The organism is Paludibacterium purpuratum, assembly GCF_004363805.1.
Taxonomy (GTDB): Bacteria; Pseudomonadota; Gammaproteobacteria; order Burkholderiales; family Chromobacteriaceae; genus Paludibacterium; species Paludibacterium purpuratum.
The window spans coordinates 1-98,825 of record NZ_SNZP01000016.1; the positions used below are offsets into that span (position 1 = coordinate 1).

Genomic DNA, 98,825 nt, shown 5'->3' on the forward strand with positions numbered 1-98,825 from the left:
ACGCAGGGAGATCTGAGCAATCCGCTCAAACCAAATATCCACTTGGAGATTACCTCGGGGGAAGGTATTGCTGGCGTTACCAGCCCATCCTCCCTGTCCACCCAGCAAATTCAAGCTCTGTACGACACCATCGTCAAAACTATCCGCATCCGTCCAATCGGCGGACACGACAAAACTTCCGACGCCACGCCTGCCGCCCCAAAGGCTCCGGATCGTCTGCCCTTGGGTAGCAAGGTGGCCAGTGGCCGGCCTTGCCCTGAAAGCGGTCTATGGCAATGCACGCATCCACAGGCCACGCCCCGGCAGCAGTCGTTCACGATAGGCCAGACCCTGCCGTCGGTGCTGGTGCCGAACCAGCGTAGTCTTTGGCAAAAGCTGAAAGGCGCGCCGGAGGAACTGGCCATCGATAGCGAGTGGGAGTTGGTGCAGCTTGGCTAGATCCTCCATGACGCGGTTGGTGCGATGCTTCGCGAACGCACCCTTCTACCGTGCTGGATAGTTTCAGCATTTTCTGACGGCTGCGCTTGGTTGTCAGTGGGTGTGAGGCTGGGTAATCTACCGGTGCGGCATTTGCCGCGAAGAGGCGCGGGCCCGGGGTGCAACGAACACCACCGAACCCGCTGGCCAAACCAAACTTCTAGGGAGTTCAGAATGGTTGCCAACCATGTTAAAGCAGTCCCTGTCTTTTCACAAAATCCGGATTCCCGCCAGCAGCAACTCTTTTCCCTGATTTCCATGTTGTGCTTGCCGCGTCGCAGTCGTCCAAATTCCGACGAGTGCCGTTTGATCGTCGATAGTCGCTTGCCGTGGGCATTCGAGCCGATCGACGGCAACACTTCATGGCTCTATCTGCCGCAAACCGCACAAGCGCGTCGGCTGGCGGGTTGCCTGGTGCTAACGGCCGATTAACGGCCTTTTCGGAGGCGGAGGGCACAGCCCTCCGACCGGAAGTGATGCGGCACTGCCCCCTTTACTAGAACGAGATCGCCACCTTGTAAATCACCATGGCGATCGCCACCAACATGTAACCGCGCAAGACCGCCATCCACAGCTTGCTGCGACCGGTCAGCAGCATCGGCTTGAGGTCGGCCAGTGCCGGCATGCGCCAGTTGTACAGCGTTTCCATATCCGGCTTGACCGTCACCGCGTCGCGCCCACCCATGAACTGCTGCACGATCACCGTCAGCACACAGGCGACGCCGCCGCCGATCAAGATGGCCAAGATGATGCTTTCCGAAATATTCGGGAACAACACCGCGGCGGTCAGAATGACCGACATCATCACCAGAACCGACACGATCAAGGCGGTAAAAATATTGGTCAGGCGCGAGTTGACCCAGGGGCCAAGCACGTCGCGGTCATTGCACAGCAGCAACAGAAAAACCGTTGCGCTCGGCAACAATACCCCGGCCAAAGTCTGTACCGCATTGACCAGCAAACCCAGCGGCACCCCTGGCATCAGCACCAGCGCGGCGGCGAAAACGATCAGTCCGCAGTACATGGCATAGAATCCCAGGGCATCGGTCGGCTTGCGATGCAGCGAATGCTTGAGGCTCAACACATCGCCCAAGGCATAGGCGGTCGACAGCGACACGGCCATGGCGCCGATGATCGACGCGTCGATCAACGCGATGGCAAACAGCACGCCAGGTAGTCGGCCATAGTACTTGCCCAGCCCATGCGCGACCGCGCCGGCATCCATGAAGTTGCCGAACTCCGGACGTCCCGCGAACACTTGCGAGGTAAAGGCGATCATCGCCACGGCGCCGACGATCACCAGCACGATGCCGAGCCACAAATCGGCGCGTTCGTAACGAATGAAGCGCGGGGTGATGCGCTTATCGATGATATAGCTCTGCTGGAAGAACAGCTGCCAGGGCGCCACGGTGGTACCGACGATGGCGATGATCAGCAGCATCACATCCGCCAGCTTGCCGCCCGCCGGCATGCCGGGCACCAGGAAGTCGTGCGCCACTTGGCCGACCGGTGGATGAATCATCACCAGGATAGGTACCAGGAGCAGACTGCCGGCCACCAGGATCAGCGAGAAACGCTCGAAGCGGCGGAAGTCGCCGGTGGCCGCCGAAAGCATGATCAACAGTGCCGCCAGTACCACCCCCATGATCTTGGAAACACCCAGGTATTCCATACCCAGACTGATACCGATGAACTCGGTCACGATGGTCAGCGCGTTGAGCAGGAACAGATCGATGGCGCTGAATGCTCCCCAGAATTTGCCAAAGCGCTCCAGAATCAGCCGCGCATGGCCGACACGGGTCACCGCGCCCAGGCGCAGCACCATTTCCTGATTGACGTAGATGACGGGAATCAACAAGGCCAGCGTCCACAACAGCGAGGTGCCGTAATTCTGGCCGGCCTGGGTATAGGTGCTGAAGGCACCGGCATCGTTGTCGCCGACCATGACGATCAGCCCTGGTCCAAGAATGGCCAGCAGGGTTTTCAGTTTGGCCAGCCAACCATTGCGCGGTGCGGTGTCGTCGTGGCGGATAGTGCCCAGCGCACCGCGGATGTCGCCCAGGTGGGCGGCGTCCAGTACGGCGGCATTGGCGTCGTTCTTGCTCATGTCCATGATTTTCTCCCTAACCGCGACGACGACGGGGCCCATGATGGAAAACGGCCGAACAAGCTTCCGTTCGCCACTCTAGGCCTAACGGCCCTAAGCGGCGAATGGAAGCCCGGCGACCCATCATCGATCCACGGCCGACGCACGGCCTCATCGGGCAGACGACATGCGTCTGTCCAGACGGATTGATAACAGCGATCCGAAACTTGGACACTCCGAACGGTGCATCGGCCATGGCGACGGCAAGCAATCAGCTTTGGCCGAACGCCGAGGCGAATACCCGATTCGGAGGGTTTTCTAGTAGAGCGTGCTAGGGATGATGCAGCCGGTCATTCGAACCGGTACTCGAAGCGCGCTAACCCGTTGCGGCGAGTCAGCGGCGGGGAAAAAGACCCGTGTGTGCTTAACTCGCCAGTACTTCGCTGGCCCAAGCCAGCATGCAACTCTGGGAACTACTGCCCACGTCGGAGCCCTTATGTCATTGATAACAGCCGGATTATAGCCATTGATAAACTGTTTGAGAAGCCCGGCGACTGACCGTGCCAGCAATTTGTTCGGATAAATCCCAATGTGCATTGCCTTCGGCGAATGCACGCTACCTACTCAGGTAGCATGCGTTCGCGCAGCGACGCACGACTTTACTATATTGCCTTTCATAACCACCCAGGGAGACTCCGATGAGCTGGCGCCTACTATTGCTGTTGTTTTTGATCCCGACTCGATTGTTGGCCGACGAGATGGATAGCCGGCTAGTGAAACTGCGCCTGGACTCGGGCCAGACGCTGGTGGTGGCGGAAGGGGAGGGCGAGGCACGCTCGCTGGGCAGTTACAGCATCCGGCTCTACGCCAAGGCTGACGACCCGAGCTTTGCCTTGGATCATTTCCAACAAGGCCTCATCAGGCCGCGCGACGGCTCGGTCACCGCCGTGCGCCAAATTCAACTCAAGCCGCAAGGCAAGCCGTTCGTGATGGTGGTGATGCAAAGCGCCGGGTCGGGCAGTTATTTGTCGGCCGACGCCTACACGCAACCGAAACCCGGCCACCTGGCGCTCTGGCGCTGTGTGCGCGCCCTACCGCCCACGGCCGACTTACGCGCGGCGCTGATGGCGGCAAAGGGCGCTGCGAAATCCTGTACGCCGTAACGGACGATCAGGCCTCGTCTTCCAGGCCGAACATCTCCGCCTGGTCGTCGTAGGAGAAGATCTCGCCGTAACGGCCCCAGTTGATCACCGAGTCGAGCGTCTCCTCGGCGGCCTCGTCGCTCAGGTAATCTTCCAGTTCCTGCTTGAAGCGGTCGCGCGGCGCGCGCTGCTTCGGCCGCTCGTTCAGCACCTGTTTGATGTGCGACGCCAGCGGTACACCGCGCAGCAGGCAGTCGGCAAACAGCTGCTTGCGCTCCTGTGTGCCGAAGTCGGAGTACTGCCGGCCGTAGTAGGTCAGGGTGATGTCGCCTTCGGACATCTCGGCGAAACCCAGGTGCTGCAGCAGTTCGGCCACCGGGAACAGGTCGTCGACCTCCATATGCAGTTGCTGGGCGATTTCCGGCATGTCGGCCCGACCGTTGTATGGCGCGGCGGCCACGGTCTCGATCAGACCGGCGATCAGGTTGGTCGAGACCTGCGGCAGCCAGCTCTTGAGCTCCAGCCCCACCTTGCGCTGTGCGTCCGCTTGCGGCCGGCGCGTCATCTTGGCGTAGATATCGTCGACGAACTGGCGGAATGCCGGGTCGAGACGATTGCGCGGATGGGCGAACGGCACGGTGACTTCGGAAATCACCCGGCCCGGATTGGACGACAACAGCAGGATGCGGTCGCACATGAAGACCGCTTCTTCAATATTGTGCGTGACGATCAAGATCGACTTGATCGGCAGGCCGCCCTCGTTCCACAGATCGAGCAGGTCGGTACGCAAGGTTTCGGCGGTCAGCACGTCCAGCGCCGAGAACGGCTCGTCCATCAGCATCAGGGTCGGATTGACCACCAGTGCGCGGGCGAATCCGACGCGCTGGCGCATGCCGCCGGACAACTCGCGCGGATAGGCGCTTTCGAAACCGTCCAGACCGATCAGGTCGATCGCCTTGAGCGCGCGTTCGCGGCGCGCTTGCGCCGGCACGCCGAGCGCTTCCAGGCCGGCTTCGACGTTCTCCAGCACCGTCAACCACGGGAACAGGGCGAAGGTCTGGAACACCATGGCCACACCTTCGACCGGGCCGTCGACCGGCCGGCCGCAATAATTGACCTCGCCGTCGGTGGCCGGAATCAGGCCGGCGATAATGCGCAGCAGCGTCGATTTGCCCGAGCCGGAACGGCCGAGCAGGCCGACGATTTCGCCTTCCTTGAGCGTCAAATTGACACCGTCGAGTACCTTGAGCTCGCCTTGCGCCTTTTCAAAGCCGCAGCAGACATCGCGCGCGTCGAGAATGGTCGAATTAGCAATGTTTTCCATGAATCTCAATCTTTCTTCGTCAGCCACGGATCAACGCAGATGGTTTTCGGCATAGGCATACATCGGCCGCCACAGCAGACGGTTGAATAGCACCACGAATAACGACATGGTGGCGATGCCGAGAATGATGCGCGGAAAATCCCCGGCCGCGGTCGTTTCGGCAATATAGGCGCCAAGGCCATGCGCCTTGAGCTTGATATCGCCCCACTGCACCATTTCGGACACGATGCTGGCGTTCCAGGCGCCCCCCGAGGCCGTGATGGCGCCGGTAACGTAGTAGGGGAAAATCCCGGGCAACATCACCTTGCGCCACCATTGCCAGCCGCGAATGCGGAAATTGGCCGCCGCTTCGCGAAAATCGTTGGGAAAGGCGGAAGCACCGGCAATGACGTTGAATAGGATGTACCACTGCGTGCCCAGTACGATCAGCGGCGACAACCAGATATCCGGGTTGGCGTGAAAATGCACGATGCCGATCACGAAGACCGGGAACAGCAGGTTGGCCGGGAACGCCGCCAGGAACTGCGCCAACGGCTGGATCTTTTCGGCCAGTCTGGGGCGCAAACCGATCAATACGCCGAGCGGCACCCACACCAGCGAGGCAAGTGCGATGAGCAGCAGCACCCGCAGCAGGGTGACGAATGCCAGGGTCAGCACCTGCCAGACATCGTGCCAGCTCACGCCGGCGGCGACATAGCTGACCACCCGCCAGGCGAGCGAACAGGTTCCCAGAATGACCAGCACCGCCCACAATACATCGGCTAGCCGGCCCATGGCCGGTGTCGCCGGCTTGCCGGACGCGGGTAGCGGCAGCTTAAGCGGCATGCGCGCCAAGGTTCGCAGCAAAGTGCCCAGCGGCTGGAACATTTTTTGGATCAGCCGTGTGCGGCGGATCAGATCCAGCAACCAGGATTCGGGCTCGTTCTGCGAACTGGTGTCCTCCATGCGGAACTTGTCGGCCCAGGCAACCAGCGGACGGAACAGAAACTGGTCGTAGGCCAGGATCACCAGCGTCATGGTAAGAATTACCCAGCCCACCGCGCCGAGGTTGCGCTCGGCGATCGCCTGCGCCAGATAGGAACCGATGCCTGGCAGGGTAACCGTGTTGTTGCCCACCGTAATCGCTTCCGAGGCCACGACGAAGAACCAGCCGCCGGACATGCTCATCATCATGTTCCAGATCAGGCCGGGCATGGAGAAGGGCACCTCGAGCTTCCAGAAACGCTGCCAGCCGGTGAGCTGGAACCCGCGCGACACCTCGATCAGATCGCGCGGCACCGTGCGCATCGACTGATAGAAGCTGAAGGTCATGTTCCAGGCTTGGCTGGTGAAAATGGCGAAGATCGCGGCGAACTCGGCGCCGAGCACCCGACCCGGGAACAGCGCGATGAAGAAGGTGACGGTAAACGAGATATAGCCCAGCACCGGCACCGACTGCAGGATGTCCAGGATCGGCACCAGCACTTTCTCGGCGCGCCGGCTCTTGGCGGCCAAGGTGCCATAGACCAGGGTGAACACCAGCGAGGCGAACATGGCGGCCAGCATGCGCAGGATCGTGCGTAGCGCATACTCCGGAAGACTTGCGGGATCGAGCGAGATCACCTGGGTCTTGAGCGTCGATAACGGCGCCATGGTCTGGTGAAACCCGGTGCTGCCGAGCACGATCACGCACAGAATCAGCGGAAAGGCGACAAAGTCCCAGCGATTGGGCAGCAGCCGCCGCGCGGAGGCATTGAAGAGGGGAGGCAGGATCATGCGCATCGACCGGCTCCCTTCGTGTTGTTATTCATAGTCGCCTTTTGTTGATGGTGCGTTGCTCCGCGAACGCACCCTGCGTGTTAGTAGCGTGCGTTCGCCGCCGGCCGATAGTCTAGCTTGCTTTGATGACATTTCGGCGCTTTTACATGAAAACGGGCCAGCTCGCGCCGACCCGTTATTTTCGCCGATCTACGTGACGCAGGGAACCCCGTCAAGGAGAAGCGGGCGCATCGCCGACAGGGGTGCGATAACCGCCGCCCAGAGCCTTGATCAAGCCGACCGTCGCAGTCAGTCGGCTATTGAGAATGTCGAACTCCGCGCGCTCGCTCGACTGCTGGGTGGCATTGGCCTGCGTGACGTCCAACATGCTGGCGGTCCCCGCTTGGTACCGATTCAGCGTAATGGCGGCCGATTGGCGCGCCGATAGCACCGCCTGGTGCTGCATCTCGGCTTCTTGTGTCAGGATGCGCATGGCGGCCAAGTTGTCTTCCACATCCTGGAACGCGGAGAGCACCGTCTGCCGATAGGCGGCGACGGTCTGATCGTAGTTGGCCTGCGCCGCGTCGTTCTGCGCGTTGCGCAACCCACCGTCGAACAGCGTGGCCGCCAAAGTCGGCCCGACCGACCAGACCCGGTTGGGTAACGTGATCCAATCGCTCAGATTGTTGCCTCGGAAACCGCCGCTGGCGCCCAGCGTCAGCTGCGGAAACCAGGCGGCGCGTGCAACGCCGATTTTCGCGTTGGCCTGGGCCACCAGCCGTTCGGCGGCCGCCACGTCCGGGCGGCGTTGCAACAATTCGGACGGCAAGCCCGCGGGAATGACCGGCATACTCGGCGCCGCCTGGCGTTCGCCCAGCGCAAAACCGGACGGCGACTGGCCGATCAACACCGCGATCGCATGCTCCAGCTTGTCGCGTTGCAATCCTTTATCGATTGCCTGCACCTGGATGCTTTGCAGTTGGCTCTGCGCCTGGGCGACATCGCCTTGGCCCGCGACACCGGCGGCATAACGGTTCTGCGTAATTTGCAGTTGCTGCCGGTAAGCCGCCACGCTGTCGTCCAACGAGCGCTTCTGGCTATCGGCGACATACAACTGGAAATAGGCGATCGCCAACTGCGCCTGAGCGCTCAAACGCGCATTGGCCAAACTGGCGAGGCTGGCAGCTTCGCCTGCTGCGCCAGCCTCGGCGCCACGGCGCAGTTGCCCCCATAGATCGATTTCCCAACTGGCCGACAAGGCCGCGTTATACGCGGTGTCGACCGAACTCGATGCGCTGCCGGACCCGGTACTGCGACCATGCGTTTCGCTGGCCGACAGGCCCACGGTCGGGAAGAAACCCGCCTGAGCTTCACGCAACAAGGCCGCCGACTGCCGGTATTGCGCCTCCGCCTGAGCGATGCTCAGATTGGCGGCGTTGAGCAGCCCCTCCAGCCGATCCAGATCCGGATCGCCGAACACGGTCCACCAGTCGCCCTTCGGTCGCTGGTCGGCCGGCTCGGCCTGTTGCCAGCCCTTCGCCTCCTTGAACTGGCTACTCGTCTCCACGCTAGGCCGGACGTAATCCGGCCCGACCGCACATCCCGTCAGAACCAGCCAGCACAAGCCGCAGAATAAGCGCTTTTTCATACTGCATCCTTGTTATTCATGTCATGCATTGGTGCCGTCACCGCCCCGCGGCGCCTGGGCGGGCGACAGCGGCGGCTTACGCCACGACAAGCACCACAGCCGGAAACGGTCGAGGTATAGATAGATAACCGGCGTGGTATACAACGTCAGTGCCTGGCTGACCACCAGGCCGCCGACGATGGCGATACCCAGCGGCTGGCGCATTTCGGCACCGTCGCCATGCCCCAGCGCCAACGGGATGGCGCCAAACAAGGCGGCCATCGTGGTCATCATGATCGGTCTGAAACGCAGCAAGCAGGCCTGAAGGATCGCCTCGCGCGTCGACAGCCCCTGCTGTCGTTCGGCTTCGAGCGCGAAATCGATCATCATGATGGCGTTTTTCTTGACGATGCCGATCAACAGCAGCACGCCGATCATGGCAATGACGCTGAATTCGGTATTGCAGGCCAACAGCGCAAGCAGAGCCCCCACGCCGGCCGACGGTAGGGTCGACAGGATGGTCAGCGGATGCACGACGCTCTCGTAGAGCATACCCAGCACGATGTACACCGCCAGGATCGCCGCCAGGATCAGCACCGGCTGGCTCGACAGCGAGCTTTGGAAAGCGGCGGCCGAGCCCTGGAAACTGCCGATGATCGTGGCGGGCAGGCCGATTTTCCGCATTGTGCCGTTGATGGCGTCGGTGGCGTCGGAGAGCGAGACGCCGACCGGCAGGTTGAAGGAAATAGTGACCGCCGCGAACTGCCCCTGGTGGTTGACCGCCAGAGCGGTATTGCTCGGCTCGTAGCGGCTGAACGCCGACAACGGCACCATCTGGCCGCTAGGCGAGCGCACGTAGATCCATTGCAGGGCATCGGGGTTTTGCCACCATGTCGGCGCCAGCTCCATCACCACATGGTACTGGTTGAGCGGCCGGTAAATGGTCGAGACCTGGCGCTGGCCGAACGCATCGTTGAGCGTGCTATCCACCGCCTGCTGGGTCAAGCCTAAGCGCGCCATGGTATCGCGATCGAACACCAGCTTGACCTCGCGGCCTTTGTCCTGCTGGTCAGAGTTGACATCGGCAAGCATCGGCAATTGGGATAGCGCCCGCCGGACTTTCGGCTCCCACTGGCGCAGCGTCTCCAGGTCGTCGCCCTGTAAGGTGTATTGATACTGGGCGTTGCTGGCCCGCCCGCCGATGCGGATATCCTGCACCGATTGCAAATAGAGCGTTGCGCCCGGCTCGTTCGCCAGCGACTTGCGCAGCCGGGCGATCACCTGATCGGCACTTTCCCGGCGCGCCGAGAGCGGCTTGAGCACCACGAACAGATTGGCGGTATTCAGCTGAGAGCCGCCGGTGAAACCGACCACGGTCGCCACGGCGGGATCTTGCCGTACCTTGGCCATGAAGCGGTCGAGCTTGACCTTCATCGCCTGGAAAGAGGTCTGCTGGTCGGCCTGCAGCATGCCGGCGAGCCGCCCGGTATCCTGCTGCGGGAAAAAGCCTTTCGGCACCGCACCGTACAGATAGACATTCAAACAAATGGTTGCCAAAAGCAACATCATCATCAAACGGCCGTGCGCCAACGCCCAGACGAGCGAGCGACGGTAGCCGTCTTGCATCGCATTGAGTGCGCGCTGCGCCCATTCCACCACCCGCCCATGCTCGCGCGCTTCGTCGTGCGGCTTAAGCCAGCGCGCGCACAACATCGGCGTGGTGGTCAGCGAGACCGCCAGAGAAATCAGAATCGCCGCCGACAGGCTAATGGCGAACTCGCGAAACAACCTGCCGATGATGCCGCCCATGAGCAGAATCGGGATGAATACCGCGATCAGCGACAAACTCATCGACAAGACGGTAAAGCCAACTTCCTTCGCGCCCTTGAAGGCCGCAGACATGGGCGACATGCCGTCTTCGATGTGGCGCGAGATGTTTTCCAACACCACGATGGTATCGTCGACCACGAAGCCGGTGGCGATGGTCAACGCCATCAACGACAGATTGTTCAGACTGAAGCCGGCGAGATACATCACGCCGAAGGTGCCTACCAGCGACACCGGCACGGTAATGGCGGGAATCATCGTGGCGCGGCCGTTACGCAGAAACAGGAACACCACCATGATCACCAGTGCGATCGAGATCATCAGCGTGCGCTCGACGTCGGCCAGCGATGCGCGGATGGTCGGCGTGCGATCCAACGGCACGTTGAGTTGAATCCCCTGTGGAATCGACGCCTGCAATTGCGGTAACAACGCGCGCACCCGATCGACGGTATCGATGATGTTGGCGCCAGGCTGGCGCGTCACCACCAGCAACACCGATGGCTGACCATCGACCGCACCGGCATTGCGCAAGTCCTGTACCGAATCCACCACCTCGGCCACATCGGAGAGCCGCACGGCGTTGCCGTTTGCGTAACGAACGATCAGCGGCAGATAGTCGCGCGCTTGGATGGCCTGGTCGTTGGCCAGGATCTGCCAATGCCGGTCGCCTTCCTCCAACGCGCCCTTGGGTCGGTTGGCATTGTTGGCCGCCAAGACCGCGCGCACCTGTTCCAGGCCGATGCCGTAGTGATTGAGCGCCTGCGGCTGCAATTCGACACGCACCGCCGGCAGCGAGCTGCCGCCGACCGTCACATCGCCCACCCCCTGCACCTGAGCCAATTGCTGCGCCAGCATGGTCGAGGCGATGTCGTACATCTGCCCCTTGCTGTAGGCCTTGGAGGTCAACGAGATGATCATGATCGGCGCTTCCGACGGATTGACCTTGCGGTAGCTCGGATTGCTCGGCAATCCCGTCGGCAACAGCGAGCGCGCGGCGTTGATCGCCGCCTGCACATCACGTGCGGCGCCGTTGACGTCGCGGTCGAGATCGAACTGCAGCGTAATGCGCGTCGACCCCTGGGCACTGGTGGAGGTGATTTGGGTAATACCGGCAATGCGGCCGAGCGAGCGTTCCAGCGGCGTCGCCACGCTGGACGCCATGGTCTCGGGGCTCGCGCCCGGCAATCTGGCCGACACCGAAATGGTCGGGAAATCGACCTGCGGCAACGGCGACACCGGCAGCAGCTTAAAAGCCAGCGCACCGGCCAGCAGCACGGCCAGCGTCAACAGCACCGTACCGATCGGCCGACGGATAAAGGGGGCGGACAGGTTCATGCCGGTTTCCGTCGACGCGCGAACACGCGGTCAAACGCCAGGTAAATCACCGGCGTGGTAAACAGCGTCAATACTTGGCTGACCATCAGACCGCCGACCATGGTCAAACCCAGCGGATGGCGCAGCTCCGAGCCGACCCCCGTGCCGAGCATCAGCGGCAGCGCGCCGAGCAGTGCCGCCATGGTGGTCATCAGGATCGGCCTGAAGCGCAGCAGACAAGCCTGGAAGATCGCCTCGCGCGGCGCCATACCCTGTTCGCGCTCGGCATCGAGCGCGAAGTCGATCATCATGATGGCGTTTTTCTTGACGATACCGATCAACAACACAATGCCGATGATGGCCACCACGCCCAGATCGTTGCCGGACACAAGCAATGCCAACAGCGCGCCGACGCCGGCCGAGGGGAGGGTGGACAGGATCGTCACCGGATGGATGGTGCTCTCGTACAGCACGCCCAGTACGATATACATCGTGATGATGGCCGCCAGGATCAGCCACAGCGTATTGGACAGCGATGCCTGGAAAGCCGCTGCCGCGCCCTGGAAGTGCGTCTGGATCGACAAGGGCAGATCGAGGTCGCCCTCCGCCTGCCGCACCGCCCCGACAGCGCTGCCGAGCGAAGCGCCCGGCGCCAGATCGAAGGAAATGGTCGCCGACGGGAACTGCCCCAGGTGGTTGATCGTCAGCGGCGTGTTGCGCTCTTCGACCCGCACCACGGTCGATAACGGCACCTGGGTACCGCCGGTCGTGGGCAGATAGACCGCCCCCAACTGCGCCAGCCCCACTTCGCCGGCTTGTTGCTCCAGCACCACGCGATACTGACTGGTCTGGGTGAAGATAGTCGAGATCAGCCGCTGGCCAAAGGCGTTGTATAACGCATTGTCGATGGCGGCCGGCGTGATCCCCAAACGCGCGGCGCTGTCGCGGTCGATGGACACATAGGCCTGCAAGCCTCGGTTCAGCAGGTCGCTGGCCACATTGCGTATTTCCGGCGACTGCTGCAGACGGCGCACCAGCTTAGGCACCCACAGGTTCAGCTCGTCCAGACTATTGGCCTGCAAAATGAAGCGATATTGCGAGCGGCTGACGCCGGAATCGATGGTCAAGTCCTGTACCGGTTGCAAATAACTATCGATGCCGGGCACTTGCGCCAAGCGATCCGATAATCGCGGCAGAATGACGGCCATCGCCTCGCGGCGGTTTTCCGGCTTGAGGTTGACCAGCATGCGGCCGTTATTGAGTGTCGCGTTGTTGCCGTCCACGCCGATGAAGGAAGACAGGCTCTCCACCGCCGGATCTTGTAGCAGCAGCCGCGCCACTTGCTGTTGGCGCTCGGCCATGGCGGTAAAGGAAATCGACTGCGGCGCATTGGTGATCACCTGGATGGCGCCGGTATCCTGTTGGGGGAAAAAGCCCTTCGGCACCCAAAGATACAGCAGCACCGTCAGCGCCAAGGTACCGAAGGCGACCAACAGCGTGGCCTTCTGTCGATCCAGCACCCAGGTCAGCACGCGCCCGTAGCCGGCGATGACCCGGTCGAAGAATTGGCCGCTGGCGTGATAAAACCAGCCTTGCTGTTCTTCCGGTATATGCTTGAGCAGCCGTGCGCACATCATCGGCGTCAGCGTCAGCGAGACCACGGCCGAAATCAGGATCGACACGGCCAGGGTCACGGCGAACTCCCGGAAGACGCGGCCCACCACGTCCCCCATGAACAGCAGCGGAATCAGCACCGCGATCAGCGAAAAGGTCAGCGAGATGATGGTGAACCCGATTTGCTCCGACCCCTTGAGTGCGGCTGCGAACGGTTTTTCTCCCGCCTCGATGTAACGCGCGATATTCTCGATCATCACGATGGCGTCATCGACGACGAAACCGGTCGCGATGGTCAGGGCCATCAACGTCAGATTGTTGATGCTGAAACCGGCGAGGTACATGACGGCAAAGGTGCCGACCAGCGACAGCGGCACCGCCACGGCGGGAATAATGGTGGCCGGCACATTGCGCAGGAACAAGAAGATCACCATCACCACCAGCGCCACCGCCAGCAGCAGTTCGAACTGCACGTCGGCCACCGAGGCACGCACCGTGACCGTGCGGTCGGTCAACAGACGCACGTCGACCGTGCCGGGCAGGGTGGATTGCAATAGCGGCAATTGCTGCTTGATGCGGTCGACCACCTGAATGACGTTGGCGCCCGGCTGACGCTGGATATTCAGAATCACCGCCGGCGTGGTGTCGGCCCAGGCCGCCAGCCGATTGTTTTCCGCGCCGTTTTCCACCGCGGCGATATCGGCGAGCCTGAGCGGCGCGCCGTTCTTATAGCTGAGCACCAGCTTGCGATAGTCGTCGGCGGTGTTGAGTTGATCGTTGCCGTCGATGGTCGCGGCCATCTGCGCACCGTCGAAACTGCCCTTGGCCTGATTGACGTTGGCGCTGCCGATCACGCTTCGCACGTCATCCAGGCTCAGGCCTTTGGCGGCAAGCGCGGGCCCGTTGACGCGAATGCGCACCGCCGGGCGTTGGCCGCCGCCGATACTCACCAGGCCGACGCCGGGCACTTGCGACAGCTTCTGAGCCAGCCGGGTATCGACCAGGTCGGTCAACATCGGCAGCGGCAGGGTTTTCGAGGTGATGGCCAGCGTCACGATCGGGGTGTCGGCCGGGTTGACCTTGCTATAGACCGGCGGGGTCGGCAGGTCGGACGGCAGCAGATTGGAAGCGGCGTTGATCGCCGCCTGCACTTCCTGCTCGGCCACATCCAGGCTGGTTTCCAGGCCAAACTGCAGCGTGATGGTCGAAGCGCCGCCGGAACTGGACGAACTCATCTGATCAAGGCCCGGCATCTGGCCGAACTGCCGCTCGAGCGGCGCGGTGACCGACGAAGTCATCACATCCGGACTAGCGCCGGGGTATAAGGTCACCACCTGGATCGTCGGGTAATCGACTTCCGGCAACGCGGACACCGGCAAAAACCGGTAGCAAAGCAGGCCGACCAACAAGATCGCCAGCATGGCCAGCGACGTCGCGACCGGCCGCAGAATAAATTGGCGTGACGGATTCATCCCTATTTGGCTCCGTGCGCCTTATGCTTGCCGCCGCCGGGCGCGGCCGAGTCTTTCGCACTCGCCACGATCACCTTGGCGCCGTCGCGCAACCGATCCATGCCGTCGACCACCACCCGGTCGCCGGCCTTGAGCCCATCCTCGACGATCATCAGGTCGCCGACCACCGGGCCGGGCCGTACCACCTGCAATGCCACGGTATCGTCCGGCAAAATCCGGTAGACGAAGGTACCGGGCTGGCCACGTTGCAACGCGACGAGCGGAATCACCAGCGCGCCCTTGCGCTGCTCGGTACCGAGCCGCACGTTGACAAACTGGTTGGGGAACAGCGCATTGTCCTGGTTGGCGAAAACCGCCTTGAGCTTGACCGTGCCGGTCGAGGTGTCCACTTGGTTGTCGACGGTCAATAGACGGCCGTCGGCCAACTTGTTGCGATTGTCGCGGTCGAGCGCCTCTACCGGCAGCACCGCATTGGCGCGCACCGACGGCAGAACGGGCGAGACTTGATCCTCCGGCAACGAGAACACCACATTAGCCGGCTGCATCTCGGTAATGACCACAATGCCATTGCTGTCGCTGGCATGCACGATGTTACCCAGATCCACCTGCTTCAGGCCAACCCGCCCGGACACCGGCGCGGTCACCCGGCTATAGCTCAACTGCAGTTGGGCGTTCCCGACCGCGCCGCGGTCCGCCATGACCGTGCCCTGGTACTGCGCCACCAAGGCCTCTTGGGTCGCCACCTGCTGCTGGGAGATCGAGTTCTGCGTCAACAGCGTGCGATAGCGCGCCAAGTCGATCTGCGCATTCTTCAGTTGTGCCTGGTCGCGCGCCAGTTGTCCCTCTGCCTGCATCAGCGCCACCTGAAACGGACGCGGGTCCAATTCGGCCAACAGTTGTCCAGCCTTGACCATCTGTCCCTCGCCAAACCCCAAACGCATCAGTTGGCCATCGACACGGCTACGCACCGTGACGGTATTGTTGGGCGTCACCGTACCGAGCGCGCTCAAATAGATCGTCATGTCGCGCGGCGCCACGCTGGCCACGGTGACGACTTGCTTTGTCTGCTTGCCGCGTCGCTGGGCATCGGCGTTCGCGGCCTGGTTACGCCAGACCAGCCAAACAGCCAGCAGCACGAACAGCAGCAGGATCAAAAGGAATTTGCCTTTGGCGCGCTGGCGCAGGACTTTTGTAAGCAAAGGGGACATGGCAACCGGGCTGTTGAACGCAAATAGTTTAGGAGATGCCCTAGATGTTACTCGATCAGCATTACAATAGCCGGAAGGGATTTAAGTACAAACCCCTTGCTTGATTAACATCTTTTAATTCGGTTCCACGTGAAACGCCACGTTTCAACTTTCCAGGAACACACGCAGACGGGTCACGCGCGCCGGTAACGGGATCGCCTTCAGGCGATCGGCCAATTCGGCATGATTGGCAGGCAGACGAATATCGATCTCGATCGCGCCATCCAAATAATGCAGCAGAGCCTGATCGAGCAGGCCCGCATCCGCCCCCAATGCCGCCGCATAAGGCGACAACGTGATCTGGCGCGACGGTAGCCCCAGATTGGCGCCGCCGTCTTCTTGATCGGCATCGATATGGATGGTCACGTCGGTCAGCTCGAAGTCGCGCATCAGCCGCTGCTGGGCGCGCAAGCTGATCTGGTGCCCTTCGGACACGCTGATATGGCTCCCCACCAGCAGATGCGCATCGACGATAACCAGATCGCCCATCTTGCGCGTGCGGATATCGTGCGCATCCACCACGCCCTCGGTCTGCAACAGCGCCTTGCGCATCGCTTCGACCTGCGCGGGCGCCAGGCCTCGATCCATCAGATCCTGAAAGGCGTCGTAGCCGAAGCGCCACCCCATGCGTGCCACCATCAATCCGACCACGCCGGCGGCCAGCGGGTCGAACACAGGTAGCCCGGACAAATTGCCGACGATCCCGATCGCCACGACCAGCGAGGAGGCGGCATCGGAACGCGCATGCCAAGCATTGGCGGTCAGCATGCCGGAGTTGACCCGGCGGGCGACGGCCAGCATATAGCGGAACAGCCCTTCCTTGGCCAAGAGCGCGACGATGGCCGCCCATAACGCGATGAAGTGTACGCGCGGCACCTGGCCAAAGTGCTGGAGCTTCAACACCGTACTCCACAGCATGCCGAGCCCGACAGCCAAAAGTAGGGTTCCGAGCACCAACGACGCCGCGGTTTCGAAACGGAAATGGCCATAGGGATGATCCTGATCCGCCGCCTTATGGCTGTATCGGTTGGCGACCAGCACCACGAAATCGGCGAGCAAATCGGATAAGGAATGGATGCCATCGGCGACCAGGCCGCTGGAGTGCGCCAGCATCCCGGTCAGGATCTGACCGACGGTCAGCAGGAGGTTGACCACAACGCTGACTAGCGTGCTTTTTTGTGCGGCTTGCTGCTTGGCACTACTCATGGCTGGATGATGTATCCGCAATGGAATGGACTGGGATCATTGTAGCAGGCACCGTAGCTGGTTACTTCTTAGTCATAAGCTATCTGAAATATTTAACTGTGGCATATAATCGCCCATTAACTTGTTTGGCTACTATCTCACAGGAACATCATGTCCACCTTACACGCCATTCTTTTCGCCATCATGCAGGGCATCAGCGAACTGTTCCCCGTGAGCAGTTTAGGCCATGGCGTTGTGCTTCCCGATTTGCTGCATTGGGGGCTGAATCGCCAAGATCCGTCCTTTCTAGCGTTCATGGTGACGCTGCACCTGGGCACCGCATTGGCGCTGCTGATCTATTTCCACCGCGATTGGCTCGATCTGATCGGCGGCTTCGTGCGCGCCGGCGGGCGGCCGGTGAACCCTGAATCGCGCTTGGTCTGGCTCTTGATCGGCGGCACGATTCCGGCCGGCCTGCTCGGCCTCTTGCTGGAAAAGAAACTGCGCGGGCTGTTCGGTTCGACCACGCTGGTTCTGGCGGTGCTGATCGTCAACGGCATTATCCTGATCGCCGGCGACATGCTGCGCCACAACGGCCGAGGCCGCACGCTGGACGAGCTGAGCTTCTTCGGCGCGCTGAAGATCGGCCTGGTGCAAGCACTGGCGCTGATTCCCGGTATTTCGCGCTCCGGTGTGACGCTGATCGCCGGCCTGCACGAAGGTTTGAGCTACGCCGCGTCGGCCCGCTTCGCCTTCTTGCTGGCCACGCCGATCATCGGCGCCGCCGGGGTACTGGAAGTGCCGAAGCTGCTCCAACACGGCAGCCAGATCTCCATCGGGCTGGCACTGGGCTGCGGTCTGCTGTCCGGCGTATTCGCCTACTTGAGCACCTGGGTACTGATGCGCTACTTCAACAAGCATGAAATCCAGGCCCTGCGCCCATTCGGCTGGTACTGCATCGGACTTGGCCTGCTGGGGCTGTTGCTGCGCTTGTTGTGATCGATTAAGACGCGAAAGAGATTTGAGAAATGGCAGAAGAAAAAAAGGATCCATGGCTGAATTATTTGGCGCTGACCACGGTCATCTTCGCCGTATGCGCAACGCTGTCAACGTTCAAGGGCGGCGGGTTTTCGACCAAAAGCGTGATTAGCCAGGCGCAAGCGTCGGATCAATGGTCGTTTTACCAAGCCAAGGCCATCAAGGGCGACCTGTATCAGGTCGAACGCGATGCGCTGAAGGTCGCACAGGACGCTCTGCCGGCCAATGCGCCGGAGACGCAACGCAAGGTCTACGCCGATAAAGTCGCCGAGTACGACAAGAAGGTCGCCAAGTACACGGCCGAGAAAGCACAGATCATGCAGGAAGCCCGCGCGCTGGAAGATGCGCGCGATGCCGCTCAGCGGCAGGGCAAACCGTTCGGCGTCGCCGTGATTTTCCTGCAGGTGGCGATCCTGATCTCGTCGATCGCCGGCCTGTTCAAACAGCGCAATATCTGGTTCGCCGCGCTGCCGGTGGGCCTGGTGGGCATGCTTTATTTTGCCGACGGCTTCTTCTTGTTCCTCTGAAATTAAGTTGTTTTACGCAACAAGCCGGCTCGTCCGGCTTGTTTTACTTATCATTCCACAATTTCTCCGCTTCATTTTTGCCAGCCTCGTCTATCCTCTGTATCCTAATTAAATATCTAGACAAATATTAATACCTTGGTGGTCTCATGCTGGCCGTAGTACAAAACCTGTTTTTCCTCCTGTTGCGCCCGTTCGGGCTCGGGCACGCACGCGTCTGGTTCAAAGAGTTGCGCCCGATTCTCAACATGTCGCTACCGCTGATCCTGTCGCAAGCGGCACAGATGGGCATCATGTTCATCGACTCGGTACTGATGGGTCGACTCGGTCCGGATAAGCTGGCTAGCGGGGCGCTGGCACTGTCGAGCTATTTCTTCTGTCTGGTGTTGGTCTTCGGGATTTGCGCCGCCGCCGGCAACCTGGTGGCGCTGGCGCATGGTCGAGACGATCGCCGCGCCGTGGTCGCGGCCACGCGCGCCGGCCTGCTCGCCACACTGGTGCTGTGTGTGATCATCGGCACGCTACTGTGGCATGCCGAGCCGATCATGCTGGCGCTTGGCCAGCAAGCGGACAACGCCCATCGAGCCGCCAGCTTCCTACACATCCTGGTCTGGGGCCTGCCGTTCAGCATGCTGTTTCTCACTTTGCGCAGTTTCGCCTCCGGGATCGGCAACCCGGGACCGGTGCCGTTCATCACCGTCTCCTCGTTGCTGATTGCGCCTTGCGTGGGCTATGTGCTGTCGCAGGGAGTGGGCGATTGGGGTGGGTTGGGGCTCAACGGGATCGCGATTTCTTCAGTGATCACCTACGCCTACACCGGCCTAACCTTCGCGGTCGTGGTGATGCGCAATCCGGTGTTTGCCCGTTACCAGCTGTTTGCCGGCCTGTCGCGCTGCGACCTGGCCACCATCCGCCCACTGCTGAAGCTAGGCGTTCCGACATCGGGCACCTTGGCAATGGAAAGCGGGCTGTTTTCGTCCGCCGCTTATCTGATGGGCGCGCTGGGCACCGCACAATTGGCCGCGCACCAGAGCATGATGCAGATCGTGATCGCCAGCTTCATCATTCCGATCGGCTTGATGCAGGGCGTGTCGATGTGCGTCGGCCAGGCGGCCGGCAAGGGCGACTTCGTACGGGTCAAACATCTCGGCAATCTGGGGCAGATGCTGGGTGTACTGTGGAGCCTGCTGACCTCGGCCATTTTGCTGCTGTTCCCACAAATGGTCCTGGCGTTGTTCCTACCACTGACACACCCGGGCGCCGTCGCGGCGCGCGAAGTGGCGGTGACGTTGACACCGCTGGTGGCGCTACTGCTGGTATTCGATGCTTGGCAGACCATCGCCAATGGGGTATTGCGCGCGCTCAAGGACGCACACAGTACGCTGGTGATCTTCGCGTTCGGCTGTTGGGGTATCGGCATGCCGCTGGCCTGGTGGCTTTCGCGCCATGCAATCGGCGCAAAAGGCGTCTGGGCCGGCATGGCCGTCGGGCTAGCCTGTGTGACAGTATTGCTGGTACTGCGTTTCAAACGCGTATCGCACGAGTTGCAGTCGGGAAAACGCCGGGTATAAACGCTCGGTCAGGTCTCTTCGTGAGTACTCAGTTTCAACAGCCAGTACGCGGGGCACCAACCGAACAGGCCGGTCAATAGCGGCACCAGACCAAACCAGGCCCAGGGGGTCTGCGGGCCGATGAACGCCAGGCTGACAATGCCGGCGCCGATTAGCGTCCGGATGATGCGTTCTGCCTTACCAACATTGCGTTGCATTCTGCGTCCTTTACGGGCTGCCCCATCCGGGCCCCTGGTTATTCCGACATAGCGGCCAAGAGTTCTGCCTGGTGCTCGGCCGTCAGCGCATTCGTCAGATCGCTCAAATCGCCATCCATCACATATTCCAGCTTGTAGAGCGTCAGGTTGATCCGGTGGTCGGTGATGCGCCCCTGAGGGAAATTATAGGTACGGATGCGCTCGCTACGGTCGCCGGAACCGACGAGGCTCTTGCGCGTGGCGGCTTCTTTGGCCTGCGCCTCGCGCAACCTGGCGTCCATGATGCGCGCGGCCAGTACCGACATGGCGCGAGCCTTATTCTTGTGCTGCGACCGGTCGTCCTGGCATTCGACCACGATGCCGCTCGGCAAGTGGGTGATGCGCACGGCCGAGTCGGTCTTGTTGATGTGTTGCCCGCCGGCGCCCGACGCGCGGAAAGTATCGACGCGGATATCGGCTGGATTGATTTCGACTTCGGCCACTTCGTCGGCCTCGGGCATGACGGCGACGGTACAGGCCGAGGTATGAATACGGCCTTGCGTTTCGGTCACCGGCACGCGCTGCACGCGGTGGCCGCCGGATTCGAATTTCAGCCGCGAGTAGGCGCCGAAACCGATGATGCGGACGATGACTTCCTTATAGCCGCCCAGATCGGATTCGGAAGCCGAAACGATCTCCACCTGCCAACGGTTGCGTTCGGCGTAGCGGGTGTACATGCGCAACAGATCGCCGGCGAACAGCGCCGCTTCGTCGCCGCCGGTGCCGGCGCGGATTTCCAGGTAGATGTTGCGTTCGTCGTTCGGGTCTTTCGGCAGCAGCAATTTCTGCAGCTCGATGTCCAACTGCGCCATGCGCGTCTGGCCGGCATCGATTTCCGCCTGGGCGAATTCCTTCATATCCGGATCGGACTGCATCTCTTCGGCGGTCGCGATATCCACTTGGCACTGCAGCCAAGCCTGCCAGGCTTCGACCACCGGCGTCAGTTCGGCATGCTCGCGCGTCAGGCGGCGATAGTTTTCCATATCGTCGGTGACGCTGGGCTGGGCCAGAAGCTGGGTGACTTCTTCAAGCCGGTCGGCCAGTTGGGACAATTTGGCCGCAATCGACGGTTTCATCAGGACTCCGAATGCAAACGGTAGATCCGCGCCACAGCCTGGCTCATGGCGGCTTGGTCGTCGCCATGTTGAGATAGGGCCTGGGTCGGCGGATGCATCAATTTATTGGTGAGCTGGACCGATAGGGTTTCCAGCACTTTTTCCGGGGCGTCGCCCCGGGCCAGTTGTTTCAGCGCCGCTTCGAGCGCATGGCGTCGGAGCCGCTCGCCTTCGTCGCGCAATGCCCGGATCAGCGGCACAGTCTGGCGCTGGCGCAGCCATTGGCTGAATTCGTTGACGCGCGACACGATAATGTTTTCGGCTTGCTCGGCCGCCACCTGGCGTGCCTCGCGGCCGACCTCGACCACGCTGGCGATATCGTCGACGGTATAGAGGAACACGTCGGCCAGGCTCGCGACTTCCGGCTCGACATCGCGCGGCACGGCCAGGTCGAGCATGAACATCGGCCTGTGACGACGCTGCTTGATGGCACGCTCCACCAGCCCCTTGCCGACGATGGGCACCGGGCTCGCGGTCGACGTGACCACCACGTCGAAGCGCGCCAGATGGTCGTGCAGGTCGGCCAGCGTAATGGCTTGGCCGCCGAATTGCTCCGCCAACGCCCGCCCGCGCTCTAGCGTGCGGTTGGCCACGGTGATGCCGGCGGGCTGGCGGGCGGCGAAGTGGGTCGCCACCAGCTCGATCATCTCGCCGGCACCGATGAACAGCAGGTTCAGTTCGCGGATGCTGGGAAAAATCTGTTCGGCCAGGCGCACGCCCGCCGCGGCCATCGAAACCGAGCTTGCGCCGATCGCCGTCTTGCTACGCACTTCCTTGGCCACCGAAAACGCCTGCTGGAACAAGGCGTTGAGGTGGGTGCCGAGCGTTCCGCTCTGTTGCGCGACCCGTACCGCATCCTTGAGCTGCCCCAGGATCTGAGTCTCGCCCAGCACCATCGAGTCCAAGCCGCTGGCGACGCGGAAAGCGTGGCGCGCCACATCGCTGGCATCGAGCCGGTACAGATAGGGCTCGACTTCGGCAGGGGACATATTGTGGTAGTGCGCCAGCCAGGCGATGGCGTCCGCCGGGTTCTGACCGGCGCAGTAGATCTCGGTGCGGTTACAGGTGGACACGATGGCGGCTTCGTGCGCCGCCTGGCTCTGCGTCAACTGGCGCAAGGCTTCCGGCAGGATGTCAGCCGGGAACGCCAGCTTCTCCCTGATCGCCAGCGGAGCGGTTTGATGGTTGAGACCAAAAGCCAGGAGATGCATGCGTGCGTGCCGGACCGCGATTGAAAGGTGTTAGTTTAACGTATCTTGTATCACAAGTCCTGTTGCTACAGGACATCCGGTTATACCAAATCACGGTGTCGAAGGCGGGGACGATCCGACCAAGACCGCCCCCGGCTCGCTTACAGCGCCAGTCCGGCCACCATGGCGGACAGAATGCTGACCAAGGTTGCGCCGTAGACCAGTTTAAGACCGAAGCGCGACACCATATTGCCGCGCTCTTCATCCAGGCCCTTGACCGCGCCGGCGATAATGCCGATGGAGCTGAAGTTGGCGAAGGACACCAGGAAAATCGACAGTGTGCCCTGGGTGTAGGGCGACAGGTGTGCCGACTGATCCTTGAGCGCCATCATGGCAACGAACTCGTTGGTCACGAGCTTGGTGGCCATGATACTGCTGGCGCTGAGGATGTCTTGGCCGGGGATGCCGATCAGCCAGGCCAGCGGGTAGAACGCGAAACCGAGCACATGCTGGAAGTCGACGCCGAAACACCAGGCGAACAAAAAGTTGACTGTGGCAATCAATGCGATGAAGCCGATCAACATGGCGCCAACGATCACGGCGATCTTGAAGCCGGCGAGAATGTAGTCGCCCAACATCTCGAAGAACGACATGCGCTCGACCGGCGCGGCAATCAACTGGTCCTCATTCGCTTCGCCATCGTAAGGATTGATCAACGACAGGATGATAAAGGTACTGAACAGGTTGAGGATCAGCGCGGTCACCACGAAGCGGGGAGCGATCAATTGCATGTAGGAACCGACAATGGACATCGATACGGTCGACATAGCGGTTGCGGACAAGGTGTACATACGCTTTTCGCTGAAGCTGCCGATGATATTCTTATACGCGATGAAATTCTCCGACTGCCCGACGATCATGGCGCCGACCGCGTTGAACGACTCGATCTTACCCATGCCGCTGAGTTTGGCCAGCACCAGGCCGATGCCGCGAATCACCCACGGCAGAATGCGCAAGTGCTGCAGGATGCCGATCAGTACCGAGATGTAGACGATAGGCATCAGCACCATCAGGAAGAAGCTGAACTCGCCGCGGTGCAACAGCCCTCCGAAGACAAAGCGGGTACCTTCCGCGGCGAACTTCATCAGTTGGTCGAATACGTTGGCCATACCGCCGACGGCGGCCAGGCCATAATCGGTGTGCAACAACGCATAGGCCACGGCCACTTCGGCCACAAGCAATTGCAGGACATAGCGGATCTTGATGTGTTTACGGTCTCGGGCAACCAACTGGGTCAGGACGAGCACGACCAGCAAGCCGAGGAAAAACTGGAAAATATGCATGATTCTTGACGGCGACTTTCGGATTTCGGGGACAAAAAAGCTCGGGGAAGGGGAGCAAAAGCCGGCTATGCTACCTTTTCTCGATGCGAAGATAAACTACCGCGCTCCTATATTTCCATTGGCCGCCAGTGCTGATCTGGCGCAAGCGGGCTCGGAGGCGGGCTCGCGCCCGGTGGGATTCACACGCTAAGATAATCGGCAGGAGGATTTGCCATGTCGCTTAAACTCGCTGATATCCGCAAGGATTACAGCAAAAAGGAATTGTCCCCGGAGGAATGCCTGCCGGATGCGGTCGCACAGTTCGAAATCTGGTTGAAGGAGGCGATCGGCGCCGAGGTGCCGGAGCCGACGGCTATGCATGTCGCTTCGGTGGATGCCGACGGACGCCCGAGCTCGCGTATCGTGCTGCTCAAAGGCGTGGAAAACGGCCAATTCCTGTTCTACACCAATTATCTAAGCCGCAAGGGGCGCCAGATCGCCGCCAACCCGTTCGTTTCGCTGACTTTCTTCTGGCCGGAACTGGAGCGTCAGGTACGTATCGAGGGCCAGGCACGCCAGTTGCCGGGAGAGATCTCGGACGAGTACTTCGCAAGCAGACCCTACACCAGCCGACTCGGCGCCTGGGCTTCCGAGCAGAGCACGGAGATTGCGTCGAAAGCCGAGCTGGTGAAACGCGCGGCGATGTTCGGCGTTCGTTATCCGTTCAAGGTACCGCGCCCGCCGCATTGGGGCGGCTATGCGGTCACGCCGGATCACATCGAGTTCTGGCAGGGTCGACCGAGTCGTCTGCACGACCGGGTGCAATATACCTTGCAACCGGACGGCCGCTGGCAAACGGCGCGTCTAGCACCCTAAAGACGTTGCGAGCAACCGTCCTTTCGCACCGTATTCGAGTTCCCCATTCCGCCAAAAAGGACAGCTGTCAATCGACTGCTTCATCCCGCTAGATAGTAATCGGCGCGGCTACCCGTCGCGCCGATGACACTTTCGCGGAGAATTATTAGATGAAGAGATTGCCAATTTGTCTTGTCCTGGCCGCCGGCCCCTTGTTGCAGCCGGCGTTTGCCGCCAACCTCGTCGACATCAAGACCGTCATGCGGCAGGGTATTGCCGCGTCGGCCGGGCTGCCCGCCGATTTCAAAGCCGTGCGCAGTCAGTCGTTCCCTGGCGGCAAAGTAATCACGCGCTATCAGCAGTACTACCAAGGTATCCCGATCTGGAGCCAGGCCGTCATCGGCGTGCGCAACCCTTCCATCGCCAGCAATGGCGACAGCAACCGTTACGATGGCAAGATGGTCACCGGCATCAAGGAGGATCTGTCGAGCGCCAAACCCACCCTGTCGAGTGCGCAGGCGCTGACACTGGCCAAGGGACTCAAAGCGGCCGGCAAACCGGTTATTAACGAAAAGGCTCAGTTGCTGGTGCAATTGGATCGCCGCAATGCGGCGCGCTTGATCTACCAAGTGTCCTACTTCGTACCGTCCGCCCATCCCACCCGACCGAACTTCCTCATCGACGCCAATAGCGGCGCGGTGCTGAGCCAGTGGGACGGCCTGGCCCACCTGGATGCCACCGGCCCCGGCGGCAACAAAAAGACCGGCAAGTACGAATTCGGCACCAAGTACGGCTATCTGCCGGTCAGCGCCAATTGCGATATGGACAACGGCAAGGTGGTGGCGACAGACTTGCAGTCCTCCGAGGACACCAGCACGAACACGCCGTTCCACTTCACTTGCCCACGCAATACGGCGGATCGCACCGTCAATGGCGCTTATGGCGCGATCAACGACGCTTACTACTTCGGCAACGCAGTGGTGAAGATGTACAAAGAGTGGCTGGGACTCTCTCCGCTCAATGGACCGCTCTACCTGCACGTCCATTATGGCTCCCGCTATGAAAACGCCTTCTGGGATGGCAGCAGCATGAACTTCGGCGATGGCGCCAGCCGGTTCTATCCACTGGTTTCCGTCGATGTTACCGGCCATGAAATCAGCCATGGCTTCACCGAGCAGAATTCCGGCTTGGTCTACGACGGCCAGTCCGGCGGTATCAACGAGGCCTATTCCGATATCGCGGGCGAAGCCACCGAGTTTTACGTCAAAGGCAAGAACACTTGGTTGATCGGGCAGGATATTACCAAGGGGACGAAGCCGCTACGCTACATGGAGCACCCGGCTAAAGACGGCCGCTCCATCGAAAAGGCCGGCGACTATCAGGACGGGATGGATCCGCACCGCAGCAGCGGGGTCTTCAACCGTGCGTTCTTCCTGCTGGCACAATCGAAAGGTTGGTCCGTTCGCCAGGCCTTCCAGGTATTCGCCGATGCGAACCGGCTCTACTGGAACCAGAACAGCGATTACAACCAAGCCTCGTGCGGGGTGATTCGCGCGGCACGCGAGCGAGGCTATGACAGCAACGCCGCCGTATCGGCCTTCGCCGATGTGGGCGTCACTTGCAAGCAGTAAAGTAGGGATCCGCCGCCCGGCACGCTTTCATGCCGGGCGGCGGCGGGTCAGGCGTCGGCAATCGCCAGGATATTCCACTTCTTCGGCAGCAGTTTGCCACGCTTGGCCCGACGGCCAAGGTATTCGGCCAATGCCAACTTTTCCTCTCCAGGCTTGCCGCGGGCGGACAGTACCGACAACACGACCTTCTCGCCGCGAGCGAGCCCGATCGCGGTCAAACGCTCGCCATCGTCGAGCTGCAGCAGCATCAGACCGCGCCCCTTGGCTAGATCTCGCAGCTCCCCGGCGCTGAATGCCAGCAAGCGCCCGTTATCGGCGGCGGCGACCAACTGCAAATCGACCTGGGCAATATCGGTCGGCACCCGCACCGGCGCCAGTACGCCATCGCCGGCTTCCAATGTGATGAACGCCTTACCCGCCTTAACGCGTCCGGCCATATCGCCCACAGTGGCGATGAAGCCGTAGCCGGAAGAGCTGGCCACCACATAGCGAGTGGTCTCCGGATCGGACAGCATATGGCAGGGCTTGCCGCCATCTTGCAGGTCGATCAGCGACGCCACCGGCACACCGTCGCCACGGCCGGTCGGCACATCGGCGGCATTGACGGTATAGGCTCGGCCAAGGTTGTCCAACACAACGATTGGCCATACCGAGCGCGTTTCTACGACCGTGTGTTGGCCATCCCCATCCTTGAAGGTCAGTGTGGACAAATCGAGATTATGGCCGACGCGGGCACGTAGCCAGCCCTTTTGCGACAGAATGATGGTGATCGGCTCGTCGGCCACGGTCTGCGTCAGCACCGCGCGCTGCGCCGCCTTGATTTCGCTACGGCGGGCATCGCCGTACTTGGCGGCGTCGGCACGAATCTCCTCGCCGATAAGCCGGCGCTTGGCGTCGGGCGTATCCAGCAGATGGCGCAGCCCTTCGCGCTCTTCGCGCAACTCGGACAGCTCTTTCTCCAGCTTGAAACCTTCCAAACGCGCCAATTGACGCAAGCGGATTTCGAGAATGTCCTCGGCTTGGGCCTCGGACAGGCCGAATGCCTTGATCAGATCGACCTTGGGATCGTCGGACTCGCGAATCACGCGGATGACTTCATCGATATGGATGAAGGCGATCATCCGCCCTTCGAGGATATGGATGCGCTTTTCCACCTGCGCCAAACGATGCGCCAAGCGGCGAGTGACGGTTTCGTCGCGGAAGGCCAGCCAATCGGCCAAGATGGCCTTGAGCCCCTTCTGTCCCGGGCGGCCGTCTAGGCCGATCATCACCAGGTTGAGCGAGACGTTCCCTTCCAGGCTGGTTTGCGCCAGCAACATCTGTACGAACTCATCCGGATCCTGCCGGCTCGATTTGGGTTCGAACACCAGCCGTACCGGCTGATTGCTGTCCGATTCGTCGCGCACGCGATCGAGCATCGACAGCATCAGGCTCTTGAGGTTTTGCTGCTCCTGGGTCAGTGCCTTCTTGCCAGGCCGGGGCTTGGGGTTGGTGGCCTCCTCGATTTCGGCCAGCACCTTCTGTGCCGAACTACCGGGCGGCAGTTCGCTCACGATCACGCGCCATTGCCCGCGCGCCAGTCGCTCCACCTCCCAGCGCGCACGTACTCGCACCGAGCCGCGACCGCCTTCGTAGGCCGCGAGAATGTCTTCGCTCGGGGTGATGATCTGGCCGCCGCCGGGGAAGTCCGGTCCGGGGATGTACTGCATCAGATCGGCGGTGGTGAGTTCGGGGTTGTCCAGCAAGGCGGCCGCGGCCTGGGCCACTTCCGTCAGGTTGTGCGGCGGGATCTCGGTGGCAAGACCGACGGCAATGCCGGAGGCGCCGTTGAGCAGCATCATCGGCAGGCGTGCCGGCAGACGCGAGGGCTCTTCGAAGGCGCCATCGTAATTGGGCACGAAATCGACCGTGCCCATGTCGATTTCCGACAGCAGCAGATCGGCATAGGGCGTCAACCGCGCTTCGGTGTAACGCATCGCGGCGGCACCGTCGCCGTCGCGGCTGCCGAAGTTGCCTTGGCCGTCGATCAGCGGGTAGCGCAGCGTGAAGTCCTGCGCCATGCGCACCAACGCCTCATAGGCGGAGCTATCGCCGTGCGGATGGTATTTACCGAGGATTTCGCCGACCACGCGCGCCGATTTGACCGGTTTGGCGCCGGCGACCAGCCCCATATCGCGCATCGCGAACAAGATGCGGCGCTGTACCGGTTTCTGGCCGTCGGCCACTTCCGGCAGAGCGCGGCCCTTGACCACGCTCATCGCATATTCGAGATAGGCTCGCTCGGCGTACAGATCGAGGGCGATCCAATCGTCGCCCCCTTGGGTGGCGGGCGGAGCCGCTGGAGGCGGGGGAGGCGGTGCGCCGTCGTCGGTGGCAGTATCGAACAGGTCGCCGCTCAATTGATCTTGGTTATTCATGGGCTTGGTCGCAGTCGTGTGGCCAACGATAAAATTTCTTAAGTGCGAGATTGTACATGGCAAGCTTACTGAATGGGCAATGCCGCCGCGTCGACGATTTCTCGCTATGCAGGCTGATGACGGGCTGACTTGGAAAACTCCATATCTTCATATCAAGATATCTATAATTCGTGTAGTTGTAATACTACATGACAATATCGTAGCGCTTTCCCACCTCTGCGCCCGCACCGGCCAACCTTCTAGAACATAGGCATAACCGACGCGGTTCTGCACGCATCTCAAGCCGGCAGGTTGCCTGATTCGGGTAAAATCGGCGATAATTGCATGATTTTTCAACGGTTGGTCCTCTTGGACCGGTCTTTGTTCACGTTCTTCTAGTATCGAGGTTTCTTCCGCATGGTCTCCAGAACCGAGCTCGCCAACGCCATCCGTTTCCTCGCCATGGATGCGGTGGAGAAGGCCAAATCCGGCCACCCCGGCATGCCGATGGGCATGGCCGACATCGCCGAAGTCCTGTGGCGCGATCACCTGCAACACAGCCCGCGCCATCCGCACTGGGCCAACCGCGACCGTTTCGTACTGTCCAACGGCCACGGTTCGATGCTGCTCTACAGCCTGCTGCACCTGACCGGCTACGCTCTCTCGATCGACGACCTGAAGAACTTCCGCCAACTGCACTCGAAAACCCCGGGACACCCGGAGTACGGCTATGCCGATGGCGTCGAAACCACCACCGGCCCGCTGGGCCAGGGCATTTGCAACGCAGTGGGCATGGCGCTGGCGGAGAAGCTGCTGGCCGCCGAGTTCAACCGCCCGGGCCATGAAATCGTCGACCACCACACTTGGGTATTCCTCGGCGACGGCTGCCTGATGGAAGGTATTTCGCACGAAGCCTGCTCGCTGGCCGGCACCTGGGGGCTGAACAAGTTGATCGCCTTCTATGACGACAACGGCATTTCCATCGACGGCGACGTCGATGGCTGGTTCACCGACGACACCCCGGCACGCTTCGGCGCCTACGGCTGGCAGGTCATCCCCAACGTCGACGGTCACGACCCGAAGGAAATCGCCACCGCCATCGCCACCGCCAAACAGTCGGATCGCCCGACCCTGATCTGCTGCAAAACCAAGATCGGCTTCGGCGCCCCCAACAAGCAGGGTGGCCACGATGTGCACGGCGCACCGCTGGGTGCGGCCGAGATCGCCGCCGCGCGCGAACATCTGAAATGGCCGCATGCCCCGTTCGAAGTGCCGTCAGATATCTACGCCGCCTGGAACGCCGCCGAAGCCGGACAGGCTCGCGTGTCGGCATGGGATCAGCGCTTTGCCGCCTACCGCGCGCAGTTCCCGCAGCAAGCCGCCGAGTTCGAACGCCGCATGAAGGGCGAATTGCCGGCCGACTGGGACGCCCATGTCGCCGCCAAAATCGCCCAGGCCAACGAGAAGGCCGAGACCATCGCGACCCGCAAGGCGTCGCAAAACGCCATCGCCGCGTTGGCCGAAGCGCTGCCTGAACTGGTAGGCGGCTCCGCCGATCTGACGCCGTCGAATTTGACCAACTGGCCGAACGCCAAGTCGTTCGCCGGCAACGGCACGGCCAATTACATCCACTACGGCGTTCGCGAATTCGGCATGGCCGCCATCATCAACGGCATGACGCTGCACGGCGGCGTGAAGCCGTTCGGCGCCACCTTCCTGATGTTCAGCGAATACGCCCGCAATGCGCTGCGCATGGCCGCGCTGATGAAGATCAACCCGATTTTCGTGTTCACGCACGACTCGATCGGCCTGGGCGAAGATGGCCCGACCCACCAACCGGTGGAACAGATCTCCACCTTGCGCATGATTCCCAACATGGCCGTATGGCGCCCGTGCGACACCGTCGAATCGATGGTGGCATGGTCCGAGGCCTTGTCGGCCAAGGATCATCCGAGCTGTCTGATCTTCAGCCGTCAAAACCTGCCGTTCGTGGCACGCGATGCGGCGACGATCTCCGACATCAAGCGCGGCGGTTACGTAATCCGCGATGCGCAAAATGCCCGCGCGGTATTGATCGCCACCGGCTCCGAAGTCGAGCTGGCGCTGAAGGCGGCCGAACGGCTGGCCGAGCAGGGCATTGCCGTGCGCGTCGTTTCCATGCCGAACACCCATGCGTTCGACCTGCAGGACAAGGCCTACCAGGTTTCCGTGCTGCCGACCGGCCTGCCGCGCCTGAGCATCGAAGCCGGCGTCAGCGGCTTCTGGCGCAAGTACGTCGGTCTGGACGGCGAAGCGATCGGCATCGACCGCTTCGGCGAATCCGCGCCGGCCGGCGAACTGTTCAAGTTGTTCGGCTTCACGGTGGACAATGTGGTCTCCAAGACCTTGTCCCTGATCGGTCAATAAGTTGGTACCCAAGCCGCCCCGACCCGGGCGGCTTTTTTACACCGGGTTTCACGTGAAACCTGCCAGCACCTCCGGGAGAGAATAGAGTATGACCATCCGTATCGCGATCAATGGCTATGGCCGTATCGGCCGTCAGGTTCTCCGCGCCATCTACGAGTACGACCTCGACAAGGAATTCGAAGTCGTAGCCGTCAATGCCAGCGGCGACCTTGCCACCAACGCGCACATCACCAAATTCGATACGGTTCACGGACGCTTTCCGGCCGACATCGGCCATGACGAACACCACCTGATCATCAACGGAAAATCGATTCCTTTCTTCAGCACGCGCGACCCGTCGCTGTTGCCGTGGAAAGACTTGAATGTCGACCTGGTGATGGAATGTACCGGCTCGTTCACCAGCAAGGCCAAGTGCCAGGCCCACCTGCAAGCCGGCGCCAAGAAGGTGCTGATCTCGGCGCCAGGCGGCGACGATGTCGACGCCACCGTGGTATACGGCGTCAACCACGCCGTGCTGAAGCCGGAAATGACCGTCGTTTCAAACGCATCCTGCACCACCAACTGCCTGGCGCCGGTCGCCAAGGCGCTGCACGACAAGATCGGCATCGTCAAAGGCCTGATGACCACCATTCACGCCTTCACCAACGACCAGGTACTGACCGACGTGCGCCACAAAGACCTGCGCCGGGCCCGCTCCGCCGTGCAGAACATGATTCCGACCAAGACCGGCGCCGCCAAGGCGGTGGGCCTGGTACTGCCGGAATTGGCAGGTCGACTCGACGGCTTCTCGGTACGCGTGCCGACCATCAACGTTTCGTTGATCGACCTCACTTTCGAGTCCGCCCGCCACACCAGCAAGGAAGAAATCAACAATGTGGTACGCGCGGCATCCGAGGGCGAAATGAAGGGCGTGCTGGGGTACAACACGCTGCCGCTGGTCTCGATGGACTTCAACCACACCACCGAACCGTCGACTTTCGATGCCACTCTGACAAAAGTGACTCACGGAAATATGGTGAAAGTCCTCGCTTGGTACGACAATGAGTGGGGGTTCAGCTGTCAAATGCTGAACACCGCCCGCGCCATGTTTGCCGCCTGAGCCAAAGAGCTCGATGACCGGCCCCGCCATCAGGCAGGGCCGGATACGACGGCGGCGCGGGGACGATTTGTCTCATCTGAACAACCAGGACTGAAAAATGGAATTCAAAAAACTGACTGATCTGAATCTGCGCGGTATGCGCGTATTGATCCGCGTAGATATGAACGTACCGGTCAAAGAGGGCGTCATCGGCGACGATACGCGCATCCGTGCCTCGTTGCCGTCGATCGAGCACGCCCTGGCGCAAGGCGCAGGGGTGCTACTGATGACCCACCTTGGCCGTCCGACCGAAGGCGAACCCAAGCCGGAAGACAGCCTGGCACCGGTGGCAACCCGCCTGGCCGAACTGTTGGGCCGCCCGGTACGCCTGGTGGCCGATTGGCAGGCGCTACCCGCCGTGACCGCCGGCGAAGTCGTCATGCTGGAGAACGTGCGCCTGAACAAGGGCGAGAAGAAGAACAACGCCGAGTTGGGCCAAGCCTATGCCCGCTTATGCGATATCTTCGTCAACGATGCCTTCGGCACCGCGCACCGCGCAGAAGCCTCCACCCACGCCGTGGCCGTTGCCGCGCCCGTGGCTTGCGCCGGCCTGCTGCTGGCGGCGGAACTGGACGCGCTGGGCAAGGCGTTGCAGCATCCGGCGCACCCGCTGGTGGCGATCGTGGCCGGCTCCAAGGTATCGACCAAGCTGACCATTCTCGAATCGCTGGCCGACAAGGTCGATCTGTTGATCGTCGGCGGCGGTATCGCCAACACCTTCCTGCTGGCCGAGGGCCGTACCATCGGCAAATCGCTGTGCGAACCGGATCTGGTGGAACAGGCTCGCACCGTGATCGCCAAGATCCGCGCTCGCGGCGGCGACGTACCGCTGCCGACCGATGTGGTCTGCGCAACCGAATTCGCCGAGAGCGCTGCCGCCACGCTGAAGAACGTCAAGGATGTCAGCGCCGACGACATGATCCTGGATATCGGCCCGGATTCTGCCGCCGAACTGGCTAAGCTCATCGCCAAGGCCGGCACGGTGGTATGGAATGGCCCAGTCGGGGTATTCGAATTCGAGCAGTTCAGCCATGGTACCCGAGCACTGGCGCAGTCGATCGCCGATTCCGCCGCATTCTCCATCGCCGGCGGCGGCGACACGTTGGCGGCCATCGCCAAATTCGGCATTACCGACCGCATCAGCTATATCTCCACCGGCGGCGGCGCCTTCCTTGAGTTCCTCGAAGGCAAGATCCTGCCGGCCGTCGCCATCCTGGAGGAGCGTGCCCGCGCTTAAGCGGCGACGCGAGGCAACGATGACGGGGAAGATGCAATGACACTGAATATCTGGTTGCTGTTCGTCACGACCACCTTCTTCGTTTCCGCGGCGCCCGGCCCCAATATGCTGCTGGCGATGACGCACGGCATACATTACGGGGTACGGGCGACCGTCATCACCTGCCTTGGCCTGATGGTGGGATTGCTGCTGTATATCCTGGTCTCCGCCGCCGGGCTTGGCGCCTTGCTGACCGCATCGCCGCGACTGTTCGCCGCCGTCAGCTACTTGGGCGCCGCTTTCCTGGTCTACCTGGGCATACGCAGCTGGCGCGCCGCGCCGGTCACGCCGGAGGCCGCGCGCGCCGCAGGCGGCATGGCGACATTACAACGCTTTCGCCATGGCTTTTTTGTCGCGTTGAGCAATCCTAAGGCCGTGATTTTTTTCACCGCCCTGTTTCCGCAGTTTATGAACCCGCACAGTGCGCAATTGCCGCAACTGGCGATACTGACCGTCTCTTTTTACGCGATTGAAGCCTGCTGGCAATTCGCCTACGCCAGCGGTGGCGCACGGCTATCCGGCTGGCTGCAATCGCCGCGGCACATTCAACTGGTCAACCGCCTATCGGGTGGGGCCTTCATTTGTGCCGGCATTGTTTTGACCGGTGTTTCACACCACTAAAGTAGCGTCGCTGATCCAAGGATCGGCGTGATAACCATCTGCGCCCTGAGGGAGAAATTCATGGCACTCGTTTCGATGCGTCAACTGCTGGATCATGCGGCCGAATTTGGCTATGGCTTGCCGGCGTTCAACGTCAACAACCTGGAACAAATGCGCGCCATCATGGAAGCCGCCGACAAGGTCGATGCACCGGTGATCGTGCAAGCCTCCGCCGGTGCACGCAAATATGCCGGCGCGCCGTTCCTGCGCCACATGATTCAGGCGGCAGTGGAAGAGTTTCCGCACATCCCGGTGGTCATGCATCAGGATCACGGCACCAGTCCCGATGTCTGCCAGCGCTCGATCCAATTGGGATTCAGCTCGGTCATGATGGACGGCTCGCTCAAAAGCGACGGCAAGACCCCGGCCGACTATGACTACAACGTCGGCGTGACCCGTACCGTGGTCAACTTCGCGCACGCTTGCGGCGTGTCGGTGGAAGGGGAGATCGGCTGCCTGGGCTCGCTGGAAACCGGTATGGCCGGCGAAGAGGACGGCGTGGGCGCCGAGGGCATGCTGGATCACAGTCAACTGCTGACCGATCCGGAAGAGGCCGCCCGCTTCGTGCGCGATACCGGCGTGGACGCACTGGCCATTGCCATCGGTACCAGCCACGGCGCCTACAAGTTCAGCCGCAAGCCGACCGGCGACGTGCTGCGCATCGACCGTATCAAGGAAATTCACGCCCGAATCCCCAACACGCACTTGGTTATGCACGGTTCGTCCTCGGTACCGCAAGACTGGCTGGAAATCATCAATCAGTACGGCGGCGAAATCCCGGAAACCTATGGCGTTCCGGTAGAGGAAATCGTCGAAGGCATCAAGCATGGCGTACGCAAGGTGAACATCGACACCGATTTGCGCTTGGCGAGCACCGGTGCCGTGCGCCGCTTCCTGGCGACACACCCGTCCGAGTTCGATCCGCGCAAATACCTGGCGGAGACCATCAAGGCCATGCGCGACATCTGTATCGCCCGCTACGAGGCGTTCGGCTCGGCCGGACAGGCCAGCAAGATCAAGGCCGTTGGACTGGAAGCCATGGCCACCCGCTACAGCAAGGGCGAGCTGGCGCAAATCATCAAGTAAGCGCACACCGCTCGATAAACAAAAAACGGCAGCTGCCCTGGCAGTTGCCGTTTTTTCATCGTTTGCCCGAATATTTAGCGTGCGCGCCGCGCCCGCACCGCCTCGGCCAATTGAGACAGCAACGCCTCGGTGTCGTCCCAACCAATGCAACCGTCGGTAATACTCTGGCCATACACCAGCTCGCAGCCGGGCGTCAGATCCTGGCGGCCTTCCACCAAATGGCTTTCCACCATCACCCCGAAGATATGCTTGTCGCCGCCCGCCAACTGCTGCGCCACGTCCTGGCCCACCTCCATCTGTCGCCGGAAATCCTTACGGCTATTGGCATGGCTGAAGTCGATCATCAGCTTTTGCGTCAACCCCACGGCGGCCAGTTCGCTGGCAGCCGCTTTGACGTGCTCGATACCGTAGTTCGGCTCCTTGCCGCCACGCAGAATCACATGGCAATCCGGGTTGCCGCCGGTGGAGACGATCGCCGAATGGCCGGTTTTGGTCACAGACAAGAAATGATGCGGTTGACTGGCCGCGCGAATCGCATCGATGGCGATGCGCAGATTGCCGTCGGTGCCGTTCTTGAAGCCGACCGGACAGGACAGGCCGGAGGCCAGTTCGCGATGCACTTGCGATTCGGTGGTGCGTGCGCCGATGGCACCCCAGGAAATCAAGTCGGCAAAATACTGCGGCGTAATCATATCCAGGAATTCGGTCGCCGCCGGCACACCCATATCGTTGAGCGTCAACAGCAGCCGGCGCGCCTGACGCAGGCCGGCATTGATATCGTAGGACTCGTCCAGGTGCGGATCGTTGATCAGGCCTTTCCAGCCCACCGTGGTGCGCGGCTTTTCGAAATACACCCGCATCACGATCACCATCTCATGGGCGTACTCCCTGCACAGCGGTTGCAGGCGCCGGGCGTATTCCTCGGCGGCGGCCACATCGTGGATCGAGCAGGGGCCGATCACCACCAGCAAGCGGTCGTCTTCTCCACGCAGGATGGCGGCAATATCGCGCCGCGTGTTGAAGATCAACTCGGAAGTCTTGTCGTCGATCGGCAACTCATACAGGTGGGCAATCGGCGGCAGTAACTCCTTGATTTCCCGAATTCGTACATCATCGGTCTGGTGTTGCATGGGGATCCCTTGGCATCTGTTTTTTTGACGATTTACAGCAAGATACCCTCATTCCAACAACCAGGACAAGCGTTTTTCCGATCCGTTTGGCGCGCTGCACCAAGCAAAACGCCACCTGACGGTGGCGTTGTTGGGATAGACACTCGCGGATCGATCAATCGGCATATTGGCGCTTCATACGCTCCCGCCGCTCTTGCGCTTCCACCGACAATGTGGCGGTCGGTCGGGCGATCAGACGTTTGAGGCCGATCGGCTCGCCCGTATCTTCACAGAAGCCGTAGGAACCGTCTTCGATCTGACGTAACGATGCCTGAATCTTTTGCAGCAGCTTGCGCTCGCGATCCCGTGTGCGCAGTTCCAACGCATATTCCTCTTCGAGGGTTGCGCGGTCCGCCGGGTCAGGGGTGGCCTCCTGCTCCTGCAGATGATTGGCAGTCGCGCTGGCATTGACCAGCAGTTCCTGCTGCATCTGCAACAAACGATCTTTAAAGAACTCAAGATGGTCGGCGTTCATGTAATCGTCGCCGTCCCAGTTGAGAATATCCTGTTCGGTCAGCTTGGCCATAATTGGTACTTCCAGCATAGAGTTGGCAGACAGGCGGAGAAGATTACCTACAGCTCCAGCTTTGTGCAACTATCTTGCCAAAGCCCTGTAACATTCCTGCTGCTGAGAACTTGTATAGCGTGATTCTGCATTGGCTACAAGGTTTTTCATCAAAATAAAGGCGGCCGAAGCCGCCTTTCGGTTCACACGGGTATCTACCGGCTTATTTCAATGCCAGGATCCCCTTGACCAACGTCTTCACGTCGGCATCGCTCACCATCGAATTAGGCGGCATCGGCACTTGGCCCCACACGCCCGAGCCACCATTCTTGACCTTGGCGATCAACTTGGCTTCGGCCGTTTTGTCGCCCTTATACTTCTTGGCAACGTCTTTCCAGGCCGGACCGACTAATTTTGTGTCGATCGTATGACAGGCAAAACAGCCATCCTTTGTCGCCATCGGCTTGATATCGGCCATGGCCGGTGCAATCAGCGCGCCGCTCAGCACCGATGCCAACAGGATTTTTTTCATCATCTGCATCTCTCCCTTTTAGGTTTGCACAATCAAAACTATTCGCAGAGTATGACAAATAAACATAAACGTTAGACAAGAATCTTGAGTTGCATCAACAAACCACTTTCCAGCAACCGGACCGGTAGCATGAGGATCACCTGGATAATCAAGAACAGGATGATCGGCGACAAATCGACGCCACCCACCATTGCGCGACGGAATGGGCGTAGGTAGGGACGCGTCAGCGAGTCCAGTATCGGGGCTAGCGGATTATAGGGATTCACCCAGCTCATCACCGCCTGTACGATCACAGCGCCCATCAATAAGAACAGCGATTGTTTGAACAGGTAGAGCACGCTCAGCAACGCCAAAGCCAGCAGCGTCTGCGGCGCGGCGAAGTTGTAGGGCAGGGGATTGAGCGCCAGAATCAGCCCGTTGGCGATCATGCCGACCAGCCAAGCGGCCAGCAGGGTCGCCATGTCATAACTGCGAAAGCTAGGCACCATCCGGCGCATCGGCAAGACGGCGAAGTTAGTGACCGCCATGACGAACTGGCACAACGGATGTCTGAACGGTGCGTGCGCCACTTGCAGATAAAAGCGCAGCAGCAGTACGAGCACGAATAGATCGGACAAGGTCTTGATCAGGAACTGCAGGGTTTCGATGAGCATGTTAATCCTGACTGAGCTGTTGGCCCATTTCAATGGAGCGGGCTCGACAATCCATGGCGCCGGCGACGATCGCCGCCTTAACCCCTTCCTGGTCGAAACGGACGATCGCCCGTTCGGTCGTCCCCCCCTTCGAGGTAACATTGCTTCGTAATTGCTCGACCGGCAACGGCGACTGGCGCGCCAGCGTCACGGCGCCATCGAAGGTGTCCAGCACCAGTTGACGCGCCGTCGCCTCGTCGAACCCCACGTCGCGGGCCGCCTGCATCATCGACTCGATAAAATAAAACACATACGCCGGGCCGCTGCCGCTGACGCAGGTGATATCGTCGATGCCGACCTCCCGTTCTAGCCAGACCACGGAGCCCACGGAAGCCATCACGATTTCCGCCGCCGCCAGATCGGCGGGCGACACCGCAGGCGCGGCGAACAGGCCGGAGATGCCCTTGCCGACCATCGACGGCGTATTCGGCATGGCGCGCACCAGGCGCTCGCTGCCCAGCCAACGCGCCAGCGCATCGCAGCGGATGCCCGCGGCGATCGAAATCGTCAACGCACCGCCCAGCCGTGGCGCCAGATCATGGCATAGCGCTTTCAACTGCTGCGGTTTGACCGCCAGCACCACCACCTCTTGCGGAGAGAATTGCGCCGGCATGGCGGTCAGGCCTTGCGCGCCATATTGCTGGTTTAATCGATCCAGCTTGTCTTGATTGCGATCCAATACACGAATCGTGTGCTCCGGGTGCTTGCTGAGCCCGGCGATGATAGCGGCGGCCATGTTGCCGCCCCCGATGAAAGTAATCTGCATGGATCAGTTCCCCGTCTGCTTCTGGCTGTAATCGCGCGCGCCAAAGATGGCGGTGCCTACCCTTACCATGGTGGCACCTTGCCCAACGGCAAGGGCCAAATCCGCCGACATGCCCATCGACAATGTATCCAACTCGAACCCTTCCGTTCGCAACGTATCGCGCAACTGGCACAGCAGAGCGAAACGTTTTGCCAACAGTACTTGATCCGCAGTCGGTTCGGGAATACACATCAAACCGCGCACGCGCACATTCGGCAACAGTCCGATCTGACGCACCAAATCACCGACCGCTTCCGGCGCACAACCGCTTTTGCTCTGCTCTCCCGATACATTGACCTGAATGCATAGGTTTAGCGCTGGCATGGCCGACGGCCGCTGTGTCGACAACCGTTCTGCGATCTTATGTCTATCAACTGAATGCACCCAATGCGCATATTCTGCCACGATGCGCGTCTTGTTGGATTGAATTGGCCCGATAAAGTGCCATTCGATATCCAGATCCGACAGCTCCGCCACTTTACTGGCGAACTCCTGCACATAATTTTCGCCAAAAGCCCGCTGCCCGGCCGCATAGGCCTCACGGATGGCATCGCCTGGAAAGGTCTTGCTGACCGCGATCAGTTGTACCGCGCCTGCCGGCCGATTAGCCTGCGCTTCGGCATCGTGAATCCATTGCCGGACTTGATCCAGCGCCATCTGGACGGTTTGGGACATTGCAATTCCTGTCTTTGTTCATGGCCGGGGCCAAGGGGCGCCTAGCCACCGAAGGGGAGATTATAAATGCAATTGACCGCGCTCCTTAAGTATTGCGCCAGTCAGCACGCGTCGGACTTGCACCTTGCGCCAGGCGAACCGCCGATCTTACGCCGACATGGTCGGTTGTATCGACTTGCCGTCAACGCGCTGGACGCCGATAGCTTGTCCGAAGCGTTACAAACCGTTCTACCTGTCTTTCTGCGAGATCGGCTGGCAAGCGAACGGGCTTGCGATTTCCGTCTGTCGCTGCCGGAAACGCAGGCCCGCGTGCATCTATACCATCAACGGTGCGGGCTAGCCGCAGCCATTCGGCTGCTACCGTCCGATTTGCCGGATATGGCCGCTCTCGGCCTTCCTGCGGCCGTCGCCGACTGGACACACGTGCCGCATGGGCTAATCCTCATTTGCGGCGCCACCGGCAGCGGAAAATCCACCACCCTGGCAGCCTTGGTTCACCAAATCAACCGACTGCGAGCCTGCCATATTTTGGCACTGGAAGATCCAATCGAATTTATCCACACCGGGCTGAAAGCCCTGGTAACGCAACGCGAGATCGGTTCCTGGGATGGGGGCTTTGCCCAGGCATTGAAGACGGCGCTACGCGAAGATCCCGACATCATCATGGTAGGAGAAATGCGCGATAGAGAAACGGTCGCACTGGCTCTTGAAGCGGCCGAGACAGGCCATTTGGTGCTGTCGACCCTACATACGCGCAGTACCGCTAATGCCATCGCCCGCATCTGCGGCTTCTTTCCTGCCGATGCCCAGCAAACGATCCGGTTGCAACTTTCGCAATCGTTGCACGCCATCATGGCGCAAATGTTATTGCCGAGCTCGGGGGACGGTGTGCGCGTGTTGGCACACGAGGTTCTACACGCCACGCACGCGGTGCGTCACGTCATTCGCGAAAATCGACTGGAGCAAATCGAAACCTTGCTGCAGACCGGGCGCCAGCACGGTATGCATACGCTACGCCAATGTCTCGATCAGCTTGTCGCCCAGCAACTGATAGCGCCCGAAGCATCCGCCATCGACACATGAAAAAACCGGCGGTTTCACGTGAAACCGCCGGCTTGGCTTACCTTCGCAGCGAATATCAACGCGCTGCCAGCATATTGGCCATGGCAACGTATTGTTCGACACCGATATTCTCCGCTCGTAGCGTGGGATCGATTCCCAAACCGGTAAACTCGTCGTCGGTCAGCAATCCCTTGAGATTGTTGCGCAAGGTTTTGCGACGTTGAGCAAAAGCCTGCAATACCAGTTTTTCCAATATCGCCTCATCGGTCGCGACACCACAGCGGCCAGCAGCAGGAATCATGCGCACCACGGCCGATTCAACCTTGGGCGGCGGCCAAAAAGCATCCGGCGGCACATCGATCAGACTTTCCATTTCAAACCGATATTGCAACATGACGCTCAGGCGACCGTAATCGGCACACGAGGGTTCGGCAACCATCCGATCGACCACTTCCTTCTGCAACATGAAATGCATGTCGACGACGTGATCGCCATACGACGCCAGATGAAACAACAAAGGCGTGGAAATGTTGTACGGCAAGTTGCCGACGATTTTCAGCTTGCCGGCGACCGAAGCGAAATCGAAGGCCAGGGCATCGCCCTCGTGGATGACCAGTTTGTCGGCAGGAAATTCTTTCTTCAGCCGGCCGATGATGTCGCGGTCTATCTCGACCACGTGCAACTGCCGCAACCGGTCAAGCAAGGGTCGGGTGATCGCGCCGAGGCCAGGCCCGATTTCGATCACGGTATCGTCCGGTCCTGGATTGACGGCATGGACGATACTTTCAATGATTCGCGAATCTTGCAGAAAATTCTGCCCGAAACGTTTACGGGGAATGTGTTGATTCATGGTGTCCCAATCAGGTAGGCCGCCATTTTACCTGCGATACGGCGACGTTGCCGAGGTCCATCATGCGGTTTGCCAGGAGAATGTTTCACCGGCCGACCGCCCGATCAGTTGCGACAAGGCCTGGCCCAGTTCGGAACCATCGCGCGTGTTGCGCCACTGTCCTTGTTCGTTCAAGCCGAAATGGAACCCGCCGCTTTTTGCCGCCACCCAGATTTCCTGGTTCGGTACATGGCGGTTAACGATGATTTTTTCGCCCGAATCGAATTCGATTTCCAGCACTCCGCCGTTGAGTTCATAATCGAGATCGAGTGCGCTTTCATCCAGCGCCGTCTGGAGCGAATCAAGCAGCGTATCGGTTAGATCGAGAAATTCGCTTTCAGTCATTTTTCTTCCTTGGTCGTGCTCTAGCACGATGAGCTTTTGTTAGTATCCTAATTTTGCCACAGCGGATTTCATTGTATGCGATACCTCACCCTTTCTTTGATTCTTGCAGGTTGTCTGAGCGCATGCGGCTATAAAGGCCCGCTGTATCTGCCGACCGATGCCCCCAAGACCGCCCAGCCCGCGGCCAGCCAGCCGGCGACGTCGCCCGTTCAACCTCACAAGGACGCCAGCCAGCCGTGAATGCCATCCACTACCGTGAAGACGATCTATACATCGAAGATCTCCCGCTGAGCGAGATTGCCGCTCAATTCGGCACGCCGGCCTACATTTATTCCGAAGCCGCGCTGACCGGTGCCTTCGAATCCTATCGTGCGGCATTCGCCAACCTCGATCCGCTGTTGTGCTATGCGGTCAAGGCCAATTCCAATTTGTCCATCCTGCGCCACTTCGCACGGTTGGGATGTGGATTCGACATTGTCTCCGGCGGCGAGTTGGCGCGCGTGCTGGCGGCTGGCGCCGATGCACGCAAGGTCGTTTTTTCAGGTGTGGGTAAATCAGAGCAAGAAATGATCGAGGCGCTCAATGCCGACATCAAATGCTTCAATGTCGAATCGCTCAACGAGCTGCTGAAACTAAATACCGTAGCCGGCCGAATCGGCAAGACGGCACCGATATCGCTACGGGTGAATCCCGACGTCGACGCCCAAACGCACCCCTATATCTCCACTGGATTGAAAGACAACAAATTCGGCATCGCCTACGATGCGGCCCTCGATATTTATCAGCAGGCCAAGTCCTTGCCGCATCTACATATCGTCGGCATAGACTGTCATATCGGTTCGCAATTGACCGATGCCGCGCCGCTCATCGATGCGCTCGACCGTCTGCTCGGCCTGATCGATCAACTTTCCTCGGCCGGTATTGCGCTTCATCACCTGGATATCGGCGGCGGCCTAGGCATTCGTTACCGCGACGAAACCTTGCCGGACTTATCGGCCTTCGCCCAAGCCTTGTCGGAACGCCTGCAAGGTCGAGGCCTGCAGTTAGTGATGGAGCCTGGTCGCTCGCTGGTGGGCAATGCCGGCATTCTGCTGACCCGGTTGGAATATCTGAAACTGGGCGAACACAAAAATTTCGCCGTGGTCGACGCCGCCATGAACGATTTGATGCGTCCATCGCTCTATTCTGCCTACCACGGCATCCTGCCTGTCACGCGTCGCGAACACCTGGCCACGATCACGGTCGACGTGGTCGGCCCGATCTGCGAGTCTAGCGATTTTCTCGGCAAGGATCGCCAGCTAGCGATCATGGAAGGCGACTTGCTGGCCGTGATGTCCTGCGGTGCCTACGGTTCCACCATGGCGAGCAACTACAACACACGAACCCGGGCCATTGAAGTCATGGTCAGCGGCGACCAAACCCGTGTGATTAGAAGCCGCGAGACGCTGGACGAACTGCTGGCCAATGAAAAATCCTGCCTAGACAAATAGTTGTCTTTGGCAATCAATTAAAGGTAAGAGGAACGTACAGCATGCGCTTCGCACGACATCTGCAGGATCACAGTATCCACAACCCGTTCCCGGGCCTTGTGCGCCTGGAGCAGAAAATCGGCCGCGAGATCACCACGCGCATCGGCTCGAACGAAAGCCCCGCTTTGCCGCTGCCGGCCCTGGTCGAATTACTCGGCGAACAAGGGCTGGCGCAAGCCAATCTCTACCCCGATCCCTATGCTCACGAAATCCGTCGCCTGGCAGCCGATCTCAACCAGGTGAAAAGCAGCGAGGTCATTGTGGACAGCGGCGCCGATAGTCTGATCCTGCTGACGCTGCGGTTATGCTGCAATGTCGGCGATACCGTCATCACCAGTGCCGGTAGTTATCCCACTTTCCGCTATTTCGCCGAAGGTTGCGGCCAGCGCGTGGTGGAAGTCAGCCTGCAAAGCGGCCCGGAAGGACGACTGGAAGCCGACTTGGGGGCACTGGCCTTCAATGCCCATCAATACAAGGCCCAGTTGGTCTACTTGGCCAATCCGGACAACCCGACCGGCCACTACCATTCGCAAACCGAAATCGAACGCTTCCGCCAAAGCCTGCCGGCCGATTGCATGCTACTGCTGGACGAGGCCTACCTGGAATTCGCCGAATTGGGGCGGGCCACGAGCCCGGTGATGGTCAATACCATCCGCCTGCGCACGCTCTCCAAGGCCTATGCCTTGGCTGGATTACGCGTTGGCTATGCCATCGCGGCAGCGGAAACCATCGCCAAAGCCGATGAAATCCGACCGCAATTCGCCGTCTCCTCCTTGGCGCAAAGTGCCGCCTGCATTGCCCTGCAGGCACAGGATGACGTCAATAAATTGCTTCAGACAACAATTAACGATCGCGAACGCCTAAGCCAAGCACTTCGAGAACGCGGCCTGACAGTACTGAATTGCAGCACCAATTTCGTCAGCATCCACTATCCAGACTCTCTCATCGCCGAACAGATACAAAAGCGCTTATTCGAGCGTGGCGTGGCGGTACATCGTCCAAGTCATCCGGCGACCAATCACCTACTACGGATTACCGCGCACCCGGCAGCGCTAGACGATGCCATTCTCGACGAGTTGGCACGGGCGTAGGGATGCCGTAGGCGCGGCCGTAGGGTGCGGTCGCGAAGCACCGCACCCTACGCTAATCCACCTTACAACGCCTTCAACACCTCTGCGGCCAAGGCAATGGTTTCCTCGATCAACGATTCGCTGTGCGCATCGGAGACGAAACCCGCCTCGAAAGCCGACGGCGCCAAGTACACACCCTTTTCCAACATGCCGTGGAAGAAGCGCTTAAACGCACTAATATCGGCTTTCGATACTTCGGCAAACGAAGATGGCACCTTCTCGGTCATATACAAACCGAACATACCGCCCACACTATCCGCACACATCGGCACCCCGGCGCGACGCGCCGCCTCGCTAATGCCCTGGGCAAGGCGCTCAGTGCGCTTACTCAGTTCGAGATGGAAGTCCGGGCGTTGGATCAGGCGCAACGTCGTCAGGCCGGCCGTCACCGCCAGCGGGTTACCCGACAAGGTCCCCGCTTGGTAAACACTCCCCAACGGCGCGATGCACGCCATGATGTCGGCGCGCCCGCCAAAGGCCGCCAGCGGCATCCCGCCGCCTACCACCTTGCCGAGCGTGGTCATGTCCGGCTTGATGCCGTGCAAGTGTTGCGCGCAATGCAGATCGACCCGGAAGCCCGTCATCACCTCGTCGTAGATCAGCACCGTGCCACTCTGCTCGGTCAGCTCGCGCAGTGCGCGAACGAATTCGCCGCTGGGCTTGATCAAGTTCATATTGCCGGCGAACGGTTCGAGAATCACGCAAGCGATCGTGGTACCGATTTCAGCGAAAGTCTGCTTCAGCTGCTCGACATTGTTGTACTCAAGCACCAGCGTATGCTTGGTGAAATCCTGCGGCACGCCGCCGGATGACGGCGTACCGAAGGTCAACAAACCCGAGCCTGCCTTGACCAGCAGGCTATCCGAATGGCCGTGATAGCAGCCTTCGAACTTAACGATGGTGTCGCGGCCGGTGAAACCGCGCGCAAGGCGAATGGCGCTCATGGTGGCTTCCGTACCGGAAGACACTAGGCGCACTTGCTCGATCGACGGCACCAGGCGGCAGATTTCCTCCGCCAGGTCGATCTCGCCTTCGGTCGGCGCACCGAAGGACAAGCCGCCTACAGCCACTTCCTGAACGGCGGCCACCACTTCCGGGTGCGCATGGCCGAGAATCGCCGGGCCCCAAGAGCCAACATAGTCGATGAAACGTTGACCGTCTGCATCCCACACGAACGCACCATTGGCACGAGCGATAAAACGCGGCGTACCGCCCACCGAGCCGAAAGCCCGAACCGGCGAGTTCACCCCGCCAGGAATGCGCGCTTTGGCGCGATCAAACAACTGCTGGTTACGCGACATGATGAGTCCTGTCTTCTATGACATTATTCGGAAGAATGATCCCAACTGCTAAAAGGGTGATCCGCCAGCCAGGCATTGGTGAAGCGGCTGTCCGCCGTCACCTCCTCGCCCAGCCAGTCCGGTCGCTCGAACGGCGTCTGCTCGTCCGGTAATTCGATTTCCGCCAGCACCAAACCGGCATTGGCACCAAAGAATTCATCCACTTCCCACGTCATGCCGGCATGGGCGACACGGGTACGGTGTTTTTGCACTTGCATCGGGCATAGTGCGTCCAGCATTGTCTGTGCGTCCGCTAGGGGAAGGTCGTACTCGAACTCATAGCGCGATGCATCGGTTATTTTCGCCTTGATCGTCAACCACGCCCGGTCGCCGACCACGCGCACGCGCACGGTGCGTGCCGGATCGACCGACAGGTATCCCTGGCGATAAACCAGGGGTTCGCCCAGTGCCCTCCAGCTATCGCCACGCACTAGAAAACGACGTTCGATTTCCATTCCCATCGGTCAGGCCTGCTCAAAATGGTTTGACCACCACCAGAATCACGATGGCCAACAAAATAAAAGTCGGAATTTCGTTGAAAACCCGATACCAGACGTGCGAGCGCTGATTACGTCCCGCCTCGAAATCGCGGTAGATCCGACCGCAATAATATTGAAAGCCCAACAACAACATCACCAGTGCCAACTTTGCGTGCAGCCAACCGCCAGCGATGCCGTAACCGAGCCACAGCCAGAGACCGAAGACGATCGACATCAGCGACAACGGCATCATGAATCGGTACAGCTTGCGCGCCATTTCCAATAGGCGCTGGGATTCATCGCCAGGCTTCGCCATCGCCAAATTGACAAATAGCCGCGGAAGATAGAACAACCCCGCGAACCAGGAGGTCACAAAAAAAATATGGAACGCCTTGATGTACAAATAACCCAAGATCAACTCCTGCCGATGCGGACATACGGAATCTAGGCCGGCCTGGCCGGAATCAGATTTCGACCATCTCGAAATCGTCCTTATGTGCACCGCATTCGGGGCAGGTCCAATTCGGCGGAACTTCTTCCCATCGCGTGCCAGGGGCAATACCATCCTCTGGACGTCCGGATGCCTCGTCAAAGATAAAACCGCAAATCAGACACATCCAAGTACGCATTTATTTCCCCTTTGTAAGTTAGAATGACAATTCTATATCCAGACTGGATGGAGGTTAACCTTGGCAGCCAAAAACATGCGAGCGGAAGCGCCGCCGGTCGTCCTGACGCTGGCTGGCTCCGATCCCAGCGGTGGCGCTGGTATTCAAGCCGACATTCTGACGCTCGCCAGCTTGGGATGCCATCCCTTGTCGGTGATCACTGCACTGACCGTACAGGATAGCGCCGGCGTACACGATCTGATGGTCATCGATGCCGACTGGGTCAACGACCAGGCGCGACTATTGATGGAAGACATGCCCGTCGCCGCCTTTAAGGTCGGTCTGATCGGCAGCGTCGAGAACGTGGCGGTCATTGCCCAATTGGCGGCCGATTATCCGGACATCCCGCTGATTCTCGATCCGGTATTGGCCAGCGGAGGCGGCGATGCCTTCGCCGATGAAGACCTGATCGGCGCAATGCGCGACATCCTGCTACCCCATGTAACCGTTTTGACGCCCAACAGCATCGAGGCACGCCGATTGGGCAGCAATGATCCGGACGAAGAAGACGACCTGACGCTCGACGAAAGCGCATCGCGCCTACTGTCGCTTGGCGCGGAATATGTATTGCTTACCGGTACCCACGAAAATACAACTGAAGTCATCAATACCCTATATTCCACCGACGGCACCGCACGTGCGCAACACTGGGAACGGCTGCCTGGCAGTTATCACGGTTCAGGTTGCACGCTGGCTTCCGCCTTGGCCGCCATACTCGCATGCGGCAGCCCGATGCTGGAAGCTGTCGATGACGCGCAGGAATATACCTACCAGACATTACTGAATGCCTATCGCCCCGGCATGGGACAACATATCCCTGACAGAATGTTCTGGGCTCGCGAAACGGAAGAAAATGAACAGGCGCCATAAAATTAAGGGCTTGTACGCCATTACTCAAAATATTGTCGATGACAACCATCTAGAGCAAGTGCGTCGTGTCCTTGCCGGCGGCGCAAGCGTGCTGCAGTACCGCAGCAAGTCGCCGGACAATGCATTGAAATACCGCCAAGGCAAGCTATTGCATGCACTGTGCCGCGAGTACGATGTCCTGTTCATCGTCAATGACGACCTCGATTTAGCCATCAAATTGAAAGCCGACGGCGTTCATCTTGGTCGGGAAGATATGACCGTTCGCCAAGCACGCGTCGCACTCGGTTCACGTGCCGTCATCGGCGCATCCTGTTACGACAGCCTGGATATCGCGCGCCAAGCCAAACAGGATGGCGCGGACTACCTTGCCTTCGGCGCCGTCTATCCGTCCAGCACCAAACCCCATGCCGTCCTGGCTCCACTATCGCTATTCACCAGGGCTCGTAGCGAGTTCGAGTTACCGTTGGTCGCCATCGGCGGCATCAACGCTGCCAATGCTCAAGCCGTCGTCGATGCCGGCGCGGATGCCTTGGCGATGATCCAGGGCGTGTTCGCTAGTCCCGATCCGTATCAAGCGGCTCTGGACATTGCTCGATTATTCGTGGATTGAAAGCCGCGACGCGATCAGTTCGACAATACGCTGGCTTGCGCCTCGATGCGCTTTGCTAAATGCCAAGCCAGCCTGTCCCATGGCCACACGGCGGGGCGCATCGACCAATAATTGATTGATTAAATCAACTAATCGGTCGGAATCGCTTACCTGACAAGCGGCACCACATTCAAAAGCGATTTGACTTGCTTCAGCGAAGTTGAAGCAGGAAGGACCGATCAACACCGGCCGACCGATGCTGGCGGGCTCGATCAGATTTTGCCCACCCAGCGGCATCAGGCTACCGCCAATAAATACCAGGTCGGCGGCATGGTAGTAAGCGAACATCTCGCCCATGCTATCGCCCAACCATACCTGGGTCTCCGGCAGTACTGGCTGCTGATCGCTACGGCGCTGCAGCGTGAATCCGTTGGCCAACGCCAACTGAGCCACTTCGTCGAAGCGCTCGGGATGTCGCGGTACGATCACCAGCAGCGCTTGCGGCCGATGAGCGCGCCAAGCCTGCAGAATCAACGCTTCTTCACCATCACGCGTACTGGCGCACACGACAATGGGTCGATCGCCCAAGCGCTGTTTGAACTCGGCGCCAAGCAATGCCTGCGCCGGCGGAGGCGTGAAATCATACTTGGTATTACCGCAGACCTGTGGATCGCTCGCCCCAAGTGCAGCCAAACGCTCTGCGTCGTCCTTCGACTGCGCCGCCACGGCCGTGAGCTGGCGCAGGGCAGGGCGGATCAGCGCGGCAAAGCGCCGATAACCACGATATGACTTTTCCGATAGTCTGGCATTGGCCAAAAACAACGGGATGGATTGCTCATGCGCCGCAGCAATCAGATTGGGCCACAGCTCGGTTTCCATCAGCACGCCAAAACGGGGTCGATACGCTTGCAGAAATGCGTGTACCCCCTGTGGATAATCGTAGGGAAGATAGCGAATCTCCGCCTGTTCGCCATACAGCGCTTCGGCACAGGCACGTCCAGTCGGCGTCATCTGCGTGATTAATAGCGGTACGCCAGGCCATTGTTGCTGCAGCGCCTGGATCAATGGCATCGCGGCACGCGTTTCACCGACAGAAACCGCATGGACCCAGATAGCTCCCTGATGCTTAGCATTCAATGCACGGCCAAAACGTTCGTCCCAATATTCCAGATAAGCGGGCGTTTTTTTACCGCGCCGACGCAGATAACGACGTACCAGCGGCGTCGCCAGGCGCCAGAGGAGAGAATAGAGCGCACGCCAAATCACTGTTGGAACCCCTGACGCGAACTCAGTGCGCTTAAAACCTCATCGATCGACGGCCGCTGACCGACACCGCCGATATTCACCGCATACGGCGTTTCGCACACCCCTGTCCGCTTAGGGTCGGTATCGGTATAAATCGCCACGAGCGGCACATCCAGGGCATTGGCCAGGTGACTCAAACCGGTATCCACACCCACCACGGCAGCGGCATGACCCAGTACGCCCGCGGCTTCGGTCAAGGTCATGCGCGGTGCCACCATGGCACCCGCTTGTACCTGTGCCAACCGTTCCGCACGCTGACGTTCGTGCTCGTTGCCCCATGGATAGATGGCGGTCAAGCCGTAATCGGCATTCAGACGCCTAGCCAGTTCAATCCAGTACGATTCAGGCCATTCCTTCGACGCGCGACTGGTTGCGTGTAGCAACATTACGTAGCTGCCGGCCGGCAGCCATTCGGCACGCTCGCCAGGTCTGATGCCGAATTGCGCGTCGCCAGCGACCGCATAGCCGAATGCCCTGGCAAAAAGCAAGCGGTTACGAGCCACGGCGGCTTGCTGCCAATCGATGCGATAGGTCTTGTTATACAACAGGCTGGCCACTGGCTCGCGAATACTGCGCCAGTCGAAGCCTGCCACCGGGCCACCGGCAAGCCGTGCCGGAATGGCGCTTTTCAACAAGCCTTGCGAGTCGATCACCATGTCCCAGTGCATCATGCGCAACTGCTGTTTCAGCTGACGGATTTCACGCCAGGTTGACGGCGACAGGATACGCCCGCGCCAACGGCGCCAAGCCAGTGGGATGACCTGGTTGACGGCCGGGTGCAGCCTGGCGATGTCGGCGAAGTTTTCTTCTGCAAGCCAGCTGATATTCAGATTTGGGTAGTGCTTGACCAATTCGGTGATGGCGGGCCAAGTATGGATCAGATCCCCCATCGACGACGTCCGCACAATCAAGACATTCATCATGGGCGGCATTGTATACGGCCGAGTCGTGGTTAACCACGTTGTTTTCCTTCTGGCGGAATGTGCATAAGCATGCCTTTTCAGTCATGCCAAAACTTATCCACAAGCTGTCCATAGGAAGCAGAGTTATCCACCAACCGTACCATGAACAAGGTAATTGATTGATCTAGCATAGAAATAACTAGTTACCCACAGCAAACAGTCACCTTCTTCTTATTCATCTATTTTAAAAAGGGCATAATAGTTAACAGATAGCGGCCAAACGAGCCATGTGCCAATCGTACACAGCCACATGCCAACAACTGTCTACTAGCTTGTGCATAAGCGGGAAGCTGTGCACTAACCTAGAATTATCCACAAGCCATTCGCAATGAAATCATAGGGTAGAACACAGGAAAGCGATAAAAATAACCTATTGAAATAAAAATAAAATAACTGGTTATCCACAGCTCATTGGCATCTTCTACCAGTATCATCAAATATAAAAAAGGCAACTAGATACAATGCAATGTTCTTTCAGCGTGGTCGTGATTACCTACAATGCCGCTGCTCAGCTAGATCAGTGTTTGCAAAGTTGTGCGTTTGCCGATGAAATTGTCGTCGTCGATTCCGGAAGTACCGATGCCACCGTACAGATCGCCGAAGGACATGGGGCACGCGTGATACAACAGACATGGCTTGGATTCGGGCCACAAAAGCAATTTGCCGTCGAACAGGCGAAACACGACTGGGTGTTATGTCTAGATGCGGATGAATGGCTGTCGATAGAATTAACTAAAAATATCAAAGAGATACTTAGTTATCCACAGTTCGATAGCTATCACTTTCCTCGCTGCAACAAGTTCATGGGGCGCTTTTTACGGCATGGCGAGGGGTATCCGGATTTAAGCCTGAGATTGTTCGATCGTCGCAAGAACCGTTGGTCGGACGATGTGGTACATGAATATGTGAAGTGCGGCACAGCACCTGGTCGTCTGCAGGGCGATCTGATGCACGAATCGGGTGAGGATATCGCGCTGTACCTGACCAAGCAAAACCGCTATACCAGTCTGCAGGCCAGACAGATGTATGAGAAAGGAAAGCGCGTTTCCGTGGCCAAGATGCTGGTCAGCCCATTGATCAGGTTCATCAAGTTTTACTTGATTCGCCAAGGATGGCGCGACGGTTTGCCTGGATTGGTTCATATTTCCATTGGCTGTATGAATTCTTTTATAAAGTATGCGAAACTGCGGGAGTTTTATCGTTTGGAGCAAGCGTCATGAGGGTGTTGGTAACCGGGGCGGCGGGATTCATTGGACGCGCGGTGTGCGAAAAGCTGTTGGACATAGGGCAACATGCCGTATTGGCTGTGGATAACCTGAATGACTACTACTCCGTCGATCTGAAGCACGCACGATTGGCCACTTTGCAGGGCCGCGAGGGGTTCGAATTCCATCAGTTGGACATCGCCGATGCCGCGGCATTGGATAAGCTGTTTAAAACTCAGCCTGTCGACTACGTCATTCATCTGGCTGCCCAAGCCGGAGTGCGATATTCGCTGAAGAATCCCCATGCCTATGCACAGAGCAACCTGCTCGGCATGACCAATTTATTGGATGTTTGCCACCGCTATTCGATTAAGCATCTGTTGTTCGCCAGCTCGAGCAGCGTATACGGTAAGAACAGCAAGGTTCCGTTCGCCGAAGACGATCGTACCGACGAACCGGTTAGCTTTTATGCCGCCACCAAGAAAGCCGGCGAAGTCATGGCGTACAGCTATGCGCACTTGTATGGGCTGCCGACCACCGTGCTGCGTTTCTTCACGGTCTACGGGCCGTGGGGACGTCCGGATATGGCGCCTTGGATGTTTACCGAATCAATCATTCAAGGCAAGGGAATTAAAGTATTCAATAATGGCGATTTGCAGCGTGATTTTACCTTCATCGACGATATCGTCGAAGGTGTGCTGAATGTCATGCCGCGTGTACCGACCGGATCGGTACCCTATGCCCTGTTCAACATCGGCAACAACAACCCTGTCAAGCTGATGGATTTTATTCGCTGTGTCGAGGCTGCCTGCGGCAAGGAAGCGATCAAGACCTATCTACCGATGCAGGATGGCGATGTGCCGATTACTTATGCGGATACCACGCGTCTGCACGAACTGACGGGCTTCGCACCATCGACGCCGTTAAGCGAGGGAATTCAGCGTTTTGTCGATTGGTACCGTGGATTTTACTGCGTATAACGATATGCCGATTGCCGGGGCGTAATCGGCGTCAGACGGTGTTGAGCCGTTTTTTGATACCCTGGCCTTGGCAACATTGAAATCGTTGAATACAGCGCCGTGGTGGATGGGGATTTCACTTTCACGACATAAAAAAACCGCCGTTTTCGCACGGCGGTTTTTTTAGTTATCCTGACAAGCCGGATCGGGTGGTACGGGATGTCGGGTGACCATGATCTTGTCGACGCGCGTCTTATCCATGTCGACCACTTCAAAAGCGAAATCCATGCATTCGATGCGATCGGCGACCTGTGGTACGCGCCCAAGCTGGTACATCATAATGCCGCCGAGCGTATGGATGTTGCCGGTTTCTTCGCCAGGCAGCAGTTCGTCGTGATCGATATCGAAGAATTCCTTGAAGTCGTCCAGCGTCACAGCCCCATCCATCAGCCAGCTATTTTCGTCGCGTTGGACGATGCTGTCGTCTTCCTGATCCGTGGCCGGTAGATCGCCGACGATGGCTTCCAGCACATCGTTCATGGTCACCAGGCCTTCCAGTTCGCCGTATTCGTCGACGACCAGCGCGATGTGCGTGCGGGCCATCTTGAATTGTTCCAGCAGTTGCATCAACGAAACCGATGCCGGTACGTACAGCGGAGGCGTCAGGTCTGCCGGAAAATCGATTGGGCCGCCGCCGAGCAATTGGTCTAGCATGCGCTTGGATTCCAAAATGCCGACGATATGTTCCATGCCATTTTTGCAGACCGGGAAACGGGAATACGGACTTTCCTGTAGCAACGCAAAATTATCCGGTTGCGGGTCTGCCAGATCGACCGAGACGATATCTTTGCGTGGTGTCATGATCGATACCACCTTGCGATCGTCCAGGCGGAAGATGTTTTCCACCAGTTCCTGTTCGGCGCGGTCGAAAACGCCTTCGTCCGCTCCCTGTTCCATCAAAACGCGGATCTCTTCTTCGGTAATCGACGGTTCGCTGCTCTTCTTGACGCCGATGAGACGCAATAAGCCATCGGTACTTGCGCTCAGTACACGTACCAACGGTGCGGTCAATTGAGATAGCACACGCATTGGCCGCGCCAAGGCGCGGGCAACCAGTTCGGGGTTGTGCATGGCCAACCGTTTTGGAACCAGTTCTCCCAACAGCAAAGACAGCGCCGTGACGAAAAAGATGACTATCGCATCGGCCAAAGGTTTGCTGAAAGGCGCCAATAGGGGATAAGGCTGTAACCAGCCATGTACGTCGCTGGCGATAGAGGCCTCGGCATACACGCCGGAAGTAATGCTGATGAAGGTGATGCCGATCTGAATCGTCGACAGGAAACGGGTGGGGTCTTCAACCAGGGCGAGGGCCGATTGCGCTCCCTTATCTCCTTCTTCTGCCCATTGCTGCAAACGTACTTTACGAGAAGAAATCAACGCCAGTTCAGACATGGCAAAAATGGCATTGAATAAGATGAGCAACAGCAATATCAGAATGTCCACGGCCCTTGGGTATTTTGTTCAGGAAGCCCTAGGATAGGGCATGGGCGTTTCCGATGGAAGTAATAGATCGCACAGGGTGAAAATATCCACCCTGTCCGGTTTATACCAAGGAATCCAAATTCCATTGCAAAGGTGCGGCGCCATGCTGTCGCAACCAATCGTTGGCTTTGGAAAAATGTCCGCATTGCATGAACCCGCGGCTGGCTGACAACGGGGAGGGGTGTACAGCCTCCAGTACCAGGTGTCGTCGTTGGTCGATCTTGTCCGCATTGCTACGCGCCCAATTACCCCAAAGCATGAAAACGCAGCCGGGGTTCTGAGCATTGACAGTATTGATCAGCGCATTGCTGACAGTCTGCCAACCCAATCGGCCATGGCTGCCGGCCTTGTCGGCTTCAACCGTCATCACACTATTGAGCAATAACACGCCTTGCTTTGCCCAAGGGGTTAAATCGCCATGCGCCGGCAGTGTGAAACCGGTATCGCGTGCCAACTCTTTATAGATATTGCGTAGCGAGGGCGGGATGCGCACGCTGTCGGGAACGGAAAACGATAAGCCCATGGCTTCACCGGTGCCGTGGTAGGGATCCTGACCAAGAATCACAACGCGAACCTGTTCGGGCGCACAGAATTCTAGTGCACGAAAAATTGCCTGGCGGGGAGGGTATATCTCGGTGCCGCATGATTGTAATTCGCTCAACTGGCGATCGAGCTCTAGCAATGCCGCGCGGACGTTTTCTTGATTCAGAGTCGGTAGCCAGCCGGGATGGACGGACTGCAGGGCATCGGCGAGAAACGAGTATGAGGACATGAAGTGGTATCGGTGAAATGACGTGAAAATCCCCTGCCGGTAGGCAGGGGAACGATCGCAATCAATAACGCGGTAGAGAGGGATCGACTGTGGCCGACCAGGCATCGATCCCGCCATTCAGACTGACGACCTTATCGAAGCCTGCTTGACGCAGGAAATGGCAGACTTGCAGACTCCGCACGCCATGATGGCAGATAGCGACAATAAGCTGGTCGTCCGGTAATTCGTTGTGGCGTATCGGGATCAAGTTCATCGGCAGATGCACTGACCCTTCAATATGCACAATGTTCCATTCCCATGCTTCGCGGACATCCAGCAATAGCGGCGCGGTGGCGGGGTCGGCAAGGAGCGCGGACAGTTCGCGTGTGGAGATTTCCGGGTTCATCAGAACACGAACCGTTCCGGTTGCAGTGCTTCGCTGCCTGCAAGGCGCGGAATCACCGTTTCGTATAATTTGGTTTCCGTGAAGTTCGCTTCGCTTTCACGTCGGATCAGGCAGACCGTCATCACCGGTTCATCACCGACAGTGACAATCATGCGACCCCCGATCGCTAATTGTTGTTTGAGCGTTTCCGGTACGACGGGGACCGACCCGCCGACAAAGATCGCATTGAACGGTGCCTGCTTTTCCAGCCCCTCAAGCCCATTTCCTTCTATCAGCTGGACATTGTCCAAACCTGCTTGATGCAAGCGAGCGGCAGCCGACGCCAGCATGGCGGCATCGCATTCCATGCTAAAAACTTTTTCCGTCAATTTAGCCAGCAGTGCTGTGACGTAGCCGCTGCCGGTGCCGATTTCGAGCACCTTGTCGCTGGGTTGGAGTACCAAATCCTGCACCATGCGGGCTTCTTGCTTTGGCTGCAGCATGCGGCTGCCGTTGGGGAGAGGCAATTCGACATCGGTGAACGACAAGGCGCGTTGTTCTTCTCCGACAAAATCCTCACGTTTCACGTGAAACAGCAAATCGAGAATAGTTGGATCGAGAACATCCCAAGGACGAATCTGTTGCTCAACCATGTTGAATCGCGCTTGTTCGAAATCCATGCAGAACACCCCAAGGAATTATGACAATAACTTGCGATTATCCCATATTTGCCTTACCTTCACAGCATCGCTAGGGGTCCCGCTACCCGTTTTCGTATTCCGACAACAGTAGTGGGTGAGAAATACCCTTCGAACCTGATCCGGTTAATTCCGGCGTAGGGAAGCGGTGCTGCTCTGTAGCATTTCATGCCCCGCGCCGTTTCATCGCCTAGGAGGGCATGATGAACGCGTTACCTCAGTCAGAAATTCGTATCTCGCTTGATCAAGCCACTATTCAGCCCCTACCCAATTCGCGCAAGATTTACGTCGAGGGAAGTCGGTCCGATTTGCGTGTGCCAATGCGGGAGATCTCGCAATCCGCTACACCCACACAGTTCGGCGGAGAAGATAACCCGCCTATCTATGTCTATGATGCCAGTGGGCCTTATACCGATCCTGCGTGTGCGATCAACCTGGAAAACGGTCTGGCGCCACTGCGCGCCGGTTGGATCGAGGAGCGTCGGGATTGTCAGCCAGTCGAAGAATTAGGGAGCGCCTATAGCCGAGAACGCGCCAGCGATCCGGCATTGGATGCTTTGCGCTTCAACCTGAAGCGCACCCCGTTGCGCGCCAAGCCGGGTGGCAATGTGACTCAGATGCACTACGCGCGTTGTGGCATTGTGACGCCGGAAATGGAGTTTGTGGCCATTCGCGAGAACCTGCACCGCGACCATTATCTGCAGCAACTGCGCGAGACTGGTAACCAGCGCATGTTGGATTTGTTGTCGCGCCAGCATCCCGGCCAGAGTTTTGGCGCGCGCCTGTCGGAACGCATTACACCGGAGTTCGTCCGCGATGAAGTGGCGGCCGGTCGCGCAATCATTCCCGTCAATATCAATCATCCGGAAAGCGAGCCTATGATTATCGGCCGCAACTTCCTGGTGAAGATCAACGGCAATATTGGCAATAGCGCGCTATCGTCCTCGATTCATGACGAAGTCGATAAAATGACCTGGGGCATTCGTTGGGGGGCCGATACCATCATGGATCTGTCCACCGGCAAGAATATTCATGAAACTCGGGAATGGATATTGCGCAACAGTCCTGTCCCTGTGGGTACCGTGCCGATTTACCAGGCGTTGGAGAAGGTAAACGGCAAGGCGGAAGATCTCAGCTGGGATATTCTGCGCGATACCTTGATCGAGCAGGCGGAGCAGGGCGTCGATTATTTTACCTTGCACGCCGGCGTGTTGCTGCGCTACGTACCCCTCACGGCCAAGCGTATGACTGGCATCGTTTCGCGCGGTGGATCGATTATGGCCAAGTGGTGTTTGGCACACCACCAGGAAAATTTCCTTTACACGCACTTCGATGAGCTATGTCAGATTCTCAAACAATATGATGTGGCGATTTCTTTGGGGGACGGTTTGCGCCCCGGCTCGGTGTTCGATGCCAACGACGAGGCACAACTCGCCGAACTCAAGACACTGGGTGAATTGACGCAGATCGCTTGGCGACACGATGTTCAGGTGATGATCGAAGGGCCGGGCCACGTACCGATGCAGTTGATCCGCGAGAACATGGATAAGGAATTGGATTGGTGCCACGAAGCACCGTTCTATACCCTGGGGCCTCTGACGACCGATATCGCGCCAGGCTACGACCATATCACCTCGGCGATCGGGGCCGCGCAGATCGGTTGGTACGGCACAGCGATGCTGTGCTATGTGACACCGAAGGAACACCTGGGCTTACCGGATCGGAACGATGTCAAAGAAGGGATCATCACGTACAAACTGGCGGCGCATGCCGCCGACCTGGCCAAGGGGCACCCCGGCGCTCAGATCCGAGACAACGCCTTATCCAAGGCACGTTTCGAATTTCGCTGGGAAGATCAGTTCAATCTGGGATTGGATCCGGATCGGGCACGCGCCTTCCATGATCAGACCTTGCCCAAAGATAGCGCCAAGGTGGCACACTTCTGCTCGATGTGCGGGCCGCAATTCTGCTCGATGAAGATCACCCAGGATGTGCGTGCCTATGCGGAAAGCCAGGGGATCGACTCGCAACAGGCACTCAAACAGGGCATGAAAGACAAGGCCATCGAATTTATCTCGTCGGGGGGTAAACTGTACGACAAGGTGTAAAACTTTTTTTCAGGAGAGAACTGATGAAATTGTATTACTCACCGGGTGCTTGTTCGCTTTCTCCGCATATCGTGTTGGCGGAATTGGGTTTGCCGTGCGAAGTGGAACAAGTCGATATCCGTTCGGTTCCGCATATGACTGAAACCGGCAAGTTATTTAGCGACATCAACCCCAAGGGCAGTGTTCCGGCCTTGGTGCTGGATAACGGGGAATTGCTGACAGAAGGTGCGGTGATCGTGCAGTACCTCGCCGACCTGGTACCGGCGAAGAAGTTGGTGCCGGTAGTTGGCTCGATGGATCGTTATCGTTTGCAGGAATGGTTGAATTACATTGCCAGCGAGATCCACAAGGGGTTCGGCTTGTTGTTCATGCCAGGCATCACTGACGACGTGCGTCATCTGGTGATGGAGCGCGTAACCAAACGGATGGAATTTTTGTCTTCCCATCTGAAGAACAAAGCTTACTTAATGGGCGATTTTACGGTAGCCGATGCCTATCTGTTCACTTGTCTGAATTGGTGCCAATTCCTAAAGGTGTCGCTGGAACCATGGCCCGCGCTGCCTGCATATCTTAAGCGTGTCGCCGATCGTCCGGCCGTTCAGCAAGTTCTCAAGGCTGAAGGTCTGGTTTAAATCTCCCCATACCCCGTGGCGCTTGTCAGCGTCATGGGGTGTTTCACGTGAAACAGCGATGAATCAAAAGCTTCTGATCGATACGGCCGAATTAGCCTCGGCACTGCAGCATTTCGCCGACGAGCGCGACTGGCAGCAGTTCCACACAGCGCGCAATTTGATGTTGGCACTGACTGGCGAAGTGGGCGAGCTGGCTGAAATATTCCAGTGGCAAACCGATGCACAAGTTTTGACCATGCGGCAGGATGACCCGGCGCGCTATCAACATTTGCAGGAAGAAGTGGCGGATGTGCTGCTGTATCTGGTGCGGTTGGCTAGCGTAATGGAAATCGATATCAATAGGGCGGTGTCGGACAAGATAGCGAAGAATGCCATCAAGTATCCCGCTACATGAATTTGAGCGGGTCGATGTGCAGTTTCTCCGGCGATTCATGGCGCACGATTTTGTCGGCCCCCCCATGCCCCATGCTGCGCGATAGATCGACGATTTCCGGCGGAATGTACGAGTTACTCTTCAAGCTAAAGAAGACCTTGATCTTTGGGGAGATCAGGTTCTTTTCGTTTTGCTCGACGACGACACCCAGACGGCCGCTTTCCAATCTCACCAAGGTACCGACCGGATAAATGCCGATGGTGCGCATGAAGGACTGCACCAACTCCGGGTTGAAGTGGAATTTCGACCATTCGTAGATCTTGCGCAGGGCATCGGTCGGCGGCATCCCTTTGTGATAGCAGCGATCCGAGGTCAAAGCGTCGTAGACGTCGACGATTGCCGCCATTTGGCCCAATTGCGAAATCTCGTGACCTTTCAGTCCTTCCGGGTAGCCACTGCCGTCATGACGTTCATGATGCTGCGCGGCGACGTCGATCGATGTCTGCGAAATACCCTTGGCCCGGGAAAGAATGGCTTTGCTTTCGACAACGTGGCATTTGATGATGGAGAACTCGCGCTCGGTCAAGCGATCCGGTTTGTTGAGAATCTCATCGGGGATCTTCATTTTGCCGATGTCGTGCAACATCCCGCCGATACCGGCCTGGTGAATCACTTCTTGATCCATGTGCATGGCATTGCAGAAGGTCACCATCAAGGCGCCGACGCTGACCGAATGCTGGAATGTATAGTTGTCCTTGTCCTTGATGCGGCACAAGGCGAGCAGGGCGCCATTATTGCGTAAGATGGATGTGGTCATGCGCTCGACGGAGGGGGTGACGAGTTCCAGATCAACCTGCTTGCCCAGTCGAACGTCGTGCAGCATACCGTGGATGATCTGGTTGGCCTCATTGTGCACCATTTGCGCGCGGCCGAATTCCTCATGCGCAGAGACGTGCTTGTCGACAGCCGGCGCTTTTCTTGCGCCGATTTCGCGCATCTCGTTTTCCAATTGAGCTTTCACTTCTTGCATTGTCGGCGCGTGCACGACATCCAGACCCTTGTCGGTATCGATATAGATTTCATGAATGCCGGATTCGGCGATCTTGCGGATTTCGGCCTCGTTGGAGACAACAAAGCGGTTGCGTAGGAAAGGATGGGACATCCAATCGCAATTGAGGTCATGGATGAACATTCCGACTTTTAGCTCGGAAATATTGATACATTTAATCATTGTGATTGTACAGTGTCTGAAGGCCTCGCTTACATCTTAGCGGTAACGCCGGTTCAGTGTGTAGTTTAGTTTGAAATTGGTATATCTCAATGAATGAAGCGTTAGTAACCGTTTGCAGACAAGGATGTGGAGCCTGTTGCATTGCCCCATCGATTTCGTCTGCAATTCCCGGTATGCCAGACGGCAAGCCTGCCGGTGTGCCTTGTCTCCAGCTAACTCGGGATTTCGGCTGTAAATTGTTCGAGTCGCCGCTCAGGCCGGCTGTTTGTGCCAGTCTGCGCCCTACAGTGGAAATGTGCGGGCGAGACCGTGCAGGTGCCATGCTTTGGTTGACGGAACTGGAAAAGCAAACACAGTGAGCAGAGGAACGGCGTATAGGCCAGTAGGGAGGAGCGATAGAAAATTAAAGTGGCATTAGCAAGCTGGAGCGCATATTTTTCTAATAACACTAGCGAATAAAAAGTGGAGAAGCGATGTCAGATAAAAAATGGGGGCGTCTCAGCACACGTATCACATTGGTCACCGGTTTGGCGGTTGCAGCGGCATTCATCGTCATGATCGGGCTGATCTCCTGGCAAGGCTATCGCAACGCCGTCGACATGGGCTATCAATTAGCGCAAAGCCAAGCGCGCAACCTTGCCGACTCGACCGAGGCAGATTTTCGCTTGGGTTATGCGTTACCGAAACACTTGGCGCAAGTCGTGGCGGGCATCAAGCGCGGCGGCATGCCTGAGCGCAAGATGGCCGACAACATCCACTTGGAACTGCTCGACAATGCACCGCAATCCGTCGGCCTGTGGATGCTATGGGAACCGAATGCTTTCGATGGCAACGATAAGACGTTTCGCTTCAATAAGCCTTACGAGGATCTGACGGGTCGCTATACCCCTTACTTTACCCGCAATACCCAAGGCAAAGCGCAGATCGATACCATGCTGTCCGGCGATTATCTGAAGGAACTGGACAAGTTCAAGGACAAACCGGACAGCTATTCGCCGCCATACGAAAAAACCGGTTGGGGCGATTTCTATATGGTGCCGAAAACGCGCAACCGCGATACGATCACCGAGCCGTATCCCTATGATGTTCAAGGGGTAAAGGTACTGGAAAGTTCGTTGGCCGTGGCCGTTAAGGATGCGGGCGGCAAGTTCCTTGGGGTGTCGGCTACCGACGTGGCGCTGGGCGATCTGCAGAAGCGTTTCAGTCAGATTCATCCGTCGGAAACTGGCTATGTGCGCATGATCTCGGAAGGTGGCCTCTATGTGGTCAATCCCAAAGCCGAGGTGCTGGGCAAGGGGGTAGAAAAGGAAAATCCGTTGTCCGGTTATCTGGACAAGATCAAGAACGGCGAACCGTTCGTGTATGAAGCCGACGGTTTTACGCACTTCTTCCAGCCGGTCAAAGTGGCCGATACCGGCCAGTACTGGTCGCTTGGCGTCAGCGTTCCGACCTCGGCTATTACCGCGCCGGCGCTGCATCAAAGTCTGGTTGCCGCGGGCATCGGCGTTGTCGCCCTGGTCGCCATCATCTTGCTATTGGCCGGTGTCACGCGCGCGCTGACCAGGCCGTTGGACAAGATGGCGGCCAGCATGGAGCAACTGGCGTTGGGCCAGGGTGATCTGACTGTCCGCATCAACATCAGCAACAATGACGAAATTGGCCGCTCCGCCGTCGCGTTCAACCAATTCATGCAGTCGTTGAGCGGCATGTTCACCGATATCCGCAATCAGAGCCTGGCGGTCAGCCAAGCGGCGAGCCATTTGGCCGATTCGGCAGGGCAAGTGGAACAGGCCACCTCGGTGCAATCCGATGCCGCAAGCGCCACCGCTGCGGGCGTCGAACAGGTCACCGTCAGCGTGCATCACATCGCCGATACCGCCAAGGAAGCTGAAAATCTGGCGCAGCAAACCGGTGAACTGACCGGTCACAGTGTCACCACCGTCGATCAGGTCTCCAGTGAAATCAAGGCGATGAACCAGAGCATGTACACACTGGCAGAACATATCAACAGCCTGGGTGCGCGCTCCGAAGAGGTATCGTCGATCATCAATGTGATCAAGGATATCGCCGATCAGACTAATCTGTTGGCACTCAATGCCGCCATCGAGGCGGCGCGTGCCGGAGAGATGGGTCGAGGTTTCGCCGTCGTGGCCGACGAAGTGCGCAAATTGGCCGGCCGATCCGCCGAGGCAACTGTCGAGATATCGCGTATCGTCACCACCATCGGCAACGAGACGCGCGATGCCGTCACCGATGTGTCTGGCACGCGCGAGCGGGTGGATTTGAGCGTCAAGGTGGCGGAAGAGGCCAATGAAGCCATGCGCAGCGTTTTGCGATGCAATCAGGATCTGGCGGTGAAAATAGGAGAAATCGCCGCTTCGACGCGTGAACAGTCGAATGCCAGCAGCGAGATTGCGCAGAACGTCGAGCGCATCAGCAATATGGCGCAGTCCAATAGCCAAGTCGTGCATGAAGTGTCCGATTCCGTGCAACGCCTGCGTGAACTGGCGGCTAGTCTCGAGCGGCTGGTGAGCAACTTCAAACTTTGACAATCCACTCGGATAACATGGCGCGGCGATTTCGCCGCGCTTTTTTTGCCAATGTCTTCCAAGATAGCGGAAATTCAGGTTATAATCTGAAAGTTTGTTCGGAAGGGATGTGAAATGTTTGTCGTTCGCAAGTTGGCAAATCGTCGCCGCGGTACCCAGTTTTCTGGGGCCATGGCCCGGCATCCTTTCTCGGAAATCTGTTTTTAAAAAAGCCCCTGTTTCAGGGGCTTTTTTTTATCTATAGAAACCACAAATAAAACAAGGACACGACCATGGCAAACCCGCTTTACCGGAAAAACATCATTTCCATCCCTGACTTTAGCCGTGAAGAGCTGGAACTCGTCGTGGAGACTGCTGCACGCCTCAAGGCTGAACCTAGTAAGAATTTATTGAAAGATAAACTGATCGCCAGTTGCTTCTTCGAGCCATCGACTCGGACTCGTCTGTCGTTCGAAACCGCTGTCCAACGCTTGGGCGGCCGGGTCATCGGCTTTGCCGACGGCGGCAATACTTCGGCGCGCAAGGGTGAGACGCTGGCCGATTCGATCAAGATCATTTCTTCTTACAGCGATGCGGTGGTAATGCGCCATCCGCGCGAAGGCGCCGCCCGTCTTGCGAGCGAATTTTCCGCTGTGCCGGTCATCAACGGCGGCGATGGTGCTAACCAGCACCCCACTCAAACCTTACTCGATCTATTCACCATCAAGGAGACGCAGGGTACCTTGCAGGAACTGGCTGTGGCATTCGTCGGCGACCTGAAGTACGGGCGCACGGTGCACTCGCTGACCCAGGCGCTGTCGTTATTTAACTGCCGTTTCTATTTTGTGGCGCCGGAAGTGTTGGCGATGCCCGATTACATCTGCGAAGAGCTCGACGAAAAGGGCATTTCCTATACGCTGGCTGCCAGCTTGGAGGAGGTGATTCCGGAGATCGACGTGCTGTACATGACGCGCGTACAACGCGAGCGTTTCGATGAGGCCGAGTTCAAGAAGATTCAAGGCAAGTTCGTACTACACGCCGAGATGCTTCGCCATGCTCGCGAGAATATGAAGATTCTGCATCCGCTGCCGCGTGTCGATGAAATCGACACCGACGTCGACGCGACACCCCACGCCTACTATTTCGAACAGGCGGAGAACGGTGTTTATGCGCGAGAGGCCTTGCTGGCCCTGGTCCTCAATGAAACCGTCTGATCGTCGGAACCGAACGCACAAGGATTGATCATGCAATACACTCGTACCGTAGAAGCACTGAAGGAAGGCACCGTCATCGACCACATTCCGGCAGGGCAGGGTCTGAAAATCCTGCGACTGTTTCGCCTGGCGGAAACCGGTGAGCGCGTGACGGTGGGTTTGAACCTGTCGTCACGCCACATGGGCAGCAAAGACTTGATCAAGGTAGAAAATATCGCCTTGACCGAAGATCAAGCCAATGAGCTGGCATTGTTTGCGCCCAAAGCCACAGTGAATGTGATCGAAAATTTCGAGGTCGTGAAAAAGCATCAACTTGAGCTTCCTGACGCGATTCAAGGCATTTTTGCCTGCCCCAACTCCAATTGCATTTCACATAATGAGCCGGTTCAGAGCTTTTTCTATGTAAAAGCCCACGTGAACGACACAAAAATGAAATGTAAGTATTGCGAGAAAGTGTTTAGTAAGGATATTGTTGTAGAAGTGCGCTAAGTCGTACAAGGGTGAAATAGAACTGCAAGAAAAAAGCTGCTCGACAGCAAAAAAATGAAGAGCGCCGCGGATTCCGCGGCGCTTTTCGCATTTTAGCGGTCGTTCATAAAATCTTCTGCAATAACACCAGATCCAGCCAGCGGCCAAATTTGAAACCCACTTCCGGCATGCGCGCTACTTCGTCGAAGCCTAGCCGGCGATGAAAGCGGATCGAGCCTTCGTTGGCGGCGTCGACCGCACCCACCATCACATGTTTGCCCATGTCGCGCGCCAGCGGCAGCAGCGCGTTGACCAATTGCGAGCCAACACCTTGGCCGCGCGCCTGCGGCGCCAAGTGCACACTGTGTTCCACGGTGTAGCGATAGCCTGGAAAACTACGGAAGTCGCCGAAGCTGGCATAGCCGATAACCACATCCGATTGTTCCGCCACCAGGATCGGATAGCCCATTTTTCGACGAGTTTCGAACCAAGCCTGGCGCTCGGACAGCGGCACCTGATCATCGCAATACACGGCGGTGGAATGCCGGATGACCTCGTTATAGATAGCGAGGATGGCGGGCAGGTCATCGTGGGTAGCAGCTCGGATCAGCATGGCGATTCTCTTGGCGTGTAATGCCTTCGATCCTAGTCGTCATAGAGTGTCGCTGTCAAAACCCTACCCTTGGCACGATCTTTGCTGAATACCAGTAAGTGATCAGCAAAGGGAACGGGCATGAAGAGACATATCGACAATCAGCCGCTGGCCAAGACCAGCGATCTGGTGATGTTCAATTTCGGTAAACCGACGCGCGCACGCTTGATTGGCGGGGCTTTATGGCTGGTGGAGGCCTATGATGCCGCCAACGATGTCTGGGTGTGGCAGAGCGAATCCTCCCAGGCGGAAGATGCACTAGAGTCGGCGCGTCAATTGAGTTTGGGAATGGTATATAAAAGTGCGAATTCACCAAAATGGTGAATTCGCACAAGATGGAACATGCCTTGCCGGTCAGGCAACCTGGCGCTGTGCCTTGGCGGTACGGAACTGCGCCAGCAACGGCTCGATCGCCAGTCGGGTGCGCTGGTAATTGGCCGCCTTGATGTGGCCGAAGCCTCGAATGCCTTGTACCAGGTTCACCAGTTCGATCGCTTGCGGCAGGTTGTCCGCCGATAGCTTCTGAGTCAACTGATCGATCATGCTTTCGAACTCGGCGATCATTCTGCGTTCCAGCTGACGATCCGCCTGCCAGCCAAACGGGTCGAGAATCGTCCCGCGCACGAATCGCAGCGAGGCCAGTAATCGCATTGCCTTCAGCGCCCACGGCCCCAGCGTTTTTTTGGTGGCTTTGCCGTGGGTCATCCAGCTGGGGCCGAGGTGGAATCGCAGGGTGAATTCGCCATCGAACGCCGCGCGGATTTCACTCATGAACTCGCCATCCGAATACAGCCGTGCCACCTCGAACTCGTCTTTATAGGCCAACACTTGGGCATAGACCTTGGCGACCGCCAAGGTGAGCGGCTGGCGATTGGGGGTCAGCCGCGTTTCTGCCTGTTTGACGCGTTCGACCAAGGCACGATAGCGCTCGGCGAGTTTGGCGTTCTGATAGGTGGTCAGCAGTTGGCTACGCTGATGGACGATACCGTCCACCGTTTCACGTGGAACGAACTGGATGACGCTGCTGTTGGTCAGCAATGCCTCGATCCGCGCAGGGTCGTGAGCGGCATGGCGGCCCCATACGAATGCCTGGTAGTTGAACTCGACGGCAGCGCCATTGAGGCGGATGGCTTCGAGGATCGCCTCTTCGCTGACCGGCACCAGGCCTTTCTGCCAAGCAAACCCCAGCATAAACATATTGGTCGCCAGCGCATCGTTGAGTAGTGCCGTGGCCAACTTGGTGGCATTGACCTCGGCATAGTGGTCAATGCCCACCGATTGCTGAATGGTCTGCTTCATCGCCTGGGCGGGGAAACGTAGATCGGGCTGGGTCAAGAATGCGCTGGTCGGCGCTTCATAACTGTTGACCACGATGTGTGAAAAGCCTTCGCGCATCTTGGCCAGCGCTTCTTCCGAGGCGGTGACGACCAAATCGCACCCCAGAACCAGGTTGGCGTCGCCGGCGGCGATACGTACTGCATGCAATGCCTGTTGCGAACGGGCAATACGCACATGCGACCAGACCGAGCCGCCTTTTTGTGCCAGACCGGCCATATCCAGCACGGTGACGCCCATGTCGTCGAGGTGTGCCGCCATCGCCAACACTTGGCCGATCGTGACGACGCCGGTACCGCCGATGCCGGTGACCATGATGGAGTAGGGCTGGTCGACAGTGGGGCAAACCGGCGCCGGTAGGGTGGGCATCTGCGACAGATTGGCCTGCATCTTGTTGGTTGCGCTGCGCAGTTTGCCGCCCTCTACGGTGACGAAACTCGGGCAAAAACCTTCCTGGCAGGAGAAATCCTTGTTGCAGCTCGACTGATCTATTTTGCGTTTGCGGCCCAGCGGCGTTTCCAGCGGCAAGATCGACAAACAACCCGATTTGTTCGAGCAATCGCCACAGCCTTCGCATACTCGGGCATTGATATAGGCACGGCGTTGCGGATCGACCAGTTCGCCACGCTTACGCCGGCGCCGCTTTTCGGCGGCGCAGGTCTGATCGTGGATCAGGATGGTGGTGCCCGAAACTTCCCGAAGCTCGATCTGCAGACGCTGTAATTCCCGACGATGGAAAATCTCCACGCCCGGCGCCAAGCCGGCGAGGCCGCGGTATTTGTCGGGGTCGTCACTGGTAATCACGATGCGCGCAACACCTTCGGCATGCAGTTGGCGGGTGATCGTCGGCACATCCAGCGGCCCGTCGACATGCTGGCCGCCGGTCATGGCCACTGCATCGTTGTACAGAATCTTGTAGGTGATGTTGACCTTGGCCGAGACCGACGCGCGGATAGCCAACAAACCGGAGTGGAAGTAGGTTCCGTCGCCGAGGTTGGTAAACACATGTTTGGTATCGGTAAACGGCGCCTGGCCGATCCATGGCACGCCTTCGCCTCCCATTTGCGAGAAGGTCTGGGTGTGCGGCTCGATCCACAAGGACATGTAGTGGCAGCCGATGCCGGCTAGCGCCCGGCTACCTTCCGGCACCTTGGTGGAGATATTGTGCGGACAGCCGGAACAGTAATGCGGCACCCGCGGCAATACATCGCGTTTTTGGCCGAGTTGTGCCTCTTTGTCGCTGTAGAATTTGAGGCGATCGTGCATGACCGGGCTGTCGAACACCGTGGCCAGTCGGTTGGCGATGGCGCGCGCGATGATCGCCGGGGTCAGTTCGCCGGCGGCGGGAAGCAACCATTCGCCGTGCGGCAAGGCCCATTCGCCTTTTTCGGCGAACTTGCCGACCACGCGTGGACGAACGTCTTCGCGCCAGTTGTAGAGTTGTTCCTTAAGCTGGTATTCGATCACCTGGCGCTTTTCTTCCACGACCAGGATTTCTTCCAAGCCTTCGGCGAAGTGTCGCACGCCTTCCGATTCCAGCGGCCAGACCATCCCGACCTTGAAAATGCGCAGGCCGATTTCCGCCGCCAGGCTCTCATCGATGCCGAGGTCGTCCAGCGCCTGCATCACATCCAGATAAGATTTGCCGGTGGTGATGATGCCGAGCCGTGCCGAGGGAGAGTCCAGTACGACACGGTTGAGATTATTGGCGCGGGCATAAGCCAGTGCGGCATACAGTCGGTGGTGCAGTAAGCGTTTTTCCTGCGCAAGCGGCGGATCCGGCCAGCGGATATTCAGGCCGTCCTCGGGCAGTTCGATGTCTTCCGGGTATTGGATTTGGACATGTTCCGGCGAAATATCGACCACAGCCGAACTTTCGATGGTATCGCTGATCGCCTTGAGCGCGACCCAACAGCCGCTGTAGCGGCTCATCGCCCAGCCATGCAGGCCGAAATCGATGACCTCCTGCACGCCTGACGGGCTAAGCACCGGGATCATCGCCGCCGCCAGCGCATGGTCGGATTGGTGTGGAAAGGTCGACGATTTGGCGGCGTGATCGTCGCCGGCGACGATCAGTACGCCGCCATGCTTGCTGGTACCGGCGGCATTGCCATGCTTCAGTACGTCGCCCGAACGGTCGACGCCAGGGCCTTTGCCGTACCACAGGGCATAGACGCCGTCGTATTTGGCGCCGGGGAATAGGTTGACCTGCTGGGTTCCCCACACGGCGGTGGCGGCCAGATCTTCGTTCAAGCCGGGGTGGAACACGACGTTGTGCGCCTTTAGATGTTCCTCCGCCTTCTGCATGCTCTGGTCTACGCCGCCGAGCGGCGAACCGCGGTAGCCAGTGACATAACCGGCGGTGTTCAGCCCCTGGGCACGGTCGCGATCTTGCTGCAGCATCGGCAGGCGCACCAGCGCCTGGATACCGTTCATCAAGACCTGACCGGTTTGTGCCGTATATTTTTCTTCAAGTGCACGATGCCGGATTGACATGGGTTCTCCTCCATATAACGCTGGTGCCCGGCTCTTGTGCTGATCGGTAAATCAAGCGGCCAGGTTATGCCTTGTGGGCAGCGATAATCTATTTGTAGTTCGGCAGGACGATGTTGGCAGAATATAAGTTACGTTCACGTAAACGTCAAAGGCGACGTCGGCAAAATATCACGTCAGGATGGAACGCGAAGCGAAATGCCGATCAGGAAAGGCTGGGCGCATACCGCTACATACAGGTAAGCTGTGGCTATCACAATACAAATCAATGCTGATCGATGTCTTCGAAATCTGCCGAATCCGGCCATGGCGTGTTGTACGCCATCGGTGCTTACCTCTGCTGGGGACTCTTCCCGCTCTATTGGAAACCGCTGCATCAAGTCGCCCCCCTGCAAATCCTGTGTCATCGCCTAGTCTGGTCCGCGGTCTTCGTGCTGATTTTGTTGGCGGTACGGCGCCAATGGGATTGGCTACAACCATTTCGTCGCGAGCCGAGGCGGCTCGGCGTGTTTTTCCTGTCCTCGGTAATGCTGTCCAGCAATTGGTTGTTGTATATCTGGGCGGTCACTTCGGGCCATATCGTCGAATCCAGCCTGGGCTATTTCATCAATCCGCTCGTCAATGTCCTGTTGGGGCGGTTGGTGCTGGGCGAGCGGCTTGGCCGGCTGCAGAAGGCGGCAGTCGCACTGGCGACGGCCGGGGTGCTGTGGTTGACACTGCAATTGGGCGCGGTGCCGTGGGTGGCGCTGGGCCTGGCGGTGACGTTCGGCCTGTATGGCTTGATGCGCAAGCGTGCGCCATTGCCCTCGCTCGAGGGGTTGGCGATGGAGACGTTTTTGCTGGCCCCGGCGGCATTGCTGCTGCTGGTTGTGCTGGAAGTGCGCGGCGAGGGTAGTTTCGGCCATTTGCCTACGCTTCAGAATGCGATGCTGATCGGTGCCGGGGCGGTGACCGCCGTACCGTTGTTACTGTTCGCCAACGGCGCTCGCCGTCTGAAACTGGCTACTCTGGGCGTGATTCAGTACATCAGCCCCACTTTGCAACTGCTGCTCGGCGTGCTGTTGTATCAAGAAACATTCGATCACACCCGGGCCATCGGCTTCGTGCTGATCTGGGCGGCGCTGTTGGTTTATTCGCTCAGTAGCCTGCGCGCGTTGTTGCGCGGACGATAAACCGCGGCTGTCATAAGTTTGAGCAGGATCAGACCTGCCGCAGTGACTAGAAAAATCCTCGCAATGATAAATATAATCTCATTGTGAGGATTTTTCTTTTATCGACACCATGAAACTAACGATCGACGCTGAAGTTCTGGCCGATTTTGTGTCCGCCCTTCTGGGGCCGGATAGCGAGATCGCCGTGCACGACCTTTCCGATCCCACCGCCTCGCTGTGCATTATCCGTAACGGCGTGCTTTCCGGTCGCGGCATCGGCGCGCCGGCGACCGATCTGGCCAGGCGGTTGGCGCAAGAGTGCAGTGGCGCCGAGGGCGACGATTTCCGTGTCGATTATCGTAGCAAGGCCGCCAGCGGCCTATCGCTGCGTTCGTCGACGCTGGTGTTCAAGGATGAGGATGGCCAGGTTCGGGCCATGTTCTGCGTCAATACCGACGATAGCCGATACCGCCGGGCACTGGATGCCGTGCAGGCGCTGTTGCCAGCCGATCTATCGCAGGAAAGGCATCAGGAGAACCTGTCGGCTTCGGTCGACGATGTTGGACTGGACATCATGAAAGCGGTGCTGGACCAGTTCGAGGTCGATCCGCTCCGATTGTCGCCCGAAGAAAAATCCCAGGTGGTTCTGGAGTTCGATCGCCGCGGATTGTTTTCCATTCGTGGTTTCGTCGCACGCGCGGCGCAGGTGCTGGATATCTCCGAGCCGACCTTGTACCGCTATCTCAAGCAAAGCAGAGATTGAATATGAATAACCCGGTTTCTTCCCCCTCGACCCAAGACATGACTACTTCCACGCCGAATACCGCATTGTGGCCGGAATATCTGAAGGCACTCCGCCAGGAAGTGGTGCCGGCGCTCGGCTGTACCGAGCCGGTCTCGCTGGCGCTGGCCGCCGCCATCGCCACGCGCGAACTCGGCCGCCCGGTCGAGCGCATCGAAGCGCGTGTCTCGGCCAATTTGATGAAAAACGGCATGGGCGTGACTGTGCCGGGTACCGGCACGGTCGGGCTATTGATCGCCGCGGCAGTCGGTTCGATCGGCGGCGACCCGGATGGCCGCTTGCAGGTGCTCAAGGGGCTGACCGATGTCCAGGTGGCTCAGGCCAAGGCGATGATCGCTGAAGGTCGGGTAACGCTCAATGTGGCCGAGGTGCCGAATATCCTTTATGCCGAGGCCGAAGTTTGCGCGGGCACCGACCGTGTACGCGTTTGCATCGCCGACGCCCACACCAATGTGGTGCGCATAGAACGCAATGGCCAGGTATTGTTCGCCGCCGCCACCGATACCGCTCAGGACGATTCGCCGTATGACCTAGGCGCCGCCAGTGCTCGCGATGTTTTCCAATTCGCCATGCACGTGCCGCTGGCGCAGATCGAATTCCTCGCCGAGGCCGCCGAGCTCAACAATGCGCTGTCGCTGGAGGGCATGAGCGGCAAATACGGTTTGCACATCGGTGCCACGCTGCAGCGCCAGAGCCTGTCCGGCCTGATGCCGGCGGGGCTGATGACCGAGATTCTGACCCGCACCACCGCGGCTTCCGACGCGCGCATGGGCGGCGCCACCTTGCCGGCCATGAGCAACTCCGGCTCGGGCAACCAAGGCATTGCCGCAACCATGCCGGTGCTGGTGGTGGCCGAACATGTCGGCGCCTCGCGCGAGCAACTGCTGCGTGCGCTGACGCTATCGCACTTGATGGCAGTGTATATTCACAGCCGGCTGCCCAAGTTATCGGCGCTGTGTGCGGTGACCACCGCCTCGATGGGGGCGGCGGCCGGCATGGCCTATCTGCTCGACGGTGGGGCGGGAACGGTCAATATGGCGATTTGCAGCATGATCGGCGATTTGGCCGGCATGATCTGCGACGGCGCGTCCAATAGTTGCGCAATGAAAGTGTCCACATCGGTGTCCGCCGCCTGGAAGGCGGTATTGATGGCGCTCGACGGTACCAGAGTGACCGGCAACGAGGGTATCGTGGCCGAGGAGGTCGATCGCTCGATCCGCAATTTGGGCGAACTGGCCTGTCAGGGCATGCAACAGACGGACGAGCAAATCTTGCATATCATGATGCACAAGAGTGTCGCCGCCTGATTTACATTCAACCAAGGAAGATCGCAATGAAAGAGATTCTGCATACCGATACCGCGCCGGCGGCCATCGGTCCGTATTCGCAAGGCACCGCCTTTGGTCAACTGGTGTTCACCTCGGGTCAGATTCCGCTCGACCCCAAAACCGGCGAAGTCGTGGGCGGGGGCATCGAAGAGCAGTCGCGCCGCGCGATGGAAAACCTGGTTGCCGTGCTGGCGGCTGGCGGCGCCAAGCCTACCAATGTGTTGAAGACGACTTGCTTTCTGGCCGACATGGGCGACTTCGCCAAATTCAATGCGGTGTATGCGGAATACTTCGGCGAAAACTCGCCGGCGCGCTCGTGCGTCGCGGTCAAGACTTTACCGAAGAACGTGTTGGTCGAAGTCGAAGCCGTCGCTGTGCGCGGCTGATGGGATGAAGCGGGTAGGTGCGTTGCCGGCGGGTTGATGCGTTGCTTCGCGAACGCATCCTACGCAATGAGAACGTGCATTCGCCGTAGGCAATGCACGTTTTTATTGATTGTTCCTGACCCAACGGTGCCACTGGGCGAACATCTCGGCGTCGCGGGCGGCGACGACCGAGCGCTTCCACGGTACATCGGACCAAAAATCGTCTTGCTGCAGCGAGGCAAGACGTCCGCCCGCCTCCTCAAGAATCAATGCGCCGGCGGCATAATCCCACAGACGTTGGCCGCCGTGCAGGTACACATCGAAGCGCCCGGCGGCCAGGTAGCACCAGTCGAGCGTGCTCGAACCCATGCTACGTTGACTGCCGAATGGCGCCACGCTGTTGAGACGGGCGGCGAGCCGAGCCGAACACAAGTATTTGAGATCCAGCCCGGCAATGGCTTCGCTCATCGGGTTGGCGTTTTTCTTCAGTGGCAACGGCGTGCCGTTGAGGAAGGCGCCGCCGCCCTGGGTGGCGCAGTAGAGCTCTTGGGTCATCGGGTTATAGATGACGCCAAGCGTGCTGCGGCCGTTTTGCATCAGCGCGACGGAGATGGCGAAATGGGGTAGGCCGTTGATGAAGTTGGTGGTGCCGTCGATCGGGTCGACCACCCATAAGCCCTCGAGTTGGCGTAACCAGAGCGCATCCTGCTCCTGGCGCGTCATTTCCTCGCCCAGCACCGGGTAGGGCAGGATACCCGGCAGTTCGGCTTCCAGTGCCGATTGACAGGCGAGGTCGGCTTCGGTCAACAGGCTACCGTCTTCCTTACGCGTATGGCCGACGCGCAGGAAACGCGGCAACACTTCGCGTTCCGCGATGTCCCGCAGCAGCTCCCCTACCTGTTCAATAACCTGCATGCTGGTTTCCTTTATAATTGGCCGGGTAGAGTTAGCATGTCGCAATGCACAAGATTCTCTGATTGTAACCAATACACGGGATTATTGCTGTTATGGCAAGGTTTTTTGTCGACGTTCCGCTGCACCCGGGTCTCACGTTGGATCTACCCGAGCCGGTCGTGCGCCATTTGCAGGTTCTGCGCTTGCGCGAAGGCGAGGCTCTGACCCTGTTCAACGGGCTGGGCGGCGAGTTTTCCGCCACGCTCACCCAGTTGGGCCGGCGCGAAGCGCTTTGCGAACTGGGGGCCCATGATGCCGTTTCACGTGAATCGCCGATCTGGCTTGGCTTGGCTCAAGCCATTTCCAGCGGCGAGCGCATGGACTTCACGCTGCAAAAAGGGGTGGAGATGGGCGTCAGTGTGTTCCAGCCGTTGGCGGCGCGCCGTTCGGTGGTCAAGTTGTCGGGCGAGCGCGCCGACAAGCGACTGCAGCGCTGGCAGGAGATCGTCGTCTCAGCCTGCGAGCAGAGCGGGCGCACCGTGATTCCGCAGGTGCTGCCGATCCTGTCGGTCGAGGAATGGCTAGCAAGACAGGATGAGGTGCCGGTCAGGTTGCTGTTGTCGCCGTTGGGTAGCAAGCGCCTGGTGGATATTGCCCAGCGGCCGGCGGCGGCCTGGCTGATGGCCGGGCCGGAGGGGGGCTATACCTCGGAGGAGGAACAGGCGGCGCTGGATGCCGGTTGGACGCCGCTCAAGCTCGGTGGACGCGTATTGCGCACCGAAACGGCGGCGTTGGCCGCCGTGGCTGCTCTACAGACGGTGTGGGGCGATTACGCCTTCAGTTGATAGATCAGCTTGCCGTCGAACAGAATTTGGTCGGCGGCGAGTTTGATACTGCCGGGGGGCGCAGCGCGCTCGAAGTGATAGCGCAGGCCCTGATATTCGATCCAGCTCGAGATCAGCGTGCCGTCGAACTTACCGAGAATCTCTTGCGAATGCAGCACGTCCTCGCTGTCGTTGAGCACCATGCCAATGGCGGCGGGCGCACTTTCCTCCGGCAATTCCCACTCGCGATGATGCACCGGCTGCGGCAAATTGCGCACGGTCATGCGCAACCACAGGGCAAATAGCCAGTCGGGCGCAAGTACCCGATGCACATGGCGATTATCGGTAATGACGCAAGCGACCGAAAAACGTTTTTGGCAAACCGGGCAACTGGCCTTGGCCGATACGAAAATCCTGTTTTCCAACAACGAAGCGATGCCATGCATGGTGTCGGCGGTCACCATGTTGCCGCAACGCGGGCAATGCTTGGCGAAGCGGCGCACCTTGGTGCCGTTGGCGAAACTGATAGGCAGAAAGCGAGAAATTTTGTCTGGTCTGGCCATGCGCGACGGATCCACTGCGGAAGATCGGAAAAAAGGCCGGGCGGTATAAGAGTAACGCCCGGCTTTCCGACGATTATAGCGGGATCGCCATCAGACGTGTGCCTAATGTATGGCTTTCGCCTGCTTCGATCTGCCGGGCATCGTCCTCTGCGTTGGCGGCTTCGATACAGAAGAAGTCTCGCCAGCCGTCGGGAGGCAGGTCTTTCAGCGTCCGAGCCTTGTCCTCGCCCGGATTCCACAGCACCAGGCTGTCCGAGCCGGCGTTTTCCACCACGATCTGGCGCTGCCAGACCTCGTCCACCAACGTGACGCCGGTTCTGCCGTAAACGATGAGATCCAGCTCGCCTCGGCAGGGCAGCGTATCTTCATACAGGACGCCGGATTGCCGGTGCACTTTGTCTTGATAGCGTCCGTGCGCCAAACCCTGAACCCGGGCGCTGTCGGCATTGCCGATGGCCAGATAGGTATGCAGCGCTGCCGAATAACTTCGCGCCGTCGTGCCATGGTTATGGGTGGTTAGGGTGATGTCGACGTGGGCGGCGCAAAGCTGCAGGCAGCTCTCCACTTTGAGTCCATGAAAATCCGGTCCCAGCAGTTCGACGCTGAAACCGTCGTCGGTTCGAGAGACATCGCTCAGCGTCCAGCGTGCGGTACGAGCAACGCCATGTTGCGGCAGAGCGGCGTCGTGGGGGTGCGGGCCGAACCAGGGCCAGCAAACCGGTACACCGCCGCGGATGGCCTTGCCCTGCACGCGATATGCCAGTGGCGACAGGTAGAGCAGCGGCGGTTGGCCATGAGCCTGATAGGCTGTCAATTGTCCGCCGTCGAGGGAAATTTCGGCTTGAAAGGCGTCGTGCTTGAGCGTCAGGGTCGGACCGCCCTGTTCGTTATCATGCAAGGTGGCGCCGGGGACAAGAGACTTCTGGGTCATGGTCGTTCTCGATCGATCGATATAAACAGAGTGTAGCTGGCTTTGCAGCCCGCAACATGACGATGGCCGTCTGCGCGCGTTTTGCACCAAGTATTCGCCAGTGGCGTGCGCTTAATCCAGTTGAGTTTGCGAACGCAGCTTGTAGCGTGTGCCTGGGTGTAACAGGCGGGCAAAGCTCACCAGATTGCGATGCGACCAGGTTCGGCGAAAAACCAACAAACAGGGTTCGGTCGCAGAAATTTCGAGCATGGCCTGCTCTTCGCGCTGCGGCATCACCGCTTCGACCGTGTGTTCAATGTCCGTTAGCGGCGAATGCTGCATCAGGTAGTGGTTCGGCGTGATGCGCGTAAAGTCCTGCGCCAGGTAATCGGGTGCCCAGCTCGGATTGACGAAGCGGTCTTCCAACTGCACCGGAATGCCGTCTTCGCGATGCACCAGTAGCGAGTGATAGATCGTGGCGCCGACATGCACGCCTAATTGCAGCGCGATATGCTCGGTGGCCGGTTCGGCACGCAGGGTATAAAGCGTGATGCTGTGGTTGTGGCTGCGCGCCTGGATTTCCTGCGCGATGTTGTTGACGTCCAAGAGCGGCGCCTCGGCCTTGCGTTCGGCCACGTAGGTGCCGTCGCCGGCGAAACGTAGCAGGATGCCGGCTTCCGATAAATCGCGGATGGCTTTGTTGACGGTCATACGCGAAACGCCGAAGAGCTGGGCCAGTTCGATCTCAGGCGGAATTTTGCAGCCTGGCTGGAAGGTGCGCTTGGCGATTCCGTCGAGAATATACTCTTTGATGCGCTGATAGCGCGGCTGCCGCGGTGCGCGGTCAGCCATTAGTATTGAATCTTCCATTGGAATATCTTAGCGACTAGACCTTGGGGGCCGCACGATAGACATGCATTGGTTTGTGTTAGATCAACAGCTGGTCTATACAAATAAAAATATATGCAAATCAGATATTTGGACGAACGAGCCTGCTTTGTCGCGGGGCACTGCGGGGCGCATTTTTTAGCAAGGAGGCGCGATGACATTGCAAGAATGGCTCGATGTTTATGGCGAAAGCCACCAGCACCCGCTGAATGTTGCGATCCACAAGTTTTGTATCCCGGTGATTTTGTTCTCGATTCTAGGCTTGCTGTCGGCCTTTCCCCTGCCATTGAACCCGGCCTGGTTGTTGGTTGCCGCCGGGGTAGGGTTCTATCTCCGGCTGTCGCGGCGCATGGCGTTGGCGATGCTGCTGTTGTGTTTGCTGATGTTGCTGACGTTGGCGGCGCTGCGGCGTGCCGGCATTGATCTGCTGCAAATGAGTGTCGCCCTGTTCGTCGTGGCCTGGATCGGCCAGTTCATTGGCCATCGCATAGAGGGGCGCAAACCGTCCTTTTTCGACGATCTACGCTTTTTGATGATCGGGCCGGCCTGGACCTTGGCATCGCTGACAAAACATTGCCATATACGCTGGTAAAACAGGCTATAAATGCGCCTTATAGTGTTTGTTGCGGCAATGATCAACCCTATTGATTCACTTTGACATTCATCAAGCGGCATCAAGGTTGCCAAGTGAGCCGGCGTTTGGCCGGATTAGCATTGCTTCGTACCCATTTCGGGTCATGGAGACACACAACATGCATGGCAAACGAACCCTCTCTCTGCTTGGCGCCGCAGTGCTCGCGACTTTCGCTACCGATTATTCGATGGCTTGCTCCAGCGTCGTCGTCGGTAAGAACGCCTCCGCCGATGGCGCGATCATTATTTCGCGCAACGAAGACTATTACATCAATAACTGGAACAAGAAGCTGGTGATCCATCCGCGCCGCGACACCGACAAGGGCGAGATGATCAGCTTCAAGAACGGGCTGAAGGTTCCGGCACCGCAGACCATGCTGCGCTATACCGGCCTGACCGACTGGAATGGCGATACCACCGCCGCCGACGGCCCGTATGAAGAGCGCGGCGTCAACGAATTCAACCTGGCGATCTCCGCCACCAACAGCATGGATGTGAACGATGCCGCCAAGAAAGCCGACCCGCTGGTCGATAGTGGCGTGATCGAGGCCGACATTCCATCCTTTGTGCTGCCGATCGCCAAAAACGCGCGCGAGGCGGTGATGCTGCTGGGAAAGGTGGTCAGCGAGCAGGGTGCGGGCGAAGGGAACGGCATCTTGTTGGCCGACACAAAAGAAGTTTGGTACATGGAAATCGGCTCCGGTCACCACTGGATCGCCGTCAAGGTGCCGCAAGATAAGTACCTGTTCGTAGCCAACGGCATGCGCATTCACGACGTGAATCTGAACGATCGGGAAAACGTGCTATCCAGCGCCGGACTGGCGGAGTTCGTCGGCAAGAACAAGTTGCTCGACCATGTCGATGTGCAGCATTTCAATTTTGCCAAGGCGTTCGGCACGATCGGCGATCGCTATAACGTGGATCGCGAGTGGCTCGGTCAACATATGCTGACGCCGTCGCTCAGCCAGAAAACCCGCCAGGATCAATACCCGCTATTTTTGACACCGGATCGCAAAATCACCGTGGCCGAGATCGGCAACGTGTTACGTGCCGGATTCAAGGGCACTGAACTGGAGAAGATCAAGGACGCCGAACGGCCGATGGGTGTCGATCGCACGATCGAAACCCATGTGTTCGAACTTCGCGCCGACATGCCGAAAGAATTGCAAGTGCTGACCTGGCAGGCATTCGGTAGTCCGGCATCCGCCGTGTTTATGCCGATGTACGAGAATGCGATGAAGGAGGTGCCCTCGGCGCTGCGGCTCGGCACGGAAGTGTATGAAAACCAATCGGCCTATTGGGCATTCCGTGCCAACTCGACGTTGGCGCAGACTAACCCCGGTAAGTACGCATCGGTGCTCGCCGGTTGGCAAAGCCACATCGAGGGCACTTTCCAAGAACAGCAGGCGTCGGTCGATTCCATGCTGAAGAAGCTTTACGCCCGGAACCCGGATGCGGCGCTCGGCTTCGCCAACCAGTGGAGCAACGGCAATGTGCTGTGGGCGGTGCAATCGGCCCGGGATGTGTTCCAGTCGTTGATGACCGATATGACCAAGTCGACCGAGAAGAAGTACACCCCGGCCGAATTGGAAAAGATCAAGGCGCTGTAAGCGGCGATCCGCCGAGCGGCGGAACGGGGCCGGCGGTTGGGCGCGGGATGCGCCCGACGCCGGTTTTTTTTATTGCTTAAAGCAACGATGCTCGCTGAGCGCCTTTTGCCAGCTCGCCGAGCGTGCGGATGGCATCGGCCTGTCGATCCGTCCAAGGGTAGCCCACGCTCAGTCGCAGGTGCCGGCGGAAATGCGGCTCGGCCGAGAACACCATGCCGGGCGCGAAGCTGATGGACGCTTGCAGCGCCCGCTGCAACAGCGCCAGGGTGTCGACCGTTTCCGGACACTCGACCCACATCAACATGCCGCCTTGCGGAGCGACGATGCGCGTGTCGAGCGGGAAGGCCTCCAGCACGGCCGACTGCATGCGCCGTGCCTGCTCTCGTAGATGTTGGCGCAAGCGCGCAGCCTGGCGGTCGTAAAGGCCGCTATTCAAACAATCGGCTATCGTTGCTTGTAGCAACGAAGAGGTGGCGAAGCTGTTGCTGACCTTGAGCCGTTCCATACGGCGGTGGTAGCGGCCACCGGAAAACCAGCCCAGCCGCAGTGTCGGTGCGAAGGATTTGGTGAAGGAGCTGCAGTAGATGATGCCGCCATCGCGATCCCATGCCTTAAGCGGTTTGGGATGATCGCTGCCGAAATACAGATCTCCGAAAACGTCGTCCTCGATGATGGGGATGTCATGACGCCGCATCATCTCGACCAGCCGTCGCTTGCTGTCGTCCGGCATCAAGCTGCCTGTCGGATTCTGAAAGTTGGCCACTGCCACCAAGCAGCGCACAGGCGGCCCCTGACGTAGGGCGAATGCCAGCGCTTCGAGCGAGATGCCCTCGCTCGGCGTACAGGGAATTTCCAGCACGCGCAGCCCGAGGCTTTCGATGGTCTGCAACAGACCGAAGTACACGGGCGTTTCCACCGCCACCACGTCGCCCGGGCGGGTTAGGCTGCGTAGCGCGAGTTGAATGGCTTCGGTGCAACCGTTTGTCATCGTCAACTGATCGGCCGGTAGGCTCATTTGCCACTCGTCGGCCAGGTGCTGCAGGCCGCCGTACAGCGCGTGACGCACGGCATTGGGTAGGTGGGCGCCGATTAACGACGCATCGTGCGCCAATTTGTGCTGTAGCCGACGCGACAATTCCGCCGAGGGGTAGAGGCTGTCGTCGCACTCTGCCATGTGCAGTTGAGTGGCGATACTGGATCCGGACAGCGACAGCAAGTTAGCGACATGGTCGTCGACCTGTACCCAGGTACCGGGCGGCGCTGGCGGTGACGGCGGTACCGGTTCGCGCTGGCGCTCGCCCGGCTGGATGGCGTAAAAGCCGCTACGCTCGCGCGCCTCGACCCGTTGCTGTTGCTCTAGCCAGCGATAGGCCTGCAGCGCGGTCAGGCTGTTGACGGCACAGCTGGCGGCCAGTTGCCGCACCGACGGCAAGCGACTGCCCGGCGGGTAGTCGCCTCGTGCCATGGCGGCGAGCAATTGTTCGGCGATATCGCGGTAGCGTGGGAAGGACATGACCATCCTGTTATATAGAACAGATTGTTCTAGCCTAATCTGTCACGGCCGGCATGCCAAGACTGTATCAGGGCAGGCTTCGCCTCGACGGGTAAGGTACGGGTCGTTGTCCCACCCAGGAGCAAGCTATGAATCGACTCAAACAACTGGCGGCGGATTGCTCGCTGTCGGCCATCCAGGCGGGATTGATTGCCGTGATCGTGTCATTGGCCGGCCCGTCGGTCTTGGTGTTTCAGGCCGCGCACGCGGCGCACTTCAGCGATGCGCTGACCTCGTCCTGGCTGGGCGCGATCGCCTTCGGCAGCGGCGTGGTCGGAGTGGTGCTGAGTCTGCGCTATCGCACGCCGGTGGTCATCGCCTGGTCGACGCCCGGTGCGGCGCTGCTGGTGACCATGCTGCCCGGCCACACGCCTGGCGAGGCGGTGGCCGCCTATCTGGCTGCCGCGTTGATCATCGCCGCCATCGGCTTGAGCGGCATCTTCGACGTTCTGATCCGGCACTTGCCGGCGTCGATTGCCGCCGCCATGCTGGCTGGCATCCTGTTCCGCTTCGGCACGGAGTTGTTTACCTCGATTGCCGCCGATCCGTTGCTGGTGCTGTCGATGCTGGCGGTCTATCTGGCCATGCGCCGCGCGAAGCCGCGTTATGCCGTGTTGACGGTGCTGCTCGTCGGTCTAGCGTTGCTTGCGGTGCAGGGACGGATTCATCTGCCGGCCCAGCCGTTGGCGTTGACCGCCCCGGTATGGGTCAGCCCGACATGGTCGTGGCGTGCCGTGCTGAATCTGGGCTTGCCATTGGCGTTGGTGGCGTTGACCGGGCAATACGTGCCGGGCATGGCGGTGCTGCGCGCAGCCGGCTATCGCTTACCATCGCGCCCGATCGTGGGCGGCAATGCACTGGCTTCGCTGCTGTTGGCGCCGTTCGGTGCACATGGCATCAATCCGGCGGCGATCACCGCGGCGATCTGTACCGGGCCGGAAGCCCATGTGGATAGCCGACGCCGCTATATCGCCGGTGTGGCCTGCGGGGTGTTCTATCTATTGGCCGGCTTGGCAGGCGGCACGCTGGCGCTGCTGTTTGCCGCCGTACCCAAGACCTGGGTGGCGGCGCTGTCCGGTGTGGCGCTATTTGGCGCCATTGGCAGCGGCTTGGCCGGCGCCATGCACGACGAGCCGCAGCGCGAGGCTGCGTTGATCACGTTCCTGCTGACGGCCTCGGGTATGCATTTCCTCGGTTTGGGCTCGGCATTCTGGGGGATCGTGGCCGGCGTGCTGGCACATGGGGTGCAACATCTGCGTTGGCGGCACCTACGGCCGTTGGCGCGTTCGGCCAGCGACACGGTATGAAACACGTCATCCCGCAAACCACACCCACGGCACCGGCGCGCCATGCACCGAGTCGTCGGCTGGCGCGTCATGCTACCCGGGTGTACATTGTGCATCGTCCCATTCCCGTGAAACCACGATAAAAGGTTCGATACGATGTTTGCCGCCGAGGTCTACCAACAACGCCGCAGCCGACTGCTGGCCGATGCCCAGCCGGGTTTGATGCTGTTTATCGGTAACGTGGATGCGCCGATGAATTATCTGCACAATCCCTATCCCTTCGTGCAGGACAGCACATTCCGCTATCTGTTCGGGCTGAACGACGCCGGATTGGCCGGCGTGGTCGATACCCGCGACGGCAGTGCGACGCTGTTCGGCAATGACGTCGATGTCGCCGATATCGTCTGGACCGGCGAATTGCCGACCTTGGTCGAACGCGGCGCCTCGGTCGGCGTGCGCGCAACCCGGCCCTATGCCGAGTTGGAGCAAGTGCTGCGCGAAGCCCTGCTCAAGGGCGTGACGGTCCAATACCTGGCGCCGTACCGCGCCGAGACGGTTCTGGAACTGGCTCGTCTGCTCGGTCGCACCGCCGACGCCGTCAAGCGTGGCGCATCGCAGGCACTGGCACAGCGCGTTGTGGCGCTGCGCGAAATCAAGGGGCCTGAAGAAATCGCCGAAATGGAACGCGCGCTGGAAGTGACGCGCGACATGCATATCGCCGCCATGAAGGCTGCGCGTCCGGGGACGGTGGAGTATCAGGCCGTGGGCGCGATGGAAGGTATCATGCGTGCTCGCGATTGGCAGTTGGCCTATCCGGTGATCTTCTCGCGCCGTGGCGAGGTGCTGCACAACCACCGCCATGACCAGGTGCTGCAGGCTGGCGATCTGGTCGTCAACGATACCGGCGCCAGCGCCGACTCCGGCTACGCCAGCGATATCACCCGCACCATCCCGGTGGGCGGCAAGTTCAGTGAACGCCAGCGCCCGCTGTACGAAACCGTGCTGGCCATGCAATTGAACGCCATTGCCGCCATGCGCCCCGGTGTCAGGTATTTCGACATGCACAAACTCGCGGCGCGTACCATGGTCGAGCACATGACCAAGCTCGGGTTCTTCAACGGCCCGGCGGAGAAGGTGGTCGATTCCGGCGCCTATGCCATTGCCTTTCCACACGGTCTGGGACACCAGATCGGTCTCGATGTGCACGACATGGAGAATTTAGGCGAAGACTTGGTTGGCTACGACGAGAGCCAGCCGCGTAGCGAGTTGTTCGGGCTGGGTTACCTGCGCATGGGCAAGGCGCTGCAGGCCGGCATGGTGATCACGGTCGAACCGGGGATTTATTTCATTCCGGCGTTGATCGATGCCTGGCGGCGCGAGGGTAAGTTCAGCGAAATGATCAACTACGATAAGTTCGATGCGTACCGCGACTTTGGCGGTATTCGCATCGAAGACAACGTGTTGGTGACCGAGAGCGGCAGCCGCGTGTTGGGTACGCCGATTCCCAAGACGGTGGCGGAGGTCGAAGCCGTCATGGCCTGATCGCCAGCGCTCGCATCAATGCAAACGGCAGCCGCGGCTGCCGTTTTTCTTGCTAGATCGTGGGGGCGGTTTCACGTGAAACGTCAGGCGGACGTCGGCAATGGCAAACGCACGACGACTTTGAACCCGCCTGTCTCGGTATCGGCGAAAGTCAGACTACCCTGGTGTTGGTTGACGATGCGCGACACGATGGCCAACCCCAGACCGCTGCCGCCGTCGGTGCCACGATGTGCCGCCAGCCGTTCGAACGGTGCCAGTGCCGCTTGACGCAACTCGGCCGGGATGCCCGATCCATGGTCGATCACGCTCAATACCGCATGGGTTTCGTCACAACCAACCAAGATCTCGACCGGCGGCTGGCCGTAACGCCTGGCATTGTCGATCAGATTGCTCAACAGGCGCTCCAGTGCCAGCGGGTCGGCCACGATTTCGGGCTCGGCGCTGACCGACAGGTGGAGGTCGAGATGTTCGCGCCGGAAGCGCGCAACGACGCTGCTTGCGAGCTCGGCCAGTGCCACCGGTTCGCTGCGTGGTTTTTCCTCGCTACGGGCAAAGTCGATGAATTGGCGCACGATGCCGGACATTTCGTCGATATCGCTTAGCATGCCGTTAGAGTCGGCGTTTTCGCCCTGCAATTCGACCATCAGCTTCAAGCGGGTCAGTGGCGTGCGTAGGTCGTGCGACAGACCGGCCAGCATCAATCGGCGCTCGCTGGCGGCGGCTTCGAGCGAGTGCGCCATGCGATTGAAGCCCGCAGTCAGCGCACGTATTTCGCTGGAGCCGATGTGCTCGTTGAGCGGCTCGGGGATGTGGCCAAGCGATAGTGCGCCGGAGGCCTTGACCACTCGGCGGATCGGCATGGTGGTGCGCCAGGCGATGGCGGATGCGACGAGGATGGCGCATAGCGATGCCAATAACGCAGCGAGCGACATCGAGCCGATGACATGATCCCGGAAACGACCCATGGGCACGATCAGCCAGTAGGGGGCGCCGAGAACGTGGACGCCGATCCATAATTGTCGCCGGTCCTGCAAGATGCGAACCTTGACCGATGGCTGCGTGCCGAGCTCCTTGCCTAGCCGTTCGGTGAGCAAGGATTCGAAATCGCTTAATTGAGAAGAAAAGACCAGACCCTTGTCCGCGCCAGCCGGCTGCAACTGGGTCAGCCAGGGGCGGTTATAGTCGGCCAGAAAAGCGGCCCGTTTGGCCGGCGGAATACTATCCAACCGGCCTTCGAAGTCGGCCAGGGTATCGACGACCTGGCCGTAGAACTGCTTGGCGATCAGCTCGCGCCGCTCGGTGACGACAATCCACCAGGTGATCAACTGCGTCGCCACCACGGTCAGGATGACCAAGAGCGCCAGGCGCAGAAACAGCGAACCGCCAATTTTGCGCAGGATCATTCTCGTGCTTGTCCATCAGGAACGAAGACGTAGCCGTAGCCCCAAACGGTCTGGATGTAGCGCGGTCCGGCGGTTTCGCTGTCCAGTGCCTTGCGCAGACGCGAAATGTGCACGTCGATACTGCGGTCGAGCGATTCGCCGTTACCCTTGCCCAACGCCATTTCCATCAATTGCTCGCGCGTCAGCGGCCGGCGCGGGTGCGTGGCCAGTACCGAGATCACGGCGAATTCGGCGCTGGTCAGCGTGATGGGTTTATCGTTCTGGCGCAGTTCGCGCTGCCCCAGGTTCAGGCAGAACTCGCCGAAGTGGATCAGGGCGTTTTCGTCGTGGCTGGCGGTCAGGGCCGGCGTGGCCAGGTGGCGGCGCAGTACCGACTGGATACGCGCGGTCAGTTCGCGCGGATTAAAGGGCTTGGGCAGGTAATCGTCGGCCCCCATTTCCAGGCCGAGGATACGGTCGATATCTTCGCCGCGCGCGGTCAGCATGATGACGGGGATCATCTCGCCTTGGGCGCGCAGACGGCGTACCAGGGCCAGACCGTCTTCGCCAGGCATCATCACGTCCAGTACCAGCAGATCTGGTCGATTGCGAGCAAGTTTCCGATCGATATCGCGGGCGTCCGGCAGGGTCTCGACCGAATAGCCTTGCTGATCAAGGTAGCGGGTCAGCAGCTCTCTCAATTTGGCGTCGTCGTCGACGACCAGGATTTTGTTTTTTTCCATGATGGTCAGAATAGCTGTAATTAGTCGGCCCGGGTAAAACCGGTATGTTCAAGTATTAAGGTATGACAAAGGCTACATAAATGTTAATTGTTTGGCCAATCAAGAACATGGATGGAACATAACCTGTCAGTAGAGTACCAAGACATCCGGGTATCGCGAGAGGTTTCATCCGATCGATTCTCGGCGGGTATACGACGGGTACAATGGCGTGATGAGGATACGGAAAACAACAGGGATATTCGCTTTATTGCTGCTGGGCCTGATGGCACAGGGCGAGGCGGCATCCACGACACCGGCGTCCGGACGCGATTGCGCGTCGCCGGTGACGCAGGTGTGTTCGATTCTCCCACCTTCTTCCGCTGAAGTGAGTTTGCGCGCGCTGCGTTTGCAAAATGCGGTCGACAATGGCGATCTGTCTCCCCAAGAAGCACAAAAGATTCTGATGAATCGTCATCGCATCCACAATGCGCATGCCTATAGCAACAGCAGTCAGCCGATGGCGACCACACCGCCGACTGGCAGTGGCCATAGGAATCGTTTCTGGCGCGAGGAGCGCCGTCGTATGGCGCCGGCCGATCCCACCGACCCCAATTGAAATCTAGGGCAGCATGATCAGCGAGCCGTTGGTCTGGCGCGATTCCAGATCGCGATGCGCTTCCGCTGCGTCTGCCAGTGCATAACGCTTCGATGGCGCGACCTTGACCGCGCCGGACAAGATGCGTTCGAACAGTGCATTGGCCGAGGTCTCCAACTCGGCACGGTTGGCGGTGTAATCGCCCAACCGGGGGCGCGTCAGAAACAGCGAGCCTTTCTGCGACAGCAGCAACGGCGAGAAGGGCGGCACTGGCCCAGACGCATTGCCGAAGCTGACCATCATGCCGCGGCGTGCCAGGCAGTCGAGAGAAGCTTCGAAGGTATCCTTTCCCACCGAATCGAACACGACCGGCACACCGGCACCGTCGGTCAGTGCGCGCACGCGCTGGGCGACATCTTCCTCGCGGTAGTTGATGACGTGTCGACAACCGAGCGCACGAACCAGCTCGGCTTTTTGCGCCGAGCCGACAGTGCCGATGACATGCACGCCAAGCGAAGTTAGCCATTGCACAGCAATTTGCCCCACACCGCCGGCCGCTGCGTGCCAAAGCACGGTTTGCCCGGCTTCGACCGCAAAGACGCGGCGGATCAGATACTCGACGGTCATTCCCTGCAGCATGACGCAGGCGGCCACTTCGTCCGAGATGTCATCGGGCAGTTTGACCAAGTGCGCGGCATCGATCACCCGTGCCTGGCAGTACGCGCCGGGAGGTCCGCCGGCATAAGCTACCCGGTCGCCGATGGACAAATGGGTCACGCCGGCGCCGATGGCCTCGACCACGCCGGCGGCTTCCTGGCCCAGCCCGGAAGGTAGCGGTAAGGGGTACAGACCTGAGCGCTGATAGGTGTCTATGAAGTTGATGCCGATGGCGGTGTGCCGCAAACGAACCTGCCCCGTCCCGGGGGCATCCAGCTCGACATCGATCAGCCGCAAGACCTCGGGACCGCCCGGTTGTTCGAAACGGATGGCTTTGTTCACTGCGAACTCCTTGTCGGCACGGCGAATGCCGGAAGATGGGGCAGACATTCAGGCCAGCGTTGCAGACGGTGATCGTCGCCGTTGTATACGGTCAAGCGGCTACCTGGGAAGTGGCGCGCGGCCGAGCGCCAGTCGAGCACCTCGTCGGCGCTGCCGAGTACGACCCAGAAGCGCTCTGGGTCGGGACGTTGCAGCCGGTGCGCAAGCAGCGCGGCCATGTCGGCGTCGTCAAGCCGATAGTGTTCGCCACTATATGGGTTGGTCTGCTCGCGCGGCAGACGGGCCAGATCGAGGTGTGGTTCGATGGCCGGATTGATCAGCACGGCGCGACGGTCCATCTGCTGTGCCAACCAAGCCGCGTAGAACCCCCCCAGCGAACTGCCGATCAGTAGCGTATCGGCCGGCAAACCGGCGATGAGATCATGCGCTTGCTGCAAGGCCAGGGCGGGGTGGACGGATAGCGCCGGGCAATGGAAACGGCTGTCGGGGGCATGTTGTCGCAGCCAATCGGCGGTTTCCCGCGCTTTGAGCGACTGCGGACTCGAATTGAAACCGTGCAGGTAGAGGTAATCCGTCATGATGATCGACAGTGAGCCGGCCTGGGCCGGCGACACTGTTCATTCTATTCTATCTATTCCGATTGCCATTGATAGCTGCGCAGAATGGCCTTGAATTTCCCTTGCTGCTGCAGGCGGCCAATGGCGCGGTTGAGCGTGTCGACGCTGAAGTGGGATTGGGGCGAGACCGCGCACATCGTCGGCGTCGAAGAGAACTGGAACGCGCTAAGCCGAATTTGCCGGGCCGTCTCGGAATTCGCCTTGGCCCAAACGCCATACTCCTGTTCGGAGACGATCGCCGCATCGGCGACATTGATGAGCAGTGCTTTCATCACCAGTTCCAGCCGGTCTTCGGTATCGCGGCTAGCCTTGCCGTTGGCCCACATCGACTCGAGCGACGGATAGCTGTAGCCGCGGATCGTGCCGATGCGCTTGCCGACCAAATCGCCGAGCGAATGCACCGGCGGTTTGCCCGCCAGTACGGCGACACGCTCGACCAATGGGAACATTTCGCGAGTCCACCCCAGTTGCCCGGCATCGCCGTACCAAACGGGGTTTGCGATACAGACAATGTCCACCTTGCCGTTTTCCAACGACGATTCCACCCGCTTGCGCGAGATGATCACGAAGTCGACTTTGCGTGCCAGCGCTTGGCCGAGAGCTTCGCCGATGTCTTTCGACATGCCGGATTTGAGTGTGTTTTGTTCGATGACGGCGATGGGCGGCCCCTCCGAGTCGGCCACGCCGATGCGTAGAGAGGTCGGCTGTCCAAGAACCAACAGCGGCAACAGCGATAAGCATAGGCCGCCGGTAATATGCAACTTATTCATATGGTTCGAAAACCTTGTTCTAAGGCTGTCGCTAGCGGATTTCATCATCATGCTATGATGAGTGACTCGTTAAAGTACTTTATTGTTGTAGACCAATATCGGCCGAAATCCATGACAAACCAAAACGCTCACCCGATTCATCGCCAACTTGCCAAACGTATTTTGATCCTGGATGGCGGTATGGGCACCATGATTCAGCGCCATGCACTTGGGGAGGCGGATTTTCGCGGCGAGCGCTTTGCCGACTGGCCGACGGACGTCAAAGGCAATAACGATCTCTTGGTGCTGACCCGGCCGGATGTGATTGCCGGTGTGCATCAGGCGTACCTGGATGCCGGCGCCGACATCATCGAAACCAATACCTTCAACGCCACCCGCATCGCCATGGCCGACTACGGCATGGAGTCGCTGGTGTGGGAAATCAACCATGCCGCCGCCGGTCTCTGTCGGCGCTTATGCGATGCCGCCACGGCGGCGGATCCCGCCAAACCGCGCTTTGTCGCCGGTGTGCTCGGCCCCACCAACCGCACGTGTTCGATCAGTCCCAAAGTCAGCGACCCGGGTTTTCGCAATATTCATTTCGACGAACTGGTTTCGGCCTATCTGGAATCGATCGATGGCTTGGTCAAGGGCGGTGTCGACTTGTTGTTGGTCGAGACGATTTTCGACACCCTGAACGCCAAGGCGGCGGTATTCGCCATCCAACAGTATTTCGACGAGCAAGGGCTGTCGCTGCCGGTCATGATCTCCGGCACCATCACCGACCAATCCGGTCGCACGCTGACCGGGCAGACTACCGAAGCCTTCTACAACAGCCTGGAACACGCCGAGGCCTTGTCCTTCGGACTCAACTGCGCGCTCGGGCCGGACATGCTGCGCCAGTATCTGGATGAGTTGTCCGGGCTATGCGCGACTTATGTCTCGGTGCATCCCAATGCCGGCCTGCCGAATGCCTTCGGCGAGTACGATCTGACGCCGGCCATGATGGCCGATTCGATCCGGGATTGGGCGCAGGCTGGGCTGATGAACATCGTCGGCGGCTGCTGCGGCACCACGCCGGATCACATTGCCGCCATGGCGGCGGCCGTGCGCGACGTGCCGCCACGGCGCTTGCCGGATATCGAGCCCAAGTGCAGGCTCGCCGGCCTTGAGCCACTGAACATCGGCGAGCACGATTTGTTCGTCAATGTCGGAGAACGCACCAATGTGACCGGCTCGCGTGCTTTCGCCAAGCTGATTCTCAACGACGATTACAACGCCGCGCTCGAAGTGGCGCGCCAGCAGGTGGCAAACGGCGCACAGATCATCGACATCAATATGGATGAAGGCATGTTGGATGCCGAGGCCGCCATGGTGCGTTTCCTCAATCTGATTGCCGCCGAGCCGGATATCGCCCGCGTACCGGTGATGATCGACTCATCCAAGTGGAGCGTGATCGAGGCCGGCCTGAAATGTTTCCAGGGCAAGGGCATCGTCAATTCCATCTCGCTCAAGGAAGGCCGCGAAGCATTCGTCCATCACGCCAAGCTACTGCGCCGCTATGGTGCGGCGGTGGTGGTCATGGCCTTCGATGAGGACGGACAGGCCGATACCCTGGCACGCAAGACCGAGATTTGCCGCCGCAGCTACCGGATATTGGTGGACGAGGTGGGCTATCCGCCGCAGGACATCATCTTCGACCCGAATATCTTCGCCGTTGCCACCGGCATCGAAGAACACGCGCGTTATGGGCTCGACTTCATCGAAGCTACCGAATGGATAAGGCAGCATCTGCCTCACGCCAAGGTTTCCGGCGGGGTGTCCAACGTGTCGTTCTCCTTCCGCGGCAACAACAAGGTGCGCGAGGCGATCCACGCCGTATTCCTATACCACGCCATCCAGCGCGGCATGACCATGGGGATTGTGAATGCCGGCGCGTTGGAGGTGTACGAAGAAATCGATCCGGGCTTACGCGAGCGCATCGAAGACGTGATCCTCTGCCGGGTGCCGCGCGACGGTGCCGATGCCACCGAACAACTGATCGCGCTGGCGGAAACCTTCCGCGGCGAGGCGAGCGCCGGCAAGAGCGAAGATCTTGCCTGGCGCAGCCTGCCCGTGGAAAAGCGTATCGAGCACGCGCTGATCAAGGGCATCACCAGCCATATCGTCGAAGATACCGAAGTCCTGCGCCAAACCTTGCCGCGACCGATCAATGTGATCGAAGGGCCGCTGATGGACGGCATGAATGTGGTCGGCGATCTGTTTGGCTCCGGCAAGATGTTCTTGCCGCAGGTGGTGAAGTCGGCGCGGGTGATGAAACAGGCCGTGGCGTATCTGGAGCCGTTCATCGAAGAGGAAAAGCGCCGGTCCGGCGTCGCTGACGCATCATCGAAGGGCATCATCGTGCTGGCCACGGTGAAGGGCGATGTGCACGACATCGGCAAGAATATCGTCGGCGTGGTGCTGCGTTGTAACAACTACGAGGTCATCGACCTGGGCGTGATGGTGCCGGCGCAGAAGATTCTCGACGCCGCACGCGAGCACCGAGCCGACATTGTCGGTCTCTCCGGTCTGATCACGCCGTCGCTGGAGGAAATGAGCCACGTGGCGCGGGAAATGCAGCGCCAAGGCTTCGATCAACCGCTCTTGATCGGCGGCGCCACCACTTCGCGTGTGCATACCGCGGTGAAGATCGCGCCGCACTACAGCGGCCCGGTGGTGTATGTGCCGGACGCCAGCCGCGCAGTTGGGGTGTGCTCCAATCTGCTGTCCGATGAGCTTGCCGATGATTTCAAGCGCAAAGTGGCCGAGGACTATCAGGTGGCGCGTGACATCCATGCCGGTCGCGGCGCGGTGAAGCTGGCGACACTGAACGAAGCGCGAGCCAATCGCCACAATATCGATTGGCCCGCGTATCGGCCGCCCGTGCCGCAATGGCTTGGCGTGCGTCAGTTCACACAGTATTCGTTGGCCGAGATCAGCCGCTATATCGATTGGACGCCGTTTTTCCAGAGCTGGGAGTTGGCGGGGCGCTATCCGGCGATTCTCGACGACGAGGTTGTCGGCGAATCGGCGCGCGCGTTATTGCGCGATGCCAAGGCGATGTTGCAGAAGATCATCGACGAAAACTGGTTGCAAGCTAACGCGGTGGTCGGCCTGTTCCCGGCGCAGTCGGTCAATGGCGAGGATATCCGCATTCTTGACCCGGAAAGCGGTTGCGAACGCATGACCTGGGTCGGTCTGCGGCAACAGTTGCCCAAGGCGCGCAGCGACGCGGCCAAACCCAATTGGGCATTGGCGGATTTCATCGCGCCGGTCGAATCGGGTGTCCCGGACTATATCGGCGCCTTCGCCGTGACCGCCGGTATCGGCATTGAGACGCATGTGGCCCGTTTCGAGGCCGAGCACGACGATTACTCGGCCATTTTGCTCAAAGCCCTGGCCGATCGATTGGCCGAGGCGTTCGCAGAGTTGATGCACAAGCGAGTACGCAAGGAATTCTGGGGGTATGCGGCTGACGAGCTGCTGGATAACGATGCGTTGATCGGCGAGACCTATCGCGGCATCCGTCCGGCGCCTGGCTACCCTGCCTGCCCGGATCATTCGGTCAAGCCGGCGCTGTTCAAGCTGCTCGACGCGCCGGCCATCGGTATGACGCTGACCGAAAACCACGCCATGTTGCCGACCGCTGCGGTCAGCGGTTTCTATTTCAGCCATCCGGATAGCCGTTACTTCGGCGTCGGCAAGATCGACCGCGACCAGGTGGCGGATGTGGCGGCGCGCAAGGGGGAGACGGTCGCTCAGGTCGTGCGGGATCTGGCGCCGAACCTGGGTTACGACGCGGCGGCCGGGCAATAGCCCCGGCCGGCGGGAACAGCCGCTAGCGCCGTTCCTCTTTCAGGATGTCGAGCGTCAGCTGTGCATTGCCCGTGGCGCTCGATAGCCACAGCACCCCATCCTGGATCGTCGCGCTCATCGACATACCACGTTCGCACAGCGCCGACAGCGCTTGCAGCGTGGCCGGCGCGACGCTCAGTACCCGCAGATTGTCGAAGCGGGCATATTTGCTGGCGTTTTGCTGCCACCAGATATCGGCGGCGCGGCCGCCATAACTGTAGACCAGCACATGCTCGGCCCGGCCGCATGCTTTGCGTAGCCGTTTCTCGTCAGGTTCGCCCAGCTCGATCCACACCTCGATCTCGTCCGAGTAGTTCTTCTGCCACAGATCCGGCTCGTCGTCGGTGCTGATGCCTTTGGTAAAGCCCAGGCTGTCGCTGGCATGCAGCGCGAACACGGCCAGACGCAACATCATGCGCTCGATGGTTTCCGAGGGATGTTGCGCCAGCGTCAGCGCGTGGCTGGCATAGTAGCCGCGATCCATGTCGGCGATGTCGAGTTCGGCTTTATAGATGGTGGATTTGAGCGCCATGCGGCTCTTTCCGGTCGAGTCTGAAAGCCTGGAGTGTATAGGCTTTGCCGCTGTTCGACTGTATCTGCATGTACGGACTTGGCAGGATTGAGGTTTTCTTGTCCGACAAATCCCGTTAAACTTGCGCACCCCGCGCAAGAGCCAATTCTGTGTTGGGTTCGTCTCATCTCAATTTTCACCCGTCTGCCTGGATTGGTGTCGCACCCGCTGCGACAGGCCGTCGCTGGAGCTCCTTATATCTATGTCCGACAATCAATTTGCCGCCCTCGGCCTGGCCGACCCTTTGCTGCGCGCCGTGGCTGACACCGGCTATACCAGCCCGACCCCGATTCAACAGAAAGCCATTCCGCTGGTGCTGCAAGGCGGCGACCTGTTGGCCGCGGCCCAAACAGGCACCGGCAAGACCGCCGGTTTTACCCTGCCGCTGCTTCAGCGACTTGCCGACAGATCGTGCAAGCGCGCCGGCCACCCGCGAGCCTTGGTGCTGACGCCGACGCGCGAGTTGGCTGCCCAAGTGGAAGAGGCTGTGCGTATCTACGGCAAATACTTGCCGTTGCGTTCGATGGTGATGTTCGGCGGGGTCGGCTTCAATCCGCAGGCCGCGCAATTGCGTAAGCCGGTGGACATCCTGGTGGCGACGCCGGGCCGTCTGCTCGACCACGTGGCGCAAAAGACCCTGAATCTGAGCGATGTCGAAATCCTCGTGCTGGACGAGGCTGACCGCATGCTCGACATGGGTTTCATCCACGATATTCGCAAGGTGTTGGCGTTGTTGCCGGCCAAGCGGCAAAACCTGTTGTTTTCGGCGACGTTCTCCGATGACATCAAGGCGTTGGCCGACCGCCTGCTCGACAATCCGGGCCTGGTCGAGGTTGCGCGCCGCAATACCGCCAGCGAACAGGTGGCTCAGCGCGTGCACCTGGTCGACCGCGACAAAAAGACCGATCTCTTGACGCACCTGATCAAGGAGGGCAACTGGTTCCAGGTGCTGGTGTTCACTCGTACCAAGCATGGCGCCAACCGCTTGGCTGAGAAATTGACCAAGAGCGGCATCGCCGCAGCGGCGATCCATGGCAACAAGAGCCAGGGGGCTCGCACGCGTGCGCTGGCCGATTTCAAGTCGAGTGCCTTGCAGGTGCTGGTGGCGACCGATATCGCGGCGCGCGGGCTGGATATCGATCAGTTGCCGCATGTCGTGAATTTCGAACTGCCGAACGTAGCGGAAGACTATGTACACCGTATCGGCCGAACCGGCCGCGCCGGTCATACCGGAGAAGCCGTGTCGCTGGTGTGCGTGGATGAATTCAAATTCCTCAAGGATATCGAGAAGCTGATTCGTCAGCCGATCGAGCAGTTCACCATCCCCGGGTTCGAGGCCGATTTGAGCGTTAAGCCGGAGCCGATTCCGATGGGCGGCGGCAACCGTCAGCCGCGCGCACCGCACGGCCGCGGTAATGGTCAGGGTCATACGCAGCCGCGTCAGGCCAAGGCCGGCCCGAATGCCACTCAGCGCAAACCCCAAGCCAATTCTACTGCAGCGCGTACCAACAAGCCGCGTAAACCCGCGCCGCGTCAGGGCTGATCGGGTTCTGCGCCGGTCAATGCCGAGACTGCCAATTGTCGGAAGCGTTCCGACAATTGGCGGTCGCTGACGGCCCGTGCCAGCATCACCGCGCCTAGCATCATGCTCAGCACCGCTTCAGGTGCCAGGTTCGCGGGCCTGCCGTCTTCTTCTGCGAGCCGCAGCAGCATCTGTTCGATTCCATGGCTAAAGGCTTGGCGCGACCTGGTGTCTCGTCTGGCCATTTCTCCTGCCAACGCTGCCGCAAAACAGCCGTTCTCCGGGTGATCCACATGCTGGCGCGACAGATAGTCCCGCACGCGTGCGGCGAAGGGTGTTCCGCCGGTTGGCTGCAACTGATCCCAATTTTTAAGCATCGCGGAGAAGGCATATTCGCAACTGGCCGTTACCAGCGCTTCCTTGTCGGTGAAGTGCGCATAAAAACCCCCATGCGTCATGCCCAAATCCGCCATTAGATTGGCTATTCCGACGCCAGTCAGCCCCTCCGAGCGGTATCTCCTGGCGGAGACGGATAGGATACGTTGACGCGTTTTTTCTTTATCTTCAGGACGATAGCGCATTTTGGTTGCCAAAAAATCTTTATTTATATGATCACCATCATATAAATAAAGAGGTTTGATTTCAATCAGATAGCTTAATAAGAACAAACTTGCCGATGATAACTTCCTGGCGACAGCGCCCGTGCCTGAGCTACCATGCCGGCCATGGAACTCATTAAATTCTTGCAGCAGCAAGGCCTGGGCTCGCGTAAACGCTGCCGCCAACTGATCGACGATCAGCGGGTAGAGATCGATGGCGAGGTAATGCTCGATCCGCGTCGAGCCGTCGTTCCTGCGCAAATCGGCCAATTGCACATCGACGGCGAAGCGCACGAAGTCTTGCCGTTTCCGCTATATGTGTTGCTGCATAAACCGGGCGACTACGAAGTGTCGCACCAACCGTCGCATTACCCCAGCGTGTTTACCCTGTTGCCCGCCGCCATGCAACAGGCCGGTCTGACTGCGGTCGGCCGGCTGGATGCCGACACGACTGGGTTATTGCTTTTGACAACGGACGGACAGTTCGTCCATGCGCTCACCTCGCCGCGCCGCCATGTGCCAAAGCGTTATCGAGTCACAGTCAAACATGCGATCGAGCCTGAGATGGTGGCAAAACTTCAAAGCGGCGTCATATTGAAAGACGATAGTGAACCGGTATGGGCGGATGAGATCTCTGTGCGAGATAGCCATATCCTGGCATTGACTATCTCCGAGGGACGCTACCATCAGGTCAAGCGTATGGTGGCCGCGGCTGGCAACCGGGTCGAAGCGCTACACCGCGAAGCGTTGGGTACGCTGGAACTGGGCTCGCTGGCCGAGGGGAAATGGCGCTATCTGAGCGCCGAGGAGCGACAGGCGCTTGGGTTCTGACTTGTAATCTATTTGCTTGGCTACATTTAATGAGCCATGGCCATGGGCATATCGCCATGGTTTTTCACGACTGGATAATCACATGCAGCAGTTTGACGGAACGACTATCGTGTCGGTGCGCCGTGGGCGTCATGTCGCATTGGGCGGCGACGGTCAGGTCACCCTGGGCAACATCGTTATCAAGGCCAGCGCGCGCAAGATTCGCCGGCTATACCACGACAAGGTGCTGGCCGGTTTCGCCGGCGGTACGGCGGATGCCTTTACCTTGTTCGAGCGCTTCGAAGCCAAGCTGGAAAAGCATCAGGGCCATCTGGTGCGCTCGGCGGTCGAACTTGCCAAGGACTGGCGAACCGACCGCATGTTGCGTCGGTTGGAGGCCATGCTGATCGTGGCCGATACCGAGAACACGCTGATCATCACCGGCAACGGCGATGTACTCGAGCCCGAGCAAGGCATCGCCGCGATCGGTTCGGGCGGCGCTTTCGCGCAATCCGCCGCGCGCGCGCTGTTCGAGAACACCGATCTGGCACCGCAAGTGATCGTTAAGAAATCGCTGGAGATTGCCGGCGATATCTGCATCTATACCAACCAGAATCATCTTATCGAAACACTGGGCGACGAATAATCAGGCCATGGCCGATTGTTCGCGAGGGAGAGGTCCATGACGCACATGACCCCACAAGAAATTGTTCATGAATTGAACAAGCATATTATTGGCCAGGATGCCGCCAAGCGCGCCGTGGCCATTGCGTTGCGCAACCGCTGGCGCCGTCAGCAGGTCGATGAAGCCCTGCGCAACGAAATCACCCCGAAGAATATCTTGATGATCGGCCCGACCGGCGTCGGCAAGACCGAAATCGCTCGCCGTCTGGCCCGTCTGGCCAACGCACCCTTTATCAAGGTCGAGGCGACCAAGTTCACCGAGGTGGGCTATGTCGGCCGCGATGTCGATACCATCATCCGCGACTTGGTGGAAATTGCCATCAAGGATGCGCGCGATGCCGCCATCAAGCGCAACCGCTACCGGGCGGAGGATGCGGCCGAGGAGCGCATTCTCGATGTATTGCTGCCGCGGCCGCGCCAGCATGCCGGCTTTTTTGCCGACGAACCGGCGAACGCCACTGCGGATAAGCCGGAAGATAATGCAACCCGACAGAAATTCCGTAAGATGCTGCGCGAAGGCAGTCTGAACGACAAGGAGATCGAGATCGAGGTGGCCGACGTCATGCCGAAAATGGAAATCATGGCGCCGCCCGGCATGGAGGATTTTTCCAGCCAATTGCAAAGCATGTTCCAGGGCTTCTCCAGCGGTCGTACCAAAGCGCGCAAGATGAAGGTATCGGAGGCAGTGCGCCAGGTCACCGATGAAGAAGCCGCTAAGCTTGTCAATGAAGAAGACTTGAAGCTCGAGGCGCTACGCAATGTCGAGCAAAACGGCATTGTCTTCATCGACGAGATCGATAAAGTGGCAAGCCGGTCCGAAGGGCAGGGCGCCGACGTGTCGCGTGCCGGCGTGCAGCGCGATCTGTTGCCGTTGGTCGAAGGCACCACGGTGACCACCAAGTACGGGATGGTGAAAACCGACCATATCCTGTTCATCGCCTCCGGGGCTTTCCATCTCGCCAAGCCATCGGATTTGATTCCCGAATTGCAGGGACGTTTTCCAATCCGCGTCGAACTGACGTCGCTGTCGGTGGACGATTTCCGTCAGATCCTGACCAACACGGATGCATGCCTGACGCGGCAATATGAAGCGCTGTTGGCCACCGAGGGCGTCGAGCTGTGCTTCAGCGAAAGCGGTATCGTCCGCATGGCCGAAATTGCCTGGTCGGTCAACGAGAGAACCGAGAACATCGGTGCGCGCCGCCTCTATACGGTGATCGAAAAGCTGTTGGAGGAAATCTCGTTCGATGCGCGTCCGGGGCAGTTCCTGATCGATGATGCTTACGTGGACAGCAAGCTGGATGTCTTGTCGCAACGCGAAGATCTGGCGCGCTATGTCCTTTAATTACTGCAAAACGGTAATTTGTAAAAAAAACCGCCCCCAGGGCGGTTTTTTAATGTTCGGCACGATGGAGAAATGTCGAGTTGGCTTGATTTACGGCCTGGAGGAACGGGCTGTTTTAAGGGAAATAGAGACATCGTCAGATAAATATTTATAACAAACAGTGTGTTATGAAATTAACTAGCCATTTTGCGCTTGTTTTTAAAATAATGTGTTGACGAAGGGAATGTCGCGGCGTATAGTTCACCTCCTCAGCTGCAGCAACAAACGCAGCACCGCTCTTTAACAAACAGAACAACCGATAGGTGTGAGTGCCGGGAAGAGCCGACACTTGCACTGCAAGAGACAGAAAGTAACCTTCGGGTTTCTTCG

Annotated in this window: 91 protein-coding genes and 1 riboswitch; of the genes, 44 read left to right on the forward strand and 47 right to left on the reverse strand. The window is 59.2% G+C overall.

What is annotated here, in order from left to right; all coding sequences use genetic code 11:
• Both DFP86_RS19380 and DFP86_RS16785 read left to right on the forward strand, forming a co-directional pair.
• Positions 1–438 (forward strand): T6SS immunity protein Tli4 family protein (locus DFP86_RS19380; protein ID WP_208108376.1); only part of this gene is annotated, 438 nt, incomplete at its 5' end.
• A 213-nt stretch (positions 439–651) separates the two neighbouring features.
• Positions 652–909: a hypothetical protein gene (locus tag DFP86_RS16785; RefSeq protein ID WP_133683404.1), complete on the forward strand. Its 258-nt coding sequence runs from the start codon at positions 652–654 to the stop codon at positions 907–909.
• Positions 910–973: 64 nt separating this feature from the next.
• Here DFP86_RS16785 and DFP86_RS16790 read toward each other — a convergent pair whose 3' ends face one another.
• Positions 974–2,590, reverse strand: a complete 1,617-nt coding sequence (locus DFP86_RS16790) for an NRAMP family divalent metal transporter (RefSeq protein WP_243729426.1) — start codon at positions 2,588–2,590, stop codon at positions 974–976.
• Positions 2,591–3,261: 671 nt separating this feature from the next.
• Here DFP86_RS16790 and DFP86_RS16795 point away from each other — a divergent pair.
• A complete protein-coding gene (locus DFP86_RS16795) occupies positions 3,262–3,726 on the forward strand; it encodes a PliI family lysozyme inhibitor of I-type lysozyme (RefSeq protein WP_133683406.1) in 465 nt (154 codons plus the stop codon).
• 7 nt (positions 3,727–3,733) lie between these two features.
• Here DFP86_RS16795 and DFP86_RS16800 read toward each other — a convergent pair whose 3' ends face one another.
• From DFP86_RS16800 to DFP86_RS16830, 7 genes are all read right to left on the reverse strand, one after another.
• Positions 3,734–5,029: an ABC transporter ATP-binding protein gene (locus tag DFP86_RS16800; protein ID WP_133683408.1), complete on the reverse strand. Its 1,296-nt coding sequence runs from the start codon at positions 5,027–5,029 to the stop codon at positions 3,734–3,736.
• 30 nt (positions 5,030–5,059) lie between these two features.
• Positions 5,060–6,790, reverse strand: a complete 1,731-nt coding sequence (locus tag DFP86_RS16805) for an ABC transporter permease (protein WP_133683410.1) — start codon at positions 6,788–6,790, stop codon at positions 5,060–5,062.
• A 208-nt stretch (positions 6,791–6,998) separates the two neighbouring features.
• On the reverse strand, positions 6,999–8,414 hold the full coding sequence (locus DFP86_RS16810) for an efflux transporter outer membrane subunit (protein WP_133683412.1): 1,416 nt from the start codon (positions 8,412–8,414) through the stop codon (positions 6,999–7,001).
• Between the two features lie 21 nt (positions 8,415–8,435).
• Positions 8,436–11,555 carry a multidrug efflux RND transporter permease subunit gene (locus DFP86_RS16815; RefSeq protein ID WP_133683414.1) on the reverse strand — a complete coding sequence of 1,040 codons (3,120 nt, stop codon included), beginning with the start codon at positions 11,553–11,555 and terminating at the stop codon, positions 8,436–8,438.
• On the reverse strand, positions 11,552–14,620 hold the full coding sequence (locus DFP86_RS16820) for an MdtB/MuxB family multidrug efflux RND transporter permease subunit (RefSeq protein WP_133683416.1): 3,069 nt from the start codon (positions 14,618–14,620) through the stop codon (positions 11,552–11,554). Before DFP86_RS16820 ends, DFP86_RS16815 begins: the two co-directional genes overlap by 4 nt.
• A 2-nt stretch (positions 14,621–14,622) precedes the next feature.
• Entirely contained in the window at positions 14,623–15,828 is a 1,206-nt protein-coding gene (locus tag DFP86_RS16825; RefSeq protein WP_133683418.1) for an MdtA/MuxA family multidrug efflux RND transporter periplasmic adaptor subunit, read from the reverse strand.
• A gap of 144 nt (positions 15,829–15,972) precedes the next feature.
• Positions 15,973–17,073 carry a cation diffusion facilitator family transporter gene (locus tag DFP86_RS16830; RefSeq protein ID WP_133683420.1) on the reverse strand — a complete coding sequence of 367 codons (1,101 nt, stop codon included), beginning with the start codon at positions 17,071–17,073 and terminating at the stop codon, positions 15,973–15,975.
• A 150-nt stretch (positions 17,074–17,223) separates the two neighbouring features.
• On the opposite strand from DFP86_RS16830, the gene DFP86_RS16835 reads away from it, so the two are divergent.
• The 3 genes from DFP86_RS16835 to DFP86_RS16845 all read left to right on the forward strand — a co-directional run bounded on the left by DFP86_RS16835 (position 17,224) and on the right by DFP86_RS16845 (position 20,185).
• A complete protein-coding gene (locus DFP86_RS16835; RefSeq protein ID WP_133683422.1) occupies positions 17,224–18,051 on the forward strand; it encodes an undecaprenyl-diphosphate phosphatase in 828 nt (275 codons plus the stop codon).
• 29 nt (positions 18,052–18,080) lie between these two features.
• The gene (locus DFP86_RS16840; RefSeq protein ID WP_133683424.1) at positions 18,081–18,617 is read left to right on the forward strand and encodes a DUF4337 domain-containing protein; all 537 of its coding nucleotides are present in this window, start codon (positions 18,081–18,083) and stop codon (positions 18,615–18,617) included.
• Between the two features lie 146 nt (positions 18,618–18,763).
• On the forward strand, positions 18,764–20,185 hold the full coding sequence (locus DFP86_RS16845; RefSeq protein WP_133683426.1) for an MATE family efflux transporter: 1,422 nt from the start codon (positions 18,764–18,766) through the stop codon (positions 20,183–20,185).
• Between the two features lie 8 nt (positions 20,186–20,193).
• On the opposite strand, the gene DFP86_RS16850 is transcribed toward DFP86_RS16845, so the two are convergent.
• From DFP86_RS16850 to DFP86_RS16865, 4 genes are all read right to left on the reverse strand, one after another.
• Positions 20,194–20,382, reverse strand: coding sequence for a YgaP family membrane protein (locus DFP86_RS16850; RefSeq protein ID WP_133683428.1), 189 nt, complete (start codon positions 20,380–20,382; stop codon positions 20,194–20,196).
• Between the two features lie 38 nt (positions 20,383–20,420).
• Positions 20,421–21,497 carry a peptide chain release factor 1 gene (prfA, locus tag DFP86_RS16855; RefSeq protein ID WP_133683430.1) on the reverse strand — a complete coding sequence of 359 codons (1,077 nt, stop codon included), beginning with the start codon at positions 21,495–21,497 and terminating at the stop codon, positions 20,421–20,423.
• A complete protein-coding gene (gene hemA / locus DFP86_RS16860) occupies positions 21,497–22,747 on the reverse strand; it encodes a glutamyl-tRNA reductase (protein ID WP_133683432.1) in 1,251 nt (416 codons plus the stop codon). The genes prfA and hemA overlap by 1 nt, the downstream gene beginning before the upstream one ends.
• Positions 22,748–22,887: 140 nt before the next feature.
• Positions 22,888–24,069, reverse strand: coding sequence for a NupC/NupG family nucleoside CNT transporter (locus tag DFP86_RS16865; protein WP_133683434.1), 1,182 nt, complete (start codon positions 24,067–24,069; stop codon positions 22,888–22,890).
• 213 nt (positions 24,070–24,282) lie between these two features.
• Between DFP86_RS16865 and pdxH the strand changes: the two genes are divergently transcribed.
• Positions 24,283–24,924: a pyridoxamine 5'-phosphate oxidase gene (gene pdxH, locus DFP86_RS16870; protein WP_133683436.1), complete on the forward strand. Its 642-nt coding sequence runs from the start codon at positions 24,283–24,285 to the stop codon at positions 24,922–24,924.
• 149 nt (positions 24,925–25,073) lie between these two features.
• The gene (locus DFP86_RS16875) at positions 25,074–26,534 is read left to right on the forward strand and encodes a M4 family metallopeptidase (RefSeq protein WP_133683438.1); all 1,461 of its coding nucleotides are present in this window, start codon (positions 25,074–25,076) and stop codon (positions 26,532–26,534) included.
• 47 nt (positions 26,535–26,581) lie between these two features.
• On the opposite strand, the gene parC is transcribed toward DFP86_RS16875, so the two are convergent.
• Positions 26,582–28,951, reverse strand: coding sequence for a DNA topoisomerase IV subunit A (gene parC / locus DFP86_RS16880; protein ID WP_133683440.1), 2,370 nt, complete (start codon positions 28,949–28,951; stop codon positions 26,582–26,584).
• Between the two features lie 396 nt (positions 28,952–29,347).
• Between parC and tkt the strand changes: the two genes are divergently transcribed.
• From tkt to fba, 5 genes are all read left to right on the forward strand, one after another.
• Positions 29,348–31,336: a transketolase gene (gene tkt / locus DFP86_RS16885; RefSeq protein ID WP_133683442.1), complete on the forward strand. Its 1,989-nt coding sequence runs from the start codon at positions 29,348–29,350 to the stop codon at positions 31,334–31,336.
• An 88-nt stretch (positions 31,337–31,424) separates the two neighbouring features.
• Positions 31,425–32,435, forward strand: a complete 1,011-nt coding sequence (gap, locus tag DFP86_RS16890) for a type I glyceraldehyde-3-phosphate dehydrogenase (protein WP_133683444.1) — start codon at positions 31,425–31,427, stop codon at positions 32,433–32,435.
• Between the two features lie 97 nt (positions 32,436–32,532).
• Entirely contained in the window at positions 32,533–33,711 is a 1,179-nt protein-coding gene (locus DFP86_RS16895; RefSeq protein WP_133683446.1) for a phosphoglycerate kinase, read from the forward strand.
• A 36-nt stretch (positions 33,712–33,747) separates the two neighbouring features.
• The gene (locus DFP86_RS16900; protein WP_133683449.1) at positions 33,748–34,371 is read left to right on the forward strand and encodes a LysE family translocator; all 624 of its coding nucleotides are present in this window, start codon (positions 33,748–33,750) and stop codon (positions 34,369–34,371) included.
• A gap of 60 nt (positions 34,372–34,431) precedes the next feature.
• Positions 34,432–35,496 (forward strand): class II fructose-bisphosphate aldolase, encoded by a 1,065-nt coding sequence (gene fba / locus DFP86_RS16905; RefSeq protein WP_133683451.1) that lies wholly within the window; start codon positions 34,432–34,434, stop codon positions 35,494–35,496.
• 74 nt (positions 35,497–35,570) lie between these two features.
• On the opposite strand, the gene aroG is transcribed toward fba, so the two are convergent.
• From aroG to DFP86_RS16935, 6 genes are all read right to left on the reverse strand, one after another.
• Complete coding sequence (gene aroG / locus DFP86_RS16910; protein ID WP_133683453.1) at positions 35,571–36,626, reverse strand: 3-deoxy-7-phosphoheptulonate synthase AroG; 1,056 nt, start codon at positions 36,624–36,626, stop codon at positions 35,571–35,573.
• 154 nt (positions 36,627–36,780) lie between these two features.
• The gene (gene dksA / locus DFP86_RS16915) at positions 36,781–37,191 is read right to left on the reverse strand and encodes an RNA polymerase-binding protein DksA (protein ID WP_133683455.1); all 411 of its coding nucleotides are present in this window, start codon (positions 37,189–37,191) and stop codon (positions 36,781–36,783) included.
• 202 nt (positions 37,192–37,393) lie between these two features.
• Positions 37,394–37,705 carry a c-type cytochrome gene (locus DFP86_RS16920; protein WP_279526905.1) on the reverse strand — a complete coding sequence of 104 codons (312 nt, stop codon included), beginning with the start codon at positions 37,703–37,705 and terminating at the stop codon, positions 37,394–37,396.
• A 68-nt stretch (positions 37,706–37,773) separates the two neighbouring features.
• Positions 37,774–38,355, reverse strand: coding sequence for a YggT family protein (locus DFP86_RS16925; protein WP_133683457.1), 582 nt, complete (start codon positions 38,353–38,355; stop codon positions 37,774–37,776).
• A gap of 1 nt (position 38,356) precedes the next feature.
• The gene (proC, locus tag DFP86_RS16930) at positions 38,357–39,160 is read right to left on the reverse strand and encodes a pyrroline-5-carboxylate reductase (RefSeq protein ID WP_133683459.1); all 804 of its coding nucleotides are present in this window, start codon (positions 39,158–39,160) and stop codon (positions 38,357–38,359) included.
• A 3-nt stretch (positions 39,161–39,163) separates the two neighbouring features.
• Entirely contained in the window at positions 39,164–39,874 is a 711-nt protein-coding gene (locus DFP86_RS16935) for a YggS family pyridoxal phosphate-dependent enzyme (RefSeq protein WP_133683461.1), read from the reverse strand.
• 66 nt (positions 39,875–39,940) lie between these two features.
• Here DFP86_RS16935 and DFP86_RS16940 point away from each other — a divergent pair, with 66 nt between their 5' ends.
• Positions 39,941–40,957: a type IV pilus twitching motility protein PilT gene (locus DFP86_RS16940; protein WP_133683463.1), complete on the forward strand. Its 1,017-nt coding sequence runs from the start codon at positions 39,941–39,943 to the stop codon at positions 40,955–40,957.
• A 55-nt stretch (positions 40,958–41,012) separates the two neighbouring features.
• Here DFP86_RS16940 and rsmA read toward each other — a convergent pair whose 3' ends face one another.
• Positions 41,013–41,786 carry a 16S rRNA (adenine(1518)-N(6)/adenine(1519)-N(6))-dimethyltransferase RsmA gene (rsmA, locus tag DFP86_RS16945; protein ID WP_133683465.1) on the reverse strand — a complete coding sequence of 258 codons (774 nt, stop codon included), beginning with the start codon at positions 41,784–41,786 and terminating at the stop codon, positions 41,013–41,015.
• Between the two features lie 60 nt (positions 41,787–41,846).
• Positions 41,847–42,170 carry an iron donor protein CyaY gene (gene cyaY / locus DFP86_RS16950; RefSeq protein WP_133683467.1) on the reverse strand — a complete coding sequence of 108 codons (324 nt, stop codon included), beginning with the start codon at positions 42,168–42,170 and terminating at the stop codon, positions 41,847–41,849.
• 75 nt (positions 42,171–42,245) lie between these two features.
• Between cyaY and lptM the strand changes: the two genes are divergently transcribed.
• The 3 genes from lptM to DFP86_RS16960 are packed head-to-tail and all read left to right on the forward strand — an operon-like array spanning position 42,246 to position 44,790.
• Positions 42,246–42,410: an LPS translocon maturation chaperone LptM gene (gene lptM, locus DFP86_RS19385; RefSeq protein ID WP_166642316.1), complete on the forward strand. Its 165-nt coding sequence runs from the start codon at positions 42,246–42,248 to the stop codon at positions 42,408–42,410.
• Positions 42,407–43,660 carry a diaminopimelate decarboxylase gene (lysA, locus tag DFP86_RS16955; protein WP_133683469.1) on the forward strand — a complete coding sequence of 418 codons (1,254 nt, stop codon included), beginning with the start codon at positions 42,407–42,409 and terminating at the stop codon, positions 43,658–43,660. Before lptM ends, lysA begins: the two co-directional genes overlap by 4 nt.
• A 41-nt stretch (positions 43,661–43,701) precedes the next feature.
• Positions 43,702–44,790 carry a pyridoxal phosphate-dependent aminotransferase gene (locus tag DFP86_RS16960; RefSeq protein ID WP_133683471.1) on the forward strand — a complete coding sequence of 363 codons (1,089 nt, stop codon included), beginning with the start codon at positions 43,702–43,704 and terminating at the stop codon, positions 44,788–44,790.
• A 62-nt stretch (positions 44,791–44,852) separates the two neighbouring features.
• Here the strand turns inward: DFP86_RS16960 and hemL are convergent, their stop codons facing one another.
• Genes hemL through DFP86_RS19640 form a run of 4 tightly spaced genes read right to left on the reverse strand, consistent with a single transcriptional unit; the run spans position 44,853 to position 47,277 of the window.
• Complete coding sequence (gene hemL / locus DFP86_RS16965) at positions 44,853–46,130, reverse strand: glutamate-1-semialdehyde 2,1-aminomutase (RefSeq protein ID WP_133683473.1); 1,278 nt, start codon at positions 46,128–46,130, stop codon at positions 44,853–44,855.
• Positions 46,131–46,153: 23 nt separating this feature from the next.
• Positions 46,154–46,630, reverse strand: a complete 477-nt coding sequence (locus tag DFP86_RS16970; RefSeq protein WP_133683475.1) for a CYTH domain-containing protein — start codon at positions 46,628–46,630, stop codon at positions 46,154–46,156.
• A 13-nt stretch (positions 46,631–46,643) separates the two neighbouring features.
• The gene (locus tag DFP86_RS16975) at positions 46,644–47,060 is read right to left on the reverse strand and encodes a CopD family protein (protein ID WP_166642317.1); all 417 of its coding nucleotides are present in this window, start codon (positions 47,058–47,060) and stop codon (positions 46,644–46,646) included.
• A 52-nt stretch (positions 47,061–47,112) separates the two neighbouring features.
• Positions 47,113–47,277 carry a rubredoxin gene (locus DFP86_RS19640; RefSeq protein ID WP_133683479.1) on the reverse strand — a complete coding sequence of 55 codons (165 nt, stop codon included), beginning with the start codon at positions 47,275–47,277 and terminating at the stop codon, positions 47,113–47,115.
• Between the two features lie 60 nt (positions 47,278–47,337).
• On the opposite strand from DFP86_RS19640, the gene thiD reads away from it, so the two are divergent.
• Together thiD and thiE are read left to right on the forward strand one after the other, a co-directional pair.
• A complete protein-coding gene (gene thiD, locus DFP86_RS16985; protein WP_243729427.1) occupies positions 47,338–48,186 on the forward strand; it encodes a bifunctional hydroxymethylpyrimidine kinase/phosphomethylpyrimidine kinase in 849 nt (282 codons plus the stop codon).
• Positions 48,170–48,796: a thiamine phosphate synthase gene (gene thiE / locus DFP86_RS16990; protein ID WP_133683481.1), complete on the forward strand. Its 627-nt coding sequence runs from the start codon at positions 48,170–48,172 to the stop codon at positions 48,794–48,796. Before thiD ends, thiE begins: the two co-directional genes overlap by 17 nt.
• Here thiE and waaA read toward each other — a convergent pair.
• Both waaA and waaC read right to left on the reverse strand, forming a co-directional pair.
• Entirely contained in the window at positions 48,782–50,041 is a 1,260-nt protein-coding gene (gene waaA / locus DFP86_RS16995; protein ID WP_133683483.1) for a lipid IV(A) 3-deoxy-D-manno-octulosonic acid transferase, read from the reverse strand. The genes thiE and waaA overlap by 15 nt on opposite strands.
• Complete coding sequence (gene waaC, locus DFP86_RS17000) at positions 50,038–51,003, reverse strand: lipopolysaccharide heptosyltransferase I (protein WP_133683485.1); 966 nt, start codon at positions 51,001–51,003, stop codon at positions 50,038–50,040. Before waaC ends, waaA begins: the two co-directional genes overlap by 4 nt.
• Positions 51,004–51,503: 500 nt before the next feature.
• On the opposite strand from waaC, the gene DFP86_RS17005 reads away from it, so the two are divergent.
• Positions 51,504–52,262 (forward strand): glycosyltransferase family 2 protein, encoded by a 759-nt coding sequence (locus DFP86_RS17005; protein ID WP_133683487.1) that lies wholly within the window; start codon positions 51,504–51,506, stop codon positions 52,260–52,262.
• Complete coding sequence (locus tag DFP86_RS17010; RefSeq protein ID WP_133683489.1) at positions 52,259–53,227, forward strand: NAD-dependent epimerase/dehydratase family protein; 969 nt, start codon at positions 52,259–52,261, stop codon at positions 53,225–53,227. Before DFP86_RS17005 ends, DFP86_RS17010 begins: the two co-directional genes overlap by 4 nt.
• Positions 53,228–53,389: 162 nt before the next feature.
• On the opposite strand, the gene DFP86_RS17015 is transcribed toward DFP86_RS17010, so the two are convergent.
• From DFP86_RS17015 to DFP86_RS17030, 4 genes are all read right to left on the reverse strand, one after another.
• Positions 53,390–54,694, reverse strand: a complete 1,305-nt coding sequence (locus DFP86_RS17015) for a hemolysin family protein (RefSeq protein ID WP_243729428.1) — start codon at positions 54,692–54,694, stop codon at positions 53,390–53,392.
• Between the two features lie 115 nt (positions 54,695–54,809).
• Positions 54,810–55,520 carry a uracil-DNA glycosylase gene (gene ung, locus DFP86_RS17020; RefSeq protein ID WP_133683493.1) on the reverse strand — a complete coding sequence of 237 codons (711 nt, stop codon included), beginning with the start codon at positions 55,518–55,520 and terminating at the stop codon, positions 54,810–54,812.
• 61 nt (positions 55,521–55,581) lie between these two features.
• On the reverse strand, positions 55,582–55,905 hold the full coding sequence (locus tag DFP86_RS17025; RefSeq protein ID WP_133683495.1) for a rhodanese-like domain-containing protein: 324 nt from the start codon (positions 55,903–55,905) through the stop codon (positions 55,582–55,584).
• On the reverse strand, positions 55,905–56,564 hold the full coding sequence (locus tag DFP86_RS17030; protein ID WP_133683497.1) for a protein-L-isoaspartate O-methyltransferase family protein: 660 nt from the start codon (positions 56,562–56,564) through the stop codon (positions 55,905–55,907). The genes DFP86_RS17025 and DFP86_RS17030 overlap by 1 nt, the downstream gene beginning before the upstream one ends.
• 62 nt (positions 56,565–56,626) lie before the next feature.
• A riboswitch (TPP riboswitch) is annotated at positions 56,627–56,743 on the forward strand.
• Positions 56,744–56,785: 42 nt separating this feature from the next.
• Here DFP86_RS17030 and thiC point away from each other — a divergent pair.
• From thiC to DFP86_RS17045, 3 genes are read left to right on the forward strand one after another with little or no spacing between them, the layout of a single operon-like run.
• Positions 56,786–58,690 (forward strand): phosphomethylpyrimidine synthase ThiC, encoded by a 1,905-nt coding sequence (gene thiC, locus DFP86_RS17035; protein ID WP_133683499.1) that lies wholly within the window; start codon positions 56,786–56,788, stop codon positions 58,688–58,690.
• A gap of 23 nt (positions 58,691–58,713) precedes the next feature.
• Positions 58,714–59,322 (forward strand): glutathione transferase GstA, encoded by a 609-nt coding sequence (gene gstA / locus DFP86_RS17040; protein WP_133683501.1) that lies wholly within the window; start codon positions 58,714–58,716, stop codon positions 59,320–59,322.
• A 58-nt stretch (positions 59,323–59,380) separates the two neighbouring features.
• Complete coding sequence (locus DFP86_RS17045; RefSeq protein WP_133683503.1) at positions 59,381–59,716, forward strand: nucleotide pyrophosphohydrolase; 336 nt, start codon at positions 59,381–59,383, stop codon at positions 59,714–59,716.
• Here the strand turns inward: DFP86_RS17045 and DFP86_RS17050 are convergent.
• Positions 59,709–60,926 carry an HD-GYP domain-containing protein gene (locus DFP86_RS17050; RefSeq protein ID WP_133683505.1) on the reverse strand — a complete coding sequence of 406 codons (1,218 nt, stop codon included), beginning with the start codon at positions 60,924–60,926 and terminating at the stop codon, positions 59,709–59,711. The genes DFP86_RS17045 and DFP86_RS17050 overlap by 8 nt on opposite strands.
• An 89-nt stretch (positions 60,927–61,015) precedes the next feature.
• Here DFP86_RS17050 and DFP86_RS19795 point away from each other — a divergent pair, with 89 nt between their 5' ends.
• The 4 genes from DFP86_RS19795 to pyrI all read left to right on the forward strand — a co-directional run bounded on the left by DFP86_RS19795 (position 61,016) and on the right by pyrI (position 65,157).
• A complete protein-coding gene (locus DFP86_RS19795) occupies positions 61,016–61,285 on the forward strand; it encodes a YkgJ family cysteine cluster protein (RefSeq protein ID WP_133683508.1) in 270 nt (89 codons plus the stop codon).
• A 114-nt stretch (positions 61,286–61,399) separates the two neighbouring features.
• Entirely contained in the window at positions 61,400–63,475 is a 2,076-nt protein-coding gene (locus DFP86_RS17060) for a methyl-accepting chemotaxis protein (RefSeq protein ID WP_133683510.1), read from the forward strand.
• Between the two features lie 272 nt (positions 63,476–63,747).
• The gene (gene pyrB, locus DFP86_RS17065) at positions 63,748–64,668 is read left to right on the forward strand and encodes an aspartate carbamoyltransferase (RefSeq protein ID WP_133683512.1); all 921 of its coding nucleotides are present in this window, start codon (positions 63,748–63,750) and stop codon (positions 64,666–64,668) included.
• A gap of 30 nt (positions 64,669–64,698) precedes the next feature.
• A complete protein-coding gene (gene pyrI / locus DFP86_RS17070; RefSeq protein ID WP_133683515.1) occupies positions 64,699–65,157 on the forward strand; it encodes an aspartate carbamoyltransferase regulatory subunit in 459 nt (152 codons plus the stop codon).
• A 103-nt stretch (positions 65,158–65,260) separates the two neighbouring features.
• On the opposite strand, the gene DFP86_RS17075 is transcribed toward pyrI, so the two are convergent.
• The gene (locus tag DFP86_RS17075) at positions 65,261–65,749 is read right to left on the reverse strand and encodes a GNAT family N-acetyltransferase (RefSeq protein ID WP_133683517.1); all 489 of its coding nucleotides are present in this window, start codon (positions 65,747–65,749) and stop codon (positions 65,261–65,263) included.
• 120 nt (positions 65,750–65,869) lie between these two features.
• On the opposite strand from DFP86_RS17075, the gene DFP86_RS17080 reads away from it, so the two are divergent.
• Positions 65,870–66,112 (forward strand): hypothetical protein, encoded by a 243-nt coding sequence (locus DFP86_RS17080; protein ID WP_133683519.1) that lies wholly within the window; start codon positions 65,870–65,872, stop codon positions 66,110–66,112.
• Positions 66,113–66,142: 30 nt separating this feature from the next.
• On the opposite strand, the gene DFP86_RS17085 is transcribed toward DFP86_RS17080, so the two are convergent.
• Positions 66,143–69,619, reverse strand: a complete 3,477-nt coding sequence (locus DFP86_RS17085) for an indolepyruvate ferredoxin oxidoreductase family protein (RefSeq protein WP_133683521.1) — start codon at positions 69,617–69,619, stop codon at positions 66,143–66,145.
• A gap of 275 nt (positions 69,620–69,894) precedes the next feature.
• Between DFP86_RS17085 and rarD the strand changes: the two genes are divergently transcribed.
• From rarD to DFP86_RS17105, 4 genes are all read left to right on the forward strand, one after another.
• Positions 69,895–70,788 carry an EamA family transporter RarD gene (gene rarD / locus DFP86_RS17090; RefSeq protein ID WP_133683523.1) on the forward strand — a complete coding sequence of 298 codons (894 nt, stop codon included), beginning with the start codon at positions 69,895–69,897 and terminating at the stop codon, positions 70,786–70,788.
• Between the two features lie 109 nt (positions 70,789–70,897).
• Positions 70,898–71,530 carry a helix-turn-helix transcriptional regulator gene (locus DFP86_RS17095; protein ID WP_133683525.1) on the forward strand — a complete coding sequence of 211 codons (633 nt, stop codon included), beginning with the start codon at positions 70,898–70,900 and terminating at the stop codon, positions 71,528–71,530.
• Between the two features lie 38 nt (positions 71,531–71,568).
• Positions 71,569–72,876 (forward strand): L-cysteine desulfidase family protein, encoded by a 1,308-nt coding sequence (locus tag DFP86_RS17100; RefSeq protein ID WP_133683527.1) that lies wholly within the window; start codon positions 71,569–71,571, stop codon positions 72,874–72,876.
• Between the two features lie 26 nt (positions 72,877–72,902).
• Positions 72,903–73,283 (forward strand): RidA family protein, encoded by a 381-nt coding sequence (locus DFP86_RS17105; protein ID WP_133683529.1) that lies wholly within the window; start codon positions 72,903–72,905, stop codon positions 73,281–73,283.
• 102 nt (positions 73,284–73,385) lie between these two features.
• Here DFP86_RS17105 and DFP86_RS17110 read toward each other — a convergent pair whose 3' ends face one another.
• On the reverse strand, positions 73,386–74,177 hold the full coding sequence (locus DFP86_RS17110) for an inositol monophosphatase family protein (RefSeq protein ID WP_133683531.1): 792 nt from the start codon (positions 74,175–74,177) through the stop codon (positions 73,386–73,388).
• 92 nt (positions 74,178–74,269) lie between these two features.
• On the opposite strand from DFP86_RS17110, the gene DFP86_RS17115 reads away from it, so the two are divergent.
• On the forward strand, positions 74,270–75,001 hold the full coding sequence (locus tag DFP86_RS17115) for a 16S rRNA (uracil(1498)-N(3))-methyltransferase (protein ID WP_133683533.1): 732 nt from the start codon (positions 74,270–74,272) through the stop codon (positions 74,999–75,001).
• On the opposite strand, the gene DFP86_RS17120 is transcribed toward DFP86_RS17115, so the two are convergent.
• From DFP86_RS17120 to hutC, 3 genes are all read right to left on the reverse strand, one after another.
• On the reverse strand, positions 74,986–75,543 hold the full coding sequence (locus DFP86_RS17120) for a hypothetical protein (RefSeq protein WP_133683535.1): 558 nt from the start codon (positions 75,541–75,543) through the stop codon (positions 74,986–74,988). The genes DFP86_RS17115 and DFP86_RS17120 overlap by 16 nt on opposite strands.
• 73 nt (positions 75,544–75,616) lie before the next feature.
• Complete coding sequence (locus tag DFP86_RS17125) at positions 75,617–76,474, reverse strand: D-hexose-6-phosphate mutarotase (protein WP_133683537.1); 858 nt, start codon at positions 76,472–76,474, stop codon at positions 75,617–75,619.
• Between the two features lie 111 nt (positions 76,475–76,585).
• Positions 76,586–77,305 (reverse strand): histidine utilization repressor, encoded by a 720-nt coding sequence (hutC, locus tag DFP86_RS17130; protein ID WP_133683539.1) that lies wholly within the window; start codon positions 77,303–77,305, stop codon positions 76,586–76,588.
• 190 nt (positions 77,306–77,495) lie between these two features.
• On the opposite strand from hutC, the gene DFP86_RS17135 reads away from it, so the two are divergent.
• Together DFP86_RS17135 and DFP86_RS17140 are read left to right on the forward strand one after the other, a co-directional pair.
• Complete coding sequence (locus DFP86_RS17135; protein ID WP_133683541.1) at positions 77,496–77,933, forward strand: Mpo1 family 2-hydroxy fatty acid dioxygenase; 438 nt, start codon at positions 77,496–77,498, stop codon at positions 77,931–77,933.
• A gap of 160 nt (positions 77,934–78,093) precedes the next feature.
• A complete protein-coding gene (locus DFP86_RS17140) occupies positions 78,094–79,584 on the forward strand; it encodes a C69 family dipeptidase (protein ID WP_133683543.1) in 1,491 nt (496 codons plus the stop codon).
• Between the two features lie 76 nt (positions 79,585–79,660).
• Here DFP86_RS17140 and DFP86_RS17145 read toward each other — a convergent pair whose 3' ends face one another.
• The gene (locus DFP86_RS17145) at positions 79,661–81,097 is read right to left on the reverse strand and encodes an aminotransferase-like domain-containing protein (RefSeq protein ID WP_243729429.1); all 1,437 of its coding nucleotides are present in this window, start codon (positions 81,095–81,097) and stop codon (positions 79,661–79,663) included.
• A 128-nt stretch (positions 81,098–81,225) separates the two neighbouring features.
• Here DFP86_RS17145 and DFP86_RS17150 point away from each other — a divergent pair, with 128 nt between their 5' ends.
• Together DFP86_RS17150 and DFP86_RS17155 are read left to right on the forward strand one after the other, a co-directional pair.
• Positions 81,226–82,443 carry a benzoate/H(+) symporter BenE family transporter gene (locus DFP86_RS17150; protein WP_133683547.1) on the forward strand — a complete coding sequence of 406 codons (1,218 nt, stop codon included), beginning with the start codon at positions 81,226–81,228 and terminating at the stop codon, positions 82,441–82,443.
• A 135-nt stretch (positions 82,444–82,578) separates the two neighbouring features.
• A complete protein-coding gene (locus DFP86_RS17155) occupies positions 82,579–83,964 on the forward strand; it encodes an aminopeptidase P family protein (RefSeq protein ID WP_133683549.1) in 1,386 nt (461 codons plus the stop codon).
• A gap of 83 nt (positions 83,965–84,047) precedes the next feature.
• Here the strand turns inward: DFP86_RS17155 and DFP86_RS17160 are convergent, their stop codons facing one another.
• Entirely contained in the window at positions 84,048–85,367 is a 1,320-nt protein-coding gene (locus tag DFP86_RS17160) for an ATP-binding protein (protein ID WP_243729430.1), read from the reverse strand.
• Positions 85,364–86,089, reverse strand: a complete 726-nt coding sequence (gene ompR, locus DFP86_RS17165) for an osmolarity response regulator transcription factor OmpR (protein ID WP_133683551.1) — start codon at positions 86,087–86,089, stop codon at positions 85,364–85,366. The genes DFP86_RS17160 and ompR overlap by 4 nt, the downstream gene beginning before the upstream one ends.
• 247 nt (positions 86,090–86,336) lie before the next feature.
• Between ompR and DFP86_RS17170 the strand changes: the two genes are divergently transcribed.
• On the forward strand, positions 86,337–86,684 hold the full coding sequence (locus DFP86_RS17170; RefSeq protein WP_133683553.1) for a hypothetical protein: 348 nt from the start codon (positions 86,337–86,339) through the stop codon (positions 86,682–86,684).
• Between the two features lie 3 nt (positions 86,685–86,687).
• Here DFP86_RS17170 and DFP86_RS17175 read toward each other — a convergent pair whose 3' ends face one another.
• The 3 genes from DFP86_RS17175 to DFP86_RS17185 are packed head-to-tail and all read right to left on the reverse strand — an operon-like array spanning position 86,688 to position 89,049.
• Complete coding sequence (locus DFP86_RS17175) at positions 86,688–87,662, reverse strand: quinone oxidoreductase family protein (RefSeq protein WP_133683555.1); 975 nt, start codon at positions 87,660–87,662, stop codon at positions 86,688–86,690.
• A complete protein-coding gene (locus DFP86_RS17180) occupies positions 87,659–88,276 on the reverse strand; it encodes a YqiA/YcfP family alpha/beta fold hydrolase (RefSeq protein ID WP_243729431.1) in 618 nt (205 codons plus the stop codon). Before DFP86_RS17180 ends, DFP86_RS17175 begins: the two co-directional genes overlap by 4 nt.
• Before the next feature lie 17 nt (positions 88,277–88,293).
• Positions 88,294–89,049: a substrate-binding periplasmic protein gene (locus tag DFP86_RS17185; RefSeq protein ID WP_166642318.1), complete on the reverse strand. Its 756-nt coding sequence runs from the start codon at positions 89,047–89,049 to the stop codon at positions 88,294–88,296.
• 111 nt (positions 89,050–89,160) lie between these two features.
• Between DFP86_RS17185 and metH the strand changes: the two genes are divergently transcribed.
• Complete coding sequence (metH, locus tag DFP86_RS17190) at positions 89,161–92,886, forward strand: methionine synthase (protein ID WP_133683559.1); 3,726 nt, start codon at positions 89,161–89,163, stop codon at positions 92,884–92,886.
• Positions 92,887–92,908: 22 nt separating this feature from the next.
• Here metH and DFP86_RS17195 read toward each other — a convergent pair whose 3' ends face one another.
• On the reverse strand, positions 92,909–93,457 hold the full coding sequence (locus tag DFP86_RS17195; protein WP_133683561.1) for a YaeQ family protein: 549 nt from the start codon (positions 93,455–93,457) through the stop codon (positions 92,909–92,911).
• Between the two features lie 241 nt (positions 93,458–93,698).
• Here DFP86_RS17195 and DFP86_RS17200 point away from each other — a divergent pair, with 241 nt between their 5' ends.
• On the forward strand, positions 93,699–95,039 hold the full coding sequence (locus DFP86_RS17200) for a DEAD/DEAH box helicase (protein WP_133683563.1): 1,341 nt from the start codon (positions 93,699–93,701) through the stop codon (positions 95,037–95,039).
• Here the strand turns inward: DFP86_RS17200 and DFP86_RS17205 are convergent.
• The gene (locus DFP86_RS17205) at positions 95,030–95,773 is read right to left on the reverse strand and encodes a TetR/AcrR family transcriptional regulator (protein WP_243729432.1); all 744 of its coding nucleotides are present in this window, start codon (positions 95,771–95,773) and stop codon (positions 95,030–95,032) included. The two genes, DFP86_RS17200 and DFP86_RS17205, sit on opposite strands and share 10 nt — an antisense overlap.
• On the opposite strand from DFP86_RS17205, the gene DFP86_RS17210 reads away from it, so the two are divergent.
• The 3 genes from DFP86_RS17210 to hslU all read left to right on the forward strand — a co-directional run bounded on the left by DFP86_RS17210 (position 95,744) and on the right by hslU (position 98,456).
• Entirely contained in the window at positions 95,744–96,448 is a 705-nt protein-coding gene (locus DFP86_RS17210; protein WP_133683565.1) for a pseudouridine synthase, read from the forward strand. The genes DFP86_RS17205 and DFP86_RS17210 overlap by 30 nt on opposite strands.
• Before the next feature lie 82 nt (positions 96,449–96,530).
• The gene (gene hslV, locus DFP86_RS17215; protein WP_133683567.1) at positions 96,531–97,073 is read left to right on the forward strand and encodes an ATP-dependent protease subunit HslV; all 543 of its coding nucleotides are present in this window, start codon (positions 96,531–96,533) and stop codon (positions 97,071–97,073) included.
• A 36-nt stretch (positions 97,074–97,109) separates the two neighbouring features.
• The gene (gene hslU / locus DFP86_RS17220; protein WP_133683569.1) at positions 97,110–98,456 is read left to right on the forward strand and encodes an ATP-dependent protease ATPase subunit HslU; all 1,347 of its coding nucleotides are present in this window, start codon (positions 97,110–97,112) and stop codon (positions 98,454–98,456) included.
• A gap of 148 nt (positions 98,457–98,604) precedes the next feature.
• Here hslU and DFP86_RS19485 read toward each other — a convergent pair.
• On the reverse strand, positions 98,605–98,825 hold a 221-nt coding region (locus DFP86_RS19485; protein ID WP_208108379.1), incomplete at its 5' end, for a hypothetical protein.

Excerpts from the sequence above, each read along its gene's own strand:
- DFP86_RS16785 (WP_133683404.1), top strand. The coding sequence starts at position 652 with ATGGTTGCCAACCATGTTAAAGCAGTCCCTGTCTTTTCACAAAATCCG.
- DFP86_RS16790 (WP_243729426.1), bottom strand. The coding sequence starts at position 2,590 with ATGGACATGAGCAAGAACGACGCCAATGCCGCCGTACTGGACGCCGCC.
- DFP86_RS16795 (WP_133683406.1), top strand. The coding sequence starts at position 3,262 with ATGAGCTGGCGCCTACTATTGCTGTTGTTTTTGATCCCGACTCGATTG.
- DFP86_RS16800 (WP_133683408.1), bottom strand. The coding sequence starts at position 5,029 with ATGGAAAACATTGCTAATTCGACCATTCTCGACGCGCGCGATGTCTGC.
- DFP86_RS16805 (WP_133683410.1), bottom strand. The coding sequence starts at position 6,790 with ATGCGCATGATCCTGCCTCCCCTCTTCAATGCCTCCGCGCGGCGGCTG.
- DFP86_RS16810 (WP_133683412.1), bottom strand. The coding sequence starts at position 8,414 with ATGAAAAAGCGCTTATTCTGCGGCTTGTGCTGGCTGGTTCTGACGGGA.
- DFP86_RS16815 (WP_133683414.1), bottom strand. The coding sequence starts at position 11,555 with ATGAACCTGTCCGCCCCCTTTATCCGTCGGCCGATCGGTACGGTGCTG.
- DFP86_RS16820 (WP_133683416.1), bottom strand. The coding sequence starts at position 14,620 with ATGAATCCGTCACGCCAATTTATTCTGCGGCCGGTCGCGACGTCGCTG.
- DFP86_RS16825 (WP_133683418.1), bottom strand. The coding sequence starts at position 15,828 with ATGTCCCCTTTGCTTACAAAAGTCCTGCGCCAGCGCGCCAAAGGCAAA.
- DFP86_RS16830 (WP_133683420.1), bottom strand. The coding sequence starts at position 17,073 with ATGAGTAGTGCCAAGCAGCAAGCCGCACAAAAAAGCACGCTAGTCAGC.
- DFP86_RS16835 (WP_133683422.1), top strand. The coding sequence starts at position 17,224 with ATGTCCACCTTACACGCCATTCTTTTCGCCATCATGCAGGGCATCAGC.
- DFP86_RS16840 (WP_133683424.1), top strand. The coding sequence starts at position 18,081 with ATGGCAGAAGAAAAAAAGGATCCATGGCTGAATTATTTGGCGCTGACC.
- DFP86_RS16845 (WP_133683426.1), top strand. The coding sequence starts at position 18,764 with ATGCTGGCCGTAGTACAAAACCTGTTTTTCCTCCTGTTGCGCCCGTTC.
- DFP86_RS16850 (WP_133683428.1), bottom strand. The coding sequence starts at position 20,382 with ATGCAACGCAATGTTGGTAAGGCAGAACGCATCATCCGGACGCTAATC.
- prfA (WP_133683430.1), bottom strand. The coding sequence starts at position 21,497 with ATGAAACCGTCGATTGCGGCCAAATTGTCCCAACTGGCCGACCGGCTT.
- hemA (WP_133683432.1), bottom strand. The coding sequence starts at position 22,747 with ATGCATCTCCTGGCTTTTGGTCTCAACCATCAAACCGCTCCGCTGGCG.
- DFP86_RS16865 (WP_133683434.1), bottom strand. The coding sequence starts at position 24,069 with ATGCATATTTTCCAGTTTTTCCTCGGCTTGCTGGTCGTGCTCGTCCTG.
- pdxH (WP_133683436.1), top strand. The coding sequence starts at position 24,283 with ATGTCGCTTAAACTCGCTGATATCCGCAAGGATTACAGCAAAAAGGAA.
- DFP86_RS16875 (WP_133683438.1), top strand. The coding sequence starts at position 25,074 with ATGAAGAGATTGCCAATTTGTCTTGTCCTGGCCGCCGGCCCCTTGTTG.
- parC (WP_133683440.1), bottom strand. The coding sequence starts at position 28,951 with ATGAATAACCAAGATCAATTGAGCGGCGACCTGTTCGATACTGCCACC.
- tkt (WP_133683442.1), top strand. The coding sequence starts at position 29,348 with ATGGTCTCCAGAACCGAGCTCGCCAACGCCATCCGTTTCCTCGCCATG.
- gap (WP_133683444.1), top strand. The coding sequence starts at position 31,425 with ATGACCATCCGTATCGCGATCAATGGCTATGGCCGTATCGGCCGTCAG.
- DFP86_RS16895 (WP_133683446.1), top strand. The coding sequence starts at position 32,533 with ATGGAATTCAAAAAACTGACTGATCTGAATCTGCGCGGTATGCGCGTA.
- DFP86_RS16900 (WP_133683449.1), top strand. The coding sequence starts at position 33,748 with ATGACACTGAATATCTGGTTGCTGTTCGTCACGACCACCTTCTTCGTT.
- fba (WP_133683451.1), top strand. The coding sequence starts at position 34,432 with ATGGCACTCGTTTCGATGCGTCAACTGCTGGATCATGCGGCCGAATTT.
- aroG (WP_133683453.1), bottom strand. The coding sequence starts at position 36,626 with ATGCAACACCAGACCGATGATGTACGAATTCGGGAAATCAAGGAGTTA.
- dksA (WP_133683455.1), bottom strand. The coding sequence starts at position 37,191 with ATGGCCAAGCTGACCGAACAGGATATTCTCAACTGGGACGGCGACGAT.
- DFP86_RS16920 (WP_279526905.1), bottom strand. The coding sequence starts at position 37,705 with ATGATGAAAAAAATCCTGTTGGCATCGGTGCTGAGCGGCGCGCTGATT.
- DFP86_RS16925 (WP_133683457.1), bottom strand. The coding sequence starts at position 38,355 with ATGCTCATCGAAACCCTGCAGTTCCTGATCAAGACCTTGTCCGATCTA.
- proC (WP_133683459.1), bottom strand. The coding sequence starts at position 39,160 with ATGCAGATTACTTTCATCGGGGGCGGCAACATGGCCGCCGCTATCATC.
- DFP86_RS16935 (WP_133683461.1), bottom strand. The coding sequence starts at position 39,874 with ATGTCCCAAACCGTCCAGATGGCGCTGGATCAAGTCCGGCAATGGATT.
- DFP86_RS16940 (WP_133683463.1), top strand. The coding sequence starts at position 39,941 with ATGCAATTGACCGCGCTCCTTAAGTATTGCGCCAGTCAGCACGCGTCG.
- rsmA (WP_133683465.1), bottom strand. The coding sequence starts at position 41,786 with ATGAATCAACACATTCCCCGTAAACGTTTCGGGCAGAATTTTCTGCAA.
- cyaY (WP_133683467.1), bottom strand. The coding sequence starts at position 42,170 with ATGACTGAAAGCGAATTTCTCGATCTAACCGATACGCTGCTTGATTCG.
- lptM (WP_166642316.1), top strand. The coding sequence starts at position 42,246 with ATGCGATACCTCACCCTTTCTTTGATTCTTGCAGGTTGTCTGAGCGCA.
- DFP86_RS16960 (WP_133683471.1), top strand. The coding sequence starts at position 43,702 with ATGCGCTTCGCACGACATCTGCAGGATCACAGTATCCACAACCCGTTC.
- hemL (WP_133683473.1), bottom strand. The coding sequence starts at position 46,130 with ATGTCGCGTAACCAGCAGTTGTTTGATCGCGCCAAAGCGCGCATTCCT.
- DFP86_RS16970 (WP_133683475.1), bottom strand. The coding sequence starts at position 46,630 with ATGGGAATGGAAATCGAACGTCGTTTTCTAGTGCGTGGCGATAGCTGG.
- DFP86_RS19640 (WP_133683479.1), bottom strand. The coding sequence starts at position 47,277 with ATGCGTACTTGGATGTGTCTGATTTGCGGTTTTATCTTTGACGAGGCA.
- thiE (WP_133683481.1), top strand. The coding sequence starts at position 48,170 with ATGAACAGGCGCCATAAAATTAAGGGCTTGTACGCCATTACTCAAAAT.
- waaC (WP_133683485.1), bottom strand. The coding sequence starts at position 51,003 with ATGATGAATGTCTTGATTGTGCGGACGTCGTCGATGGGGGATCTGATC.
- DFP86_RS17005 (WP_133683487.1), top strand. The coding sequence starts at position 51,504 with ATGCAATGTTCTTTCAGCGTGGTCGTGATTACCTACAATGCCGCTGCT.
- DFP86_RS17010 (WP_133683489.1), top strand. The coding sequence starts at position 52,259 with ATGAGGGTGTTGGTAACCGGGGCGGCGGGATTCATTGGACGCGCGGTG.
- ung (WP_133683493.1), bottom strand. The coding sequence starts at position 55,520 with ATGTCCTCATACTCGTTTCTCGCCGATGCCCTGCAGTCCGTCCATCCC.
- DFP86_RS17025 (WP_133683495.1), bottom strand. The coding sequence starts at position 55,905 with ATGAACCCGGAAATCTCCACACGCGAACTGTCCGCGCTCCTTGCCGAC.
- DFP86_RS17030 (WP_133683497.1), bottom strand. The coding sequence starts at position 56,564 with ATGGATTTCGAACAAGCGCGATTCAACATGGTTGAGCAACAGATTCGT.
- thiC (WP_133683499.1), top strand. The coding sequence starts at position 56,786 with ATGAACGCGTTACCTCAGTCAGAAATTCGTATCTCGCTTGATCAAGCC.
- gstA (WP_133683501.1), top strand. The coding sequence starts at position 58,714 with ATGAAATTGTATTACTCACCGGGTGCTTGTTCGCTTTCTCCGCATATC.
- DFP86_RS17045 (WP_133683503.1), top strand. The coding sequence starts at position 59,381 with ATGAATCAAAAGCTTCTGATCGATACGGCCGAATTAGCCTCGGCACTG.
- DFP86_RS17050 (WP_133683505.1), bottom strand. The coding sequence starts at position 60,926 with ATGATTAAATGTATCAATATTTCCGAGCTAAAAGTCGGAATGTTCATC.
- DFP86_RS19795 (WP_133683508.1), top strand. The coding sequence starts at position 61,016 with ATGAATGAAGCGTTAGTAACCGTTTGCAGACAAGGATGTGGAGCCTGT.
- DFP86_RS17060 (WP_133683510.1), top strand. The coding sequence starts at position 61,400 with ATGTCAGATAAAAAATGGGGGCGTCTCAGCACACGTATCACATTGGTC.
- pyrB (WP_133683512.1), top strand. The coding sequence starts at position 63,748 with ATGGCAAACCCGCTTTACCGGAAAAACATCATTTCCATCCCTGACTTT.
- pyrI (WP_133683515.1), top strand. The coding sequence starts at position 64,699 with ATGCAATACACTCGTACCGTAGAAGCACTGAAGGAAGGCACCGTCATC.
- DFP86_RS17075 (WP_133683517.1), bottom strand. The coding sequence starts at position 65,749 with ATGCTGATCCGAGCTGCTACCCACGATGACCTGCCCGCCATCCTCGCT.
- DFP86_RS17080 (WP_133683519.1), top strand. The coding sequence starts at position 65,870 with ATGAAGAGACATATCGACAATCAGCCGCTGGCCAAGACCAGCGATCTG.
- DFP86_RS17085 (WP_133683521.1), bottom strand. The coding sequence starts at position 69,619 with ATGTCAATCCGGCATCGTGCACTTGAAGAAAAATATACGGCACAAACC.
- rarD (WP_133683523.1), top strand. The coding sequence starts at position 69,895 with ATGTCTTCGAAATCTGCCGAATCCGGCCATGGCGTGTTGTACGCCATC.
- DFP86_RS17095 (WP_133683525.1), top strand. The coding sequence starts at position 70,898 with ATGAAACTAACGATCGACGCTGAAGTTCTGGCCGATTTTGTGTCCGCC.
- DFP86_RS17100 (WP_133683527.1), top strand. The coding sequence starts at position 71,569 with ATGACTACTTCCACGCCGAATACCGCATTGTGGCCGGAATATCTGAAG.
- DFP86_RS17105 (WP_133683529.1), top strand. The coding sequence starts at position 72,903 with ATGAAAGAGATTCTGCATACCGATACCGCGCCGGCGGCCATCGGTCCG.
- DFP86_RS17110 (WP_133683531.1), bottom strand. The coding sequence starts at position 74,177 with ATGCAGGTTATTGAACAGGTAGGGGAGCTGCTGCGGGACATCGCGGAA.
- DFP86_RS17115 (WP_133683533.1), top strand. The coding sequence starts at position 74,270 with ATGGCAAGGTTTTTTGTCGACGTTCCGCTGCACCCGGGTCTCACGTTG.
- DFP86_RS17120 (WP_133683535.1), bottom strand. The coding sequence starts at position 75,543 with ATGGCCAGACCAGACAAAATTTCTCGCTTTCTGCCTATCAGTTTCGCC.
- DFP86_RS17125 (WP_133683537.1), bottom strand. The coding sequence starts at position 76,474 with ATGACCCAGAAGTCTCTTGTCCCCGGCGCCACCTTGCATGATAACGAA.
- hutC (WP_133683539.1), bottom strand. The coding sequence starts at position 77,305 with ATGGCTGACCGCGCACCGCGGCAGCCGCGCTATCAGCGCATCAAAGAG.
- DFP86_RS17135 (WP_133683541.1), top strand. The coding sequence starts at position 77,496 with ATGACATTGCAAGAATGGCTCGATGTTTATGGCGAAAGCCACCAGCAC.
- DFP86_RS17140 (WP_133683543.1), top strand. The coding sequence starts at position 78,094 with ATGCATGGCAAACGAACCCTCTCTCTGCTTGGCGCCGCAGTGCTCGCG.
- DFP86_RS17145 (WP_243729429.1), bottom strand. The coding sequence starts at position 81,097 with ATGTCCTTCCCACGCTACCGCGATATCGCCGAACAATTGCTCGCCGCC.
- DFP86_RS17150 (WP_133683547.1), top strand. The coding sequence starts at position 81,226 with ATGAATCGACTCAAACAACTGGCGGCGGATTGCTCGCTGTCGGCCATC.
- DFP86_RS17155 (WP_133683549.1), top strand. The coding sequence starts at position 82,579 with ATGTTTGCCGCCGAGGTCTACCAACAACGCCGCAGCCGACTGCTGGCC.
- DFP86_RS17160 (WP_243729430.1), bottom strand. The coding sequence starts at position 85,367 with ATGATCCTGCGCAAAATTGGCGGTTCGCTGTTTCTGCGCCTGGCGCTC.
- ompR (WP_133683551.1), bottom strand. The coding sequence starts at position 86,089 with ATGGAAAAAAACAAAATCCTGGTCGTCGACGACGACGCCAAATTGAGA.
- DFP86_RS17185 (WP_166642318.1), bottom strand. The coding sequence starts at position 89,049 with ATGAATAAGTTGCATATTACCGGCGGCCTATGCTTATCGCTGTTGCCG.
- metH (WP_133683559.1), top strand. The coding sequence starts at position 89,161 with ATGACAAACCAAAACGCTCACCCGATTCATCGCCAACTTGCCAAACGT.
- DFP86_RS17195 (WP_133683561.1), bottom strand. The coding sequence starts at position 93,457 with ATGGCGCTCAAATCCACCATCTATAAAGCCGAACTCGACATCGCCGAC.
- DFP86_RS17200 (WP_133683563.1), top strand. The coding sequence starts at position 93,699 with ATGTCCGACAATCAATTTGCCGCCCTCGGCCTGGCCGACCCTTTGCTG.
- DFP86_RS17210 (WP_133683565.1), top strand. The coding sequence starts at position 95,744 with ATGGAACTCATTAAATTCTTGCAGCAGCAAGGCCTGGGCTCGCGTAAA.
- hslV (WP_133683567.1), top strand. The coding sequence starts at position 96,531 with ATGCAGCAGTTTGACGGAACGACTATCGTGTCGGTGCGCCGTGGGCGT.
- hslU (WP_133683569.1), top strand. The coding sequence starts at position 97,110 with ATGACGCACATGACCCCACAAGAAATTGTTCATGAATTGAACAAGCAT.